The following is a 115343-nucleotide window of genomic DNA, read 5'->3' as shown; positions in this document are numbered from 1 at the left end:
GAGGCGGACCAGCGGGCTCGGTCCGAGTGCGCTCGCGTTGTTCACCACCAGCGCGAGTTCTCCTGCACCACTGGCTACTTCGGCCAGTTCCGCACGGTGCGCCGGGTCGGTCACATCGCCAGGGACGGCGACGAAGGCGGCCCCGAGCTCCGCGGCTACCCAGGCGAGCCGTTCGGCGTCCCGGGCCGTCCCGATCACCCGCCAGCCCCGATGCGCGAGCGCGTGTGCGAGCGCCCGGCCGAATCCGGCGGAGGCGCCGGTGATCAGTGCGGTACGACGAGCCATGATGACCTCCTGGTAGTGCCCTACCAGTTGATCCTCATACCTCGAGATAGGTTCAGGTCAAGGGTGCGGCGGCGCGCACTTCGCGCCCGGCCGAAACCGGCTGTCCTGCTTACTCTTCCGGTTCGGACTCGGTTTCGGACTGCGGCGTCACCGCGTCCGGCCCCGCCTCCAGCAGCAACCGGAACCCGTCCTCGTCGAGGATCGGCACCCCGAGTTCCTCCGCCTTGGCCGCCTTCGAGCCCGGCGCATCACCGATCACCACGAACGCGGTCTTCTTCGACACCGAACCCGCCGCCTTGCCGCCACGCACCAGAATGGCCTCCTTCGCGCCGTCGCGGGAGAACCCGTCCAGCGAGCCGGTGACGACGATGGAGAGCCCTTCGAGCGTGCGCTCAATGGACTCGTCGCGCTCGTCGGCCATCCGCACGCCCGCGGCGCGCCACTTGCCGACGATCGCGCGATGCCATTCGACGGTGAACCATTCCGCGACCGCCGCCGCGATGGTGGGCCCGACCCCGTCGGCGGCGGCCAGCTCCTCGGCCGAGGCGTCCTGGATCCGGTCGAGACTGCCGAACTCCCGCGCCAATACCCGTGCGGCGGTGGGCCCGACGTGCCGGATCGACAACGCCACCAGCACCCGCCACAGCGGCCGGCTCTTGGCCGCGTCCAGGTTGTCCAGGAGGCGGCGGCCGTTCGCGGACAACCCGCCGTCCTTGTTGGCGAACAGCGTGGTGGCCAGCAAGCGGGATTCATCGAGGTCGAACAGATCACCCTCGTCGGTGATCACCCCCGACTTCAGCAGATCGTTCGCCGCCTCGTACCCGAGCGACTCGATATCGAACGCGCCGCGACCCGCCACGTGGAACACCCGCTCACGCAGCTGGGCGGGACAGAACTGCTGGTTCGGGCAGCGGATATCGGCGTCGCCCTCCTTCTGCGGGGCCAATTCGGTGCCGCAGGCCGGGCAGTGCGTCGGCATCACGAATGCGCGCTCCGCGCCGGTGCGCGCGTCCACCACCGGACCCAGCACCTCGGGAATCACGTCGCCCGCCTTGCGGATGGTGACCGTGTCGCCGATCAGCACGCCCTTGCGTTCGACCTCCGACGCGTTGTGCAGCGTGGCCATCGAGACCGTCGATCCCGCGATGGACACCGGCTCCATCACCGCGAACGGGGTGACCCGGCCGGTGCGGCCGACGTTCACCTCGATGTTCAGCAGCTTGGTCGTCGCCTCCTCCGGCGGATACTTGTAGGCGATCGCCCAGCGTGGCGCGCGCGAGGTGGACCCGAGCCTGCGCTGCAGGGCCATCTCGTCGATCTTGACGACCTGCCCGTCGATCTCGTGCTCGATATCGTGGCGATGCTCGCCCCAGTACGCGACGCGTTCGATGACGGCGTCGATGCCCTGCACCAGCTTGGTGTGCTCGGACACCGGCAGGCCCCAGGCCGCCAGCGCCCGATAGGCCTCGTGCTGCGAAGCCGGAGCATAGCCCTCGATGCGGCCGAAGCCGTGGCAGATCATCCGCAGCCGGCGGCGTGCGGTGACCGCCGGGTCCTTCTGCCGCAGCGAGCCGGCCGCGGTGTTGCGCGGATTCGCGTACGGCGGTTTGCCCTCGGCCACGATGGCCGCGTTGAGCGTCTCGAAGTCCTCGAGCCGCATGTACGCCTCGCCGCGCACCTCGAGCAAGGCCGGGATCGGGAACTCGGCGCTGGGCGTCAGCTCGCCCGGGATGTCCTCGATGGTGCGCGCGTTGAGCGTGACGTCCTCGCCCGTGCGCCCGTCACCGCGGGTCGCCCCGCGCACCAGCCGCCCGTTCTCGTACACCAGGTTCAGTGCGACGCCATCGATCTTCACCTCGCACAGATAGTGCAGATCGGGCCCGGTCTCGGCCTCGACGCGGCTCGCCCAGGTGCGCAGCTCGTCGAAGTCGAACACGTTGTCCAGCGACAGCATCCGCTCCAGGTGGTCGACCGCGGTGAAGTCGGTCGCGAACCCGCCGCCGACCAACTGGGTCGGCGAATCCGGAGTGAGCAGGTCAGGGTGCTGCTCCTCCATGGCCTGCAGGCGGCGCAGCAGCGTGTCGAATTCGCCGTCGGTGATGATCGGCGAGTCGCGCACGTAGTAGCGGAACTGATGCTCGCGCACCTCGTCCGCCAGCTGCTGCCACTGCACGCGTTGCTCGGCCGTCGCCGGGGCGGGTGCGTTCGTGTCGTTGTCCACCGCACTGCTGTCACTCACCCAACGCACATTAGCCGAGGCCACCGACATCTCACGGCAGTGTTCGCGCACGTCGCGGCCCCGCGTCGGCGCCCCGCACCTCACTCGAAGGTGAGGGACTCCGGGTCCTCCGCGTAGGCGCGCGCGACCTCGGCGGCGCGGCTCAGGGCCTGGCGGGCCCAGGTCAGTGGTGCGTTACCCAGGCCGCACGCCGGGCTGATCAGGATCTGGGTCGCCAGGGTCGAGCGGGGGAAGCCGAGCCGATCGACCAGGCGGACACCGGGTTCGGCGAGCGCGCGCCAGCCCGGCATGACGGGGGCGGGGGTGGTGGGCACCGCACCGAGTACCAGATGTTTGCCGGCGTCGAGCAGCTCGCCCACCGGGTCGAGTTCCTTCGTGCCGATCGTGGCCAGATCGAATCCGATTGCGGCCGCGCTGGTTCGGCGCAGGAAGCCGAGCGCGGGCGGGGCGGCACAGCTGTGCAGCAGCACCGGCGCGGACTGCGCCGCGAGCACGGAGTCGAGCGTGGCGAGCGCTTCGGGTTCCGGCATGGCGCGCACCGTGTCCAGCACGCTGACACCGCGCAGCGATCCGTCGAGCACCGCCGTCAACGACGGTTCGTCCACTTGCAGCAGCACTTGCGCGCCGAGCCGTTTACGCACCTCCGCGACGTGCTCGCGCAGCCCCTCGGCCAGCGACTCCGAAAGATCGCGCAGCGCACCGGAATCGGTGAGCACCAGGTGCCCGTGCGGCAGTTCCACCTGCGCCGCCAGCGTCAGCGGACCCGCGACCTGTAACTTGATCGGCCCACTCGAACCCGTTGTCTCCCAGACCTCTTCGAGCGCGTCTAGGTCGGCGCGCAGCAGGTCGCGGGCCCGCCTGGACAGCGCACCCGGCCGCGGCGCGAGCCGGTAACCGCGGGTTGTGGTGTCGAAGCGCATGTCCACCAGCAGAGCCGACATGCGCCCGATCAGATCTGCGCCTGCGCCCCGCCCCGGCAGCTCCGCCAGGTGCGGTAGCTCCGGCAGCTCGCCGAGGATGGTCGCGGCGGCTTCCCGCGGGTCGGTGCCCGGCCACGAACCGACGCCCGTCGCGATACCGCCGCGCAAGAGGGGGCGAGCCGCGGGCTCGCCGTCGGCTTCGCTGTCGCGTCCCTCGCCCATGCCGTCCTGATACACCGTTGCCCGTTTCCGTCGGTCGATCATCATGTGCGCACACCGGTCCCCGATGCGCTCCGATCATTGTGCGCGCCCAGCGAATTCCACGAAACGCCGCGGACATCGATACCGCGGCGGCACGATACCGCCGCCGCGGCGCGAATCATCGTGTCGCGGAGGCGGCTTCGCTGTTCGCGGCGGTGCTGTCCGCTCCACCGGTACCGGAAATGGTGCCGCTGCCGAGCACTTCGTCACCCTGCTCGTCCGGGCGGTACAGGACGACCGCCTGACCGCGGGCGACACCGGTCAGCGGCGCGCGCAAACGCACTGTGAGCCCGGTGCCGACGGCCTCGGCGATCGCGGGCGCGGTGCCACCGTGCGCGCGCACCTGCGCGACGCACTCGATCGGCCCCGCGGGCGCGGTACCCGAGGTCCAGATGGCGCGCTCGGCGTCGACGGTCCACACCTGGAGGTCCTCGGCCGAGCCGACCCGGACGGTGCCGGAATCGGGGTCGATGCCCGTCACGTAGCGCGGCTTGCCGTCGGCCGCCGGGCCCGGCAGGCCGAGTCCCTTGCGCTGGCCGATCGTGAACCCGTGCACGCCCTCGTGTTCGCCGAGCACCTGCCCGTCGGCGTCGACCACCGCGCCGGGCCGGATGCCGATCTTCGCGCCGAGGAAGGCGCGGGTGTCGCCGGAGGGAATGAAGCAGATGTCATGGGAGTCGGGCTTGTTCGCGACGGCCAGCCCGCGCTCGGCGGCCTCCTCGCGGATTCGCGGCTTCGGGGTGTCGCCCACCGGGAACATGGCGCGCGAGAGCTGCTCGGCGTTCAGCACGGCGAGCACGTAGGACTGGTCCTTGTCGGCGTCCACGGCGCGGCGCAGCACACCGTCGTCGAGGCGCGCGTAGTGCCCGGTGACCACGGCGTCGAAGCCGAGCGCCACCGCGCGGTCGGCCAGCGCCGAGAACTTGATCTTCTCGTTGCAGCGCAGGCACGGGTTCGGCGTCTCCCCCGCCGCGTAGGCGGCGACGAAATCGTCGATCACGTCTTCCTTGAAGCGATCCGCGAAATCCCAGACGTAGAACGGGATGCCGAGCACGTCGGCGGCACGCCGGGCATCGCCCGCGTCCTCCTTCGAGCAGCAACCCCGCGAGCCGGTCCGCAGCGTGCCGGGCGTCGCGGACAGTGCCAGATGCACGCCGACCACCTCGTGACCCGCGTCGACCGCACGCGCCGCCGCCACTGCCGAATCGACACCACCACTCATCGCGGCGAGTACCCGCATCAAACACCTCCCTTCGCACCGGCCAGACCCGCGGCCCTGGCCCGCTGCACCACCTGGGGCAGCACCTCCAACAATCGGTCCACCTCGGCGCGGGTCGAGGTGTGCCCCAACGAGAATCGCAACGAGCCGCGGGCCTGCCACGGTTCGACGCCCATGGCGATCAGCACGTGACTCGGCGACGCGACACCGGCGGTGCACGCCGAGCCGGTCGAGCATTCCACCCCCGCCGCGTCGAGCAGCATCAGCAGCGAATCACCTTCGCAGCCGGGGAAAGTGAAGTGCGCGTTGCCGGGCAGCCGCCGCTCGCCGGGGGCGCCGTTGAGCACCGCGTCCGGCTCGATGGCCTGGACGCCGTCGATCAGACCGTCCCGCAGGGTGGTCAGTTCCGCGGTGCGCGTGGGCAATTCGCGCACGGTATGGCGCAGTGCGGTGGCCAGGCCGACCGCGGCGGCGATATCGGAGGTCCCGGAACGCAGGTCGCGCTCGTGCCCGCCGCCGTGCAGCAGTGGCACACAGGGCACCTCCCGGCCCAGCAGCAGCACGCCGATGCCGTGCGGGCCGCCGACCTTGTGCCCGGCGAAGCTCGCCGCCGAGAGGTTGCTCGCGGCGAAATCGATCGGCAGCTGCGCCGCGGCCTGCACCGCGTCGCTGTGCATGGGTACGCCGAATTCCTGTGCCACGGAGGCCAATTCGCCGATCGGCTGGATGCTGCCGACCTCGTTGTTCGCCCACATCACGGTGACGAGCGCGACGTCGCCGGGGTCGGCGGCGAGCGCGGCGCGCAGTGTGCGCGGCGAGACCACGCCCTCGGCGTCCACCGGCAGCCAGGTCACCCGCGCGCCTTCGTGCTGTTCCAGCCACTCGACGGCGTCGATCACCGCGTGATGCTCGATCGAACTCGCAATGATCCGGGTCCGGCGCGGCTCGGCGTCGCGGCGGGCCCAGTAGATGCCCTTGACCGCCAGGTTGTCGCTCTCGGTACCACCGGAGGTGAAGATGACCTCCGAGGGCCGGGCGCCCAGATCGGCGGCGATCGATTCGCGCGCCTCCTCCAGCGTGCGGCGGGCGGCACGGCCCGAGCCGTGCAGCGACGACGCGTTCCCCACCAGCCCGAGCGCAGCCGTCATCGCCTCGATGGCGGCAGGCACCATCGGCGTGGTGGCCGCATGATCGAGGTAGACCGTCTGGGGCGCCGCACTGTGCTCCGGACCCGAAAAACCCGCCATCATGACCTAGAAAGCCTATCCCAGCGTTGACCTGCGTATCTGCGGGGTGTCCCCCCAGTGAGCTACGACTCACCCACCAACCAGAACCCGGTGACGGTGTTCGGCTATTCCCGGCAGGCGTGTCTCCCCACGCGGGTCGGCGGCCGGGTCAGTTCCCGATCGGGTACTGGAAGACCGCGGGGACGAAGGTGGCGACCTTGCGCAGCCATTCGGGCCAGGTCGCCGGGTCCAGCGCCATCGATCCGACGTCGTTGAAGACGCAGCCCTGCTGCACCGGCACCCCGTCGAAGCGGTCCTTCAGCCAGGTGGTCTCCTTCGCCCACGCGATCGCCAGCAAGGAGAAGTGCTCGCTGAAGTTGTCGCGCATGTATTCGACGCGGGCGTTCGGGTCCTCGCAGTAGTGCGCGTAGAGGTCGTTGACCGGGCCGACCGGCACGATCCAGTCGGGATTGGCCTGGAACATGAAGACCGGCATATCAGGAGTCGAGTGACCCATCCGCAGCTTCTCGAACACCGCGGCGGGCACCGGATCGCTGAACACGTCCGGGCTGTCGAACAGGCCCGGCAGGTTCACGAACGGCAGCACCGCGGCCGACCACAGGCAGAACGGGGCCTTCACCGCCGCCATCGCTTTACCGAAGCCGTTCATGTGCTGGTCGTAATACTGTGCCAGGTCCGGATATTCGCGCGCGGCGGACAGCATGCCCGACAGCAGCAGGCCGGAGCCGGCATTGTTGCTGGCCAGCTTGATCATCCGGACCAGGTCGGCGGGGATGCCGCCCATCGCCGAACCGACGACATTGAGTTCCGGTGCATAGGACGCCTTGAGTTCGGCCGCGTGACCGGTAGCGATAGCACCGCCGGAGTAGCCGAGCAGACCCACTTTGGTGGCGGCCCCTTCGAGTCCGAGCAGATCGAAGTTCTCCGCGGCGCGGATGCTGTCCAGCGTGATCCGCGCATTGAGCGGACCCGCGCCGAAGGCCATGTCGGGGCCGTCGTAATCGGGCATGTTCAGAGCCCAGCCCAGCCCGACCGTGGTGATCGCGTTGATGAACTCGACCGGAATATTCAGTGCCCCGGTGATATTCGGCGGCACCGAGGCCAATTGCAGCACGTAGGACGGTGAACAGTATTTCGCGCTGGAGTCGGGGGCGAATTGATAGGACAGCAGATTGCGCGGCACACCGTTGTTGTTGCCGCGAGGTTTGACCACGGTGGTAACCGCCGCGATCGGTTCGTCCCTGGTGTTGGTGGAACGGAACGACAACTGCCAGGCGTCGACGTTGTACGGCAGCACCGAATAGAGCGAGACGTGGACCTCGCGCGCCGCGATGATCTCGCCGGGCTTCTTGGCCGCCACGACGGCCGGGTCCGGCTCATAGAACGCCGGGTCGAATTCCGGCGGCGTCGGCGGGATGGGAAACGGCAGCACCGGCTGCACGGGCACCGGTTCGGCCGCCACCGTCCCGGCGGTGGCCACCAGGCTGACCGCACACAACACCACGAACGGCACGGTCGACCACCGGCGCAACAGGTACCGCAATCCGACGACACGCATGGCGCACTCCTCGACGAGAGATCACACGACGAAACGATCAGTGTTATGGCGAAAGATCCGCCGAGATTGCCGACTCGACGCTGTTCCGTTCGATCACGCGCCGAACACGGATCTCCACGAATACAGCGAGTCCCTCACCTCGACTCCTGCAATGCGGTGCAATGTATCACTATGAGTAGCCCCACATTCGCTATGCGCTTGTGTCGTACTCCATCAATTCCAAACCACGCGGTTTGCCTCGTCAATCGGCACCCCGCCGAAAAAGGGCGACCGGCACTCGCCACTGTGCACAATCGGTGCAGGTGAGATCAGCCGGATCTTTCGTGGCCGACACCGCCGACGCTGCGCAGCGGCCGCCACGCGCCCGGATGTGATGATTCGAGCAGCACGTTTCCGACTCTGCCGAAGTAGGGGTGAATGCCGGTGCCGCACCGTGAGGACGCCGAGAACACGACCGCGCCCGATGCGGTACTCGCCCGCCTGCACGCTCTCGCCGCCGCCTTGATCAGCGAATTCACCGTCGGAGCCGCGCCGTACGACCAGTTGTCGCCCACCCTGATGGACGCGGACTTCCGGCCCGGCGCGGAACTGAACGTCGACCTGTTCTTCGAGTTCGCGCGTACCGGCGTCGAGCCGTCCGAAGCCGAGACGCAACCGCTCGTGGATCGGGCGGTGGGTCTCGTCCGGCAGGGCATGGAACTCACCGAAGCGATGACCAACTATCGCCTGGGTGTGTCGTTCCTGTGGTCGCAGCTGATGCAGCAGTGGTCGGCCGAGCAGCAGGCGCCGCTGCCCGCGGCGTTGCCCTTTCAGCTCAACGACTATCTGGGCCTGATCACCACCCGGATCGCCGCCGCGGTGGTCGAGGACATCCGCCAACCCCGCTGGGACATCATCGAACGGCACCGGGAGATCGCCGACGCCTTGCTCAACGGGCGCGATCCGGTCGAGTGGGCGACCGGCCAGGACATCGCGATCGCGCCCGCGTTCCTGATCGCGGTCGTGCGCCTGGGCGACCCGAGCCCCGGCTCGGTCACTTTGCTGCGCAACACCTTTCACGGCATGCCCGGCGCCTTCCTGCGCCGTGACGGCGGCGGCTGGACCGCGCTCATCCCGTACGACACCGCCGTCGAGGAAGACGCCGCGGTCGCCGCGCTGGCGGCGCAACTCACCGCGATCTCGGCCGGGCAGCCGCAGTTGTGGATCGGCGTCGCGGCGGCGGTGCACCACGCCGATATCCCCGCCGCCTACGCGGAAGCGCAGGCCGTGGCCGAGGTCGCGCGGAGCACCCGCTGGCCCGAGTTGGTCTGCCGCCGGCAGGCGATGATGTTCGAATACCTGGTCGCGACGGCGAAACCGGCCAGGACCGCCCTGGTCGGCCTGCTCGAACCGCTCGCGGATCAGCCGGTGCTGCGCGAAACCCTCGGCCTGTTCATCGATCGCGACTTCAACCAGAATGCGGTGGCCCGCGAGATGTTCGTGCACCGCAACACGATCACCTACCGGCTGAACCGGGTCGCCGAGCTCACCGGACTCGATCCGCAACGCCCGTCGGGCATCGCGACGCTCATGGCCGCCCGCATCGCCGAATCACTCGGCACCCCATAGTCGCTCGCTACGCACCAGACCGGCCGCGTAGAACGACGAAGAGCGGCAAGGGTTTTCCCTGCCGCTCCCGTCGATAGGTCGAGCTATCCGGCGACCGCTTCCGTCCGGCGCGCACGACCGCGCAGCAGCGGAAGCCGGCGCACCGGCCTGCGTACCTCGGGTGCGTCCGAGGCGACGGACGGGTCCTGGACCCGGGTCGATCCGGCCTCGATCCAGACCGTGGCGTCGAACTCGCCGTGCCGCGACAGCTCCGTGCCGCGCACTGCGGCCGCGCACCGCCGCGCCAGATCCCGCCGGTCGGTGCCCGGCTGCTGCAGCGGCTCGAGCACCACCTCGGCGACCATGCCGCGCGAGCGGAGCACCCGCTTGGCCGACGACGCGAAGGTGTCCTCGCCCACGAATCCCGGTACCGTGCACTGCTTTCCGTGCCGATCCAGGTAGCGCAGCCGCACCGGCTGCACCGCGGTCCCGGTGTCTACCGCGGCCTGGAACAGCGCGGGTCGCATGCTGCCGTATGCGCGGCCACACCAGGTGGTGCCCTCCGGGAACACCGCGATCCGCTCGCCCGCCGCGAGCCGGGCGCCGATCTGCGCGACCACCCCGGGCAGCGCACGCAGCTTTTCCCGCTCGATCGGGATGACGCGCATCAGCGTGGCGAGTTTGCCGAGCACCGGCCAGTCGACCATGTCGGCGCGGGCGACGAAGCCCAGCGGCTGTACCGCGGCCAGCGCGACGATATCGGTCCAGCCGATATGTCCGGCCACGACCATGACCCCGGCGCCTCGCTCGCCATACGCAACGGGCGCGGTGCTGCCCTCATCGACAGCGCCGCGCCCGTTCGTGTCGACCCGCCGGTCGACTATTCGCAATTCCATACCGAGACAACTCAACAGGGTTCGCGCGTAGCCGCGCTGGAGATGTTCTCGTTTGCCCTGCGGGGTAACCAGATTCACCATCGGGAAGCTGATCAGCAGCCCGGCCACGCCGAGTAACCTGCCGAGCACGCGCCCGGTGCCGACCGCATCGATCGGCTCGATGCAGCCGGGCCCGCACGGGCTCGACGGCATCCACGAGTGCGCCTTCGCTTCGGCGGGTGGTGCGTCGAACACCATGTCGCTCACCGTCCTCCGTCGAAATTGGCGGCTGCGCCCTGCAACCGCTCGAGGTAGCGGGTGTTGATCGTGTCCAGCCCGAGCAGCACGACGAAGTCGGCGACCGCGAAGTCCGGATCGTGCGCGGGCTCGCCGCAGATCTCCGCGCCCAGGCGCAGATAGCCGCGCAGCAGCGGCGGCAGCTTGGGTCGCGCGGGCGGGGTCATCTCATCGAGGGTCTGACCGTCGACCACGACCGGACGATACGGCCGCACCCGGCGCTCGGGATCGCAGGCATGCCGGCCGAGCAGCAGGTCACGTACGCCGCGGACGTTCACGCCGGGCGCGTCGGCAGGCGTGTCCTGCATCGGCACGGACGCGCAGCCCATCACCCAGTCGTAGCCGGTGAGCTGGATGTAGTGCAGGATGCCCGCCCACATCAGGGTGAGCACCGAACCGTTGCGGTGCTCCGGCACGACGCAGGCCCGGCCCATCTCCACGATCCGCCGTCCGGTCGGATCCAGTTGGGACAGTTCGAATTCCGTGGCCGTGTAGTACCCGCCCGCGGCGGCGACCTGGTCCGGCGGGAGCATGCGGTAGCAGCCGACGAACTCCTCGGTCAGATCGTCGCGCACCAGCATGTGGTCGCAGTGGTCGTCGAACCGGTCGGCGTCCAGTCCGGTGCCGTTGTCGGGAATCCGGAAACCGGGCTCGTTCGCGAAGACGCCGTAACGTAGCCGCTGCGCCGCGATGCGGTGCTCGGTGTCGGAGGAAACAACCAGCGAGTACCGTGCTCGTTGTTCCCCGGTGTCCGTCGAGCGGGCCGGAGCGGCCAACACCGACGTGATCGCGCCCTTCGCCCGGTCGCCACCCCTGATCGAATCGCTGAGCGATGCTGTCATATCCGTGATGAAGCCAGGCTGAAGCTGCGCTGGAGCAACCTCGAAGTGTCCCCGCGATGCCGGTTCGGTGAACGAGATGCGGATCACACCGTGCGTTCATCCCGGCGTCGCACCGCGTTCGCGCCCGCGCGCCGAAAACAAGGCTTTCAGCCGTCGGAAGCGTTGTCCGTGAACACCATTCGAACGCGGCGCGAACAGCACGAAGTCGCACCGCGAGTGGCGCGATGCGACTTCACGTCGTGTTCGGGCGGTGTGCGCCGCGAACTGTCAAGCGGCGGTGCGTTCCTCGGCGCCGACCGGTCGCTGCGCCTTGTCCACCTCGGCGAAACCGGGACGGCCGGTGCCGATGAAGGCAACCAGCCAGGAGGCGACGGCGGCGAACCGGTTACGGAAGCCGACGAGATAGAACAGGTGCACCGCGAGCCACACGAACCAGGCGAGCACGCCCCGGAAGGTGATCTTGTCGGTGAGCTTGGTGACCGCGCTGAACCGGCTGATCACCGCCATGCTGCCCTTGTCCCAGTACTTGAACGCGGTCCCGGCCGGCTTCTTGCGGCGGATGATGTCGGCGGCGTGCCTGCCCTCCTGCATGGCCACCGGCGACTGTCCCGGGTAGCCGTTGAGCGAGGTCATATCGCCGATCGCGTAGATATCGGCGTAGCCGCCGACGGTGAGGTCCGGATTGATCAGCAGCCGGCCCGCGCGGTCGGTCGCCACGCCGGTGGCCTCGGCCAGGATCTTCGCGAAGCCGCCCGCCTGTACGCCCGCCGACCAGACGACCGTCTCGGCCGCGATGCCGTGCTCGACCCCGGTCTTGTCCTTGACGGTGACCTTGCCGTGCTCGATATCGGTGACGAAGGTGCCGAGCAGCACCTCGACGCCCGAGCGGGTCAACGACTTCTTCGCGTACTCCGAGAGTCCGCCGCCGAACGGGGGCAGCACCTCGCCCGCGCCCTCGACCAGCGTCACCGAAACCTCTTGGTGGTAATACCGTTTCGCCAGTTCTTTGAGCTGACCCGCGACCTCGACGCCGGTGGCGCCCGCGCCGACCACGACGAAGCTCAGCAGCCTGCGCCTGGTCTCCTCGTCGGCGCCCGCGGCCTCGGCGAACACCCGCTGGATCTGCGCGCGCAGCAGTTTCGCGTCATCGATGGTCTTGAGCGAGAAGGTCTTCTCGGCGAAATCGTCGCGGCCGAAATAGGACTGGCTGGCACCGGTGGCGGCGATCAGCGAACCGTAGCGGATCCGGTGCTGCGTGCCGTCCTGCTCATAAGTGACGATCGCCCTGTCCGGGTCGATGGCGACCACCTTGCCGAGGCGCACGTCGGCCTCGCGGTGCCGGCGCAGAATGCCCGCGATCGGCGGGGCGATCTCCTCCGATGCCAGCACACCGGTCGCTACCTGGTACAACAACGGTTGGAACAGGTGCTCCGGCGTGCTGGAGATCAGCACGTAATCGATACCCGACTTGGCAAGTTGCTTGGCGGCGGACAGCCCGCCGAATCCCGATCCGACGATGACAACACCCGCGGTCTCGATTCCCGCATCCACGTACTGCATGACAGCCTCCTTCTCTCATTACCAACCGTCATCCGGAAGCGAGATATTTCAGGTGTCAGGGCGCATAATGCAGATGACTCTTATCTCGATCCGTCATTAATCGGAGGCGCTGTGGAACTACGGCAGCTCACCTACTTCGTCGCTGTCTGCGAGGAGCTCAGCTTCAGCGGAGCGGCCGCACGGTGCTTTATCTCACAGTCCGCGATCAGCCATCAGATCTCCCGGCTCGAGCGCGACCTCGGCGTGCAACTGTTCGAACGCTCTACAAGATCAGTGGTACCCACCGACGCCACCGCACGGCTACTTCCCCTTGCGAAACAGATGCTGAGCCTGGAATCGGCGATCCGGGCGGCGGTGCGCACGGTGGGCCCGCGCATCCGGCTCGCCGCGAACATGTCCTTCGCGACCAGATCGCTGTCCGCCATCGCCGGCGCGCGAGCGACGCACCCGGAGGCCGAGATCGAGTTCGTGATCAAACCGTTCCGGCAGCGGATCACCGCGGTCGCGGACGGCGACTGCGACCTCGCGCTCATCCGCGGCAGCGTCGATCAGCCGGGACTGGAGGTGGAGCAGCTGTGGGTGGAGGATCTGGTGATCGCGACCTCTAGCGCGCATCCGCTCGCCACCCGGGAAACGGTGACGCTGTCCGACCTGAGCCGCTATCCCCTGCTGCTGCCGCCGGAACAGGAACAGGTGCTGTTGCACACCGTGATTCGGTCCGCGTTCGCCGAGCTGCCCACCGGTCCCACCTTCGGCCCGCCGATCCCGCCCGACCACACCGCGACGCTCGAATTGATCAACCGGCCCGACGCGTGGACCGTCCTCTACGCGGAGAGTTCCACCGAGGGGCTGGTCGTACTGAAACTGGCCGAACAGAAACTGCGCATCCCGGTCTCGGCGGTGCTGCGCAGCGACGTGCGCCGCTCCCCGATCCTCACCACCTTGCTCGCCGGATTGCACCGCAACTGAACCGATACGCCTACCGCGGTGCACCCACCACTTCTCGGCAGGCGAACTCAGGTCCGGCGATCGACAAAGCTCGAGTCCACACTGATTGCACCAGTGAGCCGCCAAACACCGCGTTCGAAGATCAAGTCACCTGATACCACGATGGGTTGCTTACTCTGGTGCGCACGGATCGCCCATACGTATTCCTCACCAGCCAGTGGTACGTGAACCTTTCGTGGTCGACCGTCCACATGTGTGGAAAGCACAATGCTTGTGGCTTCTTGATCCTCGTCGCCAAGGTCGTCCCGATTGAGCGTGCGCACAGTACCGAGCAGTGTCACGTAGCGTGGCGGTTCCTCACGCCTGACAAGCCGTTCGCGCACCCGCGGCAAACCAGCCATTGCATTGCGATCGACAATGATCCGCGAGGCACTGATTTCAGGTGGCGGCATCGTTGCCGCCCAATCGAACGACAAATCAAGCGCACGTAGCGTTTCCGGCTGAGTCATTTCCAGGACCGACTCGACCAGACTGGCACTCAGCCCCAGCTGCCCAGCCTTGTCCAGAGCGCGCTCGTCCCAATCGAGGGCTAGCTGCCGAGTCGACTGCAGACCTGTAGCCAACGTTGTCATCACCTTACGAGGAAAAGGCACAGCCGAAGATCCGTCCCCATGCGACGGCACGACATCGCCCAGCCGAGTTACTACGGTGAACACGAAGCTACCGCGTTTTGTGTGTCCGAGGCGGATGTCCTCTTCGAGGAAGTCGGTGACCGTTGCCGATCTCCTACCACGGTGCGAATGCGTCGGATCATCAGCAGTCGTCGCGGCGGCCCTCAACATCGTGAACAGCGCCTCCAACGTCGTCTCTGCCTGACGAAATGGGATCGTCCCATCGGTCATTTCTTGATCAAGCCGGACAAAGAAGAGATCGGCACGCGCCGCAACGATGCGTTCGGCTAATTGCCGGAGATCCCAGTCGTAGATCGTGGCAAGCGCCTGGAGAGTGTCACGAAAACGCACGGGAAAGTCGACATAGTCAGTAGCCAGAGGCACCATGACCCGGCCTTGAAGGCCATCTTTTCCTGGCAGGCGCCAGATTTCCTTTACGTCGTCGTCACGAGCTTCCAGCTGCCAGTCATGACTAGCCAGATACTGTGAGACGGCCGGCGGCGACAACGAGGACGCGACCTCAGACAGAGCGTCGAGCGGAGCTTTCTTCACCACTGACCTCCTTCGCCGATTACCTGCATGATGCCCTGAAGACTGCCCACGTCAAACAGGTTGCACCTGGGCAGGTGCACTGTCTTGCTGGCCTTACCATCCTCGATCTCGCCAAGCTTCTTCGCATGTTCCCAGTACATACGGCTCGAGCTGGTCAAACCCGCTTCGGAAAGATCGAGTAGCTGGTCAGGATTCTCGGGTATGAGCAGCACTCCGAGCAGCGCCGGTGCAAACCGTTTGGGGCTCACCAGCTTGAGAAACCGATCACGTTTCAGTGTCCACGCCAGGTGATCAGCCTCTAGCAACCGACTCTGTGTCGTGCACTTGAGCTGCATCTCGAACTCTGGGCAGTAGTACCTCGTGTACTCCGCAGACGCGACAATCGTGATGTCGACGCCGTCGTAATCCGTCTCATGGCTCTTGATCGAGCAGCCAGCCGCTGCAGCCACCATGCGAACAAACGCCAGGCTGAATTGTTCCTGCCGCGCGGTCATCGGCAAGCCACCATCCAGACTCAACGACGCAGACTGGGCTCCGAGACTTTCACCGCCTTCTACCATGCCACCCCTCCCGGCGTCCCCTTCGGGCTTGCAGAGCGCGTATGTTTCGCAAACTCTAGCTGCTCACGTCACCCGATTGCACTGCAACGAAAGAGGTGGCCCCGACTGAATTTCAGTCGGGGCCACTACTTTTGGTCGGCCGGGATCAGCCCTTGTGGGTCTTGACCGCCTCGGTCAGCTGCGGTGCCACGTTGAACAGGTCGCCGACGATGCCGTAGTCCGCGATCTCGAAGATCGGGGCCTCTTCGTCCTTGTTGACCGCGACGATGGTCTTCGAGGTCTGCATGCCGGCCCGGTGCTGGATGGCACCGGAGATGCCGAGCGCGATGTAGAGCTGCGGCGAGACCGTCTTACCGGTCTGGCCCACCTGGAACTGGCCCGGGTAGTAGCCGGAGTCGACCGCGGCACGCGAGGCGCCGACGGCGGCACCCAGCGAGTCGGCCAGCGCCTCGACCACCGAGAAGTTGTCGGCGGAACCGACACCACGGCCACCGGAGACGACGATGGTCGCCTCGGTGAGCTCCGGACGGTCACCGGCGACGACCGGCTCCCGGGAGGTCACCTTGGTCACGCCGTCTTCCTGCGCGGGCACGTCGACGGTGACCTTCTCACCGGCGCCGGCCTGCGCGGACGCCTCGATGGCGCCCGGGCGCACCGAGATCACCGGCACGTCGCCGGTGGCCTTGGCGTCGACGGTGAACGCGCCACCGAAGATGGAGTGCACGGCGGTGCCGTCGGACTTCACGTCGATCACGTCGACCAGCAGGCCGGAGCCGATGCGCGCGGCGAGGCGGCCCGACACCTCCTTGCCCTCGGCCGAGGCGGCGACGATGACGGCGGCAGGCGAGGCCTGCTCGGTCAGGCCGGCGAGCACGTCGACCTTCGGGGTGACCAGGAAGTTGTCCACGTCGTCGGACTCGGCGATGTAGATCTTCTCGGCGCCCGCCGCGGCCAGCGCGTCGGCCAGCTTCTCGCCGGTGCCCGCGGTGCCCAGCACCACGGCGGCCGGGGTGCCCAGGTTGCGGGCGGCGGTCAGGAGCTCGGTGCTGACCTTCTTGATCGCACCGTCCGCGTGCTCGATGAGCACAAGTACTTCAGCCATTTGTGTTCTCTCCTAAGCAGTCTCGGCGCGAAATCAGATGATCTTCTGACCGACGAGGTACTGGGCGATCTTGGTGCCGCCGTCGCCCTCGTCCGCGATCTTCTCGCCCGCGGTGCGCGGCGGCTTCGGTGTGGCCGCGCTGACCGCGCTGCCGGCGTTCGCGACGCCCACGGTCGACGGGTCGACGCCCAGGTCGGCCAGCGTGAAGGTCTGCACTTCCTTCTTCTTCGCGGCCATGATGCCCTTGAAGGACGGGAAGCGCGGCTCGTTGATCTTCTCGGTGACGCTGACGATCGCCGGGAGGGTGGCCTCCAGCTTGAACACGCCGTCGTCGGTCTCGCGCTCGCCGGTGATCTTGTCACCGTCGACGGTGAGCTTGCGCAGATGCGTCAGCTGCGGCAGGCCCAGGTACTCGGCGATGATGGCCGGCACGGCGCCCGCGCGACCGTCGGTCGCCTCGTTGCCCGCGATGACCAGCTCGACACCCTCGACCTGGCCGAGCGCGCTCGCCAGCACCCACGCGGTCTGCACGGCGTCGGAGCCGTGGATCGCCGGGTCGTTGATGTGGATGGCCTTGTCGGCGCCCATGGACAGCGCCTTGCGGATGGCCTCGGTCGCGCGATCGGGACCGGCGGCCAGCACGGTGACCTCACCGCCCTGAGCTTCCTTGATCAGCAGCGCTTCTTCGACGGCGCGCTCGTTGATCTCGTCGAGGACGGCGTCGGCGGCTTCGCGATCGAGGGTGAAGTCACCATCGGTCAGCTTGCGCTCGGACCAGGTGTCGGGAACCTGCTTGATGAGTACGACGATGTTCGGCATCGGTCTTCGTCGACCTCCTGTTCTGGTTACACGTGTGGGTGGTCGCACGAGCGGGGAGCCGTACGTCCGTGTGAGTAGCTCGGGCGTGACATTACCCTACGCTAAGTTACTCATGGGTAACTTATCCTCTTCTCTCTCACAACACCAGCCCCGGCGATATGGTGCGCCGGTCCGGGAGGCGGGTGCGAGTGTCTCGCAACTAGACGTACCAGTAACGTGCGAATGATGAGCGAGGCTGTGATCCCTGCCGCAGTGGACGAAACTTCCGGCACGAACAACGCCGAACCGCTGCCGTTGACCGGCGAGCGGACCGTGCCCGGCATTGCCGAGGAGAACTACTGGTTCCGCAGGCACGAGATCGCCTACGCCGAACTGCTGCCCCGCTGCGCCGGAAAAACCGTGCTGGAGGCCGGATCCGGCGAAGGCTACGGGGCCGACATGATCGCCGGCGTCGCCACCAAGGTCACCGGCGTCGACTACGACACGGGCGCGGTCGAGCACGTGCGCACGCGGTATCCGCGCGTCGAGATGATCCAGGGCAATCTCGCCGCACTGCCGCTCGCCGACGCCTCGGTCGACGTGGTGGTGAATTTCCAAGTGATCGAACACCTCTGGGATCAAGCCCAATTCCTCCGGGAATGCCTGCGGGTGCTGCGACCCGGCGGCGAACTGCTGATCAGCACGCCCAACCGGATCACCTTCTCGCCCGGACGCGATACCCCGCTCAACCCGTTCCACACCCGTGAACTGAACGCCGCCGAACTCACCGAGCTGCTGGTCGAGGCCGGGTTCGAGGTCGCCGAGCTGACCGGCGTGCACCACGGCCCGAGCCTGAAAGCGTTGGACGCCAAGCACGGTGGCTCGTTCATCGACGCCCAGATCGAGCGCGCGCTGGCCGGCGAACCGTGGCCGGCCGAGCTGACCGCCGACGTCGCCGCCGTCACCATCGATGACTTCGTGCTGATCGCCGACGACATCGACGCGAGCCTCGACCTGGTCGCCATCGCGGTGAAGCCTTGACCGGGGCGGTACCCGGCCAGTTCACCCTGGTGCTGCACTCGCACCTGCCCTGGCTCGCGCACCACGGCCGCTGGCCGGTCGGCGAGGAATGGCTGTACCAATCCTGGGCCGCCTCTTACCTTCCCGTTGCCGAAGTACTGAGAACCCTTGCCGCCGAGGGGCGTTCGCACCTGCTCAGCCTGGGCATCACGCCGGTGCTCGCCGCACAGCTGGACGACCCGCACTGCCTCGCGGGCATGCACCACTGGCTCGGCAACTGGCAGCTGCGCGCCGACGAGGCCGCGATGGCGGGCAACCGCGCACTCGGTGGGCACGAACATCGTTTGGCCACAGCGGCTCTCGCGGATTTCGAAACACACTGGCGGCACGGCGCGGCGCCGGTCTGGCGCGACCTCATCGACGCCGACGCCATCGAACTGCTGGGCGGACCGCTCGCGCACCCGTTCCAGCCGCTGCTCGACCCGCGGCTGCGTCAGTTCCAGCTCAGCGAGGGCCTCGGCGACGCCCGGCATCGCTGGGGCCACACCCCCACCGGGATCTGGGCGCCCGAATGCGGTTACACCCCCGGCATGGAAGCGGGCTACGCCGCCGCCGGTGTGACGCATTTCATGGTCGACGGACCCGCCCTGCGCGGCGACACCACCCTGGGGCGGCCGGTACGCGAGTCCGACGTGGTCGCGTTCGGTCGCGATCTGCACGTCAGCTACCGGGTGTGGTCGCCGAAGTCCGGCTATCCCGGGCAGAGCGCCTACCGTGACTTTCATCACTACGACCACGCGACGGGCCTCAAGCCCGCGCGGGTCACCGGTAAGACGGTGGCCGGTCCGGACAAGGCGCCCTACGACCCGGAGCTCGCGGCCGCGGCGGTGGTGCGCGATGTGGATGATTTCGTCCAGACGGTGCGCGAGCGACTGATCGGCGAATCCGAGCGGATCGGCCGGCCCGCGTTGGTGGTGGCCGCGTTCGACACCGAATTGTTCGGCCACTGGTGGCACGAGGGCCCGCAGTGGTTGGCCCAGGTGTTGCGGGCGCTGCCCGCAGCGGGCATCACCGTCGGCACGCTCGCTGACGCCCGGGAGCGCGGATTCGTCGGTGCGCCTGTGCCTTTGGCGGATTCGTCGTGGGGTTCCGGCAAGGACTGGCGGGTCTGGGCCGGTGACCAGGTGCGCGACCTGGTGGACCTCAACGACGACATCGTGCGGCTCGCCCTCGACACCATCGACAAGATGCGGGCCGCCGATGACGGCCGCGGGCTCCGCGACAACGTTGCCGACCAGTTGCTTCGCGAGGCGATCCTCACCGTGTCCAGCGACTGGGCCTTCATGGTCAGCAAGGACTCCGCCGCGGGTTACGCGCGCGACCGCGCCCACCGGCACGCGCACGCCGTGCGGGAGATCGCGGCCGCCGTCGGCGCGGGCCAAGTCGCCAAAGCACGCCAGTTGGCGGCAGGATGGGGGGCGGCTGACGGACTGTTCCCCGGTGTGGACGCCCGGCGGCTCGCGAGCGCCGGAACCGGAACACACGTCGCAGTGCCTGCCCAGCACGCCGCCGCCGCAGGATCGGGCCCCGTTGAACGGTCCACCGCAGAAGGACATGCATGAAGATTTTGATGGTGTCGTGGGAGTACCCGCCGGTCGTGGTCGGCGGGTTGGGCAGGCATGTGCACCACCTGGCGACCGAACTGGCCAAGGCGGGCCACGAAGTGGTCGTGCTCGCGCGCAGGCCGTCCGGCACCGACTCCTCGACCCATCCGACCCACTCCTTCATCGCCGAGGGGGTGCTGGTCGTGGCCGTCGCGGAGGATCCGCCGGTGTTCGACTTCGGCGAGGACATGCTGGCCTGGACGCTGGCGATGGGCCACGCGATGGTGCGCGCGGGTATCGCGCTCGGCAAACCGGGCATCGGTGACGGCTGGGCGCCCGACGTGGTGCACGCGCACGACTGGCTGGTCGCGCACCCGGGGATCGCGCTGGCCGAGTACTACGACGTGCCGCTGGTCTCGACCATCCACGCCACCGAGGCGGGCAGGCACAGCGGCTGGGTCGCGGGCAAGGTCAACCGGCAGGTGCATTCGGTCGAGTGGTGGCTGGCCAACGAATCCGACGCGCTGATCACCTGCTCGACCTCCATGCAGGACGAGGTGGAACGGCTCTACGGACCCGAGCGGGTGCCGATGACCGTGATCCGCAACGGAATCGACGTAGGCGCCTGGACCTTTCGGCCGCGCTCGCCGCGTACCGGGCCGCCGCGGCTGCTGTACGTCGGCCGCCTCGAATACGAGAAGGGCGTGCAGGACGCGATCGCCGCGCTGCCGCGGATCCGGCGCGCGCACCCCGGCACCACGCTCACCATCGCCGGAGTCGGCACCCAGTTCGAGTGGCTGCGCGAACGCGCCCGGGTGCACCGGGTGGCCCGCGCGGTCACCTTCGCCGGCCAACTCGACCACACCGAACTCCTCGGCTGGCTGCACGGCGCCGACGCCATCGTGCTGCCGAGCCGGTACGAGCCGTTCGGCATCGTCGCGCTCGAAGCCGCCGCCGCGGGCACCCCGCTGATCACCTCCACCGCGGGCGGGCTCGGCGAAGCCGTGATCGACGGCGTCACCGGCGCCTCGTTCGAACCGGCCGACGTCGACGGCCTGGTCGAGGCGGCCCGCGCCACCCTCGACGATCCGGCCGCCGCCCAGGACCGCGCCTACGCCGCCCGCGAACGCCTCACCGCCGACTTCGCCTGGGACGTGGTCGCCGCCGAAACCGCCCAGGTCTACCACGCCGCCAAACGCCGCGTCCGCAACCCCCTGGGCCGCCCCACCATCATCGAACGCCCCCTCCCCGAACGAGACCCGAAGTAGTCGCCAGTTCGGTCCGCAGCAATGCCGCGCGCTTTTTTGCGTCACGCGCGCGTGTTCGTCGGCTGACACGCGCGCGGCACGTCAATAGGTACGCGGGAGCGTTATCCACAGCGCGAGGCTGTCCACAGGTACCTGTTTTCGGAGCTGGTCCGAGGGGCGGAGCGGGCACGATGGGCGAATGGGCACCGTACCGATCCAGCGCAGTGAGGCGCTGGCAGAAGGATTCAGCGACCACGAGTTGCGGAGATTGACCACTCGTTGCGGCTGGCACCGGATACGACCCGGCTCCTATCTGCCACCGCAGGTGTACGAGACGTTGGACCGGCAGCAGCGGTACCGCGCCTTCGTCCACGCAGCGGCAGCACACCTGTCCGCACCTGCGGTCCTCAGCCATCAGTCCGCAGCGGTGGTCCAGGATCTGCCGTTGTGGGGATTGGCGCTCGATCGCGTGCACGTCACTCGGCACCGAGCGGGCGGTGGCCGACGCCGCAAACATCTCCATGTGCACTGTGCGCCGTTCGAAGAGGCGGATGTTGTTTCGATCGGCGCGTTACGCGCATTCACACCGGCACGCACCGTCGCCGATATCGCACGTACCGCCGCGTTTCACGCTGTCGTGGCCGTCGGCGATGCGGCAGTACGCCGTTTCCAGTTGTCGCACGAAACCCTCTGTCAGGCACTGTCTTACGCAGAAGGCAGGCCTGGCTTCCGCGTCGCCGCACGAGCGATCGGACTACTCGACGGGCGCAGCGAAAGCGTCGGCGAATCCCGCAGCCGCGTCGTCCTCGCCGACCTGGATCTGCCAACCCCGGAGTTACAGAGCACGATCCTGGACACGTCCGGTCGATTCGTCGCGCGCGTCGACTTCTGCTTCGAGCAACTGGGCATCATCGGCGAATTCGACGGCAAACTGAAGTACGACGGGAGCCTGACAGAACCAGCGACCACCGTCTACGAGGAGAAACTCCGCGAAGACAACCTACGCGACCTCGGCTGGGAAGTCGTCCGCTGGACCTGGCCGGACCTCGACACCACAGCGAACCTGGCGGACCGCTTCCGCCGCGCCGTCGCACGGGCAGCGCACCGCCCGCGTCCCACAGGGCGCATCGTGCGAATGCCGCGCACCTTTTAGCGCCGCGCGCACCAATTCGTCGACGAAAAGGTGCGCGGCACGCGAAAAAGTGCGCGGCAGAAGGTCAGCGCTCGGGCTCGAAGGTGAAGAGTTCGCCGATGCGGGTGGCTACCAGGACTTCGCCCTTGGGGCCGATGGAGGTGCCGGTGGTGCTGCCCTGGGCGCCGGGCAGGACATCGGAGTCGATGGTGGCGCCGGTCTTGGTGTCGAAGGTGATCAGGTTGAGGCCGTCGCCGATCGCGGCGGTGGTGTAGCCGGTGCCGCCCGCGGTCTGCACCGGGGTGCCGCGCAAGGCGAGATCCTTACGCTCCCAGACAATTTCCGCGGCATCACCGGTGTCACGGAGGGCGAGCAGGTAGCCGTCGTCGCCGGCGGGGATGATCAGGCCGTCGTCGGACACCGAAAAGCCGCCCTGCGGAGCCCATTCCAGCTGGTGCACCCACTTGGTGCGGCCGTCGGTGGTGTCCACCGCGATCAGCCGCTTGCTGTTGTCGCCGACGTAGAGCGTCTTGCCGTCGCTGGACAGCACCGGGCTGGTGCCGCTGCCGCCGGAGAGCAGCTCGGCGCTCCACTCCTGCTGAATCTTGTTGTCCGCGTAGCGCAGTGCGACCAAGGCCGCGGCGGGCTGCCCCGGCTTCCAGACCGTCACGAAGAAGCGGCCGCTCGCGGCGTCGACGGCGGAGATGTTCGCGACCGGGCACTGCGGACCGCCGGTGCGGCAGTCGTCGAGCCCCTGCCCGGCCGCCGGACGGGTCAGATTCGGATACTCCAGGAAGTCCGGCTCACCGAGCAACTGGGTGGTCGGGACGGTCCGCTCGCCGGTCTGCCGGGACAGCACATCGACCTGGCCGGACTGCGTGACGACCAACAGCCTTCCGTCGCCGGTGAATTGCGTCGAGACCGGGGTGCCGCCGATCGGCGTCCGCCAGCGCGGCTGCCCGAGATAGTTGTAGGAGTTGACCGCGTCGTCGTCGCCGACATAGACGTTGGTCGTGCCGTCGACCACGCTCGGCGCCGAGATCGCGCTCGGGCCCAGTTTGCTGCAGAAGCGCTTGCGGCCGGTGGCCATCTGGCCCGAGAAGAGCATGCAGTCACGCGAGAGCGTGGTCAGGAAGAACTGCCCGTCGGGACCGATGGTGACCGGCTGGGCGATCGGCCCGCCGATCGGGCGCGACCAGCTCAGCGCGATCTTCTTGGCGCCGGTAACCGGACTGGTGCCCGCGTTACGACCGTCGTGGAAGGCGGCGGGCCAGCCCTTGCCGGGCCCGACCGTGATGTCGTCGACGTCGGTGCCGCAGCCGGTCAAGGCCAGCGCGCTGAGCGCGGCCAGCGACGCGGCCAGCCGCACCCGCGACGGTCGCCACCGGGAACTGGCCAGTATGCCGCCGCTACGCACCTGCTGCACTCCTGTCGTCGTTTCCGCTCGGACGAGACTAAAGGGTGTCGACCCACCGTCGGCGCAGCAACCCGGTTTCGGGTGTACGCGTGTGGATTCCGGGACGCCGCCCCCGGCGTCGGAGCCACTGTACGGGAGCCGCACCCGCACGTCCGTCAAGTGGTGCGGTTCCGGGGCGGGTGGCCTGCGGATGGACTGCGTCCGACCACGCCAACTAGGCTCTACCCCGTCGCCGCCCGGGCGCGCGACCAGTCGTTGGACCAGGACAGGAGAGCCGTACGTGACGAGCATGTGGGGCGCGCCGTTGCGCTCGCGCTGGCGTGGATCGCGCCGCCGGGATCCGCAGCAGGCCCGTTTTCTGACGGTGGCCTCGCTGCGCTGGGTGCTCGCCAACCGGGCGTACACGCCCTGGTATCTGGTGCGCTACTACCGGCTGCTCAAGTTCCGCCTGGCCAACCCGCATATCGTGCTGCGCGGCATGGTCTTCCTCGGCAAGCGGGTGGAGGTGCACGCGACGCCCGAGCTGGGCCGGATGGAGATCGGCCGCTGGGTGCACATCGGTGACGGCAACGCCATCCGCTGCCACGAGGGTTCGCTGCGCATCGGCGACAAGGTGGTGTTCGGCAAGGACAACGTCGTCAACACCTACCTCGATATCGAGATCGGCGAATCCACCCTGGTCGCCGACTGGTGCTACATCTGCGATTTCGACCACAAGATGGACGAAATCACGCTTCCGATCAAGGACCAGGGCATCGTGAAGAGCCCGGTGCGCATCGGCCCCGACACCTGGATCGCCGCGAAGGTCACCGTGCTGCGCGAAACCCGGGTCGGCCGCGGCTGTGTGCTCGGCGCGCACGCTGTGGTGAAAGGCGAGATCCCCGACTACAGCATCGCCGTCGGCGCCCCCGCGAAGGTGGTCAAGAACCGCAAGGCGGCTTGGGAGGCCGGCGCCGAAGAGCGCGCCAAGTATCTCGCCGCGCTAGAGGACATCGAGCGCAAGAAGAACGGCGCCACCACAACGGCTTAGTCGCTGCGGCCCGCAGTACTCGGTAGCGTCTGCGGTATGCACACCTACGCCGCGCTGTTGCGGGGGATCGCGCCGAGCGGGAAGAACATGAGCAACGACAAGTTGCGCGGCGTGTTCGAAGGGCTCGGGTTCGACAAGGTCGCTTCGGTGCTGGCCAGCGGCAACATCGTGTTCCGCAGCACCGACACCGATATCGTCGAGCTGGAAGACCGGATCCAGCAGGCGCTGAATCGGGAACTCGGGATTCCGGGCGGCACCATCATCCGCAGCCACACCGAACTGCGCGCGCTGCTCGACAGCGACCCGTTCCCCGGACTGACCCACGGACGTGGCACCTATCTGGTGGCGACCTTCCTCAAGGACGGGGCGAAGGCGCCGGGCAAGCTGCCGGACCAGCCCGATCCGCTGACCCGCATCGTCGGCTACGACAAGCCGTGCCGCACCTTTCTCGCCGTCGTCGACAACAGCGAACCGGGCAAGACCCCGGACTTCATGAGCTGGCTGGACAAGACCTACGGCAAGGACATCACCACGCGTACCTGGCTGACGGTGCAGCGCGTGGTCAAGAAGATGGAGGCGTAGCCGCGACGGCCGTGCACAGGAATGCGGTGGGGGTGCGGCCTATTCGGGTGACGACCAACGTAAAGGGTCGGCTTCCTTGGGGTTTGAGGGTGCGGCGGAGTTTGTCGGGGTCGACGTCGACGCCGCGGACCAGGATCTCGAGGGGGCCGCAGTCGTGGCCGCGCAGTGCGGCGCGCAGGGTCTTCTCGCGGTAGTCGAGGCGCTCGACGATGCGGAAGCCGCGGGTGCCCGGCGGGACGGTGTCGCCGGTGAGATAGGCGATGCGCGGATCCAGTTGCCAGAGGCCGTGTTTCGCGGCGTAGTGCCGCACCAGGCCGGCCCGGACCACCGCGCCGTCGGGATCGATGAGCCACGCGCCGGGCGCCTGCTCGGGAATTTCGTCGGGGTCCGCGTCGGTGAGGGTGAAAGATGTTCCGGCCGAGGACAGTACGGTCGCGCGACGACAGATCGCGGGATCGGTGAGACCACGCGACCACAGACACGCCTCGCGGACCGCGCCGTCGAGCGAGGTGACCTCGATCTCGCCGGACCAGTCGAGCCGGTCGAAATCCAGTCCGGGCGCACACTTCACGACCAGATCGCGCTCGGGGTAGGCGGCGAGCAGGTCGGGCAGCGGCGGTTGCAGCTTCGCGGGATCATGGGTGCGCTTGCCGTCGGCCCGCCGCGCCGGGTCCGCGACCACGACGGCGTCCCGGCTCACCGGCACCAGCGCATCCGCCTTGGCCAGCAACACATTTCGGGATTCTGCGAGATTGTGTGCGGCCATCGCCAGCCGCACGTCGTCCAGGTCGCTGCCGAGCACCGCGGGACACGCGCGCGCCAGTTCGGCCAGTTCGGCCCCGATCGAACAGGTCACGTCGTGCACGGCGCGCCCGGCCAGGCGGGCGGCCCGATGCCGGGCGACCAGCGTCGGCGTCGCCTGCTGCAGGGCGTCGTCGGTGAGCAACCACGCCCCCGCGCCGGCGAGCTTGACGGCCGCCTTGCGCCGCAGCCGCACCGTCTCCACGAGCGCGCCCGCCCACGTGCCGTGCTCGCGCCGCACCCGTTCCAGATCGCGCAGCAGCGCGGCCGGGGTCAGCTCCAGCCGGTCCACCTCGGACAGCGCGGCACTACCCGCCGAGCTGCCGAGGAAGGCGACATCCGGACGACCGAAGCCGTAACCCACTACTTGGCGGCGGAGTGCGGCTTCACGCCGGTGATCATCGCGTTGTAGAAGAACTGGCGGGGCACCACACGACGCATCACGTTCTCGTCCAGCCAGCTCAGCCGCAGCCACGCCTTGTACATGGCCATCCGGTAGCCCATGGTGAGCTTCTCGTCCGGCACGGCCGCCTCGAAGGTGCGCACCGGCCAGCCCCACAGCGCCGCCGCGAACTCCTCGGTGGTCGCCTTGACCTCGATCGCACCGGCCGAGCGCGCCATGCCCTCCAGGTCGCTCGGATCGAACGTGTGCAGGTCGACGACCGCCTCGAGCGCCGCGGCCCGCGAGGACTCGTCGAGCTCGGTCTGCGGACGCCGCCACCCGGCCAGCTGCGGCAGCTTGGTGACGGTGGTGGTGGCCTTCCAGGTGATCCGGCCGAGCCAGCGCGCGTAGAAGTTGCCCGCGGTGGTCGGCTCGCCGGCGAACACGAAGCGCCCGCCCGGCTTGAGCACGCGCAGGCATTCCTTCAGCGCCAGTTCGACATCCGGGATGTGGTGCAGCACCGCGTGCCCGCACACCAGGTCGAAGGTGTCGTCCTCGTACGGGATGGTTTCGGCGTCGGCGACCCGGCCGTCCACGTCGAGGCCGAGGTTCTGCGCGTTGCGCAGCGCGACCTTCACCATGCCCGGCGACAGGTCGGTGACCGAACCGGACTTGGCCACGCCACCCTGCATCAGGTTCAGCAGGAAGAAACCGGTACCGCAGCCCAGCTCGAGGGCGCGCTCGTACGGCAGCGGGGCGGGGCCGACGGCCGCGTCGAACCGGCCACGGGCATATTCGATGCAGCGCTCGTCATAGGAGATCGACCATTTGTCGTCGTAGGTCTCGGCTTCCCAGTCGTGGTAGAGGACCTGGGCGAGCTTCGTATCCTTGCGCGCTGCTTCGACCTCGGCCTCGGTGGCGTGCGGGTTCGGCGCGGGGTCGTCAGGGCGTACCGTCATGGCAGCCAAGCCTACCCAAGGTCAACCGATGATCTTGCCGTCGGCCCACCCAACAGGACGCCCGCCGGACCGGCGGCCGGACAGCAACCTGTTCCGATCAGGCGATCTTCCGGAAACCCCTGTTCAGCACGCCCGCGACGACGAGCCGCTGCACGCCTCAGCGCCCGACGAACGCGGCCGCTCCGGGACCGTTCGCCAGGTAGGACTCGGTGCCGATCCGGCGGTCCTCGGTCGTGAACAGATCAGACCATTCGGTCTGTGCGCGATCCAGTCCGTGCGGGCCCGCCTCGAACACCGCCTTGGCCGCGGCGAGCGCCCGGGCCGGGGCCGCGGTGAACTGCTGGGCCCAGCGCAACGCGGCCGTGTACACGTCGTCGGGCGGCACCACCTCGTCGACCAGGCCGAGCGCCAGCGCCTCGGCCGGCTCGACGAACCGGCCGCTGTAGACGAGATCCTTGGCCGGGCCGGGCCCGATCAACAGCGCGAGCCGCCGGATGCCGGCGAGCGGGATCAGCCCCGCCTTGATCTGCGGCAGGCCGAGTTTGACGTTGTCGCCGATGATCCGCCGATCCGCGCCCAGCGCGAGCTCGAGTCCCGCGCCGAGACCGTAGCCGCTGATCGCCGCGACCGTCGGCTGCGGCAGCCGGGCCAGGCAGCCGAGGTGGCCCTGCAGATCCGCGGCCAGCGCCCGCGCCTGAGCTGCGCCCAGTACGGCCAGCTCGGCCAGATCGTCGCCCGCCGAGAACACCCGCTCGTCGCCGTAGACCATGACCGCGGCCACCGTCGGGTCGGCCGCGACCGCGTCGGCCGCCTCGGAAAGTTCGCGCGCCAGCTGCAGGTTCAGCAGGTTCAACGGCGGGCGGTCGATCCGGAGGACGGCCACGCGGCGCGCGGCATCACCCTCCGGCAGCTCCAGGGTCACGAATTCGGCCATGGGAGCAGACGCTACCGGGTGCCCGGTCGCGGCCTCACTTGCGGACGGATCCCTTGAGCTTGCTCGGATCCGGCAGATCGGTCAGGTAGCGCCCGTTGTCCGGGAACCTCAGCACCCGCCGCCCGTCCTGTTCCACCAGCTCCGGCATGATCGGCTCGATCACCGGTTCGGCGGCGAGAATCGCTGCGGTGGAGCCGAATTCGCTGAGTCCCTGCAACTGCGACCAGGTGGGCGGCAGCAGGATGTCGGTGCCCGCCCGCCACCGCCGCAGCGCCTCGGCCGCGGTACGCCAATTCACCTCCGCCGCTTCGGAGGTGGCGCCGTCGGCCAACTGCCCGGCGGGCAGCACCGCGACGAAGAAACGGGTGTCGTAGCGGCGCGGCTCGACCACCGGCGTGATCCAATTCGCCCAGGGCCGAAGCAGATCCGCGCGCAGCACCAGGTTCTCCGCGGCGAGGAAACCGGCCAGCGACAGCTCGCGCCGTTCCAGCCGGCCGCGCGCCGCGCGGTAGCCGGTGGTGTCGGAGACCACCGTGTCGGCGGTCGGACCGGCGAGCAGTACCCCGCATTCCTCGAAGGTCTCCCGCACCGCGGCGCAGACCAGCGCCTTGGCCCGCGATTCGGTGGTCGCGAATCGCTCGGCCCACCACGCGGGTTCGGGCCCGGCCCAGGCGATATCGGCGGTGCCGTCGGTGGGATCGACGCCGCCGCCGGGGAACACGGTCATCCCGGCCGCGAACGCCATCGCGCCGACCCGGCGCTGCAGGAAGATCTCGGGCCCGGCGGCGCTGTCGCGCACCAGCAGCACCGTCGACGCATCCTTGACCGGCGGGGCAACCTGAGAGCCGGCCGCGGTATTTGTCTCACTCACCCCTGCACAGTAACCCGCGCGCGGTACGCGCTGTCACGGGTAGGTGCGGTCAGCGGGTGCGATGCTTTCCGGCCCGGCGGGCGCGCCGGGCGAAGTAGCGGCCGTCCACCTGGTCGAGCGCGATCGACTGACGGAACGCGTCGCTGAGGTTCTCCGAGGTGAGCACGTCGGTGAGCAAACCCTGCGCGATCACCTCGCCCTCGTTGAGCAGCAGGCCGTGGGTGAAGCCGGGCGGGATCTCCTCGACATGGTGGGTGACCAGCACGATGGCCGGTGCATCCGGATCGGCGGCCAGATCGCCGAGCCGTTCCACCAGTTCCTCGCGGCCGCCCAGGTCCAGGCCCGCGGCGGGCTCGTCGAGCAACAGCAGCTCCGGATCGGTCATCAGGGCGCGGGCGATGAGCACCCGCTTGCGCTCCCCTTCGGACAGGGTGCCGTAGGTGCGATCGGAAAGGTGTTCGGCGCCCAGGCTTTCCAGCATGTCGACGGCGCGGTCGGTGTCGACGTCGTCGTAGCGTTCCCGCCAGCGGCCGAGCACGGCGTAGCCCGCCGACACCACCAGATCGCTGACCTTCTCCTCGCGCGGCACCCGGCCGGCCACGGCCGCGGAGGACAGGCCGATCCGCGGGCGCAGTTCGCTGATGTCGACCTTGCCGAGCACTTCGCCGAGCAGATGCGCCACGCCGGAGGTGGGATGCAGCTCGGCGGCCGCCATGCGCAGCAGCGAGGTCTTGCCCGCGCCGTTGGGGCCGAGCACGACCCAGCGTTCGTCGAGCTCGACCTGCCAGGTCACCGGGCCGACGAGCGTGTGGCCCGAACGACGAACAGTGACGTCGGTGAAATCGATGAGCAGATCCGGATCCGGTTGTGGCACGCGGTCCATCTTGGCCCACCCATGGGATCACTGGCCAACGCGGGCGGGGGTGCGTGGCGCGTGTCGCCGGGTCAGCGTTTGCGGCCGAGCGCGAAGAGACCGCGTAGCCGCTGGTCGTCGTCGTGCTCGGCCCCGGGATGCCGCTCGTTCCGCTCGGGCGACTTGTGTAGCAGTCGCGCCACGAGGAAGGCCAGTGGAACCGACAGCAGCACCCAGACGGCGAGAATCACCAGCAGCGTCGTCATAGCTGGTCCATCCCTTCGGTCGACAAAGCCGCGTTGCCTTGGGTCTTCGAGCCTCCGCTCGGCAGGCCCGGCGAGATAGAGCACAACGTCCTCGAGTGATACCCCGATTCGGCCCGCCCGAAGCCTCTTCGGCCCTCGCGACTGTTCCGGACGGTCACCCGGCTTGCGCCGGGACCGCTATCACTGTCATCGAGCCGGGCGCCACTTCCGTGAACCCGGCGTCGCGCACGGCCACTGCCGACCCGTGTGCGACCGCATCCGCCAACACTTTCCATTGTCGCGCGTCGGCTTCCCGGACGGCACAACGAAATTCTCGTTCGGCCCAGCACCGCGCCTGCGCCACGGTCAGCGCACCCGCCAGCAACATGCTGGCATGACCGACCTGCGCGGCGGCCTTGCCGAGCGTCATGCCGAGCGCCGAATTCACCCACAGCACCGGCAGTTCCGCCGGGGCGGGGCCCGGGTCATCGTGCTCGAGGTCGGTGCCACCGATCTGCAACCGCTTGATCCGCGGATCGACCGCGCCGACCGGTCCGGGGACGAACGCGCGCGCCTGCGCCCCGTCGACCTCGGCGGTGACGCCCTCGACCTCGTTCGCGGCGAGCCACTGGGCGCCGCGGGCTCGCCTGCTCACCTTGCGGATGCGCGAGCGCTTCCAGGCCAGGTAGCGCTCGGCCCACTCGCCGCCGGGGCCGACCCGTTCATCCAGGCACAACGCCACCGACGCGGTGGCGGCCGCGGCGAGCAGCGCGCTGCGCGGCGGCGGGTCCTGTTTGGGCAGGTGCAGCACGATCTGCATGGCCTGCACCAGGGCCGGATCGTCCGGGTCGCCCGCGCCGCCGTAGCCCGCCGCCAGCTCCGCGTGCCGGACGCGGAAGCCTGCCTCGTCGAATTCGGCTGCCCGCCCCGGACTTTCGTGTTCGTCCCGGATTCCGGCCGCGCATTCCGGGATGCTCGACATCACTCCACCTTGATCGTCAGCGAAAACGTCTGTGCGGGTGCGATTCCCTGCTCCCACGGGCGCATGTAGTCCATCGTGAGCTGAGTGACGCCCGCGCCCTCACCGACGAAGGTCCACTCCGACGTGCCGCCCGCGCCGGGCGCCACCGGCACCGACGGGTCCTGCTTGAACGTCGGCTCGCCTTGCACCCGAGCCACATTCGGGTCCAGGCCGGAAATCTGCCAGGAGAAGCCGGTGGACGGATTGGCGGGCAGGGTCAGCACCAGCGACTGCCCGATGGTGAGCCGACGCTCCTGCCCGTTGGCTTCCTGCGTCGCGTTCAGCACCGAGAACGCGGAGCCGGACGTCGGCGCCGCCGCGGACGTCGGTTTCGCGTCGGCAGCGTCGTCCTTGCCGCATCCGACGACCGACAGCCCGACTAACAGCACCAGCAGAGTCTTGCGCACCGAAAGCTCCGATCGCCTGATGATCATGGTCGGCGTCAGCCTACCGACGACGCCGACCCGAGCGGGACATCGACACCGGCTACCCGGCGCTCAGCCCAGCGGCACGCGCCGGAGCAGTCCGTCCCGGGCGTCGGCGGCCTCCACCTCGTGCCGGGTGACACCGAGGACGTACAGCACCGCGTCCAGGTAGGGATGCGACAGCGCCGCGTCGGCGACCTCGCGCAGCGCGGGCTTGGCATTGAACGCGACACCCAGTCCCGCGGCATTGAGCATGTCGATGTCGTTGGCGCCGTCTCCGACCGCGACGGTCTGTTCCATCGGCACGCCCGCCTCGGCGGCGAACTTGCGCAGCGCGGTCGCCTTGGCGGCCCGGTCGACGATCTCGCCGACCACGCGGCCGGTGAGCTTGCCGCCGATGATCTCCAAGGTGTTCGCCTGCACGAAATCCAGTTCCAGTTCGTGTGCGAGCGGCTCGATCACCTGACGGAACCCGCCCGACACCACACCGCAGCGGAAGCCGAGCCGGCGCAGCGTGCGAATGGTGGTGCGGGCACCGGGCGTCAGCTCGATCCGGTCGGCCACCTCGTCGATCACCGACTCGTCCAGGCCGGCCAGAGTCGCGACGCGCTGGCGCAGCGATTCGGCGAAATCGATCTCGCCCGCCATCGCGGATTCGGTGACCTTGCGAACCTCCTCCTCGACGCCCGCGTGCGCGGCGAGCATCTCGATCACCTCGCCCTGGATCAGCGTCGAGTCGACGTCGAAGACGATGAGGCGCTTGGCCCGCCGGGCCAGGCCGGCCCGCTCGACCGCGACGTCGACCTGTTCGGCCACCGCGATCTCGGCCAGCGCGGTACGCAGTCGGGAGTCGGTGTCGGCCCCGGTATCCGTCGCGGTGACCAGCAATTCCATTCCGGTGACCGGATAGTCGGCGATGCCGCGAATGGTGTCGATGTTCGCGCCGAGCGCGGCGAGCTGTCGCGACACCGCGCTGAACGCGTGCGCGGTGACCGGGGCACCCAGGATCACCACCGCGTGGGTGGACATCGGCTGCCTGCCGATCTCCGCGTCCACCTCGACATCGACGTGCATGCCGACGGTGTTCATCGCTTCTTCGAGCTCGTCCTGCAGGGACTCGGCGTCACCCGGGCAGGTGACCAGCACGCCGAGCGTCAGCCGGCCGCGGATCACCACCTGCTCGACGTCGAGCAGGTCCACGTGGTGCCGGGACATCGCGGCGAGCAGCACGGACGTCACACCAGGACGGTCGGGTCCGGTGACGGTGACGAGAACGGTGGTGTCGGTCAACTGATGTGCTCCAGGGTCGTGGTGCGCCGTCGCTGTGCTTGACCTCGTTGTCACGTCGCTCCGGGCGATGATGCCCTGCGGTGAGCGCAAGCTCCCGCAGAAACGAGTGTGCACCTGCTGTCACCAGCAGGTGCACACTCGTCGTCGTAATCCTTGTGCCTACTTGGTCGCGACCGCGCCCTCGTGGACATCGTGGGCGTGCTTGCCCGAACCCCAGCCCACGTGCGCCTCGGCCCGCATCCGCTCGACCATGTGCGGGTAGTGCAGCTCGAAGGCGGGACGCTCGGACCGGATCCGCGGCAGCTCGTAGAAGTTGTGCCGCGGCGGCGGGCAGGTGGTGGCCCACTCCAGCGAGTTGCCGTAGCCCCACGGATCGTCCACGGTGACCACCTCGCCGTAGCGGAAGCTCTTGAAGACGTTCCACACGAACGGCAGCATCGAGGCGCCGAGGATGAACGCGCCGATGGTGGAGATCGTGTTCAGCGTGGTGAATCCGTCGCTGGGCAGGTAGTCGGCGTAGCGGCGCGGCATACCTTCGGCGCCCAGCCAGTGCTGGACGAGGAAGGTGGTGTGGAAGCCGACGAAGGTGGTCCAGAAGTGCCACTTGCCGAGGCGCTCGTCCATCATCCGGCCGGTGATCTTCGGGAACCAGAAGTAGATGCCGGCGAAGGTGGCGAACACGATGGTGCCGAAGAGCACGTAGTGGAAGTGCGCGACCACGAAGTACGAGTCGGTGACGTGGAAGTCCAGCGGCGGCGACGCGAGGATGACGCCGGACAGACCGCCGAAGAGGAAGGTCACCAGGAAGCCGATCGACCACAGCATGGGTGTCTCGAAGGTCAGCTGGCCGCGCCACATGGTGCCGATCCAGTTGAAGAACTTCACACCGGTCGGGACGGCGATCAGGAAGGTCATGAACGAGAAGTACGGCAGCAGCACGGCGCCGGTGGCGTACATGTGGTGCGCCCACACCGCGATCGAGAGCGCGGCGATACCCAGCGTCGCGTAGACCAGGGTGGTGTAACCGAAGATCGGCTTACGCGAGAAGACCGGGAAGATCTCGGACACGATGCCGAAGAACGGCAGCGCGATGATGTACACCTCGGGGTGGCCGAAGAACCAGAACAGGTGCTGGTAGAGCAGCACGCCGCCGGTGGCCGGGTCGTAGATGTGGCCGCCGAGGTGCCGGTCGTAGGCCAGGCCGAACAGCGCGGCGGTGAGCAGCGGGAAGGCAAGCAGGACAAGCACGCTGGTGACGGCGATGTTCCAGGTGAAGATCGGCAACCGGAACATGGTCATACCGGGAGCACGCAGGCAGACGACGGTGGTCAGCATGTTGACGCCACCGAGGATCGTGCCCAGACCCGAGACGGCCAGACCGAGGATCCACAGGTCCGCGCCGACGCCCGGCGAGTGCAGGATGTCGGTGAGCGGGGTGTAGGCGGTCCAGCCGAAGTCGGCGGCGCCACCCGGGGTGATGAAGCCCGCGGTCGCCATCGTGCCGCCGAACAGGTACAGCCAGTAGCTGAACGCGTTCAGGCGCGGGAAGGCGACGTCGGGGGCGCCGATCTGCAGCGGCAGCACGATGTTCGCGAAGCCGAACACGATCGCGGTCGCGTAGAACAGCAGCATGATCGTGCCGTGCATGGTGAACAGCTGGTTGAACTGCTCGGGCGAGAGGAACTGCAGACCGGGGCGGGCCAGTTCGGCGCGCATCATCAGCGCCATCAGACCACCGATGAGGAAGAAGCTCATCGCGGTCACCAGGTACATGACACCGAGCACCTTGGGGTCGGTGGTGGTGACCATCTTGTAGAGAAAAGAACCCTTCGGCCCGGTCCGTGCCGGATACGGCCGAGTCGCTTCCAACTGCTGGACTGGCTGGGGCTCTACCGCAGTCACTGATCCTCCTGAAGGTGCCTTTAGGTCGCTCCGCAGGCTCCGCTGCTTGCATCCATCCCCGGGTCGGAACAGACGACAGTTCGCTTGCGCTTCTGGAATCGTAAACCGTGCTGCCGCAGCAATCCGCACGGGTCCTACTCTGTGTCGTATTTCGTTGATGGCCACAGCGCTGGTCCGGCGGACCGACCACTCCGCACAACACGCTACCGATGAGTCAGCCGCGCGGCGACCGTCTCTATGGCAGACACTGTTCCACCCCAGGCCAGGAGACCAGCCATGACCGTTCCGAACCAGCCCGCACCCGGCGATCCCTGCTGGGTCGAGCTCTACACCTCCGATCCCGAGCGCAGCATCGCGTTCTACCGCGAACTCTTCGGCTGGACCGTGGATCGCGCGCCCGCCGAGTTCGGCGGCTACCTCACCTTCCGCAAGAACGGCCTGGCCGTCGCGGGCGGGATGGGCCGGATGGCAGGCGACGACAGCCCGGAACAGTGGACCGTCTATCTCGCCAGCCCGGACGCCGCGGCGACAGAGAAGAAGGCGGTCGCGCAGGGGGCCACGGTCGTCGTGCCGACGATGGCGATCGGCGATATCGGTCATATGGCGGTGCTCGGCGATATCGGCGGCGCGGGCGTCGGCATCTGGCAGGCAGGCACTTTCGGCGGCATCGAGACCGCCGCGCTGGTCACCGGCGGGCAGTGGAGCGACCACGACGGCGTGCCCGCCTGGTTCGAACTGCAGACCCGCGACTACGACGCCGCGCTGGACTTCTATCGCACGACCTTCGACTGGCGGGACCCGTTCACCATCGCGGACGGACCCGAATACCGCTACACCACCATTCACGCACAGAGCCCGATGCTCGGCGGCGTGCTGGACGCCGCGGCTTTCCTGCCCGAGGGCGCGCCCGCGAGCTGGACCGTGTACTTCGGCACCGCGGACGTGGACGAGGCGGTCGCCAAGGTGGTCGAGCTCGGCGGATCGGTGCTGTCCGCGGCCCAGGACGCCGAGTTCGGCCGGATGGCGACGGTCACCGACGCCACCGGCGCCCGGTTCAACCTCGGCGGCAACAAGACCGAGTAACCACACAGCGGCCCGGAATCCCCTGCCGCGCAGTGTGATTCCGGGCGGCGCGGACGGCCTGCGACGGCCCGCGAAAAGCCGATACCGGCGCAAACGCAGGGTCGGACGAGGCCTGCCGGGTGCGGCGCGCGGCGCGCGGCGGCGGTGACCTCTCCCCCGCCGGACCGGTCGGCGCATGTACCCTCACCCGCATGCCGCTGAGCGCCTTCGTTCGTACCCGAAACCGCACAGCTACTCCCGGATCCGGCAGCGCCCGTGTGGCGCGGCGCCGGCTGGCCGCCGTCGTCGCGCTCGCCGCCACCGTCGTCGCGGCGGGGTGCAGCAAGACCGACGACGCGAGCACCATCGTGCGCACCACGACCAATATCGCGGGGGCGGGCGTGGTGGGGCTGGAACGCGACACCACGCGCGCGTGCCCGCTGCCGAGCGCACCCGACCCGGCCAACGGCAGCACCCGCACGGTGACCCACGCCGCGGGCGTCTCGGAGGTGCCCGCCGACCCGAAGCGCATCGTCGTGCTGACCACCTCCGCCCTGGACGCGACCTGCGCGGTCGGCCTGTGGGAACGCGTGGTCGGCGCGGTGACCATCGACGGACCGAGCCCGCAGCCGGCCTATCTCGGCACCGGTGTGCTGAAGATTCCCGGCGTCGGCACCGCGGCCCAGCCGAACCCGGCCCTGATCGCCGAGCAGCATCCGGACCTCATCATCGGCGACATCCCCACGGCCACCGCGAGTTTCGACGCCTTGCAGGCGATCGCGCCCACCGTGCTGGTCGGCGCGAACAACAGCTGGCAGGCCGAATTCACCGCGCTCGCAGCCGGTTTGGGCCGCAAAGCGGCCGCCGACGCCGCGCTCGAGGACTATCGCACCGCGGCGGCCGACACCGGCAACATGCTCAGCTCCGGCCAGACGCAGGCCTCGGTGCTCCGATTCACCGGTGATACCAACCAGGTTCAGGGCAGTAACAGTTTCGCGGGCCAGATCCTCGCCGACGCGGGTGTGCAGCGGCCACAGGCCCAGCGCGGCACCACCTTCGACGTGCGGCCCGACGAGTTCGCCGGCAAGCTCGAGGGCGATCTGATCTATGTGCTGCTGGCCGGCGCGGACGGGAAGAAGCACGGCGAGCAGGTGCTGCGCTCGGATGCCTTCAAGGATCTCGGCGCCTCGACCGACAAGCGGGTCTTCGCGGTCGAGGACACCGTCTGGCACGGCAACGGTCTCACCGCCGCGCGGGCGCTGCTCACCGATCTGACCGGCACCCTGAACGGGTTCGTCACCGACTGACCGCGGCGGTACCAGATACCGCGGTACCCCCTGGGGTGAAAAACGCACACCCTGGGAGGGACAGCGTCCAGCGCTTGGGTTGCTGTCGAAGTTCGCCCTCGTGGCCGAGATTTAGAGGCAAGCAAGAAACCTCTTCTCCGAGACTTCGAGGGACGGACATCATGTACACGCTGACCGCATCGCAGACCGACAACCTCCGCCTGCTGCCGCTCGCGCGGCCCGTCGCCGTGGTCGATCCGAACGCGGTCGTGGCGTCCACCCCCGACTGCGCCCTCACCTACGCCGAGCTGGACCGCTGGTCCAACCGCCTGGGCCGGCTGCTGCTCGGGCTCGGCGCCGGTCTCGACACCCGCGTCGCGATCGCGATCGACGACGAGATCGAGTCGGTGGTCGCCGAGCGCGCCACGGTGAAGATCGGCGGCATCCCGGTCCCGGCCACCGGCGACGCCTCGTTCGCCCTCGGCACCACGGTCGGGGTCACCACCAAGGCCCGCCGCGGCGAACTCACCGACGCGATCGACTGGCTGGTGCTCGACGACCGCTCGACCCTGCAGCGCTATCTCGCGGGCTCCGACGCCCCGCTCACCCCCGCCGACCACCCGCTCGCGGCCTGAGCTGCGACAGGCGCGTCCGACGTCGTTCGGGCGCGCCTGTCGCGTGTCCGGGTACCGCATGTCGGCAAACACCCATCGGTGCACACGTCATCGGTTCAGAATGAACCTGTCGCGAAGCTGTGCGGCAGGTACTACCACTACCGCGGAAGCCAGCGGCGGTCACAGCCGCGCAGCTGTGAGCGGTAAGAACGTAGGACTATTCATGCAACAGCCTTCCCTCGCATCCCTCGAGACCGCTACCGGTCTGCCCGAAGGCGCCTTCCCGCTCTCGGCGGCCCAGCGCGGCATCTGGTTCGCCCAGCACATCGCCGGCGACACTCCCATCTCGATCGCCCAGTACGTCGAGTTGCGCGGTCCGATCGAGCTCGACCTGCTCGCCGGGGCGGCGCGGCAGGCCGGGCGCGAATTCGGCACCGGTTATCTGCGGTTGGTCGAGGTAGCCGGTCAGCCGTTCCAGTTCGTCGACCCCACCCTGGACGACCACCTGATCACGCTGGACCTGCGCGGCGAGCCGGATCCCGAAGCCGCCGCGCACGCCTGGATGCGCGCGGAATACAACGCGCCGCTCGACCTCACCCGCGACCGGCTGGTCCGGGTGGTGATGCTGCGCCTCGCCGAGGACCGCTGGTACTGGTACTCCCGCATCCACCACATCGTGCTGGACGGTATGGGCGCGCTGACCATGGTGCAGCGCACCGGGGAGCTGTACAACGCGGCGCTCGCGGGCGCGGAGCCGCCCGCGGCCAAGGCCGAGGATCTGCGCAAAATCGTCGAGGCCGATCTCGCCTACCGCACCTCGGAACGGTTCGCGGCCGACCGCGAGCACTGGCTGAGCCATCTGGACGGGGTGGCCGATCCGGTCAGCCTCGCGGGCCGCACCGCCGAGGTCGACGCGCATCCCAGCCGCGTCGCCGGCGCGCTGCCGCCGGACACCGCGGTGCTGCTGGAGTCCGTCGCCAAGGAAGCCGACTCCGGCGTCGCGCCGACCGTGGTCGCCGCCTTCGGCGCGTACCTGGCGGCGATGACCGGCGCCGCCGAAGTGGTGCTGAGCCTGCCGGTTTCGGCACGCACCACCGCGATCCTGCGGCGGTCCGGCGGGATGATCGCCAATGTCGTACCGCTGCGGCTGCGGCTGACCCCCACCACCACAGTGGGCGAGGTGATCCGAGCCGCGCAGGGTGAGCTGACCAGCGCGCTGCGCAGGCAGCGATACCGGCAGGAGGACATCTTCCGCGACCTGGGTTGGTCGATGGACGAGGCCGCGTCGTTCGGTCCCTCGGTGAACCTGATGATGGTGGACACCAGGATTCAGCTCGGTCCGGTGACCGGGCGGTTGCATGTGCTGACCTCGGGTCTGATCGATGACCTGTTCCTCAATTTCTATCCCGGCGTGGGCGGCGAGAGCACCCACATCGACTTCCAGGCCAACGCGAACCTGTACAGCGACACCGCATTGGCCGCGCAGCACCGGCGCTTCCTGCGCTTTCTGCACGAGTTCCTCACGGCCGGGCCGGAGGCGGCGCTCTCGACGGTGCCGGTGGTGTCCGAGGACGAACGGGCCGAGCTGGTGCCCGCCACGGGGGCCGAAGGTGTGGCCGCCCGCACGCTGCCCGAAATCCTCACGGCCGGAGCAAGACTCGATCCGGACGCGATCGCGCTCCGCGCCGGCGACGTCGCGCTCACCTACCGGGAGGTCGACGAGCGCACGAATCGCCTCGCCCGGGTACTGATCGCGGCAGGGGCCGGACCCGAACGCGCCGTGGCGATCTCGATCCCGCGCTCGCTGGAATCCGTGCTGGCCACCCTCGCGGTCGCCAAGACCGGAGCGGCGTTCGTCCCGATCGACCCCACCTATCCGGCGGACCGGATCGAGCACATGATCGGCGACAGCGGTGTCGTCGCGGGACTGACGGTCGCGGCGGCACGGGCCGCGCTGCCGGACCGGGTGCACTGGTTGATCCTCGACGACGCGGACACCGATCGCACCGTGGCCGAACAGGACCCAGCCCCCGTGACGGCCGCCGACCGCACCGGCGCGCTGCACCTCGACCAGATCGCCTACCTCATCTACACCTCGGGTTCCACCGGTCTGCCCAAGGGTGTGGCGGTGTCGCATCGCGGACTGGCCAACCTCGCGACCGGCTCCGCCGCCGGATTCGGGGTCACCGCGGACTCCGTGGTCGCACACGCGGTTTCGCCGAGTTTCGACATCTCGGTCGAGGAGATCCTGGTGACGCTCGCGACGGGCGCCACCCTCGCCGTCGTGCCGCCCGCGGCCTACGCGGGCGAGGAACTGGCCGAGGTGCTGCGGGCACACCGCGTCACACACTTGAATGTCACTCCGGCAGTGGTCGGTTCGCTGGACCCGTCGGCCCTGCCCGACCTGCGTACGGTGATCGTGGGCGGCGACGCCTGCCCGCCGGAGCTGGTGACCACGTGGGCGGGCCGCACGCTGCTCAACGGCTACGGCCCCACCGAGACCACGGTGACCGCGACCCTCAGCGGGCCGCTGGTGCCGGGCGCACCGGTCACCATCGGCGGCCTGGCCCGTGGCGTCCGCGCCGTGGTGCTGGACCCCTGGCTGCGCCCGGTACCGCCCGGCACCCTGGGGGAGCTTTACCTCGCGGGCCCTGGTGTGGCGCGCGGATATCACCGGCGCAACGGGCTCACGGCGGGCCGGTTCGTCGCCGACCCGTACGCTGCGGGCACGCGGATGTATCGCACCGGCGACCTGGTGCGCTGGCACCGCCACGGCGGCCGGCTCGAGCTGGAGTACCAGGGCCGCAGCGATTTCCAGGTGAAGGTGCGCGGCTTCCGGATCGAGCTGGGCGAGATCGATGCGGCGCTGCAGCGGCTGCCCGAGATCGATTTCGCGATCACCCTCGGCGCCGAGACCGGCACGGGCGCGACCGCGTTGGTGTCCTACGTCCGGCCGCGGCCCGGCGCCGAGGTACATCCCGAGGCGGTGAAAGCGGCTGCCGGAGAGACACTCCCGGCGTACATGGTGCCGGCCGTGGTGATGGTGCTCGAGCACGTTCCGCTCACCCCGCTCGGCAAAGTGGACCGCAAAGCGCTGCCCGCACCGGATTTCGGCACCCGCGCACTCGTCAGCCGGGCGCCGTCTACGCCGCGCGAGCAGACCCTCGCCGCGCTCTTCGCGGAGGTGCTCGGCCTCGACCGGGTCGGCGTCGACGAGAGCTTCTTCGCGCTCGGCGGCGACAGCATCGTCTCCATTCAGCTCGTGTCGCGGGCGAAGGCCGCGGGCCTCGGCCTCAGCGCGCGAGATGTGTTCGAGCGCAAGACCGTTGCCGCGCTGGCGGCCGTCGCGACCGAGGTGCCGTCGCAGGTGGTGCACGAACTACCGGGCGGTGGCGTCGGCGAAGTCGAATTGACCCCGATCGTGCACGCCATGCTGGCGCAGGGCGATGCCTGGCCACGTTTCGCGCAGGCGGTACTCGTCGGCCTGCCCGCGAAGTTCGAGCGGAAACAGGTCGTCGCGGCGGTGCAGGCACTGCTGGACCGGCACGATCTGCTGCGCTCCGCGCTGCGCCGGACCGACGACGGCTGGTCCTGGACGGTGGCCGAACCGGGTGCCATCGATGCCGAGTCCCTGGTCGAGGCGGTGCTGGTGGACGCGGACCCCGCGGCGAGCGCGGAACGCGAATTGCAACGCGCCGCCGACCTGCTCGATCCGGCGGCGGGCGTGGTCGCCCGCTTCGTCCTGCTCGAAGCGGACGAGCCCGCGCTCTGGCTGGTGCTGCACCATCTGGTGACCGACGGCGTCTCCTGGCGCGTCCTGCTGCCGGACCTCGCGACCGCCGCCATGGGCGGCACCCTCGCGCCGGTCGGCACCTCGTTCCGGCGCTGGGCACACGGCCAAGCCGGGCAAGCCGCTGAACGCACCGCCGAACTGCCGCTCTGGCAGGAGATCCTGGCGACGCCGGACCCGGCTTTCGGCACCGCCCCCCTGGACCCCGAGGTCGATGTCGTCGCCACCATGGCCCAGCGGCAGACGGTGATCGTCCCGGAGATCGCGGCCGCCGTACTGACCACCGCCCCCGACCGATTCCATTGCAGCGCAGACGATGTGCTGCTGGCCGCGCTCGCGCTGGCGGTGGGCCGGTGGCGGGACCGGCGCGCGACGCTGTGCACCCTCGAAGGTCACGGGCGGGCGGAGGAGATCCTGCCCGGCGCCGATGTCGCGCGCACGGTCGGCTGGTTCACCAGCGTGTATCCGGTGGCCATCGACCTGACGGGGATCGATCTGGACGAGGCGTTCGCCGGCGGCGCCGCGGCGGGCGCGGCGATCAAGGCGACGAAGGAACAGCTGCGCACGGTGCCGGACAAGGGCATCGGCTTCGGCATGCTGCGCTATCTGCATGCCGAGTCCGCCGCGGCGCTCGCCGCCGGGCCGACTCCGCAGCTGAGCTTCAACTATCTGGGCCGGGCCACCACCGGCGCGGACACGGGACCTTGGCTGCCGCAACGTTTCACGGCGACGCAGGACGATCGGGCGCCCTTGGCCGCGGTCGTCGACATCAACGCCGTGCTCACCGACGCGGGCCTGGAAGTGACCTGGGCCTACGCGTCCCGGCTGCTCGCCGCCACCGAGGTGGACCAGCTGGCCGAGTTGTGGACCGCGGCGCTGCGCGGGCTCGCCGCGCACGCGACGGGCGCGGGTGCGGGCGGTCGCACGCCCTCGGACTTCGACCTCGTCCCGGTCACCCAGGCCCAGATCGACAGCTGGGAGAGCGAGTACCGCGATCTCGCCGACGTCTGGCCGCTCTCGCCCCTGCAATACGGCCTGCTCTTCCATGCGCTGTACGACTCGGACACCGCCGACGGCTACACCGTGCAGTCCCTGCTCACCCTGGCGGGCACCGTCGACGCGGCCCGATTGCGCACCGCCGCACAGGCCTTGGTGACCAGGCACGAGAATCTGCGGGTCGCCTTCGTGGAAACCGACGACGGCCCACGCCAGCTCGTGCTGGCCGCGGCCGAGATCGGCTGGCACGAGGTGGATCTGACCGGCATCGCCGATCCCGATCAGCGGCAGCGCGAGCTCGATCGGGTGATCGCGCTCGACGCGCACACCCGATTCGAACTCACCAAGCCGCCGTTGATCCGGTGCACGCTGATCCGGACCGATGCCGAGGCGTACCGGTTCGTCTTGACCAATCACCATCTGGTGCTGGACGGTTGGTCGACGCCACTGCTGGTGCGTGAACTGCTGACGCTCTACGTCACCTCGGGCGATGCGACCGCCCTGCCGCCCGCGCACTCCTACCGCGAATTCCTCGGGTGGCTGGCCGAACAGGACAACGACGCCTCGATCGCCGCCTGGCGGCAGTCGCTGGCCGGCATCGACACCCCCACCCGCGCGGTGCCCACCCTGGCCGGGATCGCATCGACCGAGACGGGGATGCTGTCCACCGATCTGTCCGCCGAGACGGTCGCCCGCCTGGAAGCCGCCGCGCGCGAATCCGGCGCCACCGTCAATACGTTGGTGCAGGCGAGCTGGGCGATGCTGCTCGCGATGCGCACCGGACGCACCGATGTGGTGTTCGGCGGCACCGTGTCCGGGCGTCCCCCGGAGCTGGCCGGTGTCGAAGAGATGGTCGGCCTGTTCATCAATACGCTGCCCGTGCGGGTACAGCTCGATCCGGCCGAGAAAGTGGTCGATCTGCTCGCCCGGCTGCAAGCCGAGCAGGCTCGGTTGCTCGATCACCAGCACGTCGGCCTGGCGGCCATCCATCAGGCCGTGGGTCTCGCCGAATTGTTCGACACACTCACGGTTTTCGAGTCGTATCCGATCGACCGCGAGGCCCTGTCCCAGGCGCTCGACATCGCGGGCATGCGGGTGCTCGAGGTGGAAGGCACCGACGCCACGCCGTATCCGTTGAACCTCATGGTCATTCCGCTGCGCGGCGACAACGGACGCGACACGCTGCGGATCACCTTGAAATTCATGGCCGACCAGCTCGAGCCCGCCGCGGCGCGACCGTTGCTCGATCGTTTCGTCCGGCTGCTCACCCAGCTCGCCGACAATCCGCGGGCGCTGGTCTCGCAGGTGCAGTACTGCGACGCGGCCGAGCGCGCGGCGCTGCTGCCGGTGCACGGGCCCGAATCGCTGGCGCTCAGCACACTTCCGGAGATCCTCGCCGCGGGTGCGGCGATCGATCCCGACGCCATCGCGGTCAGCGCGGGCGAACTCACCATGTCCTACGGCGAACTCGACGCCTGGTCCAATCGGTTCGCGCGGCTGCTGCTGAGCCGCGGTGTCGGCCGCGAGGTCTTCGTGGTGCTGGCGCTCACCCGCTCGCTGGAATCAGTGGTGGCGGTGTGGGCACTGGCCAAATCCGGCGCGGCCTTCGCGCCGCTGGACCCCAACTATCCGGTCGAACGGATCGAGCACATGCTCACCGACTCGAAGGCGCCCATCGGGGTCACCGTCACCGCGACCGGCGAGACGCTGCCCGGCAGCATCGACTGGCTGCTGCTCGACGATCTGAACACGATCCGCCGCGTGATGACCGTCTCCGCCGAGCCGATCACCGACGACGAACGCGGCGGCCCGATCGACCTCGACCAAACAGCCTACCTCATCTACACCTCCGGCTCGACAGGCAAGCCGAAGGCGGTGCTGCTCAGCCACCGCGGCATCGCGAATCTTGTTTCTGCCCAACGGGAAACACTCGCCCTCGACCCGACGGCGAGCGCCCTGCAGGTGGCCTCACCGAGCTTCGACGCCTCGGTCTTCGAACTGCTCACCGCGCACGGCGCGGGCGGCAGGCTCGTGGTGTCGCCGCCGGACGTCTACGGCGGCGCCGAACTGGAACAGCTGCTACGCACCGAACGGGTGACCCACGCGGTGATCACGCCCTCGGCGCTGGCCACCATGGAACCCACCGGACTCGACCAGCTGCGCGTGCTCGCGGTGGCCGGCGAGGCGGCCACCCCCGAACTCATCGACCGCTGGTCGGTCGGGCGGCGGATGGTGAACCTGTACGGGCCGACCGAGTTCAGCATCTGGGCCACCGGGCCCGCCGAACTCGTCGCGGGCGAGCCGATCACCATCGGCGGCCCGATCCGGGGCGCCGCCACCATGGTGCTCGACACCTGGCTGCGGGCGGTCCCGGTCGGCGTCGCGGGCGAGTTGTACCTGGCCGGACCGGCACTCGCCCGCGGCTACTTCAACCGTTTCGAAATGACCGCCGGTCGCTTCGTCGCCGATCCCTATGGCGCGCCCGGCGCACGGCTGTACCGGACCGGGGACATGGTGCGCTGGGTCGTCGGGCGGCACGGCGACTACGAACTGGAATACCTGGGCCGCAGCGACTTCCAGGTCAAGATCCGTGGCCTGCGCATCGAACTCGGCGAGATCGACGCCGTGCTCTCGCGTGACGACGAGGTCGAGTACGCCGTGACGATCGGCCGCGCCGGGCCCGCCGGGGCGACGGTGCTGGTGTCCTACGTGCTGCCCGCCCCGGGCGTGCGGCTCGATACCGAACGGCTGCGCGTGCAGGTCGCCGGCGAACTGCCGGGGTACATGGTGCCCGGCTACCTGGTCGTGCTCGACTCGATTCCGCTCACGCCGGTCGGCAAGCTGGACCGCAAAGCGCTTCCGGTGCCCGACTTCTCGGACGCCAACCGGCCGTACCTGGCGCCCCGCACACCGGTGGAGCGGGCGGTGGCCGAGGTGTTCGCCGACGTGCTCGGCACCGAGCGGGTCGGCGTCGATCAGTCGTTCTTCGAACTCGGCGGCAACTCGTTGAGCGCGACCAAGGTTGTCACACGGGTCAATTCGGCGCTCGGCTCGACCATCGCCTTGCGGGACCTGTTCGACGCGCCCACCGTCGCGCAGTTGTCCGCCCGCGTCGTCCCCGCCACCGACGGTGCGCCGGGCCGGTTCGCGCTCGCGCCGCGCATCCGCCCGGACCGCATCCCGCTCTCCCCAGCGCAACAGCGGATGTGGGTGCTGAACCGGCTCGACCCCGGCTCGCCCGCCTACAACATCGCTGTCGCACTGCGCCTCACCGGCACACTCGACGTCGACGCGATGCGCCACGCGTTGACCGATGTGGTGCGCAGGCACGAGAGCCTGCGCACGATCTACCCGGCCGACGCGCAGGGACCGCGCCAGGTGATCTTGAACGCCGAATCGGCGGATCCCGGGCTCGTCGTCGTCGACACCGAAGACGGTGCGGCCCTGCGTACTCGGATCAACGCCCTCGCGGGTACCGGCTTCGACCTCAGCCACGAGTCGCCGCTGCGGGTCGGCTTGTTCCGTGTCACAGCGGGTTCCGTCGCGGCGACCGGCGCCACGCGAGCGGCGGGTCCGGTGTCGTCGGGTGCGGTCGGCGGTGCTCCGGCGGTGTCGTCCGGTGCGTTCGCGGGCCTGCCCGCCGTAGCGTCCGGTCATGCCACGGCGGAGCCGTCGCCGGTCGCCGAGGCCGCAGCGGTGCACGTCGTTGTCCTGGTGGTGCACCACATCAGCGCGGACGGCGCGTCGATGGCGCCGCTGGCCACCGATCTCGTCGCCGCCTACTCCGAGCGTGCGGCGGGGGCCGACACCACACGGGTGCCGTTGACGGTGCAGTACGCCGACTTCGCGCTGTGGCATCGTGAGGTACTCGGCAGCGAGACCGATCCGGAATCCCTGGCGGCACGCCAGATTCGGTACTGGACCGAGACCCTCGCCGACGCCCCCGAGGTGCTGGAGCTGCCCGCCGATCGCCCGCGCCCGGCCGTGCAGTCGATGCACAGCGCCGACGTCGAGTTCACGATCGAGGCCGAATTGCACAGTGCCCTGGTCGGATTCGCGGCGGCGCAACAGACGAGCCTGTTCATGGTCGTGCACGCGGCCCTGGCCGTGTTGCTGGCACGGCTCGGCGGCACCGACGACGTGGTGGTCGGCACACCCGTGGCGGGCCGCGGGGAGGCCGCACTGGACGAATTGGTCGGCATGTTCGTCAACACGCTCGCGTTGCGCACCGTGGTCGATCCGGGGCTCGAATTCGCCGAGTTCCTGCGTGCCGTACGGACGGCCGATCTCGACGCGTTCGCCCACGCCGACGTGTCCTTCGAACGTCTCGTGCAGGCGTTGAATCCGGCCCGGTCGACGGCCCACCACCCGCTGTTCCAGGTGTCGCTGTCGTTGCAGAATTTCGTCGAGCCGGTGCTGGAACTGCCCGGGCTGCGGCTGGCGGTGGAGGACTTCGACCGGCGCGCTTCGCAATTCGATCTGACCCTCGATCTGCGCGAACGCTTCGATGCGTCCGGCCCGGCGGGTCTCGCCGGTGTCCTGACCTATGCGACGGACCTGTTCGACGAGGCGACCGTGTCCTCGTTCGTCACCCGCTGGCGCCGGATCCTGGCCGCGGTACTGGCCCGGCCCGACGTGCGGCTCGCCGAGATCGAACTGCTCGACGATCAGGAACGCGCGCAACTGATTCCGGTGCGCGGCTTCGACAGCGTCGGCACCACAACGCTGCCCGCCTTGCTCGCGGCCACGGTGGCTCGGTATCCGCAACGGCCCGCCGTGGTCGCGGCCGGTGACACGACCACCTATCGCGAACTCGACACGCACGCCAATCGACTGGCCCGGCTCCTGCTCGAAGCGGGCGCCGGACCGGAAACCGTCGTGGCGCTGGGCCTGCCGCGCTCGCCCGACCTGCTCACGGGTCTGTGGGCGGCGGCGAAGATCGGGGCGGCCTTCCTGCCGGTCGATCCGAAGCACCCGATCGAGCGCATCGATCACATGCTCACCGATTCCGGTGCGCGCGTGGGCCTCACACTGCGGGCCTACCGGGACCTGCTGCCGGACAGCACCGATTGGCTGGTGCTCGATGATCTCGACGTCGTGCAGCGGTGGTCCGCCGCGAACGCCCGTCCGGTGCGCGACCACGAATTGCCGCGACCGATCCGGCTGGACAATCCCGCCTGGCTCATCTACACCTCCGGCTCCACCGGCACTCCCAAGGGCGTGTCCGTGACGCACCGCGGCATCGCCGATTTCGTCGCGGCCCAGGGCGATCTGCTCGACCTGGACGAGGAGTCGCGGGTACTGCACGTCGCCTCACCGAGTTTCGACGCGTCGATTCTCGAGGCGCTGATGGCGTTCGGCTGGGGTGGCGCTTCGGTCGTCTCGCCCGCCGAGGTGTTCGGCGGCGCAGCGCTGGCCGAACTGATCGACGCCGAGCACGTCACGCACGTGATGATCACACCGTCCGCGCTCGCCACCATCGATTCGGCCGGCGTGCCGGAGGTGCGGGTGCTCGCGGTGGGCGGCGAGGCGGTCGGTGCCGAACTCGTCGAGCGGTGGTGCGGCCACCGTCGCGGCCTGCGGATGGTGAATCTATACGGGCCGACCGAATTCACCGTCGTGGCAACCGGTGCCGCGGTGCGCGTCGGCGCACCCGTCTCGCTCGGGCCGCCCATTCGCGGCGCGGCCGCCATGGTGCTCGACGCCAGGCTGCGCCCGGTCCCGATCGGCGTCGCGGGCGAGCTCTACCTCGCCGGGCCCGCGCTGGCACGCGGCTACCACGCCAGGCCGAGCCTGACCGCCGGTCGATTCGTGACGAATCCCTATGGCGCGCCGGGTGAACGGATGTATCGCACGGGCGACCTCGTGCGGTGGACGGCGGCCGATACGCACGGCGGGCCGGTGCTGGAGTACCTCGGCCGCACCGACTTCCAGGTGAAGGTGCGCGGGCAGCGGATCGAACTCGGCGAGATCGATGCGGTGCTCGGGCGGGCGGACGGTGTCGATTTCGCACTGACGCTGGGCGTCGCCGGGCCCGCTGGCAGCACCGTGTTGGCCGCGTATCTCGTCCGGAAGCCCGGTGTCGAACTCGATCTCGCACAGATCCGCGAGTTCGCCGCCGAGGCGCTGCCCGGCTACATGGTGCCGTCGGCGTTCGTCGTCCTGGACGAGATCCCGCTCACCGCGGTCGGCAAACTGGATCGAAAAGCGTTGCCCGCACCACAGTTCAGCACGACGGAGACCGAGTACCGCGCACCCCGGACCGCGACCGAGGAAGCCTTGGCGCAGATCGTCGCCGGCCTGCTCGGACTCGACCGGGTCGGTATCGACGCGTCGTTCTTCGAGCTCGGCGGCGACAGCATTCTCGCGATCCAGCTGGTGTCCCAGGCGAAGCAGCGGGGCATCGACTGCACGCCGCTCCAGGTGTTCGAGCACCGCACCGTCGCCGCGCTGGCCGCGGCCGTGGACGAGACCGGTGCGGTCGCGCCGCTGGCGGAGCTGCCCGGTGGCGGCGTCGGTGACCTGCCGCTCCCGCCGACGACGCGGTATCTGTTGGAGCAGGACAGCGGTTTCCTGCGCACGGCACGCATCGCGGCGCTCGAGCTGCCGATCGGCATCGACCGTGCGCAGTTGGTCACGACCCTCGCGGCGGTGATCGACCGGCACGACATGCTCCGGGCACGGCTGCGGCGCGACGGCGGCGAGTGGCGGTTGCAGGTGGGCGAATCCGGCTCGGTCGAGGTCGGCGCGCTGGTGCGCCGGGTCGAGTTCGAGGCCGCGACCGATTCCACCGATCTGCGCGAATACGTGCTGGCCGAACTGGATTCGCCGATCAACCGGCTGGACCCGGCGAACGGTGTTGTGCTGCGGTGCCTCTGGCTCGATCCGGTCGGCGACGCCGGCGCGCGGACCAGCACCGGTCGGCTGCTCGTGCTGGCGAGCCGGGTGCTGATCGACGATGACTCGTGGGAGATTCTGCTGCCGGACCTGATGGCGGCATGGGCGCAGGTGCGCGTCGGCAACACCGCGGTGCTCGCGGAGACCGGAACGTCCATGCGCCGGTGGGCCCACGCGCTCGTCGACGAAGCCCACCGCGCCACCCGCGTTGCCGAGCTCGGGTATTGGCAAGGTGTGCTCGCCGGCGCGGACCCGATGATCGGCAGCCGGGCACTGGATCCCGCCGTCGATCGGACGCGCCGGCTGCGCACGGTGCGCTGCGAAACATCCGCCGACGTCACCGCGACCGTATGCACGGATCTGCCGAGACTGTTCGCGGCCGACACCGAGCACGTCCTGCTGACCGCGCTCACGTTGGCGCTGCAGCGCTGGCGGGCCCAGCGATCCGGGGAGGCGGCTACGGATACGTTGCTGCGCCTGGCCGGAGGGGGCAGGCAAGCCGACGTCGTCCTCGGTGCGAGCTTGTCGCGCACGATCGGTTCGCTCGCCGGGCACTACCCGGTGCGGCTCGAACTCGCGCAGGTCGACGTGGACGCCGCGTTCGCGGCCGGTCCGGCGCTGGGCACGGCGATCCGTGCGGTGCAGCAGCAGCTGAACGCGGTGCCGGACAACGGGATCGGGTTCGGGATGCTGCGCTACCTCAACCCGGACACCGGTACCCGGCTGCGCACCGCCGGAGGGGCACCGGGACAGATCGGCTTCCGTTTTCGCGGAGCCGAGTCCCCTTCCGATGTCCCGGCCGGACTCGACGGCTTGGGGTGGACACGGGCCGACGGGTTCGATGCGCTGTCCACCGCGGCCGATGCCGACCTGCCGGTGCTCTCGGTGCTGGAGGTGAACACGGTAGTGGTCGACGGCAAGCTGCGCGCGGACTTCACGTTCCCGCAGACCCTGCTGCACCGCGCCGAGATCGCCGGGCTGGCCGGTCTGTGGCTCGATGCGCTCGGTGCCGCAGCCGAATTCGCGCACACCCCCGCCGCGCGGCTTGCGGCGGAGGAGGAAGCGGCGACGGTCCGGCCCGCACCGGACCTCGCGCTGGGACTGGACGTGGTATTGCCGATCCGGGCGGACGGTACCGAGCCCGCGCTGTTCTGCATCCATCCGTCGTCCGGAATCTCCTGGAGTTACTTGGGATTCGCGCAGACGCTGCGGCCGGGGCGGCCGATCTACGCCCTGCAGGCGCCGGACCTCAGCGGCCGCGAGCCGTCGCTGCGCTCGATCGAGGAGTTCGCCGACCGGTATGTCCGCGAGATTCGGGCGCTGCAACCGTCCGGGCCGTACCACCTGCTCGGCTGGTCGTTCGGCGGTGTGATCGCACACGCCGTCGCGGCCCGGTTGCAGGCGGACGGACACCGCGTCGGCCTTGTCGCCCTGCTGGATTCGGATACCGCCGACGTCGACGGTTCGGACGTCGAACAGCTCACGGCGGGCGCCTTCGTCAACAGTTTCGGCGCGATCTTCGGGATCCACGACGTGCCCGCCGAGGCGACCGCGAGCGAGGCGGCCGAGCGCATCCGCGCACGGCTCGGCGGTCTCACGCTCGTCGACGCGGGCATGATCGAGCGGCTGACCGAGTCGTACAACGCGGCCGCCCGCTCCCGCGCGGGGTATCAGCGACCCGTATTCGACGGGGACCTGCTGTATTTCAGCGCGACGGTGGACAGCTCCGAGATCGTCGGACCGGACGGCTGGCGGCCGTACGCGACCGGTTCCGTCGTCAACCACGACATCGAGGTCACCCACAACGAGCTGACCGCACCACACGTGCTGCCGATCATCGCGCGCGTGCTCGACGAACATCTGGAAGGACAACAATGAATTCCGAGCAGGGAGTGGTGGTCGAGGGCATCGAGAAGTCGTTCGGTGCCGTGCAGGCCTTGCGCGGCGTCGATTTCGTGGCGACGCCGGGCGAGATCCTCGGCATCCTCGGCCCCAACGGCGCAGGCAAGACCACCACGGTGAACATCCTCTCGACGCTCGTCGCCCCGGACCGCGGCCGCGCGCTCGTCGCCGGGCACGACGTCGTCACCGACCCGGCGGCCGTGCGCCGTTCCATCATGTTGACCGGGCAGTACGCCGCGCTCGACGACATGCTCAGCGGCTACGAGAATCTCGTGATGTTCGGCAGGCTGATGGGCCTGCGCAAACGCGCCGCCCGCGCCCGGGCGGACGAGCTGCTCGCCGAGTTCGATCTCATCAGTGCGGCGGGCCGCCGGGTCGGCACCTACTCGGGCGGGATGCGGCGGCGCATCGATATCGCGTGCGGCCTCGTCGTCCGGCCGGATGTGGTGTTCCTCGACGAGCCGACGACCGGGCTGGATCCCCGTAGCAGGCAAGGGGTTTGGGATCTGGTGCGCAGCTTCAAGAAGGCGGGCATCACCACCCTGCTCACCACCCAGTACCTCGAGGAGGCCGACGCGCTGAGCGATCGCATCATCGTGATCGACCACGGTGTGGTGATCGCCCAGGGCACCGCGGACGAACTGAAATCCCGGACCGGCGGCAGCTACTGCGAAGTGGTGCCGCTGGACCTGACCGACCTGAACGTCATCGCCGCCGCCCTTGGACCGCTGCTGCCCGCGGAGAATCGGGCCGCGCTGACACCGGATTCGGATCGCATCACCATCCCCGCGCCCGACGGGGCGAAAACGCTCGCGGAAGCGTTGCGGCGGTTGGACGGAGCGCAAGTCGAATTGGTCGACATCGCGTTGCGCAGGCCGTCGCTCGACGACGTGTTTCTGCAATTGACCGGACACCTCGCCACCGCCGACGAGGCGAAAGCCGTTGACGTGGAGGCGGTCTCATGACCACGGGAGCTTGGCTCGCCGAGGTCGGCGCGACGCCGGCGCGCGCCCGGCAATGGTGGGTGCTCACGTCCCGGTTGATCGTGCCCTCGGTCAAAACCGGTGAGGTGCTGACCTCGATCCTCGCCCCCGCGACGTTCACCGCGGGCTTCTACATTCCGCTGAAGACGGTGATGACGTTCGCGGGCACCGGATTCAGCAGCTACGCGCAGTTCATGATGCCGCTCGTCGTGCTACAGGCCGCTGCCTTCACCGCCATCTCGGCCGCCTTCCGCGCGGCCACCGATTCCGTGGCCGGACTCAACCGGCGCTTCGGGTCGATGCCCGTCGGCCGGCTCGTGCCGGTCTCGGCGCGCATGTCGGGCAACATCTTCCGGCTGGCCCTGTCGCTGTGCGCGGCCGTCGTATGCGGGCACGTCATCGGGTTCCGGTTCTATCTCGACACCGCGCACACCCTCGGCTTCCTGCTGCTGTCGATGCTCATCGGCACCGCGCTGACGCTCGGCGCGGACGTGATCGGCACCCTGTCCCGCAGCCCGGAAGCCACCACGCAGGCCTTGGTGTTGCCGCCCTTGATCTTCGGCATGCTGTCCACGGGATTGGCTCCGGCACATCAGTTTCCGGCCTGGGTCCAGGCGTTCGTCCGCAACCAGCCGGTCTCGCAGTTCGTCATCGGCCTGCGCGCGCTGGCGGGTGACTCGCTGGGCAACGCGGGCCAGGTCAGCTGGTCGCTGATGGGGCCGTCGCTGGCCTGGACCGCCGCGATTCTGCTCGTGTGCATACCGCTGACCATCCGGTTGAGCGCAGGGAGGGCATGATGGCACTGCTGGCCGATCGAAGCGAGGACGTCCGCGCCTCGGAGGTATCCACCGCGGCGCTGCTGCGGCACACACTGATCCAGACCCAACGGCTGTTGCTGCGCTGGGCGCGCAATCCGGTCACCCTGCTGGAAGCCCTGATCATCCCGTGCCTGCTGCTGATCATGCTGGAAACGGTGGTGGGCGGGCAGATCCAGCGTTTCACCGGTGAAAGCGCGCTCTACGGTTCGGTGCCGATGGTCACCATCGCCGGTGCCGTCTCCGGCGCCGTCGCGTGCGGGGTGCTGCTCGGACGGGAACGGGAAGCGGGGCTGCTCGCCCGCTTCTGGGTGCTACCGGTGCATCGGGCGTCCGGGCTCGCGTCCCGCATCGTCGCCGAAGGCTGCCGGATCTTCGCGGGCACCCTCGCCATCATCCTGGTCGGGTTCCTGCTCGGCTTCCGCTTCCACCAAGGGTTGCTGCCCACGCTCGTGTTCCTGCTCATCCCAGTGCTTTTCGGCTTGGCTTTCGCGACCGTGGTCACCTCGGTCGCCGTCTTCAACGCCAAAGCCGCACTGGTCGAGGGGATCACCATCCTCACCTCGCTGATGATGTTCTTCAGCACCGGTTTCGTCCCCCTGGCCGCCTACCCCACCTGGATCCAACCGGTTGTCCGCAACCAGCCGATGTCGGTCGCCGTCGACGCCATGAAAGCCCTCGCCCTCGAAGGCCCCCTCGCCCGCCCCCTGACCCTCACCTTCCTCTGGTCCCTGGGCGCCATCACCCTCTTCGCCATCCCCGCCACCATCGGCTACCGCCGAGCCAGCAGAAGGTGACCAACCCACGAAAAACGGCGGCAGAGGGGGCTGCCGCCGTTTTCGGGGTCGGGGTGGTTCAGAACTCCCAGTCTTCGTCTTCGGTGTTGACGGCCTTGCCGATCACGTAGCTGGAGCCGGAGCCGGAGAAGAAGTCGTGGTTCTCGTCGGCGTTCGGGGACAGGGCCGACAGGATGGCCGGGTTCACCTCGGTCTCGTCCTTGGGGAACAGGCCCTCGTAGCCGAGGTTCATCAGCGCCTTGTTGGCGTTGTAGCGCAGGAACTTCTTGACGTCCTCGGTGAGGCCGACCTCGTCGTAGAGGTCCTGGGTGTATTCGACCTCGTTGTCGTACAACTCGAAGAGCAGCTCGAACGTGTAGTTCTTCAGCTCGTCGCGCTCGGCCTGGCTGACCAGCTCCAGACCCTTCTGGTACTTGTAGCCGATGTAGTAGCCGTGCACGGCCTCGTCCCGGATGATCAGCCGGATCAGGTCGGCGGTGTTGGTGAGCTTGGCCCGCGAGGACCAGTACATCGGCAGGTAGAAGCCGGAGTAGAACAGGAAGCTCTCCAGCAGGGTCGAGGCGACCTTGCGCTTGAGCGGATCGTCGCCGTTGTAGTAGTCGAGCACGATCTCGGCCTTGCGCTGCAGGTTACGGTTCTCCTCCGACCAGCGGAACGCGTCGTCGATCTCGCGGGTGGAGCACAGCGTGGAGAAGATCGAGCTGTAGCTCTTGGCGTGCACCGACTCCATGAACGCGATATTGGTGTACACCGCTTCCTCGTGCGGGGTCAGCGCATCCGGGATCAGGCTCACCGCGCCGACGGTGCCCTGAATGGTGTCCAGCAGCGTCAGACCGGTGAAGACCCGCATGGTCAGCTGCTTCTCGTCGGTGGTCAACGTGCCCCACGAGGGGATGTCGTTGGACACCGGAACCTTCTCGGGCAGCCAGAAGTTGCCGGTCAGCCGATCCCAGACCTCGGCATCCTTCTCGTCGGGCACCCGATTCCAGTTGATGGCCGATACCCGATCGATCAGTTTCATGCTGCCTCCACACCTTTCCCGAGCCCGCGGCCGTCACGGAATTTCTCTCCCCTGGACACTACTCCTTGGGGGTGACAAGTCCGTGCAGCACAACACCTTGTGTCGCAGCGATGTGTGTCACCTGGACGAAAACGGCCGGGAGCCACCGCGTGCGGCCCCTATTGTGCGCCACCGGCACCCGAACGACCACATCGATGCTGGCGCGCCGCGCGAGATCGCGGGAAGTTTGCCACGGCAGCGGCGATCCGCCGATCTGCGCCGGTTTCACCTGATCAGGGGCTACGTTGAGCCGATAGGTGTACCACGCGTTTCGGAAGGAGTGTGTGTTATGACCAGTCCCGGACCCGTCCGCACCGGCCCGGTGCTCAACGACATGACGATTTTCGCCGGTGTCCTGATCCTCGTCACCGGTCTACTGCATCTGATGACCGCGATCGCCGCGATCGCGGGACGTGACATCTTCGTCGTCACCGAAGACCAGGTGTTCCTCGTCGACGTCTCGACGTGGGGTTGGATCCACCTGGTGATCGCGATCCTCGTCCTGGTCGCGGGTTTCGGCATCGTCACCGGCAAGACCTGGGGTTACCTCGCGGGCATCGTCATGGCGGCGATCAGCATCCTGGACAACTTCCTCTTCGCTCCCATCTATCCGTTCTGGGCTCTGGTGATCATCGCGATCGATGTTCTGGTGATCTGGGCGCTGGCCCGGCAACTCGCCACACAGTAAACGCGCACGTTTTCGACCCCAGCGTCCCGCGGGCGCTGGGGTCGATGCGTTGTGGGGTCGAACAGATTGGTGCGCAATTGGTTTCACCGGGCGAGTGCACATCCCAACCGAACCACCGCTGTTATTGCGGGGCACGGGCCGCATGCGGAACCTGCTACACCGCCGCCCAATTCACCGAGCAGGGCCTGCCCGGACTCCGGTAAGCGCGCCGAAGCGTACGCCTCGACGGAACTCGCTTTCCGCACCCATTCTGCGTTCCCGCAGTCGTTTCAGCAGGCCAGAGCGGGTGCGACAGCCCAAAAGTCGTGCGGCAGCGACATACCGCTAAATGCCCGTTCCGTACCCGGGCAAATGGCAGCAATAAACCACCGCGAGGGGAATCGCCATTCTGGAATGTTCCAGTTGGAACGCGACATTTTTCTACCCTGCGGGGTCGATTCAGTTGACGCGCTGAGCAATTCGGCAAATTGGCAATCCTCCTATACAGTCGCCTGGTTGGATGAACGCGGACACCGAATCGGGATGGCGGGCCGGTCGGGTTTCCGCGAACACCAGCAATGCAACAGCACAGCCACCCGATCGGGGCCTTGCACCACAGAGTTTGTCGAGCTTTTTCGGCAAGGTTCCAAAGTCGGCGCCCTATTCAGGTTCCAAAACGGACCCAATCCATTAGCAACCCTTCGGAGATGCTGCCCATGACGACTGGCTCGACCCTGCCCCGCCGGCTGCTGGCCCGCGAGCTCCGCCGCGCACGCCTCGAGGCATGCGTGACCGCGGAAGTCGCCCGCAACGAGATCGGCGTCAGCAAACAGACCTTCTGGCGGATGGAGAACGGCGTCCAGATCCGCCTGAATCCGCTGTACATCAAGCGGCTGTGCGAGATCTACGAGTTGCCGCCGAGTCTGACCCGAATGCTGCTCGGGCTCATGGAGGATACGCAGACCAGAGCGTGGTGGCACGGCTACGACAACGTTCTGCCTTCGTACGGCGGGTTGTTCGTCGGGTTGGAAGACGCTGCGCAGCACATCATTTCGTATCAGCCGACGCTGTTGCCCAATCTGGTGCAGACCGCCGACTATCGCCGCGCGATGACCTGGGTGCTGCACCCCAACTGGCCGACCGTCGATATCGAGAAGAACGTCGAGGTCATGGCGCGGCGGCAGTCGCGGCTCACCGACAGCGCGAACCCACTCGCGTTCGACGCGTTCATCGATGAGGCGGCGTTGCGGCGGATCACCGGCAGCACCCGGGTCATGACCGATCAGTTGACCCGGCTCGCCGATCTCGCTCGGCTGCCCAATGTTTCGGTGCAGGTCCTGCCGCGCACGGCCGGCGCGTACCAGGGTCTGCTGGTGGGCGGCTTTGTCCTGCTGGAGTTTCCACCGCACCCCACCGCGTACCTGTCCGAGCCGCCGGTCGTCTACGTCCAAGGCTTCACCGGTGACCTCTACCTCGAGCACCCCGAAGAGATCGCCACCTACCGCGCCGTATGCAGCGACCTCAAACGCCTGGCCCTGCCCGAAACCGACAGCCGTGCATACATCCTCGACATCGCCGCCGAACTCAGCGAATAACGCCGTGCCCCGTGCGGCCACCCCACTTTCCTGCCGGCCACTTGAGCACCAGGTAATGGTGGCGTTCCGCTCTCGCCCGATACCGCCACCATTACCTGGTGATCAAGTTGCCGGCAATATCCCCTCGCATTCCATTCCGCGGGAGCGAGTTTTGGATGAGTGTCGGTGATTCGACCACTTCCGCCGCGATGAGCACCGGCCGATCGCCGCTGCGCTGGCTAGCCTGACCTGATGGAGCTGGTGGTGCGGGCTTATGACAGTCCGGACGCGCGGAAGTTGATCGCGGAGGTGCAGCAGGAGTATGTGGTGCGGTATGGCGGGCCGGACGAGAGTCCGACCGATCCGAGCGAGTTCGCGCCGCCGTTGGGCGCGTTCCTGATCGGGTACGTCGAGGGGATCGCGGTGGCGTGTGCCGGGTGGCGGGCGCACGAGGGCGACGAACCCGAATTCCGGGACGGGGACGCCGAACTCAAACGGATGTATGTGGCGCCGGAGGTGCGCGGCCGCGGGCTGGCCCGACAGCTACTGGCCGCCGTCGAACACAGTGCGGCGGCCGCCGGACGCCGCCGCATCGTGCTGGAAACCGGTACCCGTCAACCGGAAGCCATCGCCCTCTACACCTCCGCCGGCTACCACCCGATCCCCGGCTTCGGCCGCTACCGCGAAGCACCCGGCAGCAGACACTACGCCCGAGAGCTGCGGTTCTCTTACGGGCAATAGACGAGAACACTCCGGGCGTGGCAGTATGCTGGCGTCTAATATAAGTAGAAACTTATGAAGGAGAGTTCGATGACTTTGTTGAGCGACCCTGTCACTCTTGCTGGACTGGTGACGCGGGAGATTCGTAGTGGGGTGCGCGATGGTGTGCCGACGAAGGTGGCGGTGGCGCGGCGGAGCTATTCGACCGATCAGGCCGATCTGTGGGAGGCGCTGACCGATCCGGAGCGGATTCCGCGCTGGTTCCTGCCGATCAGCGGGGAGCTGGCGCTCGGCGGGCGCTACCAGCTGGAGGGGAATGCGGGCGGGGTGGTCGAAGAGTGTGACGAGCCCAAAGGTTTCGCGGTGACCTGGGAGATGGGACCACAGGTGTCCTGGGTGCGGGTCGGGCTCACGCCGAGCGAGGCGGGCACGCTGCTCGAGCTGGCGCACGAGGCGCCCGTCGACCCGGGCTTCTGGACGCAGTACGGTCCCGGCGCCGTCGGTGTCGGCTGGGATCTCGCGCTGGTGGGCCTCGGGCTCTACCTGGCGAGCGGTGAACCGGTGGACCAGGCCGAGGCGCTCACCTTGCACACCACGCCGGAGGGCAAGGAGTTCATCCGCACGGCCGCGACGGGCTGGGCGGCGGCCGCGATCGGCGACGGCGACGAGCCGGACGCGGCGCACGCGGCCGCGGCGAATACGGTGAGCTTCTACACCACGGAATCCGAGGAGAGCCCCGAGTCCTGATGGACCGTTCTACCGCAAGCATTTTCGAGGCGCTCGGCGACCCGACCCGCCGCTACATCCTGGAGCTGGTGGCGGCCGGGGAGCAACCGGCGGGCGCGGTCGTCGCGGCGGTGCAGGAGCACGCGCAGATCTCCCAGCCCGGCGTCTCCCAGCATCTCAAGGTGCTGCGTGACGCCGGGCTGGTGCACGTCCGCGCGGCGGGCACCCGGCGCTTCTACACGCTGGACGAGGCGGGCTTGACGGCCGCGAAGACCTGGTTGAGCGCGCTCGCCGACCCGCTGCACCAGCTCGCGCAACCGCTGGACGCGCTCGCCACCGAGATCGCCCGCGGCAAGCGCACCCGGCGCACCGCGGCACCGCACCGCGACCTGGACCGCGACGCCCGCCACGCCTGACACCTCAGCCGACGACGGCCAGATACTCCCCGTAGAAGAGCATCAGCCCGACCGCGGCCGCGATGCCCGCGAGCAACCAGAACCGAATGATGACCGTGGTTTCGGCCCACTTGCCCAGTTCGAAATGATGGTGGAACGGCGCCATCCGGAACAACCGGTTGCGCGTGGTCCGGAACACCACGATCTGCAACAGCACCGAGAGGATCTCGGCGAAGAACAGCGCACCCACCACCGCCATCAGCAGCTCGGTGCGGGTCGTGATGGACAGCCCGGCGAGCAGGCCGCCGAGCGCCAGCGAACCGGTGTCGCCCATGAAGATCTTCGCGGGCGCCGCGTTCCACCACAGGAATCCGATGCACGCGCCGGCGCCGGCCGCGCAGACCACGGCGAGATCGAGCGGGTCGCGCACGGTGTAGCACCCGGCGACGGGGGTGCTCACGCACGAGTTGGTGTACTGCCAGAAGGTGATGATCACGTAGGCGCCGAGCGCGAAGCTCATCGATCCGGCGGCCAGCCCGTCGAGGCCGTCGGTGATGTTCACCGCGTTCGACCAGGCCACCACGAGGAAGCAGACGACGAGCAGGAAGCCGATCACGCCGAACGACACCGTGGTCACGTCGCGGACGTAGGACATGTGCCTGCTGGCGGGGGTGAGCCCCATATCGCCGGGGAACCGCAGCGCGAGCACGCCGAAAATGACTGCGGCGAGCAGCTGTCCGATGTACTTCCCGGTGGCCGTCAAGCCGAGATTGCGCTGCTTGCGGATCTTGATGAAATCGTCGAGGAACCCGACGAAGCCGAGCGCGGTGGCCAAGCCGAGCACCAGCAGACCGGAGACCGAGATCTCGGCTTCGTCGTGCCGGCTGTCGAGCAGATGCGCCCCCAGGTATCCGGCCCACATGCCGATCAGGATCGCGATGCCGCCCATGGTCGGGGTGCCGCGTTTGGACTGATGGCTGGCCGGGCCGTCGACCCGGATCTCCTGGCCGACGTTACGTCTCGTGAAAAGCTTGATCAGCAATGGCGTCAACGTGATCGACACCACGAGCGCGATCATCGCCGAGAACAAGATCTGTCTCATTCGCCCCTCATGTTGTTGTTCGAGCGCTCCGACGGTAGCAAGCTCGCGGGGGCAATGCGGTAACGAGCGGTTGCGCAGGCGCGACGAGGCCGCGACCGCCCCGCTGGACGGCCGCGGCCTCGAACGCCGATCACCTGTTCCAGATGGCCGCGACGAAGGTCTGCCCCCGCACCTGGTACCGGTGCTCGTGCACGAGACGGTAGCCCTGTGCGGCGAGCTGGGCCGCGGTGCTGTTGTAGGCCTGCACCGAGATGTCGTGGCGCGCTTGCCAAGCCCGGCCGTCGTTGCGCTCCCAGATGCCGGCGAAGCGCGACGCGCCGTTGACCTCGTAGCCGCGGACCAGGGTCAAGCGGTAGCCCTGCGCCAGCAGCTTGTCGAATTCGGCCTGGTAGGTCTTGGCATCCAGGCCGTGCCGGGCCTGCCACGCGCGGCCGTCGTTGCGGACCCAGGTGCTGGAGTAGCGCGGATCGTTGCCGGCGGTGACCCGGATATCGCTGATCCGGTAGCCCTGGGCGACCAGTTTGTCGAACTCGGCCTGATGCTGCGCGCCGTTCAGGTTGTCCCGGGTGACGGTCGCGGGCAGGGTGGGCGGCGGGGTGGTGTGGTCGGCGGCGAAGGTGACCGTCCAGTGCCGCCGATCGCCCTGGTAGATCACCGCGACGCCGACCTTGTCCAGTGTGCCGTCGAGGATGATCGCCCGGTGCCCAGGCGAATTCGACCAGAACCGCATGGCGTCGGCGGGCTCGACGTTGCGACCGTAGAAGTTGATCTCGGCGATCTTGGGCGCATCGGCGGGCACGCCGCACTGCGCGAACCGGGTCTTGATATCGCGGCCGAGGGTGTCCACGTGGTCGGCGGGCGAGCTGCCCCGGCGCGCGCTGTCGTTGCTCGCCCATTCGGCGGGCCGCGCCAGCACCTCGCTGTGCGTGACCGCGGCCAGGCCCGCGTCCTTGCGCAACTTGTTGATCTGGTCGAGCACGACGCCTTCCTCGCCGCGCAGCGCGAGCGCGGCGGGTTCGACATCGCAGTTGGTATAGGTCGTCGCGGACGCGGCGGGCAGCGCGAACAGGCAGGCGCCCGCGGCGATCGCGAGGGTGGCGGCGGTGGATTTGACGTTCATCGGTGGCTCCGTGTGCTGGTATCCGGGTGATCGCACACAGCGTCGCGCCGGGTCCTAACCGGAAATCAACGAAGCACTAACGGAGCTGCCCACGCCGTCCTCCGGTGGCCGACCTCGCTTGCACCGCACGGTGTTCCGGCTCAGATGCCGAGCACCAGCTTGGCGGTGGTGAAGTAGATGACCAGGCCGGTCGCGTCCACCAGGGTCGTCACCATCGGGGCGGACACCACCGCCGGATCGATCCGCAGCTTCTTGGCGAGCAACGGCATGGTGCCGCCGATGGTCGCGGCCCAACCACAGATCAGCACCAGGGTGATGCCGACGACCACCGCGACGCGCGGGCCGACGAACAGCCCGCCGATCACCAGTCCCGCGGCGGCGAGCATGGCGCCGAGCACCAACCCGACCCGGCATTCCCGCCAGATCACCTTGAACAGGTCCGAGACCCGCACCTCGCCGACGGCGAGCGCGCGCACGCAGGCGGTGGCGGCCTGCGCGCCGGCGTTGCCGCCCGCGCCGATCAGCAGCGGGATGAACAGCGCGAGATGCGCGGCCTGCTGGAGAGTGCCCTCGAACATGTCGGTGACGCTGACCGTCAGGGTCGCGGCGAGCAGCAACAGCACCAGCCACATGGCGCGATACCGGGCCAGCTGGAACACTCCGGCGGCCATGTAGTGGCCCTCCCACGGCGCCGAACCCGCCTGCCGGGCCACGTCCTCGCTGTCGGCGGCCTCGATCACCTCGACGGCGTCGTCGATGGTGAGCAGCCCGACGAGCCGGTCCTCGCTGTCCACCACGGGCAGGTTGATGTCGTTGGTCTCGCGCATCAGCCGGGCGGCCTTCTCCGCCGAGTCGGTCGCGCGCGCGAAAGCCGGTTCGGTGACGACCAATTCGGCGATCATCGTGTCCGGCTTGCTGAGCACCAGCTCGCGCAGTTCGACGATGCCGGTCAGCCGCCGGCCCCCGTCGACCACGGGCAGCGTGTAGACGGTTTCCGCGTCGGCGCCCTTGGCCCGCACCACGGTGAGCGCGTCGGCGACGGTGAGGTCGCGGGGCAGCGCCACCAGGGCGGGTGTCATGTACTGCCCGGCCGAGCCTTCCGGGTAGCCGAGCAGCGCGGCGGTCATCCGCCGTTCGCGCGGGCTCAACCCGGCCAGCACCTTCTTGGCCACCTTTGCGGGCGCCTCGCGCAGCATGCGGGCGCGGTCGTCGGGGGCCATGCCCTCGACCAGGTCGCGGAAGCTCTGGTCACGCAGGCCCTGCAGGATCTGCTGCTGGTCGACCGGCTCGAGTTCCTCGAAAACGGCCAGCGCCAAATCCTTGTCGAGCAGCCGGAACGCCATACCGGCCTGGACGGCGTCCATCCGGGCCAGCTGATCGGCGATGACATGCGGCGGGCGCTCGTCGAGCCACGCCAGCGCGGCGTCGACCCGGTGGGTGTCGACGACGTCCTGCAGGGACTCGGACAGCGTCGGACGAACTTCGATTACGTCGGTCTGCGACATGGGGGATCCTCAGCAAATACGCGTGAGTGAACAAGAGCGGGCGCGAAGAGTCACACCGCGGGCGCCGGCCCCCACCGTCGCTGATTACTCAGGAATGCGAAGGGGCGACGCCGCGCGGCCTTCGACTGGGAGGTTCGCTGCGCATGGCAACCCCACCTCCTCTTCGTCGCGGCCACAGACCTGGGCGTCTACACCGTCTTCAGCATTGATCGGACGCGAATGCATCCCCACGAAGGATACAGGCATCCGTCCAGATTCTTCACCTCGACCGCGGACGGGCGCTACTCGGCGACGGTGGCTGTGACGGCCGTCTCCGCCGCGGTCCAGGTGGGCACATGGCATACCCAGTCGGGCACGGGTGCGGTTTGCGGGCCGAACAGGTACAGGTGCGGGACCAGTCCGCGCAGCGCGTGATGCACCTCGAGCCGGTCGTCGATCATGTGCGTGATGCCGAGTTCGGCGCAGTGCACCGCCTTGTGCGCGCGCTCGCGGCAGAACCGCAGGTGGTCGCGCGGCATGCCGGTGCGAGTGAAGAAGTGGTGATGGTCGAGCCACTGCCGGGTGCGCTGCTCCACCCGCGGACCGCATTTGGAGATGACCCACGCCTGCCCGGCGAAACGCTCGACGAGGTGGGTCAGGACTTCGAAAGCGTTGGGGCTGGGCGGAGTTCGCATCGCCTCGGCATGTCCGCCGGAGAGGAAGACCGTGTCCGGCGCGCCCGGCCGTAAGGCCGCCCCCTGGATGACCCGGCCGAAGTCGACGCCGAGTCGTGGTTGTCTTGCGTTGTTCATGTGCGTTCCAGGATGACTCGGCACCCCGCGTGCTGTCGAGCGAATTACGCTCGCGGGCAACGACTCACACCGGCGGGGCCGGGTCGTACTGGATCGTGTGCCGGACCTGACGGGCGCGTTCGGCGCCGGCGAGCCGGCGCACGAGATGCAGTGCCATGTCGATGCCCGCGGAGACGCCCGAGGACGTGATGATGTCGCCGTCGTCGACGAATCGTTCATCGGCACTGACCGCGATGGTGGTGTCCAGTTCGCGCAGGTGCTCGAGCGAGGCCCAGTGCGTGGTCGCCGGGCGCCCGGCCAGCAGTCCCGCGGCGGCGAGCACCAGGGAGCCGGTGCAGACGCTGGTGATCAGCGGAGTCGTCGCGCGCTGTGCGCGCACCCAGTCGAGGGCCACGGTGTCTTTCAGCATCGGCCTGGTGCCCATGCCGCCGGGGATGATCAAGACGTCGCGCCGCGGCGCGGTGGCGTAGGAGTACTGCGCCTCGATCCGCATGCCCTTCGCGCACTCGACCGGGCCCTCGTGCTCGGCGAAGGTGAAGACGGTGTAGCCGTCGTCGGGGAAGTACTGCGTCCAGACCGACAGCACCTCCCACGGGCCGACCGCGTCCAGTTCTTCGACGCCGGGGAACAGCAGCAGGCCGATGGCGCTCGTCATGCTCCTTGCTTAGCACACCCGCGCAACCGCGCGTTTGCTAAGCGATTGCGAATGGAACACCGGTACTTCATACCGGAAGCTTGTCCTTGTTGAACCTTTCAGCCGCAATGACCGATACTCCCCCGCGAATCAGCCATTACTTGAGGAAATAAGCGATAATGTTGACCCTGCGGACCCGTTGCGCCCGCGGATAACGGTTCACCAACACCCTCTGCACATCCATTTGCTATGAGTTAGCGTGTGGCATGACCAAGATACTGGCCTTCACCTCACCGGCAAAGGGACATCTGTATCCGGTCGCGCCTGTACTGTCCGAGCTGGTTTCCCGCGGCCACTCCGTCACCGTGCTGACGATTCCCGGTAGCGAGCAGGAGCTCGGCCCACTCGGCCTCGCGGTGCGCGAACTGCCACCGGCCCTGGCGATGGACACGCTCAACGACTGGGCCACCACCGCCAAGATCCCCGCCCTGCGCGCCGCGCTCCGCGCGCTCGTCGCCCGCATCCCCGACGAGATCCAGGCCCTGCGCAGCGCGATCATCGCGGAACGACCCGACGCGCTGCTGATCGACATCACCGCGCCGGGCGCGCAGATCCTCGCCGCGGCCAGCGGGCTGCCGTGGGCCTCCTGGGCGCCGAAGCTGCTGCCACTCCCCTCGGTCGACACACCGCCCTTCGGCCCCGGATCGGTCCCGCGGACCGATCTGTTCGGCCGCCTGCGCGACAACGGCCTGCGCTGGTTCCTGGAACGACGATGGAACGAGGTGCTGCCCGAGCTCAACCACATGCGCCAGTACTACGGTCTCGACACCCTGGACAGCATCGTCGACTACCTGCGCATGCCGCCACTGACCCTCAACTTCACCGCGCCGCCGTTCGACGACGTGCGCTCGGACTGGCCGGAATCCGTCGCCCAGGTCGGCCCCGGCCTGTGGGCCCCGGACGCCGAACCGCCCGCGTGGCTGGCCGCGATAGATCGTCCGCTGGCGCTGGTCACCTGCTCGACCGAATTCCACGACGACGGCAGAATCGCCCAGACGGCGATGGACGCGCTGGCCGACAGCGGGATGTACACCGTGGTCACCTCGGGCGCCATCGATCCCGAAACCCTCACCGCCGCACCGAATGCGCGAGTCGAACGGTTCGTGCCGCACCACCTGCTGCTCGACCGCGCCGCCGTGGTGGTCTCACACGGCGGCATGGGCCTCGTCCAAAAAGCCTTGGCCACCGGCGTTCCCGTGTGTGTCGTGCCGTCCGGGCGGGACCACTTCGAGGTAGCGCGCCGGGTGGTCGGCAACGAGGCGGGCAGCCGCGTCGCGCCGAAACGGCTCACCGTCGCCACACTCCGCGCCGGGATCGAGCGGGCGCTGGCCTGCCGCGACGGCGCCGCCCGGGTGGCCGCCGGGTTCCGCGCTGCGACCGGCACGTTGCACGCCGCCAACCTGCTCGAACACCATTTCGCCGGGGTCGAGACCGGGCACCCGGCCCGCTTCGGCTCCCTCCCGGTCTACGAGTCCCACCACTACCCGACGAACGAGGTCGCCCCCGAGATCGTCCCCGGCGAACCCGATCCGGTGGTCCTGCCACCCAAATCCACCCCGGCACAACAGGAACGGCCGCACCGCGAGCGCTGACAGGCACCACCCGGCCGAGCACGGGATGATTGGTTAGGTTGTGGGCAAACATACGAAGGAGAAATCTGTGCGCTTCGGCATCTTCATCCCGCAGGGTTGGCGGCTCGACCTCGTCGGTATCGACCCCGCCGACCAGTGGCGGGTGATGCGGGACCTCGCGCAACGCGCGGATGCCGCCGACATCTGGGAATCGCTGTGGGTGTACGACCACTTCCACACCGTGCCGGTGCCCACCGAGGAGGCGACCCACGAGGCGTGGACGCTGATGTCGGCGTTCGCGGCGTCCACCTCGCGGGTGCGGCTCGGGCAGATGTGTACCGCGATGAGCTACCGGAATCCGGCCTATCTGGCGAAAGTCGCCGCGACCGTCGACCTGATCTCCGGTGGCCGGGCGGAGATGGGCATCGGCGGCGGCTGGTACGAACACGAGTGGCGGGCCTACGGTTACGGGTTCCCGTCGGCGGGTGAGCGCCTCGGCCGGCTCGACGAGGGCGTGCAGATCTTCCGGCAGGCGTGGACCACCGGCAAGGCGACGCTGGACGGCCGGTACTACCAGGTCGACGGGGCGATCGTGCAGCCGCTTCCGTTGCAGGAGAACGGCATTCCGCTGTGGATCGCGGGCGGCGGTGAGAAGAAGACGCTGCGGATCGCGGCGAAGTACGCCCAGTACACCAACTTCAGCGGCGCGCCCGACGAGTTCGCCGCGAAGTCGGACATCCTGCGCGCGCACTGCGCCGACGTCGGCACCGATTTCGCCGCCATCGTGCGCTCCTCGAACTTCAACGCGATCATCGCAAGCACCGAAACCGAAGTCGAAGAACGCCTTTCGGCGGTACAAGCCAAGCTGGCCACGGTGATCGACGACGATCAGGCCAAGGGTTTCGTGGACGGCATGTTCCGCACCTCCGCCGCCGTCGGCACCCCGGAGCAGGTCGCCGAGCGCCTCGCCGGCCTGCGCGACCTCGGCCTCGGCTACGCCATCCTCAACTTCCCCGAAGCCGCCTACGACACCTCCGGCATCGAGCTCTTCGAACGCGAAGTGGCCCCCACCCTGGCCTGAACCGCAGACCGAGAAAGCCCCGGCGCCATTGCGGCACCGGGGCTTTCGGCGTTGTGCGGTGTTACAGCATGCAGGAGACGCAGCCTTCTACTTCGGTACCCTCCAGCGCCATTTGACGCAGGCGGATGTAGTAGAGGGTCTTGATTCCCTTACGCCAGGCGTAGATCTGGGCGCGGTTGAGGTCGCGGGTGGTGACGGTGTCCTTGAAGAACAGGGTCAGCGACAGGCCCTGGTCCACGTGCTGGGTGGCCGCGGCGTAGGTGTCGATGATCTTCTCGTAGCCGATCTCGTAGGCGTCGTCGTAGTACTCGAGGTTGTCGTTGTCGAGGTAGGGCGCCGGGTAGTAGACGCGGCCGATCTTGCCTTCCTTGCGGATCTCGATCTTCGACGCCACCGGGTGGATGGAGCTGGTGGAGTGGTTGATGTAGGAGATCGACCCGGTCGGCGGAACCGCCTGCAGGTTCTGGTTGTAGATGCCGTGCGCCATGACCGATGCCTTCAGCGCCCGCCAGTCGTCCTGGGTCGGGATGTGCACCCCGGCGTCGGCGAAAAGCCGCGCGACCCGTTCGGTTTTCGGCTCCCACACCTGCTCGGTGTACTTGTCGAAGTACTCACCGCTGGCGTACTTCGACTCGGGGAAGCCGCCGAAGTAGCTGCCGCGCTCCTGCGCGATCAGGTTCGACGCCCGGATCGCGTGGTAGACCACGGTATAGAAGTAGATGTTGGTGAAGTCGATGCCCTCGTCGGAGCCGTAGTGCACCCGCTCGCGCGCCAGGTACCCGTGCAGGTTCATCTGGCCGAGACCGATCGCGTGGGACTCGTTGTTGCCCTGCTCGATCGAGGGCACCGAGTAGATGTGCGTCTGATCCGAGACCGCGGTCAGCGCCCGGATGGACGTCTCGATGGTCTGCGCGAAATCGGGTGAGTCCATCGTCTTGGCGATGTTCAGCGAGCCGAGGTTGCACGAGATGTCCTTGCCCACCTCGGCATAGGACAGATCGTCGTTGAACACCGACGGCGTGGAGACCTGCAGGATCTCCGAGCACAGGTTGGAGTGGGTGATCTTGCCCGCGATCGGGTTGGCCCGGTTCACCGTGTCCTCGAACATGATGTACGGGTAACCGGATTCGAACTGCAGCTCGGCGATGGTCTGGAAGAACTCGCGCGCCTTGATCTTCGACTTGCGGATCCGCTTGTCGTCGACCATCTCGTAGTACTTCTCGGTGACGTCGATATCGGCGAACGGCTTGCCGTAGATGCGCTCCACGTCGTACGGCGAGAACAGATACATGTCCTCGTTCTTCTTCGCCAGCTCGAAGGTGATGTCGGGGATCACCACGCCCAGCGAGAGGGTCTTGATGCGGATCTTCTCGTCCGCGTTCTCCCGCTTGGTGTCCAGGAACCGGTAGATGTCGGGGTGGTGCGCGTGCAGGTACACCGCGCCCGCGCCCTGGCGCGCGCCGAGCTGGTTGGCGTAGGAGAACGAGTCCTCCAGCAGCTTCATGATCGGGATGACGCCCGAGCTCTGGTTCTCGATCTTCTTGATCGGCGCGCCGTGCTCACGAATGTTGGTGAGCAGCAGGGCGACCCCGCCGCCGCGCTTGGACAGCTGCAGCGCGGAGTTGATGGAGCGCCCGATGGACTCCATGTTGTCCTCGATGCGCAGCAGGAAGCAGGACACCGGCTCGCCGCGCTGCTTCTTGCCCGAGTTGAGGAAGGTCGGGGTGGCCGGCTGGAAACGACCGTCGATGATCTCGTCGACCAGCTTGCCCGCGAGCACCTCGTCGCCGGCGGCGAGGGTGAGCGCGACCATGCAGACGCGGTCCTCGAACCGCTCCAGGTAACGCTTGCCGTCGAAGGTCTTCAGCGTGTACGAGGTGTAGTACTTGAACGCGCCGAGGAAGGTGGGGAACCGGAACTTCTTGGCATAGGCCTGCTGGAACAGCTTCTTGATGAACCCGCGGCTGTACTGCTCGAGTACCTCGGACTCGTAGTAGTTCTCGTCGACCAGGTAGTCCAGCTTCTCGTCCAGGTTGTGGAAGAAGACGGTGTTCTGGTTGACGTGCTGCAGGAAGTACTGGTGCGCCGCCTCCCGGTCCTTGTCGAACTGGATCTCACCGTTCGGGCCGTACAGGTTCAGCATCGCATTGAGGGCGTGGTAGTCGAGTACCTCGCCTGTCTCGGCATTGCGGACCGGTGGCTGCTCTAAGCGAGCCGTTTTTCCGGTCGGTGCTGTCGTTGTTGTTGCCAAAACAATCCCAATCCCTCTCGGACGCGCTCGACGTCCTCGGCGGTTCCCATGAGTTCGAAGCGATACAGGTAGGGCACCCCGCACTTGCGCGAGATCACCTCACCCGCATAGCAGTAGGTGTCGCCGAAGTTCGTGTTACCCGCCGCGACCACGCCACGCAGCAGCGCGCGGTTGTGCGGATCGTTGAGGAACTTGGCGACCTGGCGCGGCACGAAATCCTTGTCGGATCGGTGACCGCTGATGCTGTTCGGCCGTTGCGCGTCGAGCACGTGCCGACCGCCCCCGTAGGTGGGGACGATCAGCACGTAGGGCTCGTCGACGCGCAGCGAGTCGGCGGTATGCAATGGAATGCGAGTCGCCGGGATCCCCAGCTTCTCGACGAAGCGGTGCGTGTTCTCCGAGGCGCTGGAGAAGTAGACCAGTGCGCCGGGTGCGGTGCTCGAGCGATCGTCGTTGCCGGACACGCTCACCTCACCTCTCTCGGAGGAACGGCGCGGCGTCAGGCCGCGACGGTCGCGAGCGACTTGATCCGGTCGGGCCGGAAGCCGGACCAGTGATCCTCACCGGCCACCACGACCGGCGCCTGCAGGTAACCGAGGGCCATGACGTAGTCACGGGCCTCCTCGTTCTCCGAGATGTCGATCACCTCGTAGTCCACCCCGGCCTTGTCGAGGGCCTTGTAGGTGGCATTGCACTGGACGCAAGCGGGCTTGGTGTACACGGTGACGGTCATTGAGGTCCCTCTCTCCTTGTGCCTGATCCACAGCCTGTGATCCGTATGCCGGTCATTCCGACCGACCTGCAATGCACGATCCGAGTTGCTGCGCAAACTCCTGGATCTGGCCTCGAACCTCCTGCTCAGCCCCTTCGGGCCGAGGTACGCAGGGCGGGATGTCATGCCGTCTTCCAGTACCGAAGACACTACACCTAGTGGCCGACAGATTCATCCAACACGACATGTTGCGAGTCACAAGGATGAAATTCGAAGGCGGTAAGTACCTGGACACTCGATTCGCAACCCGACACGGCCGTGGTGCAGATCACAATTTCGTACCGTAGCTGATATCCAGCAAACTCTCGGGACAAGCGAAGAGGGCCACCTCTACCGGGAGAGATGGCCCTCTTCGAGACCGGACGGGAAGCTTACACGGTGACGAATTCACCGCGCGCCGCCTCCACCAACTCGTGCACCGAGGCGGCGAGCGCGGTCAGCGCTTCCGCGTCTTCGCGCGGGTGTGTCGCGCCGAACCGCTCGCCGATCGTGGCGAAGCGCAGATGCGCGGCCTCCACCACGTCGGCACCGGCCACCCCGAGCGACTTCACCGTGTCGCCATGCGCCCACTGCGCGGCGCGCGGGCTGATCGAGGCGCTGATCACGGCGGTCGGCTTACCCTGGAGCGAGCCCGCGCCGTACGGGCGCGAGGCCCAGTCGATGGCGTTCTTCAACACGCCGGGCAGCGTGCCGTTGTATTCGGGCGTCACGATCAGCAGGCCGTCGGCCGCGGCGACCGCGTCGCGCAGAGCCTGCGCCTGGGCGGGCACGGCTCCCTCGATATCGAGGTCTTCGTTGTAGAAAGGAATATCGGCGAGACCCTCATACAGCGTGACCTCTACGCCCTCGGGGGCGGTGAGGGCAGCGGTCTCGGCCAGTCGTCGATTGATCGACGCGGCACGGAGGCTACCGACGAGAGCGAGGATGCGGGTCTGTCCCATGACGACTCCTGGTGTACTGAGTGTGGTGTCCGAACTTTCACCTGACACTAACCGGACCACGGTCCGATTACTTCCCGCGGAGACTGCGTGAGTGCTGTGAGCTACCCCACTTCGGATATCCCGACGCCCGAGGGCCGACCGCTGCTCGGCATCGGCGCGCCGCTGCCCGGCACGGCCGAACCCACCGAGCGCGCCGACGCCGCGCGCAATCGGCAACTGCTGCTCGATGCCGCGCAGCAGCTGGTCCGCGAACACGACGTGGACAGTCTCACCATGGACGCGCTCGCCAAACGGGCCGGCGTCGGCAAGGGCACCGTCTTCCGCCGGTTCGGCAATCGATCCGGGCTGCTGCTGGCCTTGCTCGACCATTCGGAGCGAAAGTTCCAGCACGCGTTCATGTTCGGCCCGCCCCCGCTGGGCCCCGGCGCGCCGCCGGTCGACCGGCTCGTGGCATTCGGCCGGGCCCGGCTGCTCGATATCGACGTGGAAGGCGAGCTGTATCGCGCCGCCGAGGTCGGTGAGGCCGGCGAGCGCTTCTCCGGCGCGCCCTATCTGCTGCTCAAGGCGCACGTGGCGATGCTGCTGCGGGAGGCGGGCTTGCCCGGCGAGATTCCGCTGCTCGCCGACAGCCTGGTCGCGGCACTCGGCTCGGCCCTGGTCATGCACCAGATGCACACCCAGGGGTACAGCCGCGAACAGATCGGGGACAACTGGGAAGCCCTGGTTCGCCGCGTTGTTTCGGGATGAACAGTCAGTAGAGTGGGCTGGCATGCAGAACCTGCGCGAACAGATCATTGCGGAATTGGGCGTCCAGCCGAGTATCGAACCGAAAGCCGAGGTGCGGCGCCGGGTCGATTTCCTGAAGGACTATCTGAACGCCACTCCCGCAAAGGGTTTCGTGCTCGGCATCAGCGGCGGTCAGGACAGCTCGCTGGCCGGGCGGCTGTGTCAGCTGGCCGCCGAGGAACTGCGGGCCGACGGCGCGGACGCCACCTTCCTGGCGGTGCGGCTGCCCTACGGCGTCCAAGCCGATGAAGCCGACGCGCGCACGGCGCTGCGTTTCATCCAGCCGGACAAGTCGGTATCGGTGAACGTACGCCCCAGCGCGAACGCGGCCGCGGGCGAGGTGGCCTCCGCGTTGAAGATCGATAAGCTGCGCGACTTCGTGCGCGGCAACATCAAGGCGCGCGAACGGATGGTGATCCAGTACGCCCTGGCGGGGCAGGAGAACCTGCTGGTGGTGGGCACCGACCACGCGGCAGAGGCGGTGACCGGCTTCTTCACCAAGTACGGCGACGGCGGCGTGGACCTGACCCCGCTCACCGGCCTGACCAAGCGGCAGGGCGCGGCACTGCTGCAAGAGCTCGGCGCCCCAGCGAGCGTCTGGTCCAAGGTGCCGACCGCGGATCTGGAGGACGACCGGCCCGCCCTGCCCGACGAGGAGGCGCTCGGCCTCACCTATCGCGAGATCGACGACTATCTCGAGGGCAAGGACGTCACCACCGAGGTGTCCGAGCGGATCGAATCCCTCTTCCGCACCACCCGGCACAAGCGCGCGGTCCCGGTGACCCCGCTCGACACCTGGTGGCGCGAATAGCGTTCTGCCGCAACCGGCTACACGTCGGCGCGGATGCGGGCGGCCACCTCGTCCAGGCGGCGGGTGAGGAAGCGGCGGACCTGATCGTTCGGTGTCCGCGCCAGCGCCGCCCGATAGTTGTCGGCCGCCTCCGGATAGCGGGCGGCGCGGCGGAGCAGGTCGGCGCGGGTGGCGGGCACCAGGTGCGAGGTACCGAGGCGGGGATGATCGGCCACCTCGTCCAGCGCGGCCAGGCCCGCGTCGAAGCCGTGCAGGAAGGCGACGGCGATCGCCCGGTTCACCCGGATCACCGGCGACGCGGAGTACGCGAGTAGTTCGTCGTAGGCAGAAACCACTGCGGCCCAATTGGTTTCCGCGAAGCTCGGCGCGGTGGCGTGCGCGGCGGCGATCCGGGCCTGGATCAGGTAGGGGCCGTTGCCCGCCGCGGCGGCCGAGATCAGGCAGCGCAGTCCCGCTTCGATCGCGGCCCGATTCCAGCCGGCCCGGTCCTGGTCCTCCAGCGGCACCAGATCGCCTTCGGCGCCGCGCCTTTGGGTTCGGCGACTGTCGTTCAGCAGCATCAGGGCGAGCAGCGCCCCGGCCTCCGGCTCCCCCGGCAGCAACCCGCACAGCAGCCGTCCGAGCCGGATCGCCTCGTCGCACAACTCGTCTCGGATGGCGGCCGGTCCCGCGGTCGCGGCGTACCCCTCGGTGAACACCAGATAGACGCATGCCAGCACGGCGGGCACCCGCTCGGGCAGCAGGTGCACCGGCGGCACCCGCAACGGAATACCGGCCGCGCGGATCTTCGCCTTCGCCCGGGTGAGCCGTTGCGCCACAGTGTGTTCCGGCTGCAGGAAGGCCCGGGCGATCTCGACCGTGCGCAACCCGCACACCAGCCGCAACGTCAAGGCGACCTGCGATTCCTGCGACAGCGCGGGATGACAGCAGGTGAAGATCATGCGGAGTTGGTCGTCCGGTACCGGCGTCACGTCGGGCTCCTCGTTCGGCACGGTCAGCAGGACGGCGTCCTGTTCTTTGGCGTCGCGGGCCGACTCGCGCCGCAACCGATCCAGGGCGCGATTGCGCGCCGCGGTGGTGATCCAGGCGCCCGGATTGGCCGGCACCCCGCGCTGCGGCCAACTGCGCAGCGCGTCGGCGAACGCCTCGTGCACCGCGTCCTCGGCCAGTCCGATATCGCCGACCAGCCGGGCGATCGTGGCCAGGGCCCGGCCGAATTCGGCCCGGTAGATGCCGTCGATCGCCGTGCCCTGGCCCTCGCGCACGATCAGAAGCCCACGTCGACGATCCGGCGCAGCTCGGTGCGCCCCTTCTCGCCGCGCGGAATCCGCGCCCCGATCTCGCCGGCCTGCGCCGGACTCGCCGCGGTGAACACATAGAGCCCGTCGACCACCTCGGCACCCTCGGTGAACGGACCATCGGTGAGCAACAGCGCACCGTCTCGTTCCCGCACGATGGTCGCCTCGGTCGGCGGCCGCAACGCACCGCCGCCCTGGATCACCGCGCCCGCCTGCTCGGCGAACCGCTGATGCGCGGCGGCCATCGTGTCCCACTCCGGCGTATCGGGCGCGACGAAATCGCCCTGCGGCGACCACAGCAGCGCCAGCCACCAGTCGGCCCCGGGCGTCGAATGCGGCAGCCACATCTGCATCGGCCGCACCTCGATCGAGCCCCGCGCGGCCGCCGGGATCTTCCTGGCGAGCTGGACCGCCTCGTCCGGGTTCGCGCAGTCGAACACGTAGAAACCGGTGACCACCTCGTTCTGTTCGGTGAACGGGCCATCGGTGATCAGTGTTTCGCCGGCGCCACCGCGGATGTTGACGGCCGTGGCGGACGGGTAGAGCGCCGCGCCGCCCGCGATCGCCGCGGCCGCCTGCTCCTGGAACGCCGCGTACTTTGCGACGCCCGCGTCGAACTCCGGTGTACCCGGCGCGGCGCTCGGCCCGGATTCGCCGCCGACAATCGTGGCCAAGTAGTGCATGGTCGCCAACCTTCCTCGAACGGAGGGGCTCGATACCCTTCCCTACCCAGACGACGAACGCCGCGCGGATTTCTCTACACCCGGCCCGAAACTATTTCTACTCGCAGGTCCCCGGCTCAGTCGTCGAGTTCGACGACGCGGCGCAGTTCCACGTGCCCTTTCTCCCCGCAGGGGATCTGGCTCGCGATCTCGGTCGCGGCAGCCTGGTCCGGGGCCGCGAAGAGATACAGACCGTCGATCACGTCGGCCGATTCGGCGAACGGGCCGTCGGTGAGGGACAGCTGACCCTCACGGACCCGCACCGTGGTCGCGGTCGTCGGTGGCTGCACCGCGCCACCGCCGCGCAGAGATCCGCCGAACTTCGCACCGAACCGCTCATGCTCGGCCACCGCGGGATCCCATTCGGGGGTGCCCGGCGCGATCACCGCGGCCGGTGTCTCCCAGAGCAGCGCGAGCCACCAGTCCGGGCCGGGATCGTCGTGCGGCGCCCACTGGACCAGCGGACGCAGTTCGACCGCGCCGTCCTCGGCCGCGGGCGCCTGCCGGGCCAGTTCGATGGCGTCGTCGAGGTCCGCGCAGTCGAACACGAGGAACCCGCCGACCACCTCGGTCTGCTCGGGGAACGGGCCGTTGGTCGTGATCAGCCTGCCACCGGTGTGCCGGAGTTCGACGGCGGTCTCCGCCGGGAACAGCGCGACGCCACCCGCGATCGCCGCGCCCGCCGCGGCTTCGAAGGCGGCATAGCGCGCGACCTCCGCGTCGAATTCCGGAGTGCCCGGCTCGGCATAGGGCGCGTCCGCGGGTCCCACCAATGTCGCCAAGTACTGCATGATCGCCATCCTTCCTCGAATCGAAGGGCCTGCTGCCCCTCTATTCAAGCGACGAACACCGCCACCGGGTCTCTACATCACCGCGCTGGGTCCTGAAACAGGTCCTAGCCGCCCGCGAAGGGCGGCAGCACATCCACCCGCTGGGTCAGGGCGGCGGCGGGATCGCGGGTGAGCTCGTCACCGACCAGATAGGCACAGACCGACAGCATCTTGTCCAGGTCGGGGCCGTACGACGCGGAGAGGGTGGAACGCAGGTCGCCGACGGTCGCGCCGACCGGGAAGTCGAGGTGCTCCCGGTCCTTGCCGACGGCGTCCGCGATCGCGGCGAAATAGCGGATCTCAACCACCGATGGCTCCCATCGTGCGTTCGGGCGGGACGAAGCCCTCGGCGTCGATACCGTGACCCGCCCATTTGTTCCACATCGCACCGCGCCACAGCGTGGCCAGTTCGTCGTCGCCGGCCCCCGAGCGCAGCACCTGGCGCAGATCGTATTCCTGATCGCTGAACAGGCAGGAGCGCAGCATGCCGTCGGCGGTGAGCCGGGTGCGGTCGCAGGTGTCACAGAACTTGCGGGTGACCGAGGCGATGATGCCGACGGTCGCGGGACCGCCGTCCACCAGCCAGGTCTCGGCGGGCGCGGCCGGATCGTCGCGACCGGCGGGGGTCAGGGCAAACCGCGTGCCGAGCACGTCGAGCAATTCGGCCGCGGTGACCATATTCGCGCGCGCCCATTCGTGGTCGGCGTCCAGCGGCATCTCCTCGATGAACCGCAGCGCACACTGCTCATCGAGGCACCACTGCAGCAGATCCGCTGCGCCGGAGAGCGTTTCGCGCATCAGCACGGCGTTGATCTTCACCGGCGCGAGCCCGGCGTCGCGGGCGGCGCGGATCCCCGCCAGCGCGGAGCCGAGCCGATCGCGGCGGGTCAGCTTGGCGAAGCCCGCCCGATCCACGGTGTCCAGCGAGACGTTCACCCGGTGCAGCCCCGCGGCGGCCAACGCGTGCGCGCGGTGCTCGAGCCCGACGCCGTTGGTCGTCATCGCCAGCGGTACATCCGGCACCTGTTCGTGGCAGCCGGCGATGATCCGCTCCAGGTCCCGGCGCATCAGCGGCTCACCGCCGGTGAACCGGACCTCCCGCACGCCGAGTTCGCGCACCGCGAGCCGCACCAACCGGACGATCTCATCGACGGTCAGCAGCTCGTCCGCCGGGATCGCGGGCAGGCCCTCCTCGGGCATGCAGTAGGTACAGCGCAGCGAGCACTTCTCGGTGATGGACACGCGCAGATCGCGCGCCACCCGCCCGAAGCGGTCCAGCAGGAAGGGCGTGTCGGGGCGTCCGTCGAGCGAGGGACGCCCGGACCGCACGGCAGGTATCCCCATCTCGACCAGAGTCACGTGTCCATTATGACCTCCGGCCCGCGGTGCTCAGCCGCCGAAGGTACGGAAACCGCCGCCGAGCACCGCACATTTTTCTGAGCTTCGTACAAGCGGGACAGGCGGCCGGTACCGATCGGCACCGATTACGCTGGCTCGCATGAATCCAAGGCCCGCCAGTATCTCGGCCCGGCCGGTCGACGAGTACCGCGACAGCATCGAACAGCTGTTGCGGCCGTTGGCCGCGCGGGCGGTCGAGGACGTCGCGGTGCCGCACGCGTTGGGCAGGCAGCTGGCCGACGATGTCCGCGCGCCCGTCGACCTGCCGGTGTTCCGCAATTCGGCGATGGACGGCTACGCGGTGCGCGCCGCGTCCGTCGCGGTCGCCCCCGTGACGCTGCCGCTGGCCGGCGTGGTCGCGGCGGGCAACGCGGAGCAGACGCCGCTGCCGCCGGGTGCGGCGATGAAGGTGATGACCGGCGCGCCGATCCCGCCGGGCGCGGACTGTGTGGTCCCGGTCGAGGACGCGCGATCGGACGACAGCACGGTGACAATCGAACGCGGCCGCAGCGCAGGCGAATTCGTCCGCGAGCCGGGTACCGACGTGCGCGCGGGCGAGCTGCTCGCCCGCGCGGGCACCACCCTCGCGCCCCGGCACATCGCCGCGCTCGCCGCGGTCGGGTTGCCCGCCGTCGCGGTGTTGCGCCCGGTGCTCGCCGCGATCATCACCACCGGTGACGAGCTGGTCCCGGCGGGCACCGAGCTGCGCCCCGGGCAGATCTACAACTCCAACGGGATCGCGCTGGCGGCCGCGCTCACCGCGAACGGCGTCACCGTCGTCTCGGTCGAGCACAGCACCGACGATCCCGCGCAGTTCCGCAAGCTGCTCGCCGCCGCGACCGGTTCCGCCGATGTCGTCTTCACCTCCGGCGGGGTGTCCAAGGGCGACTTCGAGGTGGTCAAGGACGTGCTCGAGCCGCTCGGCGGGCAGTTCGGGCCGGTGGCGGTGCAGCCCGGCGGACCGCAGGGACGCACCGTGGTCGACGGGGTTCCGGTGCTGAGCTTCCCGGGCAACCCGGTCAGCACCATGGTGTCGTTCGAGGTGTTCGCCCGGCCGATCCTGCGCCGGCTCGCCGGACTGGCTCCGGTGCCGAGCTACGACCTGCCGCTGCACAACGCGGTCGCCCGCTCGCCGCAGGGTAAGCGGCAATTCCTGCGCGGCAAGCTGATTCATCCGGAATCCGGCGATCTGCCTGCGCCGCAACAGCTTCCGCGGGCGGTCGAGGTGGTGTCCGGTCCCGGCTCGCACCTGGTCGCGAGCATGGCGTGGGCCGACGTCCTGATCGACGTGCCCGCCGAGGTCACCACGCTGCCCGCGGGCGCCGTGGTACGAGTGTGGACGCTGTGACACGCCTTGTCGCACAGCGGAGTTACCCGAGGAGTGTGCGATGAGTGAGTTGTCCCATGTGGACGGCGAGGGCCGGGCCCGCATGGTGGATGTGAGCGCGAAGGCCGACACCACCCGGGTCGCGCTCGCGGCGGGCGAGCTCCGGACCACCGCTGAGGTGATCGCGCTGGTACGCGCCGACGACCTGCCCAAGGCCGATGTGCTGTCCACCGCGCGGATCGCGGGCATCGCCGGGGCGAAGAAGACCTCGGAGCTGATCCCGCTGTGCCATCAGCTGGCGTTGTCCTCGGTCAAGGTCGAGTTCGGTTTCACCGATACCGCGATCACCATCGAGGCGACCGCGAAGACCAAGGGGCCCACCGGTGTCGAGATGGAGGCGCTCACCGCGGTGGCCGTCGCGGGACTGACGCTGCACGACATGGTGAAGGCGGTCGATCCGGCGGCGACGCTGAACGACGTCCGTTTGCTCACCAAAGACGGTGGCAAGCACGGTCATTGGGAACGGTCGGCGGCGACACCCGCGTCCGAGCCCGAAACCACGGACGTAGAAACCGATTTCGAGTCGCGCTCGGCGGTGGTCGTGGTCGCCTCGACCGGCGCCGCCGCGGGCACCCGGGTCGACACGACCGGTCCCGTGCTCACGGAATGGCTTGCGGGTCTCGGCTTTTCGGTGCGCGGGCCGCTGGTGTACGCCGACGCGGACATCGCCGTCGGCCTGGCCGACGCGCTGCGGTTCCAGCCGGCACTGGTGGTCAGCACCGGCGGCACCGGCGCCTCGCCCACCGACGCGACCCCCGAGGCCACCCTCGCCCTGCTCGACCGGGAACTGCCCGGTGTCGCCGAGGCGATCCGCCAGCGGGGCACCGCGAAGTTTCCGCTCGCGGCGCTCAGCCGCGGCGTGGCCGGGTTGTCCGGCCGATCGGTGCTGGTGAACCTGCCGGGCTCCCCCGGCGGCGTCAAGGACGGTATCGCGGTGCTCGAACCACTGCTCGATCATCTGCTCGCGCAAGTAGCCGGAGGCGGCAACCATGACGACAACTGAACCCACCGTCCGGCTCGCGCGGATCAGCGCTCAGCCGCTCGACGCCGCCGAGGTGGCGGCCGCGGTGACCGGGCCGCACTACGGCGCGGTCGTGGTATTCACCGGAAAGGTGCGCAATCACGACGGCGGCCAGGCGGTCGCCGCGCTGGAGTACTCGGCGCACCCGGAGGCCGAGCGCTTCCTGCACAAGGTCTGCGCCGAACTGGCCGCCTCGTCGGAGTTGCCGGTCGCGGCCGTGCACCGGGTGGGCGAGTTGACGATCGGCGACGACGCGATCGTCGTGGCTGTCGCCGCGGCGCACCGAGCGGAAGCGTTCACCGCGTGCGCCGAATTGGTGGACCGGATCAAACACGAGGTGCCGATCTGGAAGCGGCAGCTGTTCGCCGACGGATTGTCCGAATGGGTCAACGCCTGTGGGGCGTAACAAGCCCGTGACATGAATCCTATGACGAATCAACACACCGGAGTTAGCGTTTTCGCGCGCGCAGTTCATCGACGGCGAGCTCGGCCTGCCGGACCTGCGTAGCGCAGCCGTTCAGCACAGCACCGGGGTGGCGGGGACCCCCGCGAGACACGGGAGGACGCGATGGGCACCGACCAGGTTCTGCTGCACCGCTTCGTCATCTCTCAACTCACCGCGGCCGGGCTCGATCGAGACCGGCTGATCAGGGAGACCGGACTACCGGAGTGGACGATGGCCGGTGACGACGTGCACCTGCCCAGCCACACCTTTTCCCGGTTGTGGGAACTCGGCGAGCACGGACTGGGTGACCCGGATGTCGCGTTGCACGTGGCCCGGCGCTACCAGCTGCCCACGCTCGGCCTCTACGACTATCTGTTCTCCACCGCGCCGACCCTCGGCGCGGGCCTGGCCACCTGCGGGCCGTACGTCACCGCGGTGACCACCAATCATCGCTTCGACCTGGTCGCGGAGAACGACGAGGAAGTCACCCTGTATCTCGACATGATCCGGGGCGAGGGCCGCGGCCGCGACCTCACCCAGCTGTGGGGCTTGACCGCCGTGCTCAGCCGCGCCCGCCGGGTGGTCCGTGCACCCCTTGTGCCGCTGCGGGTTTCGCTGCGCCAATCGGCGCCCGCGCAGGTGCGCACGTTCATCGAGGTGTTCGGCACCACGGCCATCGAGTTCGACGCGCCGGTGGACGCGATGGTCTTCCGCGCGGCCGACATGGACCTGCCGCTCACCACGAGCGACCCGGTGCTCGCCGCGATCCTGCAACCACTCGCCGAGGCGCTGCCACCCCCGCCGCCCCTGGCCGGCGCCTGGCCCGAACGGGTCGCGGCTGCCTTGGCCGATGCTCTGGAGTCCGGTGACGTGTCCCTGGATCGGGTGTCCCGCAGCCTGGCGACCAGTCCACGGACGCTGCAACGCCGCCTGATGGAGGCGGGCACGACGTGGCGGCAGGAGTTGGACCGCGCCCGCACCGCCCGGCTCGACGCGGCGACCGCCACGGGCAAGCTGAGCCGAGCGCGCCAAGCCGAACTCCTCGGTTACTCGGACGCGGGCTCGATGCGACGCGCCGCGCGCCGGTGGTCGATCACGGCTTGAGGAAACGCGCCACGATCCCCCAGAACGTGGCGTCCTCGATACCACGGAAATCCCAGCCGTTGGCGACGGCGTGCGACTCGGCCACAATGCTGGGCACGTCGAAGTCGTAGCGCGTGGCAGTCCCTTTGGCCTCCAGCACTTCGATCACATACGCGGTGGCGCTCTCCTGCGAATCCAACACGGAAAACTCCCATCGGTCGCCAAACGAATCTGCTCGATCGTCAATCGGTGCGCCGACCCCGACACGTCGCGCGGCATGCTCGCTCCATTGCGCACGTGCCGACGCGGCGGGCACCAGGACAGTCTTGTGTCCGCCGCGCGCCGCCGCCACAACCGAACGCGCCAGTTTCGGACCGAACGCGCCAACTTTCGCGGAATCGATGCCAAATCGTGGGATCAGTGCGGTGTGTAGCGCCAGACGCCGAGCAGCGACTGCGGATCGAGCCAGTCCGCGGCGGTGTGCACGGTGTCGTCGAGCCGCTTGCGGACCAGTTCGACGTCCATACCCGCGCCGATCAGCACCAGCTGGGTGACGCGCTGCTCGCCGCGCGCCCAGTGCTGCGGCTCGAACACCAGGTGCCGCCCGACCAGATGCATGCCGAACTTGCGGCGCTCCTCGGCGACGGCGAACGTGGCGAAGCCCTTCGCCCGGAACAGGCCGGGCGGCGGATCCTCCAGGAACTCGATCAACCGGCGCGGGTCCAATTCCCGCTCGCTGGTGAAGGAGACGCTGACGTAGTCGTCGTGCAGGTGGCGGTGCGCCGCGTGGCCGGGTTCGTGCTCGTGCTCGTGCTCGTGCAGCAGTGCGTCGAAGCTCAATTGCTCGGCGACGCGCGGTGTTTCCCGCAGCGGTTCGTCGAACAGCAGGCCCGCCTCGAGCCGGCCGTGCGTGGTGGCGTACACCGGAACCTGCCCGACCACAGCCGAAATATCCTGCCGCAGTGCGGCCAGATCGGTCGCGGGCACCCGATCGGCCTTGTTCACCACCACCAGGTCGGCCAGCCGCAGGTGCGTGGTCAGCTCCGGATGGCGCGCGCTGCTCGCCGGGAACTGCTCGGCGTCGACCACCTCGACCAGACCGCCGTAGCGGATGCGCGGGTTGTCGCTGCCCACCACCATGCGGATGAGGTTGCGCGGCTCGGCCAGGCCGCTGGCCTCCACCACGATCACGTCGATCTTGGCGCGCGGCTGCGCCAGCCGGGTGAACATCTCGTCCAGTTCGCTGACGTCGACGGCGCAGCAGACACAGCCGTTGCCGAGCGAGACCATCGCGTCGACCTGGCCGGCCACCAGCATCGAGTCGATGTTGATCGCGCCGAAGTCGTTGACCACCACCCCGATCCGGGTGCCGCGGCTGTTGCGCAGCAGGTGGTTGAGCAGCGTCGTCTTCCCGGAGCCGAGAAACCCCGCGACGATCACAACAGGTATCCGGTCAGCCACGCCGACCACCATACTGCGCGGCGCGAGCACCGCCGAAGCGCCGAACGGCACCCTCGTCGAGGGTGCCGTTCGATCCTGCGGGAGCCGCGCTACTTGGCCGGTGCCAGGAACTTGGCCGCGAGTGCGTAGGCGAGGTTGATCAGCTCCGCGGTGACCATGTTGTTGTCCACGCCCAGCGCCTTGGCCAGCGGCATCACCAGTTCGAGCACCATGTCCATGATTTCGCGGACGGCCGCCATATCGCTCGGGGTATCCGTGGACGGGCTGGTGCCCGGCAGGCTCGGGCTCTGCTGGGTGCCCGGTGCGGACTGCTGGGTGCCGGGCGCGGGCGGCGTGAACGGCGAGGCCTGGCCCTGCGGCGCGGTCTGCACGTTCGGGGCCGAAGCGTTCGGGGCCGAAGCGTTCGGGGCGGACTGTGCGTTCGGGGCGGACTGTGCGTTCGGCACCGACTGGGCCTGCGGCACGGTCTGCGCTTGCGGCGCGGCCTGGCCGGGCAGCGGGGTCAGCGTCTGCGGCGCGGCCTGTCCGCCCGGCGGATCGATCGACGCCGGATGCGGCTGCAGCGGCGAATTCGCCGGCGCGGGGGCAACGGCGGGCACCGGGGACGGTTCCGGCTGCGGCGCGGGCGCGTTGTCCGCCACCCCCGCCGACGCGGGCGTGGTTCCCGGCGGGCCGAGCAAGTAGCTGACCAATCCGGTGGTGATGGTGATCGCGTGTTTGAGCTGCCCCTCTTGGGTCTCCAGCTGCGCCGCGTCGTCGAGGTTGGCACCGTTGCCCATCTCGATGAACACATCGGGGATCTTGGTGAGCGCGGGACCGGCGATATCCCTGCGCGACATCAGACCATCGGCACTGGCGTACGGCGCGGGAACGAAGCCCGACTGCAGGTACGCGTCGCGCATCGCCTTGGACGCCGCCAGCCCCGCACCCGACTGGACCTTGTCGATCATCGCGTCGGGAATGGGGAGTTCGGGCACGATCAGATGGAAGCCGCGCTGATCGGCGGGCGCGCTGTCGGCGTGGATGCTCACCGCGACGTCGGCGCCCGACTTGTTCGCGGCGGCGGCCCGATCGTCTATACAGCCGCCCCAGCCCTGGTCGTCCTGCCTGCTCAGCACCACGCGCGCGCCCAGACTCTCCAACGAGGTCTGCACCAGCTGCGCGACGTTCCAGTTGATGGTGTGTTCGGGGACGCCGTGCACCGTGGTCATCCCGGTGGTCTGGCAGTCCTTCATCCCGCCGCGACCATCGCTGACCTGCTTGGCCACGTTCTCGCCGTGCCCGGGCCCCTGATGACCCGGGTCGAGGAACACCGTTTTGCCCGTCAGCTTCTTCGCCATCTCGGGGAAGGCGGGGCCGGCGCTCGCGGTACCCGGGACGAGCCCGGACAGCGTCACCGTGACCGCGGCCGTGACGGCGGAAGCTACTCCGGCCTTGATGATGCTTGGCTGCTTCATGTTCGGTCGGTACCCCGGGACCGGGCACCTCTCCCTTCCCATTAGTAACACCAAACCCAGTGGTTCACTCTGGCAACGCAAGCATCAGGATAGCAACACCAGTTACTGAACCGTTACCGCCGAAGACGTGTGTTCATAGTTGGTCAGCTGCCCGACAGGAGCGAGTTCAGCAACCGTTCAGCCGGAACCACCACCGCGGCTCGACCACCCGGGAACGTCGCCGGCGAATCCGCCATCGAGAGAGCCGTTGCTGTGTAAGGTTTTTGGTGTTCAGCCGATCGCGCGGTACCGCTTCTGCGGCGCGGGTTGCGTTTCCGCCTGTGCCCGATTCCGTCATTTTCCGGCACCAGGGGGCAAGCAGATGGCAGAGCACGAACCCGCACCGCCCGCGCGCAGCGGCAGCAGGTACGGATCGACCCACTTCTGGACCGTGGTCGGCAGTGCGGCCGGCGTGGTCGGCGCGGTGGCCGCGGTGATCTTCGGCATCGCGCAGTGTTCCGGGCCCGATTCCGCCGAGCCGACCGTCCCCCCGTCGCCCTCGACGCCGTCACCGTCCGCGACCACCGCGGCGCCGACGACCACGATCGAACCCCCGCTCGCACAAGGGCACGCCAAACTGATCAACGTCGAAGGCATCGACCTGGACACCGGGCAGGTGCGGGATCAGAACGTGCCCGGCGTCGACATGAGCCCCTCCAAAACCGCCGACTCCCTCAACGCCATGACCGACGGCAACGCGCGCTTCGCGGTACCGCAGGATCGAACCCGTACCGGCACCGACCGCTGCGCCGCGATCCCGACGGTCAGCTGGACGCAAACGCTGGACGACGTCTACCACCTGACGACCGGCAGCCACCTCTGCGTGCAGACCGACCAGGGCAACCTCGCCGACCTGACCCTCACCCATATCCCTTCCGCCGCAGCGCAATACCTCGAGTTCGACTTCGTCACCCGACGCGGCCGATAGGGCGGGTGGTGCAGCCTTCTCGACGGCTCAGGCGCCGCGAGGCAGCCTGCGCAGCGAGCGCAGGGCGTAGTGGACGCGGGTTTTCACGGTGCCCACGGGGACGCCGATATCGTCGGCCACTTCTTGGTAGGCGCGGTCGCGCAGGATCACCTCGACCACCGCTTCGCGCTGCGACGCGGGGAGCCGGGAGAGCAACTCGGCGACGAGCAGCCCGTCGACCAGGCCCTCCGAGAAGTCGGGGTGGGCGTAGCGGACATCGCTCAGCTCGCCGATCTCGTCCCACCCGGTGTCGCCGGGACGGGCGGCGCGCGAGCGGGCCATGTCGATGACGACGTTGCGCAGGATGGTCAACAGCCAGGTGCGCACGGTGCCCTTGGTTTCGTCGAAGTACGCGCACGAACGCCATGCCCGCAGCAGCGACTCCTGCACCGCCTGTTCGGCCAGGCCGCTGTCGCCCAGCATCCGCACCGCGCGCCAATGCAGCAGGGCCCGGTCGCTCGCCAGTACCGCCGCAAGTCCCGCGTCGGTACACAACCCCGCGCAAGCGGCATCGCAGGGGGCCGGCCGCCGAGCTGTCCGGCCGGACTCGAGCCGAGCACACGTCATACCTGAGATATCGCGGCGGACCGGACCGATGACAACAGCGCGGGCAGACCGGTCATGCATCGCGACAAGAAAAGCGAAATGCGCCACATCCGGCGGCGTCCTCTGGTAGATCTTGGCCCCGGAGATTCGCCGATCTCCCAGGTCAACCGCTGCGTGGCAGTCGGAGCACGATTCGAGGAGAACATCACCATGCGTGCAGGCACGCTTCTTGTCGCGGGTGCCATGACGTCCGCGCTGACCCTGCTCGGTTCCGCGACGGCCACCGCGGAACCCGCGAACACGATGCCCGAGGACGGCCTCTACCTGGTGGGTGTCGATATTTTCCCGGGCTGGTGGGAGGCGCCGGGCGCGCCAGACCGCGACCACCCGTGCGATTGGCGCAGGCTGTTCAAGGTCGAGGGCGACAACACCGACATGCGCAACATCATCGGCAACGACTACACCCGGGGTGGCCGGGTACTCGCGGAGATCAAGCCCACCGATGTGGCATTCAAGACGAAGAACTGCGGGCCGTGGCGGCTGGTGCCCGCGCCGCCCCGCTCGGGCTCCTTCGGCGGCTGAGCGCCCGTCCACCGTTATCGTCGGGTCATGACGCGGACGAAGATTCTGATCACCGGCGCCAGCGCCGGGCTCGGCGCGGCGATGGCCCGCGATTTCGCGAGCAAGGGCCGCGATCTCGCGCTGTGTGCCCGTCGCCTCGATGCGTTGACCGCGCTGCGTGACGAGCTGCGCGCCGCACACCCCGGCGTCACGGTCGCCGTCCGCGCGCTCGACGTCGACGACCATCCGGCGGTGCCGCGGGTGTTCGGCGAGTTACGCGACGAACTGGGCGGGCTGGACCGGGTGATCGTGAACGCGGGCCTCGGCAAGGGCGCGGTACTCGGCACCGGCCGCGCGGACGCCAATATCGCCACGGCGACAACGAATTTCGTCAGCGCACTGGCCCAGGCCGAGGCGGCGCTGGAGATCTTCCACGCCCAGCACGCCGGACACCTGGTGCTGGTGTCCTCGATGAGCGCGATTCGCGGGCTGCCCGGCAAGAAGGCCGCGTACTCGGCGAGCAAGGCCGGTCTCGCCGCGCTCGGGCAGGCGCTGTCCACCGAACTGGCGAACTCGCCGATCGCCGTCACCACGCTGCTGCCCGGGTTCATCGCCACCGACATGGCCGCCAAGGCCGGTGACGCGCGCTTGGTGGCGCCGCTGGCGCAGGGCGTCGCGGCGATGGTCGGCGCGATCGAGAAGGAACAGCGCCGGGCGTGCGTGCCGGCCTGGCCGTGGCGGCTGATCGATCTGATGCTGCCGCGGCTGCCGGGCGCGCTGGTCCAGCGCCTCAGCTGAAAAAGTGCTGTGCGCCACATAAACGGACGCTGAGAGTTAGCTGAATGTCCGAATTTATATTTCTTTAACACATGCGGTCGCTATTTGACGCTTCCTTTGCAGTGCTTGTTACGTTCGCGTAATAAACCCCGACGAACCTGTGCGAAGGTTCGTATTTATGGGCCGCGCCGGCTCGAGCCCCCGAGGGGCCGAAGGTGCTCCTGCTGAGGAAAGTGTTTGAGGTACATGAAGGTCAAGAAGTTCGCTGCCGCGTCCACTCTGGTAATCGCGGCCATCGGCATCACGAGCGGCACCGCCTACGCGGCACCCGTCGACCCGGCCCCGGCCCCCGGGACGACCGTGCAGACCGATATTCTGCCCGGCATCCATTACACCGCGAATGTGGTGGACAAATCGGTCGTCCTGAAGACCGACGCCGGTTCGCTGACCACCCAGGGCACGCAGTTCCAGGTGCTGGACAATCAGGGACACCTGGTTGCCGGAATGCCGCTGACATATCTGAAAGACGGCCTGGAATGGCCGATCGCGGCCCAGATCGACGGCAACACCGCCACATTCACGCCGAGCACCGATCCGGCGACGGCCCGCCCGGCCGCCATGCTGAAGCCGGCCGAGGCCAAGGACATCGCGGGCGCCGACTTCAACACCGCGCTGAGCACCGCCGCCACCCAGTTCGGCCTGGCCACCGCGATCGGCACCCTGGTCGGCACGATCGTCGGCGGCATCCTCGGCTGCGTCGCCGGCGCCATCATCGGCGCGCCGCTCGTGGTGCCGACGTTCTTCGCGGGCCCGATCGGCCTGTGCCTGGCCGGCGCGGGCGTCGGCATCGCCCTCGGGGCGGCGGCGGGCATGGTGCTGCTCGGCGTCCCGGTCGGCATCGCCAGCGCGATCCAGTTCTTCAGCGCCGTCTACGGATAACCCCGCAGCACCTTCCTTCCGATGCCCGGTACGGGACGCTTTTCGCGTCCCGTACCGGGCATCGTCGTGTGCGCCGGTCGGCGCGACCGCACGACACCGGGAATATTCGTGCGCCGCAGGTCGTTCTGCCTGCTGGACGCACCACCCTTGCGTGGTGTAGATCGACCAGGTACTCTCGGCCAGGTCTTCTCCTTGTGGACGTAGGTAGCTCCTCCCACAGGAATTCCGAGATCCCCTTTCCGAATCCGGCTTTCATCGCCGTTCCGGTATCCCGAGGATCCCACCTCTCGCGACGCGTCCGCACGCCGTCGCAGATCCGGCCGTTCGCCGTACCCACGAACCATCACCTGAAGGAAAACCCATGAACACCAACACTTCTGAGCAGTCGACGCGCTCGGTCACCGGCATCCTCGACATCGTCGGAACCCGGGCCACCCTGCGCGTCGACGGATACGCTCCCAGCCCGCTCGACCTCACCGTGCCGCAGCGCCTGGTCCGTACACATCAGCTGCGCCGCGGCGACTTCCTCACCGGCACAGCACAATCCGAGAGCACGAACGACAAACCCGCGCTGCTGCTGACGGTGGCGACGGTCAACGGTCAGTCCCCCGACAAACTCACCGACCGACCCGTCTTCGCCGAGCTGGTACCCATCCACCCCGACGAACGCCTGCGGCTGGAAACCGAGCAGCACGCCCTCACCACCCGGGTGACCGACCTGATCATGCCGATCGGCAAGGGTCAGCGCGCGCTCATCGTCGCACCGCCCAAGGCAGGCAAAACCTCTGTGCTGCAAGCCATCGCGCACGGCATCGCGAAGAACCACCCCGAGTGCGAACTCATGCTCGTGCTGGTCGGCGAGCGTCCCGAAGAGGTCACCGACCTCAGCCGAGCGGTGCCCGCCGATGTCGCCGCGTCCACCTTCGACCAGCCGGCCAAGGAGCACGTCGCGGTGGCCGAACTCGCCATCGAGCACGCCAAACGCCTGGCCGAAATGGGCCGCGACGTGGTCGTGCTGCTCGATTCGCTGACCCGGCTCGCCCGTGCCTACAACCTGGCCAGCCCCTCCTCGGGCCGGGTACTGTCCGGCGGCGTCGAGGCCGCCGCCCTCGCCCCGCCCAAGCGCTTCCTCGGCGCGGCCCGCAATTTCGAGCACGGCGGCTCGCTCACCATCATCGCCACCGCCCTGGTGGAGACCGGTTCGGTGGCCGATACCGTGATCTTCGAGGAGTACAAGGGCACCGGTAACGCCGAACTGAAACTGGATCGCGCCGCCGCGAGCAGGCGCGTCTTCCCTGCCGTCGATATCGCCCAATCCAGTACTCGCCACGACGAATTGCTGCTCGCGCCCGATGAGCGCGCCACGATCGACACGCTGCGCCGCACGCTCGGCACGCTGGACGGACAGCAGGCACTCGACCTGCTGCTCGAGGGTCTGCGCAAGTCCGAGACGAACGCGGAATTCCTCGCTCCCATGCGCGGCTGAGCGGGTTTTCGCCCTCGATACGGTCCCGGCCGAAACCCGCCGGAGTCCCGCGTCGCCCGCTGCTGAACTGGGCGACGTGTCCACGATGCTCCCTACTCCCGCAACGACATCCGCGCCGCACGCAAGAGACGGACGGCTCGCCGTCGCCGCGGTGACCCTCGCGATCTTCGCGATCGTCACCACCGAGATCCTGCCGATCGGACTGCTCACCTCGATCGGTGCCGACTTCACCGTCTCCGACGGGAACGCCGGGCTGATGATGGCCGCACCCGGACTGATCGCCGCCGTCGCCGCGCCCGTGGTGACCGTCGCGTCCGGCCGGATCGATCGCCGAATCATGCTGTGCCTGTTCATGTTTCTGCTCGTCACGGCGAACGTGCTGATGGCCGTGGCGTCCGCATACCCGCTCGTGCTGGTGTCCCGGGTGCTCGTCGGCGTCACCATCGGCGGCTTCTGGTCCATCGCGGCCGGACTGGCCGAGCGCCTCGTGCCCGCCGCCGCCGTGCCCCGGGCCAACGCCGTGATCTTCGCCGCGGTGCCGCTCGGCTCCGTGCTCGGCGTGCCCACAGGCACGCTGTGCGGCGAGATCGCGGGCTGGCGCGTCACTTTCGCAATACTCGGGGCGCTGTCCGCGCTGGTGCTCGGCATGCTGGTGGTGTTCCTGCCGCCGCTGCCCGCCCGCCGCGGCACCGACGCGGCCGTGCTGCGCGTCCTGCTGCGCGGCAGCAATATCCGATTCGCGCTGCTGGCCACATTTCTCGTCGTCTTCGCCCACTTCGGTACCTACACCTACGTGACGCCGTTTCTCGAGCAGGTGCCCCGGCTCGGCCCGGGTCTCGTCACGCTGGTGCTGCTGAGCTACGGAGTCGCCGGCATTCTCGGCAATTTCCTGGGCGGTGCCACGATCTCCCGGTACCCACGCGCCACCTTCGGCTGCGCGGCGGCGCTGATCGCGCTCGCCGCCCTGCTGCTGCCGGTGCTCGGCCGATCGCTGCCGGGCGCGCTGTGCCTGCTCGTCGTCTGGGGCCTCGGCTACGGCGCGGTACCGGTGTCCTCGCAGGCCTGGTTCGGCAAGGCCGCGCCGACGGTGCCGGAGGCCGCCGCCGTGCTGTTCACCGCCGCGTTCCAGGCGACGTTCGCCTTCGGCGCACTGGCCGGGGGCGGCGTCCTCGACCGGACCACGCCCAGCACGCTGCTACTGCTCGGCGGGCTGACCGCGGCGCTCGTGCTCGTCCCGGTGGCGGCGCACGCCCGGCGACGCCACACCTGGCCGGACCCCGCACCATTACCCCGGGGGTAATCGACTCGGTCCCGCCCCTCGGGCAGGATCGTCACCATGATCGACGAGACGGGCACCATGCTCTTCCACCAGACCATGCCGTTCACCGAGCGGCTCGGCATCGAGGTGCTCGAGCACGGTCCCGCCCTGGTGCGCAGCCGTCTCGCCTGGGACGAATCGCTGTGCACCCTGGGCGGTGTCGTGCACGGCGGGGTGTTGATGTCGCTGGCCGACGCGACGGGTGCGGTGTGCGCCTATCTGAACCTGCCCGAGGGCAAGCAGGGCACGACCACCGTCGAATCCAAGACGAACTTCCTGCGCGCGGTCCGCTCCGGCTATGCCACCGCCTCGGCCACGCCGCTGCACGCGGGCCGCTCGTTCATTGTCGTCGAAACCGAAATACGCGACGACGCCGGAAAACTCGTCGCCAAGGTGACGCAAACGCAGGCGGTGCTGTAGGCGCGCACTATCGGCGAGCAGCCGACCCCGATGCACGAACAGCAGATGATATGCGGAATGCCCGCGACGCAGAGGCCGACAATTCGGGCAGGAAGCTGTGACGTGCCACGCCCCGCCGGAACGCACCATTGTCAAGCCTCACAAACCATTCGGCAAACTATCCACGAAATACGGAATGACACAAAGCATCTCGGATAGCTCAGGTTGATGTTACACTTTGTCACCTAGAGATTCAGTGCCGATCCTCGGGTTCCGAAAGGCGCTCCACCGGGTGCCGATCCCCCGCGAAACCTGCCACCGCAGCTCTCCCCCTTTCCCGTAACTCGCACTGTGCTCGGAAATTTCCGTGCGCGAACGACGACTTCTCGCCCCAGCGGGCGAGTAATCCGACAGCGAATCTCGTTCGACATTCCGGCAACCACGCACCGTCACCGTTCGGTCCGGACTTGCTGCCGCCACTGTCTGCCCAGTCCCGCCCGCGGCCACGAACGGATGCGATGAACGAACGTATACCCGCAGGGACTGCGGAACTCGCCACGCCGCTGGATCATTCACCGGATCCGCTCACCACCGCGCTGCGCGATCGGCTCATCGACGCAACCGTCGAGGTGGTGTCCACCCAGGGTCTGCACGCGCTGACCGTGCGCCGGGTATCCAGCATGTGCGGCGTCTCGACGATGGCGGTGTACTCCAACTTCGGCGGCATGGCCGGGCTCATCCGCGCGGCAGGGTCGGCGGGTTTCGCGCTGCTCGGCGCTCGGATGGACGAATTCGATATGACCGACGATCCGATCACGGATCTGCTGGTGCTCGGACTGGTCTTCCGGGACGAGGCACAGCGCAGGCCCGAACTGTTCCAACTGATGTTCGGCACCGGGTCGCAGCGCATCGATATGACCATAAATCGCGGCAATGTACTTGTCGCCGAGAACGATTCGGAGTTCGAGCACTATCAGGAGACGTTCGATCACGTGGTCGACACGGTGCGCCGGGCACACGAGGCCCACCTGATCGACACCCCCGATGTGCGCTCCGCCGCCGCGCAGCTGTGGATGGGCCTGTTCGGCTTCGTCCAGCTGGAAATGGCCGGACACCTCGGCGACGAGGGGCTGCTCGAGGTACTGGTGCCCGCGATCATGAACTTGCTCATCGGCATGGGCGCGCAGCTGGACGAGATCGGGCGCTCGGTGATCGAGGCGATGGAACGGTTCACCGCGGTCGACTGAACGGCGCCCGGCCGCTCAGAACGGCAGCCGGGACCGTACCCGCTGCGCGCGGGCCATCGCGCGTTCGGCGGTGCTGCCCCGGGGCGGCATCAGCCCGAGCTGCAACAACATTTCGGTGAGATCCCAGCTCGACTGACTGCGCCAGATGAGCCCCGCCCGGAACTGCCAGAGGTCGACCACCAGCAGATCGATCTTCTTGCCGGTGGCGGCGAACCCGGGCGGCTCGATCGGACCGAGGTGGGTGCCGGTCATCCGCCACGGCACCACCGCCAGTTTGCCGTCCGCGGCGAGCACCGGCGGAAAAGGATTGGTATAGGCCACATCCGGGAACGATCGCACCGTGTCCGCGACGAATTCCTCGACCGCGGTGCGACCGGCTGCGCGCCGGCCGAGCGACGGGTCGTACCAGACGGTGTCCTCCGTGGCGCACTTCCCGACCGCGGCGCTGTCACCGCCGTTCCAGCCCGCGATGTAGCCCTGCGTGAACTCGGCCAGCCAGGCCGCGCTCGCGATCGTCTCGGCCTCGGGCTCGACGCGGAACTCCCCGGTGCGGTACGGATCCATGACGCAACGCCTTTCGCCGACTCTGATTCGCGCCCTCAGCATAGCCATCCAATTCGACCTGTGGGCAATCGTTTACGTATTCTTCGCCGCCGAATGTCGGCCATAACAACGTCATTCGCTCCGATAACATCGTCATGTCCGCGGAGCGCTCCGGCATAACCCTGTAATAACAGCAGAATAATGGCGTCATACAGGTCATGTGGCACCATTTCGGGTCCATGACAAGGCATTTCGCGACTGCCCGCGACTACTTGTTGACCGTCGCCGAGCGACTCTCCTACCATGGTTGGACACAGCACTCCTACCACGGAACCACCTTCACACCGGACGACGCGGCTGATTACCACGCTCGGCGGGCGCATTATTCCGGTGTCTTTCACAACGTTTCGGCGGCACGACCGAGAAATTGCCGGTCCGCTGCGCGGAATTCGAAGTCGCGACAGCCAAGGACTTTTGCATGTCTGCTATAGCAATAGTCGGCATAGGGTGCCGATTCCCCGGGGGAATCGACGACCCGGCCAGTTTCTGGGATCTGGTCCTGCACAAAGGCGATGGGATCATCGAGGTGCCGCCGGACCGGTGGAGCCTGGCCAAGTTCTACGACCCGGACCCGGCTGCCCCCGGCCGGATGTATGTGCGGCACGGCGGATTCCTGACCCGGTCGCTGTGGGACTTCGACGCCGACTTCTTCGGCATCTCGCCGCGCGAGGCGGCCATCATGGACCCCCAGCAGCGGCTGCTGCTCGAGGTGGCCTGGGAGGCGCTCGACGACGCGGGCATGGCGGGCCGGGTGAGCGGACGCGAGGTCGGCGTCTTCGTCGGCGGGTTCATGAACGACAACGCGCTGGTGCGCAGCGGAGCACTGGCCCGCGCCGCGATCAACAGCCACAGCCCCACGAGCGCGTCGCACACCCTGCTGTCGGCCCGCATCGCCTTTCTGCTCGACCTGCTCGGCCCCACCCTCACCATCGACACCGCCTGCTCGTCCTCGCTGGTCGCGCTGCACCAGGCGGTGCTCGCGCTGGAGGCGGGCGAGTGCATGGCCGCGCTGGTCGGCGGGGCGAACGCGATGCTGCGCCCGGAGGCGTACATCTCGATGTGCAAGGGCCGCTTCCTCTCCGTCGACGGCCGGTGCAAGACCTTCGACGCGGCCGCCGACGGCTACGGGCGTGGTGAGGGCGCCGGGGCGATCCTGCTCAAACCGCTCGACGTCGCGCTGCGCGACGGCGACCGCGTCTACGCGGTCGTGCGCGGCAGCGGCGTGAACCAGGACGGACGCACCCTGGCCATCCCGGTGCCCAATCCGCGGGCGCAGCAGACACTTGCGCGGCGGGTGCACCGCCTCGCGGAAGTCGAACCGCATCAGATCGGCTACGTGGAAGCGCACGGCACCGGCACCGCCGTCGGTGATCCGCTCGAAATGAACGCTCTCGGTACCGTTTACGGCGCCGTCGCGGGCCGGTCGGACGCGCTGGCGGTCGGCTCGGTCAAGAACAACATCGGTCATACCGAGGCGGCCGCGGGCGTCGCCGGTGTCATCAAAGCCGCCCTGACCCTGCACCACGCGACCATCGCGCCCCAATTCCGGCTGGACACACCCAATCCGGAGATCAGATTCGACGAACTGCGCCTGCGGGTGCCGCTCGAACCCGCGCCGCTGCCACGCATCGACGGGCGGGCCGTCGTCGCGGTCAACAGCTTCGGCTACGGCGGCACCAACGCCCACGCCGTCCTCGAACAGGCCCCAGCTCCGTTACCGACGAAATACGCACGACCACAACCGGTTCCGGTCCTGTCGCTGTCCGCCCGCAACGAAACGGCGCTACGCGAGCTGGCCGGATCGATCGGTGCACTCGCCGAGACCACCGCCACCGCACTGCTCACCGAGGCGGCGTGGGCGCGACGAGCCCACCACCCGCTGCGCGTCGCGTTCGCCTATCGCGACGGCGCCGATCTGCGGGCCCAGCTGACCGAATTCGCGAGCGGCGGTGGGCAGACCGTGAGCCGGGCGCCGGCCGATCTCGGCACCGACCCGGTCTTCGTCTACAGCGGCATGGGGCCGCAGTGGTGGGGCATGGGCCGCGGCCTGCTGCGGGCCGGTGGCCGGTTCGCCGCGGTCGCACACGAGATCGACGCGGTGTTCCGGCCGATGGCCGAATGGTCGATCGTCGCGGAACTGCTACGCGACGAGGCGGATTCGCGGATCACCGGTACCGCCTTCGCGCAACCCGCGAACTTCCTGGTGCAGGCCGCGCTCACTGCGGAACTGGCCGAACTCGGCATCCGCCCCCGCGCGGTGGTGGGCCACAGCGTCGGCGAGGTGAGCGCCGCCTACGTCTCCGGTGCGTTGTCGCTGCACGACGCGCTGCTGGTCAGCTACCACCGGTCGCGGCTGCAGGCGACCACGGCGGGTCGCGGCGGCATGCTCGCCGTGGGACTGCCCGAGGAAGCGGTGCTGCGCCGGATCGAAGACCTCGACGGGGTCTGCGTGGCCGCGGTCAACTCCGCGACCGCGGTCACCCTGGCGGGCGATCTCGGCGTACTGGCGCAGCTGCAGGAAAGCCTCACCGCCGCAGATGTTTTCGCGAAGCCACTGCGGGTGGAGGTGCCGTACCACAGCCATCTCATGGACCCGATTCTGGACGAACTCCGGTCCGTCCTCGCCGGGCTGCGCCCGACCGCGACCCGAATCCCGCTGTGGTCCACCGTGACCGGCACGGAGCTGGCGGGCACGGCGTGGGGTCGCGAGTACTGGTGCCGTAACGTGCGCGAACCGGTGCGCTTCGCGGCCGCCATCGGCGGTTTGCTCGAGGCGGGCAATCCGGTGTTCCTCGAGATCGGACCGCACCCGGTGCTGCGCGGCAATATTCGCGAGGCGCTCACCCAACGCGGCCTGTCCGGCGCGGCGCTCAGCACGTTGTCGCGCGACCGCGCGGACGTGGACAGTCTGCGTCGCGTGGTCGGCGACCTGTATCGCGCCGGTGTATCGGATGTTTCGCGCGCACCGGGTGCCGCGGATATGCCCGTCGAGCACCTGGATCTGCCGAGGTATCCGTGGCAGCGCCGCACGCTGTGGACCGAGGATCCCGCGACGCGACACGACCGCTTCGGCGCCACCGCGGGATACGCGATGCTGGGCGAGCGCACCGGCGCGTCGGCGCCGGAATGGGAAGTACAGCTGTCGGTCACCACCCTGCCGTGGCTGCGTGACCACGTGGTCGAGGGCTCGGTGGTGCTGCCCGGGGCCGCGTACCTGGATGCCGCGCTGAGCGCCGTCGCGGTGCGCACCGGCCGCACCTCGTTCGGCCTGGAGGGGGTCGAGTTCGCCGCACCGCTGATCGTGGACGCGCACGACGTGCCCGTCGTGCGGCTGACGGTCGAGGAGACCACCCATCGGTTCACCGTCCGCTCCCGCGCCGCGGCGGACACCACCTGGACCGTCAACGCTGTCGGCCGGCTGGTCGAGGCGGACGGGACACCGCGGACCGTCGACGTCGCGGCACCGGCCGACGTCGTCGACATACCCGTCGACCTGCTCTACGCGGGACTGGCCGAGCACGGCCTCGCGTACGGGCCGTCGTTCCGTCTGGTGCGCTCCGCGCACGTCGGTGTGGACGGCGTGCTGGCGCGGCTCGATCTCACGGTCCTGCCGCAGGTTTCGATCCCGGCGCTGCCGCACCTGGTGCATCCGGCCGTCATCGACGCCGCCCTGCAGTGCTTCGCCGCGCTGTCCGCGCGATCGGCCGGGGACGCGCCCGTGGTCGTCGTGCCCGCCGCCGTCGCGTCGGTCCGCTGGTCCGCGCCGCTGCCGGACGACGAAGTGCGGGTACGGGTTTCGCGCGCCCCGGACGATCCGCTGCGCGCCGATATCCATCTCGCCGACGCGACGGGCCGGGTCGCGCTGAGCCTGGCGGGGGTGCGGTTCGCGCGGATCTCGGCCCGGCAGGACCGGGTCGAACAGTTGGACCAGGTGTTCTACGAGCCGGTCTGGTCGATCGTGGACGACACCGGCGTCGATACCGACACCGGTACCGACGCCGAGTACCTGCTGGTGCTCAGCCTGGGCAGCACAGTTTCCCAGCGCGCCAAAGAGCTGGCCGCCGTGCGCAGCTCGAGCGACCTGTGCACCCTCGGCACCGAGGACGAGACCGCGGCGGATCGGCTGCTCGATCTGCTGCGGGCGGCGCACGAGCGTCCCGGCGTCGCGCAGAGCCGCGTAGTGCTGGTGGCGAATTCGGAACTCGACCCCGTGCACAACGTCTACGCACTCGTCCTGGCCGCCCAGGCGATCAGCCGGTTGTTCGCCGAGAACACCGACGCCCCACCGGAACTGCGCGCCATCGTGGTGACCGAGCATGCGTTCTGCCTACCGGTGGACCGGCACGCGAACCTTCCGCACGCGGCCCTGACCGGTGCGCGGCGCACCCTGCTCAACGAGCTGCCCCAGGCGCAGTGGCGGCTGGTGGACGCCGCGGCGCAGACCCCGGCGAGCGAGGTCATCGCGCAGGTCTTCGCCGGTGACCCGCTCGCGGCCCGCGCCGACGAGGTCGCCCTGCGCGCGGGTGCGTGCTGGGCCATGCACCTGCGCCACACCCTGCGCGACCAGCTGGCGACCTGGGACGTCGCCCGCCCGCTCGACCCGGAATCCTCCTTCCGCCTGGAGATCCCGCGCTCCCGGCTGCTGTCGGAACTGTCCTGGCGCGCGGTCGAGCGGGTCGCGCCCGGTCCCGGCGAGGTGGAGATCCGGGTGGACGCCGTCGGCTTGAACTACAAGGATCCGCTCAAGATTCTCGGCGTACTGACCGAAAAGGAGCTGGCCGGAACGTATTTCGGCGTCGAGGTAGGGATGGAGGGCGCGGGCGAGGTGGTCCGGGTCGGTCCCGGCGTCACCGAGGTCGTGCCCGGCGACCTGATGTCGCTGTGCAGCCGCGGCATGCTGACCCGCTACCTCACCATCCGCCCCGACGACGGCGCGACGCAGCGCATGGACATCAATCGCGACAAGGAATTCGACCCCTGCCACTGCAGCTCCGCATTGCCGCTGCTCACCGCCGAATTCACGCTGGGTGAACTGGCCAGGTTGCGCCCGGGCGAGACGGTGCTCGTGCACGGCGCGGCCGGCGGCATGGGCATGGCGGCGGTACAGGTCGCGCGACGGATGGGCGCGCGCGTGCTCGCCACCGCAAGCACCGCCGAGCGGCGCGCCGTGGCCGGTGCCATGGGCGCGCAGGACGTCTTCGACTCCCGGTCGGTCGATTTCGTCGAGGACGTACTGCGACTGACCGGCGGTCGCGGCGTCGACGTGGTGTACAGCTCCGCCCCGGGCGAGATCCTGCACCAAAACCTGCGCGTGGTCGGCGAATTCGGCCGGATCATCGAACTCGGCAAGGCCGATATCTACACCGGCGGCGCGCTCGATCTGCGGCCGTTCGACCGCAATGTGTCGTTCTTCGCCGTCGACGTCGACCGCGCCCTCGCGCACCGCCCGGAACTGGTGCGCACCACGTCCGAGCGGGTCATCCATGCCCTCGACACGGAGATCTACAAGGCGTTGCCCTACACCGCGTTCGGGCCGGACGAGGTGGCCCAGGCCTTCGAATCCGTCGTGCGCTCCGCCCAGATCGGGCGGATCGTGCTGGACCTGCGCGCGCAACGGCCCATGGTGCGGCCGAAAGTGCCCGAGGTGTCCATCGATGCGACCGCCACGTACCTGGTGACCGGCGGCTTCGGCGCGTTCGGTCTCGCCACCGCCCGCTGGCTGGTACGCACGGGCGCGCGCCGGCTGGTGCTCGTCGGCCGCGGCGGAGCGAGCACCCCGGCCGCCTGCGACGCGCTGGCGGAGTTCGCCGCCGCCGGTGTCACGGTGGTGGAAGAACGGGTGGATGTAGCCGATTACGCGGCCGTAGCCGCCTTGATCGAGCGCAGCAGCCCTGCCGCGCATCCGTTGCGCGGTGTCTTCCATGCCGCGGGGGTGGTCAACAACCTGGAGATCACCCAGGTCACCTTGGCCTCGCTCGACGCCGTCTTCGCGCCGAAGGTGGCCGGCGCGCTGCACCTGGACGGCGCGCTCACCGCGGCCGGGATCGACCTGGACTACTTCGTGCTGTTCTCCTCGGCCAGCAGCATCGTCGGCATCAGTCCGCAATCCGGTTATGCCGCAGCCAATTCGGTGCTGGACGCGCTGGCAGGCGCGCGGCGGGCCCGCGGTGCGGCGGCGCTGGCGGTGAACTGGGGCTTCATGGCGGGCGGCGGCATGGCCGACTACGAGGCGATCACCCGCTACGCCGAACTCACCGGCTACCGGTCGGTGGCGATGGACACCGCGACCGAACAGCTGCACGACTGCCTGCGCCTCGGCCTCCCGCAGCTCGCGCTGATCGACGTGGACTGGGCGCAGTGGGCCACCGTGCATCGTCCGTCCGCGCGCACCCCGCGATTCGCCGAGCTGGTCACCGCCGCGGGCGGCACATCAGGGGTCGGCGCGCTGCGTGCCGAGATCCTGGAGCTCGGCGCGGAACAACGCGGCGAAGTGGTGGCGTATCTGCTCGTCGAGCAGCTCGCCGTGGTGCTCGGGGTGGGCGCGGACACGGTGGACCTGGACACCCCGCTGCCCGACCTCGGCATGGACTCGTTGATGGGCATGGAATTCGGCGCCCGGGTGGTGAAGGTGCTCGGGACACAGCTGTCGGTGCTGGCCGCGATCGGGCTGACGCTGCGCGGTCTCGGCGCCCGGTTGGCAGAACAGATCGCGCAGGAGGAACAGCGCATGGCGAGGAGCGATACGGAATGACCATCGATCAGAACGAGGCGCGCGAGCTCGCCCGCGCGCTACTGGCCAAGCACGGTGACAGCGGCGCGGAGAACGGCGACGCGGGCACCGGATGCGGGCCGAATATTGTTGCCGGGCAATCGGATACCGCGCACGGCAACGGCAAGGCGGACCGGACGACGACCTCCTTCCGCGACCACCCCGGGGTACTCGAGGCCGAGCGGCGCTTCGGCCGCTTCGACAAGTGGCTCGAACAGATGGACCTGCCGAATCCGTACTACCTGCCGCACGAGGGCGTCAACGGTGCCGTCACCCGGATGGCGAACCGGGACGTGGTGAACTTCAGCAGTTTCGGCTACCTCGACCTGGCGGCGTCACCGCGGGTGCGCCAGGCCGCCAAGGCGGCCATCGACCGGTACGGCACCTCGGCCGCCGCGGTCCGCATCGTCGCGGGCGAATTGCCGCTCTACGGCGAGCTGGAACAGGAACTCGCGGACACCTACGACACCGAGGCCGCGATCATCACCGCGAGCGGGTACCTCACCAACGCGGCGGCGATCGGATTCCTGCTCGGCAAAAGGGATCTCGCGATCTGCGACTCGCTGATCCACAACAGCATGGTGGCGGGTACCGAGTGGGCGCGGTGCAAGCGGGTCAACTTCCGGCACAACGATCCCGAGTCGCTCGAGGCGATCCTGAAGATGTCGCGGCGCAGCTTCGACCGGGCGCTCGTCCTGGTCGAGGGCGTCTACAGCATGGACGGCGATGTGGTCCGATTGCCCGAGATCATCGAGGTGGCACGGAAATACCACTGCTCGATCATGATCGACGAGGCGCATTCGTTCGGCGTGCTCGGCGCCCGCGGGCTCGGCGTGCGCGAACTGTTCGATCTGCCCGGCGACGCGGTGGACGTCTGGATGGGCACCCTGTCCAAGGCGATCGGCAGCGTCGGCGGCTATCTCGCCGGAAACCGGGAACTGGTCGACGGTTTCAAGTACGTGGCGGGCGGCTTGAGCATGTACACCGCCGCACCCGCACCCGCCGCCGTCGCGGCGGCACTGGAAAGCCTCGCGGTGCTGCGCGACGAACCGGAACGGGTGGCCGCGCTGCAACACAATGCCCGCTACTTCCACCGCCGGGCGCGCGAAAGCGGTTTCGACACCGGCACTTCCGAGGGCACGCCGATCACGCCGATCATCACCGGCGCCGACGAGCCCGCGGTGCTCGGCGCGGTCGCCATGTTGCAGCGCGACTTCAGCGTCAACGCCATCTCCCATCCCACCGTGCCCGCGGGCGAGGCCCGGCTGCGGTTCTTCGTCAATTGCCGGCACACCACGGAACAACTCGACCGGGCGCTGGTGACGCTGCGCGACGTGCTCGACGGACTCGCGGCCACGGCAGGACAGCAAGCCACTCTCTTCCAGGAGGAGACCTCGTGAAGATGCCCATCCAAAGATCGCTCCTGCGCAAGGCCGTCGTGCCCGCCGTCGCCCTGCTGCTGATGGGCGCGTTGTTCATCCCCGCCCGCAGCGCGCTGCTGCCCACGCACGACCAGGCGGGCGGGCCGATCGCGAGCCGGTTCGACTTCACCCCCATGCCGATCGCGATCCCCGACGGGGTACGCACCGACCGCACGATCCGCGAGGTGCGCACACCGTACGAGAACCTCTCGGCCTGGATCTCCTCGGTCGGCGCGGCCGCCGCGCTGAACGATATCGACGGCAACCGGCTCGCCGACGACCTGTGCATGGTCGACGTCCGTTCGGACAAGGTCTATCTCACGCCGACGCCGGACAGCGATACGCGTCGCTACCAGCCCTTCGTCCTGGACTGGGCGCCGTTGCGGGTGGACGACGCCACCGTGCCGTCGGGATGCGTGCCCGGTGACTACAACTCCGACGGCCGGACCGACCTGCTGGTGCATTTCTACGGCCGCACCCCGATCGTCCTGCTGCAACGAGCCGATGCGACGAGACTGGACGCCAAGACCTTTCGGCCGATCGACCTGGTACCGGTACCCGATACCCAGGACGGCGGATATCACGGGCCCCGCTGGATCACCGCCGCGGTCGCCGTCGCGGACTTCGACGGCAACGGCACCACCGACATCTTCATCGGCAACTACTTCCCCGATATGGACGTGCTGAAGCAGGACGGCCGGATGGCGCTGTGGATGACCGATTCGTTCTCCAACGCGCTCAACGGCGGTGGCAATCACATCTTCACCTTGCACAGCGCCAGGTCCGGCCCGGATCCGTCGGTCGACTATCGAGAGGTGGACCACCCCTTCCCGATCGGTAAGGCCACCGGGTGGGTACTCGCCGCCGCGGCCACCGACCTGACCGGCGACCAACTGCCGGAACTGTACGTGGCCAACGACTTCGGCAAGGACCGGATGTTCGTCAACAAGTCGAAGCCCGGTGACATCCGGTTCGGTTACGCCGAAGGGCGGCGCGGCCTCACCGATCCGAAATCCTATGTGATGGGCCATGATTCGAACAAAGGGATGGCCGCCGATTTCGGCGACCTGAACGGAGACGGGCTGCCCGATCTGTTCGTCAGCAATATCGCCGCTCGCTTCGCCCTGATGGAGGGCCACTTCGCCTGGTACAACACCGCGAAGGACACCGCCGCTGCCGCGGCCGCGCTGGGCAACGGCGTGGCCCCGTTCGAGAATCGCGCCCCCGATGTCGGATTGGCTTGGGAAACTTGGGGTTGGGACGCGAAGATCGACGACTTCGACAACGACGGTCGCAACGAGGTGGTCCAGGCCACCGGCATGATCAAGGGCGACACCAACCGGTGGGCACAGATCCAGGAAGCCGGCACCATGAACGACGACCTGGTGAAGTATCCGCAGGCGTGGCCGATCATAGGACCCGGCGCGGACCTGTCCGGCAGCGATCCGGTGGGCTTCTTCAGCCAGGACGCGAACGGCAAGTTCGCCAACCTCACCCACGCGCTCGGCCTGGATCAGCCGATCCCGTCACGCGGCATCGCTGTCGGCGACACCACGGGCACCGGCGCGCTGAGCTTCGCGGTGGCCAGGCAGTGGGCGGATCCGACCTTCTACCACAACAATCGGGCGGACAACGGCCGGTACCTGGGGCTGCAGCTGGTCAAGCCGACCGCACCGGGCTCCCCCGCGACCACCATCGCCGGGCTGCCGGTGCTCGGCGTGCCCGCCATCGACGCCCGGGTCGAGGTGCGTACGCCGGACGGCAGGATCCACGCCGCCCATCTCGACGGCGGCAGTGGTCACACCGGAAAACGCGCCACGGAAGTACACCTCGGCCTCGGCGACGTCGATCCGAACACACCGCTGCACGTCCGGCTCTGCTGGCGCGACAGCTCCGGTGCGCCGCACGAACAAACCATCCAGCTCACGCCCGGCCGGCACACGGTGAGCCTCACCTCGAACGCTCAGGAGGTCAAGTGATGAGCGGGAACGAAAACCCAGACCCCGGCGCGGCGAACGGCGGCGGGCACCCGCCCAATGCCTCCGAACGCATTGCCGCGCTGCAACGTTCGGGCTCCGAGTTCGCGAAGGAGTGGGTACAGACACCCGCCCCGGCGAAGGACAAGCGGTATCTCGCGCTGCGCAACTTCGCCATCTCGATCACCATCTTCAACCTGGTCGGCTTTCCCCTGCTCGGGTTCGAGCAGCCCTTCCTCTGGCCGTTCGTCGCGCTCGCCACCGCGTACTCCGTGGAGATCGGACTGGAAGTCCTTGCTGCGTGGGCCTATCACCGCGCTCCCGCGTTCATGGGCCGCGGTCCGCGCGGGATGTTCGAGTTCCTGCTGCCCGCGCACATCACCGGCCTGGCCTTCAACTTTCTGGTGTTCGCGCACGATCGGCTGTGGCCGGTGATCTTCGGTGTCACGGTGGCGGTGGGTGCCAAGTGGGTGCTGCGCGCCGAGATCAACGGCCGGATGCGGCATTTCATGAATCCGTCGAACTTCGGCATCGTGGTGGCCATCCTGGTCTTCCCGATGATCGCGGTCGCGCCGCCGTACCACTTCGTGGAGTACATCTCGGGTCCGGCCGACGCGCTCATCGTGATCGCGCTGCTGTTCAGCGGCACCATGCTGAATGCCAAACTGACCGGCAAGATGCCGCTGATCTTCGCCTGGCTGGCGGCGTTCGTGCTGCAGGCGGTGGTGCGCGGGGTGTTCGACCCGAACACGTCCACCCTGGCCGCGCTGTCCATGATGACGGGCCTGGCGTTCGTCCTGTTCACCAACTACATGGTCACCGACCCCGGCACCACGCCGATGGGCAAGAAGTACCAGTGGATGTTCGGCGCCTCGGTCGGCCTGCTCTACGGCGTCGTCACCCAGCTGCACATCTCCTACGGGCTGTTCTTCGCGCTGGTGCTCACCTGCGGTGCCCGCGGCGCGTACTGGTGGGGCCGCGGTCTCGTCGGGTGGTGGCGGCAACGGTCGGTGCCCCTGACCGAGCCCGCCGCACCCGTGCTCGTCGAGGTGGCCGGCCAAACCGTAAGAACCGCACCGGAAAAGGAGGCCGTACGACCATGACCGGCAGCGCCGAGCTGCGCCGCGTGCTCGGCGCGTTCACCACCGGCGTCACGGTGATCACCACGGGATGGCCACGGCCGCACGGGATGACCGCCAATGCGTTCACCTCCGTGTCGCTGGATCCGCCGCTGATTCTGGTGTGCGTCGCGCACACCGCCAGGTTGCATCGGGCGATCCAGGAGGCGGGCGCGTTCGCCGTCTCGGTGCTCTCGGCCGACCAGGAGGTGCTGGCCCGCTACTTCGCGGATTCGGCGAGACCCGATGGCACGGCACAGTTCCGGCAGCTGGACTGGTACGCGGGCCCGCACACCGGCGCGCCACTGCTCACCGGAACGGTGGCGGGTCTGGAATGCAAGCTCGACGCCAGCCACGACTGCGGTGACCACAGCATCGTCATCGGCGAGGTCGTGCACGCCGAGCGCCACCCCGACGTCGCCGCGGTCGGGGCACTGGCCTTCTACGACGGCGGCTATCGCCCCTTCCTTCCCTGACGAACGGAGAACCCTGTCATGCCTTCACCTTTGGGCCCGATCCGCTCGGCCTTGTTCGTTCCCGGTCCGGCCAGTGTGCGTTCGGTCATGCAGGGCTTCGAGAAGTCGAACCCGCACGCCGCGCTGGAACTGGAGCAGGTGACCATGCACCTGATCGGCGGCATCGACAAGGCGGTGCGCAGTTCCGGCAATGCCGAACTGATCACCCAGCTCGCCCAGGTGCCGCCGAAGTACCGCGGCTTCGCCTACGAGGGCGCCGCGGTCGGCCTCACCGCCATCGATTCGCTTTCCCCGGGGCACCGGGCCGCCGACCTGATCGCCGGGCCGGACTCGAAGATGCACGACCTCACCATGGTCGTCGGAGTCGGGCTCGCGCTGGCGAAGATCCCGAAACCCCGGTGGAAGAAGCTCTTTCCGCAGCATCCGCTGTTCCGGTGGCTCGCGGTCGACGGCTACGGCTTCTATAAGGCGTTCTTCCAGAAGGCGCGCTACGTGGATCGCCAGTACATCGACAATCGCTATCCACGCTGGATGGGCGAGCGGGCGAATCTGCGGCGCATCGCGGACAACGGCCTCGGCCGGGCGCTGTGGTTCATCGGCGGCGGGACGCCGGGCCGGGTGGCCGAACTCGTCGGCGGTTTCGCCGAGCCGCGGCAGGCCGACCTGTGGAGCGGTATCGGCATCGCGGTGACCTTCGCGGGCGGCGTCGAACCGGCGGAGCTGGACGCGGTCTGGGAGATCTCCGGCCGGTACCGGCCGCAGGTGGCGTTGGGCTGCGCGATGGTCACCAAGATCCGGCAGCAGACCAACAGCACCAACGAGCACACCGAGGCGGCGGCGCGGGTCTTCTGCGGGCATTCCGTCGCGGAAACCGATGCGCTGATGACGGATTCGCTGCGCGACCTGCCCGCGGACGGGACGTCGGCGACGTATCTGCGCTGGCGGGATCGGATCGCCGAGATCGTCACCGCGAGCCGGGCCTGAGGATCGTCGATGCCCGGTCGCAGCGACACGCAGTGGGTCGGCAGGCATGTCATCGTGACCGGCGGGTCGGAGGGCATCGGCGCGGCGGTGGCCGCCGCGTTCGCCCGCCGGGGCGCGGCGGTCTCCGTCATCGCCCGGCGCAAGGTGCCGCTGCGCGACACCGCGCAGCGTATCGGCGGGGACTGGGCGGTCGCCGACGTCACGCACCGGGAGCAACTCGCTTCGGCCATCACCGAATTGGAGCACAAGCACGGCCCGTGCGCGGCGCTCGCCTGCTGCGCCGGGCTCACCCTGCCCGGCCGGTTCCTCGAGGTCGACCACGGCGAATTCGAAGTGCAGATGGCCGCGAACTATCTGGGCGCGGTGCACGCGGTGCGCTGTGTGCTGCCCGGCATGACCGAAAGGGCCTGTGGCAAGGTGCTTCTGGTCAGCTCCACCGCGGCGTTCCTCGGCATCGCGGGCTACAGCGGCTACGGGCCGACCAAGGCGAGCATCCGGCAGCTGGCGCTGTGCCTGCGCTACGAGGCCGAACCGGCCGGTATCGGGGTGACGGTCATCTATCCGGCGGACACCGATACCCCCGGCCTGGCCAAGGAGAACGTCCGTAAACCGGTGGAGACCAAGGCGATCACCGGATCCATTCGGCCGATGTCCGCGGATCGGGTGGCCGAGGCGGCGGTGCGCGGCTTGACCCGCGGGCGACACCACATCGCGCTCGATCCGCTGACCCGGTTCTTCCTGGCCTGGGCGAACCTGCCCGAGGATCTCGCGCGGCCGTTCCTGCGACGCACCATCGCGAAGGCCCGGCTCGCCGGCTGAACCCGGCACCGAAAGCCCGTCCGCGCCAGCACCTTCGCCGCGCGGACGGGCTTGCGTCCCGGTCAGCCGAAGAGCACGATGCTCAGCGCGCCGATGAAGACCAGCTGGACCACCGCGCGCAGCGGCAGCGGCATGGTCTTGATACCGGTGTCCGCCTTGGCCGCTCGGATATTGGCCGGGAACATCAGGACCATCATCGCGATCAGCGCCACCGCGGCGAGACGCGCGGTGGCCGGGATGAGCAGCCCGGCCGCCCCCAGCAGTTCCAGTACGCCGGTGAGCGTGACCAGCGCAGCCGGGCCGGGCAGTTGCGGCGGCACCATGACGATCAGGGCTTCGCGCCGCGGTGACAGGAAGTGCGCACTGGCGGTGAGCACGAACATCGCCGCGAGGCCGAGCGCGGTGGCGTGCGGCCACGAATCGAGCCACTCGGGTCCGGCCAGTCCACCGACGAGCCGAGCCACTGCGGTGATGACGACGAGAACGATCAGCGGTGCCATCAGGCCTCCTCCATGTCTTGCGCTGGATCAGCTGCCCGCGCCCAATCTTGACAGTGGAAAGATTAGGACGGCCCTGCAAACTTGTCAATGACTAGATTCTCGGGCACCATCGAGACATGGCGAAAACCGGCTACCACCACGGCGATCTGCGGGCCACCATCCTGGCCGCGGCCGCCGCGCAGATCGCGAGCGACGGCGTCGACGCGGTATCGCTGCGGGAACTGGCCCGCCGGGCGGGGGTCTCGCACGCGGCGCCCGCGCATCATTTCGGCGACCGTGCGGGCGTGCTGACCGCGCTGGCGGTCGAGGGTTTCGAGTTGCTCGGGACCGCGCTGGAAGCCGCGGGGCCGGACTTCCGCGAGGTCGCCGTCGCCTACATCCGTTTCGCGCGCGAGCATCCCGGCCATTTCGACGTGATGTTCCGCCACACGCTGTTACGCGGCGACGATCCGCGCTTGACCGAAGCCCGGCTGCGGGCCGGTGCGGCGTTGCGCGTCGGCAGCGTCACCATCCACCCCGGCGACGCCGACCGCCAGCAGTCGACCCAGCTCGCCGCCTGGTCGCTGGTGCACGGCTTCGCCGCGCTGTGGCGGGAAGGGGCACTGGACAATTCGAGTCTCGCCGCCGGCGCCGATCCCGAGACGCTGGCCCGCCGGATGCTGGCCACGGTGCACTTCGACTGACCGGCAAACTTCCCCGCCGGACAGCAAATCCCGGACAACGTGAACAACCACCGCGCCCGTACGGCACAGTGGGGCAGCAGGATTGCGGAAAGGAGCTGGCGCCACACCGGTGGCCGCCGTCGACACGATGGACATCCATGCTTACCCGACCGAGTGCACCACCCCGGTGACCCTCGCCGAAGCGCAGCGACTCGCCGAGCGCTACCTGGCTTTCGACGAGGACGCCGGGCGCGGCGTCACCAACCGGATCACCGAGTTCGACAGCTGTTTCGTCGTCGTGGCCACCTTCGCGCCCCCGGCGCCCACCGAATCCCGCACGCCGCCGGGGCCACTGCCGATCGGCGGCACCGTGAGCACCATCGACAAAGCCTCCGGTGCGATCACCCTGTGGCCGACCTACCCGCCCGACGTGGTCGCCGGACACCACGCCGCCGCCGTCCAGAACGGAACCCTCATCGTCGAGGAGACCTGGCCCAGCTGACTCGCGACGCCGGGCATCGTTTCTCGAACCCTTTGCCGGGAAACGCATTCGAGCGTCGCACCCGGCAACCAGCGGCCGCCGTGATCCCGGTCTCACCTGTCACATTCGGCGCGCCTGTCTCGTCATCTCTATAAGCAGCCGCGCAGAGACAGGACGAGATCATGACCGGCACGATTCTGGTTACCGGTGGCACCGGGACGTTGGGGCGACAGGTGGTTCCGCTGCTGGTGGCGGCCGGGGCCGAGGTGCGGCTACTGAGCCGGAACGCACAGGAGCCCGCGGCGGGAATCCAGTACGTGACCGGCGATCTGCTGACCGGCACAGGGGTCGCCGCCGCGGTCGTCGGCGTCGACGTGGTGCTGCATCTGGCCGGCGGACCGAAGGGCGACGAGGTGGTCACCGCGAACCTGCTGGACGCGGCGGCGCGAGCCGGGGTGCGGCACCTGGTGTACATCTCGGTGATCGCCGCCGACGCGATTCCGCTCGGCTACTACCGGGCCAAGGCCGAGTCGGAACGGATCATCGCCGAGTCGGGCGTGCCGTGGACCACGTTGCGCGCAGCGCAGTTCCACGATCTGGCGCTCACCGCGGTGCGCGCGCTGGCGAAGCTGCCGGTGGTACCGATTCCGGGAGGCATGCGGCTGCAACCGGTCGACGTCCGCGATGTCGCCGTGCGGCTGGTGCAGTTGGTGCAGGCGGAACCGGCCGGACTGGTCGCGGACCTCGCCGGGCCGACCGTCTACGGACTGGGTGATGTGGTCCGCGACTATCTGCGGGCCACCGGTAAACGACGGTTGCTCCTGCCGGTGTATCTGCCCGGCAAGGCGGGCAAGGCCTATCGGGTCGGCGCGAACCTGACCTTCGACGGGACTCGGCTCGGTGCGCGGACCTGGGAGCAGTTCCTCGCCGAACACGTGGGCTGAGCGCTGCGGCGACTCATCCGTAAGGGGGAGGCGCGGATCAATCCGGAGGGTGAGGCGGTGCGGGCCGGGCGCGGCCCACACTGATCGCTGTGCGCAGGAACGTGAGGTCGGCCGTCGACGAGACGACCCGGCGGATGCTCGAGCGATTGCCGGGCGGCGCGGTCGATTTCGGCTTGACCGCGGTGGTCACCGTGGCGAGTGTCGGTCCGACGGTGCTGGCGCGGCAGCCCTGGTGGGTCGTGCTGCTCTCGGTCCTCGCGTCCGTGCCGGTGTGGTGGCGGCGGCGCGCGCCCGTGCCGACGTTCTTGATCGTCGGCCCGGCGATCACGTTGCTCGCCTGCGCACACGCGATGCCCGCGCTGCCGTACGGCACCATCGTCTGCGCCTACACCATCGCGGCCTACAGCCCGCCCGGCCGACGGCACGTAGCCTTCGTCGCGGGCGCGGCCGGCATCCTGCTGTCGCTGATCATCCCCGACGAGAGCCCCGACTCATACGCCTACGCGGCCATGTCCTTCCTCACGGCGTGGGCGCTCGGCACCGGGGTGCGCGCCCGCCGGACGCAGATCGAGATGCTCGAGGAGCGCGCCCGCAGGCTCGAAGAGGAACGCGGCGCGGCATTGGACCGTGAACGCCTGCGCATCGCGCGCGACATGCACGACATCATCACCCATTCGGTGGGTTCGATGATCGTGCAGGCCGAGACCGGTCCCCTGTTCACCGGCACCGACCCGGCCCGCGCCGACGCGATCTTCGGCGGCATCGCGGAAACCGGTCGCGGTGCGGTACACCAGCTTCGACGCTCGTTGGGCGCGCTGCGCGGCGACACGGCCGACCCACCGCATCAACCCGGTATCGAGGCGATCGCCGACCTCGTCGCACTGTCCGAACGCACGGGTCTCAGTGCGGAGCTGGACGAGGACGGGCCGCGCCGCGCGATCGCCGACGAGGTCGCGGTCACCGCGTACCGGGTAGTGCAGGAGGCGCTGACCAACACGGCGAAGCACGCGCGGGCCAGCCGCGTGCGCGTGCTGCTGCGCTGGTCGGATCACGCACTCACCGTGCGTGTTTCGGACGATGGCGCAGGTTTCGCGAGCGTTTCCCAGCCCGGATACGGACTACTCGGCATGCGCGAGCGGGTCACCGGCTCCGGCGGCACGCTGCGGCACGGACGCGGCGTGGACGGCTTCGCGGTGGACGCCGAACTTCCACTCGGACAACGGGGTTGAGCATGCGTGTACTCGTAGTCGACGACCAGGACCTGTTCCGTGCGGCGTTCCGCCTGATCCTCGACGCAGACCCCGGCATCACGGTGGTCGGCGAGGCCGCCGACGGTCTGGAAGCGATCGACAAGGCGCAGTCGCTCGCCCCCGACGTGGTGGTCATGGATGTGCGCATGCCGCGGCTGGACGGCGTCGCCGCGACCCGGCGCATCTGCGCCCGAACCTCAGCGAAAGTGTTGGTACTGACCATGTTCGATCTCGACGAGTATGTCTACGACGCACTACACGCCGGCGCCAGCGGGTTCCTGCTGAAGGATCTGCGCCGCGAGGAGCTGATCGACGCGGTGCGCGTGGTGAACGCGGGCGAGGCGCTGCTGGCGCCCACCGTGACCCGGCGCCTGATCGCCGAGCTGAGTCACCGCGGCAGCCCGCGGCCCGAGCTGACCCGGCGCCTCGACGAGCTGACCGAACGCGAACGGGATACGTTGCGCGAGCTGGCGCGCGGGCTGTCGAACGCGGAGCTGGCGGCGGCGCTGACGGTCAGCGAGCACACGGTGAAAACGCATGTCAGCTCGGTGCTCTCGAAACTCGGCCTGCGGGATCGGGCGCAGGCGGTGGTGTTCGCCTACGAGGCCGGACTGGTGGTGCCGGGCGGGCGCCGCTGACCGCGTGCTCCGCCATAGGAGTGAGTCGCAGACCGCTCGTCTCGGCGATGTGCCCCACCCCGCGCAGCTCGAATATTCATGGGGTGAAACGTTTTCTGCTCGCCGCACTGGCGACCTCGGCCTCCGCACTGCTCTGGCATCTCGGCACCGGCTTACGGCCGCTGCCCGGACTGGCCATCCTCGCGCCGCTACCGGTGCTGCTGCTCGTCCCGCGGGTGTCCGCCGCAGCGGCCTTCCTGGCCGGCGCCTTGTCCTGGCTCGGCGTGGTAGCCCAGCTGTGGCCCTATTTCCTCGACACGCTGGAACAACCGGCCCCTGTGACGGCCCTGCTGCTCGGCGGGACCACCGTGCTGTTCGGCGGCGTCGTCGTGCTCACCCGTGCGCTGTTGCTGCGCGGGCGAGCGGGTTTCGCGGTGCTGGCACTGCCCGCGGGGTGGGCGGCCGTGGAATTCCTGCTGGCGGTGGCAGGTCCGTTCGGCGCCTGGTGGAGTATCGCCTACAGTCAGGCCGACCTGCTGCCCCTGATCCAGACGGCCTCGCTCACCGGCGTCTGGGGCATCACGTTCCTGATGCTGCTGCCGGCTGCTGCGCTCGCTGTTCTCTGCGCACCGGAAATCACTCGGGCACAGCGCCTTCGCACGACGGCAGCGGTATCTGCCGGTGTGGTCGCATTGTTCGCGTTCGGCTGCTGGCGACTGGCCGCGACGCCCGGAACCGACACGGTCGCCGTGGGTTTGGTCGCGGTGACGCAGCCGCCGGAATACGTCCCCGTGGATTCCGCGGAAGGGCGCGCGATGGTCTCCCGTGCCGTTCGCGAGATCGAGCAGCTCGCCGATCGCGGGGCCGAGGTCGTGGTGCTGCCCGAAAAGTCCTGGCGGGCCGACGATGCCACGCTCGCGCTGCTCGCCGAACCGCTGACCGAGGTGTCCCGCCGACGCGACATCCACGTGATCGCCGGCCTGATCCTGACCACCGGCGGCACCAGCTACAACGCCGCCATCGACTTCCCGTCCGGCGTGCGCTACGCCAAACACTTCCTGATCCCCGGCCTGGAGGACGAGCACCGGCCGGGCACCCAGTGGCAGCAGGTGCCCGGCCGACCATGGGCTCTGGCCATCTGTTACGACCTCGACCATCCCGATCTGGTCCGGGCGAACCAGCGCCGCGGTGCGCGGCTACTGCTGGTGCCCGCGCTCGACTTCACCGACGACTATTGGCTGCACAGCCGGATGGCCGTGCTGCGCGGCGTCGAAGCCGGGCTCGGCGTAGCCCGGGCGCCGCAACTCGGCGAGTTGGTGGCCAGCGACAGCCGCGGCCGGGTTCGCGCCGCCGCGCGCACCGACGTCGGCGTCACGCGCACCGTATTCGCACGGATACCGCTGGCCGAAGGGTCCACGATGTACGCGCGGTTCGGAAACTGGTTCGGCTGGGTCTGCGTCGCGATGTGCGCCGGCACCCTCGCCGCGGCGGCCGGAGGTCGAAAAGCCGGTGCGTCGCGCACAGATCTGCGGAGTTGATGCGCCCGCTGGAAACCACGAGCACACAGACCGTTATCGTTCTGTGACCATTGACACTGCAACCCCCTTCGTCGCAGGTCACGCCGCCCGCGGACCGAATCCGCCCGCGGCACCGCCTGTTTGCGCTGGTTGAAACCTGGGTATCGGTCTATTTCGTGCCCAGTCTCTGGTTGTCAGGACCCCGGAGGTTGGAAGCGAGGTCAACGTCCGTCCGCGGACTGGAGAGGAAATGCAGTGACTGATCAGAAACCGGAGAGTTTTCCGTTACGGCGATCGGTCGCCGCGTCCGCGATGGGCAATGCCACCGAATGGTTCGACTACGGCGTCTACGCGGCTACCGCGACTTACCTCACCGATGCCTTCTTTCCCGGTGAACTCGGCACACTCGGCACCATGCTCGGCTTCGCCGTCTCCTTCGTGCTGCGCCCGCTCGGCGGCATGGTGTGGGGACCGCTCGGTGACCGGATCGGCCGCAAAGCCGTGCTGGCCACGACGATCCTGCTGATGGCCGCGGCTACCGGCGCCATCGGCATCCTGCCGACACACAGCAGCGTTGGCGTATTCGCCCCGATCCTGCTCATCGGCCTGCGGGTCGTGCAGGGCTTCTCGACCGGTGGTGAATACGGCGGCGCCGCAACGTATCTGGCCGAATGCGCATCCGACAAACGCCGCGGTTTCCTGGGCAGCTTCCTGGAATTCGGCACGCTCGCCGGCTTCGTCGGCGGTTCGGCCACGGTGCTCGCCTGCCAGCTCGCCATCGGCTCCGACGCGATGCACGACTGGGGTTGGCGCATCCCGTTCCTGCTGGCCGTCCCGCTCGGGCTGGTCGGCTGGTATCTGCGATCGCGGCTCGACGAGAGCCCGGTGTTCACCGAGGTCGCCGAGGTCGCCGAGCAGACCGATCAGGAGCATCGGCCCGGCGGCCTGCGCGGGCTGCGCGAACTCGTCACCACCTACCGGCGAGAACTGCTCACGCTGGGCGGGCTCGTCGTCGCGCTCAACGTCGTCAACTACACGCTGCTCACCTACCAGCCGACCTACCTGCAGAAGACCATCGGCATCAGCGAATCCGGCACCACCGCGATGATGCTGATCGGCCAGACGGTCATGATGGTCACGCTGCCGTTCTTCGGCCGCCTGTCCGATCGGGTCGGGCGCCGCCCGATGTGGTTGTTCTCGCTGGTCGGTCTGGCGGTACTGGCGCTGCCCATGTACTGGCTGATGGGCCAGGGCACCGCGTGGGCGATCATCGGATTCATCGTGCTCGGCCTGCTGTACGTCCCCCAGTTGTCGACGATCAGCTCGACCTTCCCCGCCATCTTCCCGACCCAGGTGCGCTACGCGGGTTTCGCGCTGGCCTACAACGTCTCCACTGCCGCCTTCGGTGGCACCGCTCCGCTGGTCAACGAGGCCGCCATCGAGTCGACCGGCTGGTCGCTGTTCCCGGCCGCGTACATGATCGGCGCCAGCCTGATCGGCCTGGTCGCCTGGTGCTTCCTGCGCGAAACCGCGGGCACCTCGCTGCGCGGCACCGAAGTACCCGACGCGGGCGAGGACGCGCCGGCCATCATCCCCGCCGGACCCGGGGGAGCCGCGCTGGCGCCCTGACCCGAACGAGCACACGGAAATGGCCTAGGCGATTCTCGATTTTCGCCTCGGTCATCTCCTGTTTTCCGCGCCGGTCAATTCCCGCGGAATTGCGGTAGCCCCCGATAAACACCCGAATCATGCGGACTTGCCAGCGGTACCGGTGGTTATCGCCGATCACCGCGCGCCCGCACTAGCGTGTTGAACGTTTGATATCCACGCAGATGTACCACTTCGATCAGAGAAGGGGCTACACATGATTTGCAAGCTAGGAACCGCGGTCGCCGCCGGTGCGGCCGCAGCCCTGCTGTTCTCCGGCGCCGCCGGGGCGTACGCGTTCGAGCCCGGGCCGGGCGCCGAACCGCCGACGACCGAGCAGTGCAAGCAAGGCACGAGCCCGCAATCGGGCGACGTCCCCGCCGACGGCACCGGCAACCACCAGTCCGGCGCCCAGCCGAGCGGCACCTCCGATCCGCTGACCGGCATGCTGGACAGCGGCAGCGCGAAAGCTCCGATCGCGCAGCCCACCGACGACAACGGCAGCGCTGACGCGCCAGGGTGCCCGGACCAGAGCGGTACCGGCAACGGCACCCAAGACGGCATGAGCACGGCACCCAACGGCGGCGCACAGCGCAGCGGTGGATCCGACAGCAAGGGCGCAACCCCGAAGAGCGGCGGCGCCGAGAAGAGCGGCGGCACGGAAAAGAACGGATCCGGCAAGAAGGCCGAATGACCGGACACTATCGATAGACGATCCGTTCCGCGCGGTACCGCGCGGAATCAACCAGCGTCGCCGCCGGGTGTGCACCCGGCGGCGACGTTTGTCTTCGACACCGATTCGGTGACTTTTCCGCGTTTCATACCGACCGGTTTTGCTCATAGTGATCTGAGCCACTATCGTGTTGAACGTTTGATCAGCACGTACGCATGTACCACTTCGATACGAGAAGGGGCTTTACATGAAACGCATGATCGGATCGGCGGCGGCTGCTGGTGTAGCCGTATCACTCATATTCACCGGCGTCGCCGGGGCCGTTCAGCCCGGGCCGGGCGCAGCCCCCGGTGCGCAGGGCGGCGCACAAGTCGGCCCGCAGGGCGGTACCGCGCAAGGCGGTGCGCAGGCACCGGGCGGGGCGGGTGCGAACGGCGGCGCACAGGTCGGCCCGAACGGCGGCACCCTGCAGGGCGGCGCACAAGCGCCCGGCGCGGGCGCGAACGGCGGCGCGCAAGTCGGCCCCGACGGCGGCACCCTGCAGGGCGGCGCACAAGCGC

Annotated in this window: 97 protein-coding genes (1 of these 97 running past the window's edge); 52 read left to right on the top strand and 45 right to left on the bottom strand. The window is 68.8% G+C overall.

The genetic code is table 11. The features are described 5' to 3' along the window. From NVU01S_RS15800 to NVU01S_RS15775, 6 genes are all read right to left on the bottom strand, one after another. Positions 1-285, bottom strand: the 5' end (the start) of a protein-coding gene (locus NVU01S_RS15800; RefSeq protein ID WP_043673828.1) for an SDR family NAD(P)-dependent oxidoreductase. The gene continues 411 nt to the left of window position 1, outside the view; 285 of the gene's 696 nt are visible here — the first part of the coding sequence; its start codon is at positions 283-285; its stop codon lies off the left edge, out of view. Positions 286-394: 109 nt separating this feature from the next. Further along, complete coding sequence (ligA, locus tag NVU01S_RS15795; RefSeq protein ID WP_244467330.1) at positions 395-2524, bottom strand: NAD-dependent DNA ligase LigA; 2130 nt, start codon at positions 2522-2524, stop codon at positions 395-397. An 80-nt stretch (positions 2525-2604) separates the two neighbouring features. After that, positions 2605-3708 (bottom strand): methionine synthase, encoded by a 1104-nt coding sequence (locus NVU01S_RS15790; RefSeq protein WP_244467334.1) that lies wholly within the window; start codon positions 3706-3708, stop codon positions 2605-2607. Between the two features lie 115 nt (positions 3709-3823). Next, the gene (mnmA, locus tag NVU01S_RS15785) at positions 3824-4945 is read right to left on the bottom strand and encodes a tRNA 2-thiouridine(34) synthase MnmA (RefSeq protein WP_043673831.1); all 1122 of its coding nucleotides are present in this window, start codon (positions 4943-4945) and stop codon (positions 3824-3826) included. After that, the gene (locus NVU01S_RS15780; protein ID WP_043673833.1) at positions 4945-6174 is read right to left on the bottom strand and encodes a cysteine desulfurase family protein; all 1230 of its coding nucleotides are present in this window, start codon (positions 6172-6174) and stop codon (positions 4945-4947) included. Before NVU01S_RS15780 ends, mnmA begins: the two co-directional genes overlap by 1 nt. A gap of 145 nt (positions 6175-6319) precedes the next feature. Beyond that, entirely contained in the window at positions 6320-7729 is a 1410-nt protein-coding gene (locus tag NVU01S_RS15775) for a lipase family protein (protein ID WP_043673836.1), read from the bottom strand. Between the two features lie 417 nt (positions 7730-8146). On the opposite strand from NVU01S_RS15775, the gene NVU01S_RS15770 reads away from it, so the two are divergent. Further along, positions 8147-9337 (top strand): PucR family transcriptional regulator, encoded by a 1191-nt coding sequence (locus NVU01S_RS15770; protein WP_043673838.1) that lies wholly within the window; start codon positions 8147-8149, stop codon positions 9335-9337. Positions 9338-9420: 83 nt separating this feature from the next. Here NVU01S_RS15770 and NVU01S_RS15765 read toward each other — a convergent pair whose 3' ends face one another. From NVU01S_RS15765 to NVU01S_RS15755, 3 genes are all read right to left on the bottom strand, one after another. After that, positions 9421-10458, bottom strand: a complete 1038-nt coding sequence (locus NVU01S_RS15765; protein WP_043673841.1) for a lysophospholipid acyltransferase family protein — start codon at positions 10456-10458, stop codon at positions 9421-9423. Further along, entirely contained in the window at positions 10455-11330 is an 876-nt protein-coding gene (locus NVU01S_RS15760) for a GNAT family N-acetyltransferase (RefSeq protein ID WP_052280812.1), read from the bottom strand. Before NVU01S_RS15760 ends, NVU01S_RS15765 begins: the two co-directional genes overlap by 4 nt. A 267-nt stretch (positions 11331-11597) precedes the next feature. Next, on the bottom strand, positions 11598-12890 hold the full coding sequence (locus NVU01S_RS15755) for an NAD(P)/FAD-dependent oxidoreductase (RefSeq protein ID WP_082032142.1): 1293 nt from the start codon (positions 12888-12890) through the stop codon (positions 11598-11600). 111 nt (positions 12891-13001) lie between these two features. On the opposite strand from NVU01S_RS15755, the gene NVU01S_RS15750 reads away from it, so the two are divergent. Further along, the gene (locus tag NVU01S_RS15750; RefSeq protein ID WP_043673843.1) at positions 13002-13859 is read left to right on the top strand and encodes a LysR family transcriptional regulator; all 858 of its coding nucleotides are present in this window, start codon (positions 13002-13004) and stop codon (positions 13857-13859) included. 47 nt (positions 13860-13906) lie between these two features. Here the strand turns inward: NVU01S_RS15750 and NVU01S_RS15745 are convergent, their stop codons facing one another. The 4 genes from NVU01S_RS15745 to NVU01S_RS15730 all read right to left on the bottom strand — a co-directional run bounded on the left by NVU01S_RS15745 (position 13907) and on the right by NVU01S_RS15730 (position 17542). Next, positions 13907-15061, bottom strand: a complete 1155-nt coding sequence (locus NVU01S_RS15745) for a hypothetical protein (RefSeq protein WP_043674081.1) — start codon at positions 15059-15061, stop codon at positions 13907-13909. Next, positions 15058-15555 carry a DUF4365 domain-containing protein gene (locus NVU01S_RS15740; RefSeq protein WP_209444822.1) on the bottom strand — a complete coding sequence of 166 codons (498 nt, stop codon included), beginning with the start codon at positions 15553-15555 and terminating at the stop codon, positions 15058-15060. Before NVU01S_RS15740 ends, NVU01S_RS15745 begins: the two co-directional genes overlap by 4 nt. A gap of 211 nt (positions 15556-15766) precedes the next feature. After that, positions 15767-16723 (bottom strand): electron transfer flavoprotein subunit alpha/FixB family protein, encoded by a 957-nt coding sequence (locus NVU01S_RS15735; protein ID WP_014987253.1) that lies wholly within the window; start codon positions 16721-16723, stop codon positions 15767-15769. A 33-nt stretch (positions 16724-16756) separates the two neighbouring features. Then, the gene (locus NVU01S_RS15730; RefSeq protein ID WP_014987252.1) at positions 16757-17542 is read right to left on the bottom strand and encodes an electron transfer flavoprotein subunit beta/FixA family protein; all 786 of its coding nucleotides are present in this window, start codon (positions 17540-17542) and stop codon (positions 16757-16759) included. Positions 17543-17764: 222 nt separating this feature from the next. Here NVU01S_RS15730 and NVU01S_RS15725 point away from each other — a divergent pair, with 222 nt between their 5' ends. The 4 genes from NVU01S_RS15725 to NVU01S_RS15710 all read left to right on the top strand — a co-directional run bounded on the left by NVU01S_RS15725 (position 17765) and on the right by NVU01S_RS15710 (position 22545). Continuing rightward, positions 17765-18562 carry a class I SAM-dependent methyltransferase gene (locus NVU01S_RS15725; RefSeq protein ID WP_156161681.1) on the top strand — a complete coding sequence of 266 codons (798 nt, stop codon included), beginning with the start codon at positions 17765-17767 and terminating at the stop codon, positions 18560-18562. Then, on the top strand, positions 18559-20163 hold the full coding sequence (locus NVU01S_RS15720) for a 1,4-alpha-glucan branching protein domain-containing protein (protein ID WP_043673846.1): 1605 nt from the start codon (positions 18559-18561) through the stop codon (positions 20161-20163). Before NVU01S_RS15725 ends, NVU01S_RS15720 begins: the two co-directional genes overlap by 4 nt. After that, entirely contained in the window at positions 20160-21413 is a 1254-nt protein-coding gene (locus tag NVU01S_RS15715) for a glycosyltransferase family 4 protein (protein WP_029898366.1), read from the top strand. The genes NVU01S_RS15720 and NVU01S_RS15715 overlap by 4 nt, the downstream gene beginning before the upstream one ends. A 178-nt stretch (positions 21414-21591) precedes the next feature. Then, the gene (locus NVU01S_RS15710; protein ID WP_043673848.1) at positions 21592-22545 is read left to right on the top strand and encodes a hypothetical protein; all 954 of its coding nucleotides are present in this window, start codon (positions 21592-21594) and stop codon (positions 22543-22545) included. A 64-nt stretch (positions 22546-22609) separates the two neighbouring features. On the opposite strand, the gene NVU01S_RS15705 is transcribed toward NVU01S_RS15710, so the two are convergent. Then, on the bottom strand, positions 22610-23941 hold the full coding sequence (locus NVU01S_RS15705; protein WP_244467331.1) for an outer membrane protein assembly factor BamB family protein: 1332 nt from the start codon (positions 23939-23941) through the stop codon (positions 22610-22612). Between the two features lie 280 nt (positions 23942-24221). On the opposite strand from NVU01S_RS15705, the gene NVU01S_RS15700 reads away from it, so the two are divergent. Both NVU01S_RS15700 and NVU01S_RS15695 read left to right on the top strand, forming a co-directional pair. Continuing rightward, a complete protein-coding gene (locus NVU01S_RS15700) occupies positions 24222-24971 on the top strand; it encodes an acyltransferase (protein WP_043673851.1) in 750 nt (249 codons plus the stop codon). Positions 24972-25007: 36 nt separating this feature from the next. Further along, the gene (locus NVU01S_RS15695) at positions 25008-25553 is read left to right on the top strand and encodes a DUF1697 domain-containing protein (RefSeq protein WP_043673854.1); all 546 of its coding nucleotides are present in this window, start codon (positions 25008-25010) and stop codon (positions 25551-25553) included. Here the strand turns inward: NVU01S_RS15695 and NVU01S_RS15690 are convergent. From NVU01S_RS15690 to ctaD, 10 genes are all read right to left on the bottom strand, one after another. Beyond that, entirely contained in the window at positions 25534-26718 is a 1185-nt protein-coding gene (locus NVU01S_RS15690) for a class I SAM-dependent methyltransferase (RefSeq protein WP_043673856.1), read from the bottom strand. The two genes, NVU01S_RS15695 and NVU01S_RS15690, sit on opposite strands and share 20 nt — an antisense overlap. Further along, a complete protein-coding gene (locus NVU01S_RS15685; protein WP_014987243.1) occupies positions 26718-27695 on the bottom strand; it encodes a class I SAM-dependent methyltransferase in 978 nt (325 codons plus the stop codon). The genes NVU01S_RS15690 and NVU01S_RS15685 overlap by 1 nt, the downstream gene beginning before the upstream one ends. Positions 27696-27852: 157 nt before the next feature. After that, positions 27853-28629, bottom strand: a complete 777-nt coding sequence (locus tag NVU01S_RS15680) for an enoyl-CoA hydratase-related protein (protein ID WP_043673862.1) — start codon at positions 28627-28629, stop codon at positions 27853-27855. A 34-nt stretch (positions 28630-28663) separates the two neighbouring features. After that, positions 28664-29500, bottom strand: a complete 837-nt coding sequence (locus NVU01S_RS15675; protein WP_043673866.1) for an NUDIX hydrolase — start codon at positions 29498-29500, stop codon at positions 28664-28666. Between the two features lie 49 nt (positions 29501-29549). After that, positions 29550-30383, bottom strand: coding sequence for an ABC transporter ATP-binding protein (locus tag NVU01S_RS15670; protein ID WP_014987240.1), 834 nt, complete (start codon positions 30381-30383; stop codon positions 29550-29552). A 62-nt stretch (positions 30384-30445) separates the two neighbouring features. Then, positions 30446-30619 carry a hypothetical protein gene (locus tag NVU01S_RS43380; RefSeq protein WP_156161682.1) on the bottom strand — a complete coding sequence of 58 codons (174 nt, stop codon included), beginning with the start codon at positions 30617-30619 and terminating at the stop codon, positions 30446-30448. 154 nt (positions 30620-30773) lie between these two features. After that, entirely contained in the window at positions 30774-31580 is an 807-nt protein-coding gene (locus tag NVU01S_RS15665) for an aminoacyl-tRNA hydrolase (protein WP_043673879.1), read from the bottom strand. Further along, entirely contained in the window at positions 31580-32053 is a 474-nt protein-coding gene (locus NVU01S_RS15660; RefSeq protein ID WP_052280814.1) for a protease inhibitor I42 family protein, read from the bottom strand. Before NVU01S_RS15660 ends, NVU01S_RS15665 begins: the two co-directional genes overlap by 1 nt. 63 nt (positions 32054-32116) lie before the next feature. Next, positions 32117-33334, bottom strand: coding sequence for a phosphoserine phosphatase SerB (gene serB / locus NVU01S_RS15655; RefSeq protein ID WP_043673886.1), 1218 nt, complete (start codon positions 33332-33334; stop codon positions 32117-32119). 159 nt (positions 33335-33493) lie between these two features. Next, a complete protein-coding gene (gene ctaD, locus NVU01S_RS15650) occupies positions 33494-35236 on the bottom strand; it encodes an aa3-type cytochrome oxidase subunit I (protein ID WP_029898337.1) in 1743 nt (580 codons plus the stop codon). A gap of 276 nt (positions 35237-35512) precedes the next feature. Between ctaD and NVU01S_RS15645 the strand changes: the two genes are divergently transcribed. From NVU01S_RS15645 to NVU01S_RS15615, 7 genes are all read left to right on the top strand, one after another. Further along, a complete protein-coding gene (locus NVU01S_RS15645; protein WP_043673898.1) occupies positions 35513-36319 on the top strand; it encodes a VOC family protein in 807 nt (268 codons plus the stop codon). A gap of 191 nt (positions 36320-36510) precedes the next feature. Then, entirely contained in the window at positions 36511-37605 is a 1095-nt protein-coding gene (locus NVU01S_RS15640) for an ABC transporter substrate-binding protein (RefSeq protein ID WP_052280828.1), read from the top strand. Positions 37606-37766: 161 nt separating this feature from the next. Beyond that, positions 37767-38219, top strand: coding sequence for an AMP-binding protein (locus NVU01S_RS15635; RefSeq protein ID WP_043673911.1), 453 nt, complete (start codon positions 37767-37769; stop codon positions 38217-38219). Between the two features lie 202 nt (positions 38220-38421). Then, positions 38422-51759 carry a non-ribosomal peptide synthetase gene (locus NVU01S_RS15630; RefSeq protein ID WP_043673918.1) on the top strand — a complete coding sequence of 4446 codons (13338 nt, stop codon included), beginning with the start codon at positions 38422-38424 and terminating at the stop codon, positions 51757-51759. Continuing rightward, complete coding sequence (locus NVU01S_RS15625) at positions 51756-52748, top strand: ATP-binding cassette domain-containing protein (RefSeq protein ID WP_043673921.1); 993 nt, start codon at positions 51756-51758, stop codon at positions 52746-52748. Before NVU01S_RS15630 ends, NVU01S_RS15625 begins: the two co-directional genes overlap by 4 nt. After that, on the top strand, positions 52745-53563 hold the full coding sequence (locus tag NVU01S_RS15620; RefSeq protein WP_043673924.1) for an ABC-2 transporter permease: 819 nt from the start codon (positions 52745-52747) through the stop codon (positions 53561-53563). Before NVU01S_RS15625 ends, NVU01S_RS15620 begins: the two co-directional genes overlap by 4 nt. Next, positions 53563-54378, top strand: coding sequence for an ABC transporter permease (locus NVU01S_RS15615; protein WP_043673925.1), 816 nt, complete (start codon positions 53563-53565; stop codon positions 54376-54378). The genes NVU01S_RS15620 and NVU01S_RS15615 overlap by 1 nt, the downstream gene beginning before the upstream one ends. Before the next feature lie 58 nt (positions 54379-54436). On the opposite strand, the gene nrdF is transcribed toward NVU01S_RS15615, so the two are convergent. Next, complete coding sequence (gene nrdF, locus NVU01S_RS15610) at positions 54437-55399, bottom strand: class 1b ribonucleoside-diphosphate reductase subunit beta (RefSeq protein ID WP_043673928.1); 963 nt, start codon at positions 55397-55399, stop codon at positions 54437-54439. A gap of 328 nt (positions 55400-55727) precedes the next feature. Between nrdF and NVU01S_RS15600 the strand changes: the two genes are divergently transcribed. From NVU01S_RS15600 to NVU01S_RS15580, 5 genes are all read left to right on the top strand, one after another. Beyond that, positions 55728-56126, top strand: a complete 399-nt coding sequence (locus NVU01S_RS15600; protein WP_014987226.1) for a DUF7144 family membrane protein — start codon at positions 55728-55730, stop codon at positions 56124-56126. A gap of 695 nt (positions 56127-56821) precedes the next feature. Continuing rightward, a complete protein-coding gene (locus NVU01S_RS15595; RefSeq protein ID WP_043674091.1) occupies positions 56822-57700 on the top strand; it encodes a helix-turn-helix domain-containing protein in 879 nt (292 codons plus the stop codon). Between the two features lie 231 nt (positions 57701-57931). After that, entirely contained in the window at positions 57932-58420 is a 489-nt protein-coding gene (locus tag NVU01S_RS15590) for a GNAT family N-acetyltransferase (protein ID WP_043673933.1), read from the top strand. 69 nt (positions 58421-58489) lie between these two features. Next, entirely contained in the window at positions 58490-59146 is a 657-nt protein-coding gene (locus NVU01S_RS15585) for an SRPBCC family protein (protein WP_043674093.1), read from the top strand. Next, a complete protein-coding gene (locus tag NVU01S_RS15580) occupies positions 59146-59541 on the top strand; it encodes an ArsR/SmtB family transcription factor (protein WP_043673936.1) in 396 nt (131 codons plus the stop codon). Before NVU01S_RS15585 ends, NVU01S_RS15580 begins: the two co-directional genes overlap by 1 nt. A gap of 4 nt (positions 59542-59545) precedes the next feature. Here the strand turns inward: NVU01S_RS15580 and mraY are convergent, their stop codons facing one another. The 5 genes from mraY to NVU01S_RS15555 form a co-directional block, all read right to left on the bottom strand. Beyond that, positions 59546-60622 carry a phospho-N-acetylmuramoyl-pentapeptide-transferase gene (gene mraY / locus NVU01S_RS15575; protein WP_014987220.1) on the bottom strand — a complete coding sequence of 359 codons (1077 nt, stop codon included), beginning with the start codon at positions 60620-60622 and terminating at the stop codon, positions 59546-59548. A gap of 130 nt (positions 60623-60752) precedes the next feature. After that, a complete protein-coding gene (locus NVU01S_RS15570; RefSeq protein ID WP_052280815.1) occupies positions 60753-61742 on the bottom strand; it encodes a CAP domain-containing protein in 990 nt (329 codons plus the stop codon). Between the two features lie 140 nt (positions 61743-61882). Continuing rightward, complete coding sequence (mgtE, locus tag NVU01S_RS15565; RefSeq protein WP_043673938.1) at positions 61883-63247, bottom strand: magnesium transporter; 1365 nt, start codon at positions 63245-63247, stop codon at positions 61883-61885. Positions 63248-63528: 281 nt separating this feature from the next. Continuing rightward, a complete protein-coding gene (locus NVU01S_RS15560) occupies positions 63529-64038 on the bottom strand; it encodes a hypothetical protein (RefSeq protein ID WP_043673941.1) in 510 nt (169 codons plus the stop codon). 64 nt (positions 64039-64102) lie between these two features. Next, entirely contained in the window at positions 64103-64693 is a 591-nt protein-coding gene (locus NVU01S_RS15555; protein WP_043673942.1) for a DJ-1/PfpI family protein, read from the bottom strand. A 245-nt stretch (positions 64694-64938) separates the two neighbouring features. On the opposite strand from NVU01S_RS15555, the gene NVU01S_RS15550 reads away from it, so the two are divergent. Further along, entirely contained in the window at positions 64939-66324 is a 1386-nt protein-coding gene (locus NVU01S_RS15550; RefSeq protein ID WP_052280816.1) for a glycosyltransferase, read from the top strand. A gap of 67 nt (positions 66325-66391) precedes the next feature. After that, positions 66392-67384, top strand: a complete 993-nt coding sequence (locus tag NVU01S_RS15545) for an LLM class F420-dependent oxidoreductase (RefSeq protein ID WP_043674102.1) — start codon at positions 66392-66394, stop codon at positions 67382-67384. A gap of 61 nt (positions 67385-67445) precedes the next feature. Here the strand turns inward: NVU01S_RS15545 and nrdE are convergent, their stop codons facing one another. From nrdE to NVU01S_RS15525, 4 genes are all read right to left on the bottom strand, one after another. Continuing rightward, positions 67446-69527 (bottom strand): class 1b ribonucleoside-diphosphate reductase subunit alpha, encoded by a 2082-nt coding sequence (gene nrdE, locus NVU01S_RS15540; RefSeq protein WP_052280817.1) that lies wholly within the window; start codon positions 69525-69527, stop codon positions 67446-67448. A gap of 62 nt (positions 69528-69589) precedes the next feature. Next, the gene (gene nrdI, locus NVU01S_RS15535; protein ID WP_042254199.1) at positions 69590-70099 is read right to left on the bottom strand and encodes a class Ib ribonucleoside-diphosphate reductase assembly flavoprotein NrdI; all 510 of its coding nucleotides are present in this window, start codon (positions 70097-70099) and stop codon (positions 69590-69592) included. A gap of 35 nt (positions 70100-70134) precedes the next feature. Continuing rightward, a complete protein-coding gene (locus NVU01S_RS15530; protein ID WP_014987271.1) occupies positions 70135-70368 on the bottom strand; it encodes a redoxin NrdH in 234 nt (77 codons plus the stop codon). Positions 70369-70778: 410 nt separating this feature from the next. Further along, the gene (locus NVU01S_RS15525) at positions 70779-71348 is read right to left on the bottom strand and encodes an NAD(P)H-dependent oxidoreductase (protein ID WP_043673952.1); all 570 of its coding nucleotides are present in this window, start codon (positions 71346-71348) and stop codon (positions 70779-70781) included. A 141-nt stretch (positions 71349-71489) separates the two neighbouring features. On the opposite strand from NVU01S_RS15525, the gene NVU01S_RS15520 reads away from it, so the two are divergent. Then, on the top strand, positions 71490-72095 hold the full coding sequence (locus NVU01S_RS15520) for a TetR/AcrR family transcriptional regulator (RefSeq protein WP_082032151.1): 606 nt from the start codon (positions 71490-71492) through the stop codon (positions 72093-72095). A gap of 22 nt (positions 72096-72117) precedes the next feature. After that, positions 72118-72945 carry an NAD(+) synthase gene (gene nadE / locus NVU01S_RS15515; protein WP_043673955.1) on the top strand — a complete coding sequence of 276 codons (828 nt, stop codon included), beginning with the start codon at positions 72118-72120 and terminating at the stop codon, positions 72943-72945. A gap of 17 nt (positions 72946-72962) precedes the next feature. Here nadE and NVU01S_RS15510 read toward each other — a convergent pair whose 3' ends face one another. The 5 genes from NVU01S_RS15510 to moaA all read right to left on the bottom strand — a co-directional run bounded on the left by NVU01S_RS15510 (position 72963) and on the right by moaA (position 77154). Continuing rightward, positions 72963-74210, bottom strand: coding sequence for an RNA polymerase sigma factor (locus tag NVU01S_RS15510; RefSeq protein WP_082032145.1), 1248 nt, complete (start codon positions 74208-74210; stop codon positions 72963-72965). 2 nt (positions 74211-74212) lie between these two features. Continuing rightward, positions 74213-74926 (bottom strand): YciI family protein, encoded by a 714-nt coding sequence (locus NVU01S_RS15505; protein WP_043673958.1) that lies wholly within the window; start codon positions 74924-74926, stop codon positions 74213-74215. Between the two features lie 116 nt (positions 74927-75042). Beyond that, the gene (locus NVU01S_RS15500; RefSeq protein ID WP_043674111.1) at positions 75043-75756 is read right to left on the bottom strand and encodes a YciI family protein; all 714 of its coding nucleotides are present in this window, start codon (positions 75754-75756) and stop codon (positions 75043-75045) included. 104 nt (positions 75757-75860) lie between these two features. Next, the gene (locus NVU01S_RS15495) at positions 75861-76103 is read right to left on the bottom strand and encodes a MoaD/ThiS family protein (protein ID WP_014987278.1); all 243 of its coding nucleotides are present in this window, start codon (positions 76101-76103) and stop codon (positions 75861-75863) included. Continuing rightward, a complete protein-coding gene (gene moaA / locus NVU01S_RS15490) occupies positions 76096-77154 on the bottom strand; it encodes a GTP 3',8-cyclase MoaA (protein WP_043673963.1) in 1059 nt (352 codons plus the stop codon). The genes NVU01S_RS15495 and moaA overlap by 8 nt, the downstream gene beginning before the upstream one ends. A gap of 139 nt (positions 77155-77293) precedes the next feature. On the opposite strand from moaA, the gene NVU01S_RS15485 reads away from it, so the two are divergent. The 4 genes from NVU01S_RS15485 (at position 77294) to NVU01S_RS15470 (ending at position 81150) form a co-directional block, all read left to right on the top strand. After that, positions 77294-78541, top strand: a complete 1248-nt coding sequence (locus tag NVU01S_RS15485; protein ID WP_043673969.1) for a molybdopterin molybdotransferase MoeA — start codon at positions 77294-77296, stop codon at positions 78539-78541. Positions 78542-78581: 40 nt separating this feature from the next. Further along, positions 78582-79583, top strand: a complete 1002-nt coding sequence (gene moaCB, locus NVU01S_RS15480; protein WP_043673970.1) for a bifunctional molybdenum cofactor biosynthesis protein MoaC/MoaB — start codon at positions 78582-78584, stop codon at positions 79581-79583. Further along, positions 79570-80007, top strand: a complete 438-nt coding sequence (locus NVU01S_RS15475; protein WP_043673971.1) for a molybdenum cofactor biosynthesis protein MoaE — start codon at positions 79570-79572, stop codon at positions 80005-80007. Before moaCB ends, NVU01S_RS15475 begins: the two co-directional genes overlap by 14 nt. A 162-nt stretch (positions 80008-80169) precedes the next feature. Further along, complete coding sequence (locus tag NVU01S_RS15470) at positions 80170-81150, top strand: AraC family transcriptional regulator (RefSeq protein ID WP_043673973.1); 981 nt, start codon at positions 80170-80172, stop codon at positions 81148-81150. Here the strand turns inward: NVU01S_RS15470 and NVU01S_RS44860 are convergent. The 3 genes from NVU01S_RS44860 to NVU01S_RS45450 all read right to left on the bottom strand — a co-directional run bounded on the left by NVU01S_RS44860 (position 81140) and on the right by NVU01S_RS45450 (position 84047). Further along, positions 81140-81445: a hypothetical protein gene (locus tag NVU01S_RS44860; RefSeq protein WP_244467332.1), complete on the bottom strand. Its 306-nt coding sequence runs from the start codon at positions 81443-81445 to the stop codon at positions 81140-81142. The genes NVU01S_RS15470 and NVU01S_RS44860 overlap by 11 nt on opposite strands. A 101-nt stretch (positions 81446-81546) precedes the next feature. After that, positions 81547-82602, bottom strand: a complete 1056-nt coding sequence (locus tag NVU01S_RS15460) for a CobW family GTP-binding protein (protein ID WP_043674115.1) — start codon at positions 82600-82602, stop codon at positions 81547-81549. Positions 82603-82679: 77 nt separating this feature from the next. Further along, positions 82680-84047, bottom strand: a complete 1368-nt coding sequence (locus NVU01S_RS45450; protein ID WP_043673977.1) for an N-acetylmuramoyl-L-alanine amidase — start codon at positions 84045-84047, stop codon at positions 82680-82682. A 361-nt stretch (positions 84048-84408) separates the two neighbouring features. On the opposite strand from NVU01S_RS45450, the gene NVU01S_RS15450 reads away from it, so the two are divergent. After that, positions 84409-85014, top strand: coding sequence for a hypothetical protein (locus tag NVU01S_RS15450; RefSeq protein ID WP_043673979.1), 606 nt, complete (start codon positions 84409-84411; stop codon positions 85012-85014). Between the two features lie 27 nt (positions 85015-85041). Here the strand turns inward: NVU01S_RS15450 and NVU01S_RS15445 are convergent, their stop codons facing one another. Beyond that, complete coding sequence (locus NVU01S_RS15445) at positions 85042-85548, bottom strand: sigma-70 family RNA polymerase sigma factor (protein WP_043673982.1); 507 nt, start codon at positions 85546-85548, stop codon at positions 85042-85044. 126 nt (positions 85549-85674) lie between these two features. Between NVU01S_RS15445 and NVU01S_RS15440 the strand changes: the two genes are divergently transcribed. The 7 genes from NVU01S_RS15440 to NVU01S_RS15410 all read left to right on the top strand — a co-directional run bounded on the left by NVU01S_RS15440 (position 85675) and on the right by NVU01S_RS15410 (position 92326). Then, positions 85675-86181, top strand: coding sequence for an Rv1352/Rv1906c domain-containing protein (locus tag NVU01S_RS15440; protein WP_244467333.1), 507 nt, complete (start codon positions 85675-85677; stop codon positions 86179-86181). A gap of 27 nt (positions 86182-86208) precedes the next feature. Then, positions 86209-86958 carry an SDR family oxidoreductase gene (locus tag NVU01S_RS15435; protein WP_043673985.1) on the top strand — a complete coding sequence of 250 codons (750 nt, stop codon included), beginning with the start codon at positions 86209-86211 and terminating at the stop codon, positions 86956-86958. Between the two features lie 225 nt (positions 86959-87183). After that, positions 87184-87876 (top strand): DUF8020 domain-containing protein, encoded by a 693-nt coding sequence (locus NVU01S_RS15430; protein ID WP_042253946.1) that lies wholly within the window; start codon positions 87184-87186, stop codon positions 87874-87876. A 361-nt stretch (positions 87877-88237) separates the two neighbouring features. Next, on the top strand, positions 88238-89362 hold the full coding sequence (locus NVU01S_RS15425) for a transcription termination factor Rho, short form (RefSeq protein ID WP_052280819.1): 1125 nt from the start codon (positions 88238-88240) through the stop codon (positions 89360-89362). Between the two features lie 85 nt (positions 89363-89447). Beyond that, entirely contained in the window at positions 89448-90662 is a 1215-nt protein-coding gene (locus NVU01S_RS15420; RefSeq protein ID WP_052280829.1) for an MFS transporter, read from the top strand. Between the two features lie 36 nt (positions 90663-90698). Beyond that, positions 90699-91100 (top strand): PaaI family thioesterase, encoded by a 402-nt coding sequence (locus tag NVU01S_RS15415; protein ID WP_043673991.1) that lies wholly within the window; start codon positions 90699-90701, stop codon positions 91098-91100. A 497-nt stretch (positions 91101-91597) separates the two neighbouring features. After that, positions 91598-92326 carry a TetR/AcrR family transcriptional regulator gene (locus tag NVU01S_RS15410; RefSeq protein ID WP_043673993.1) on the top strand — a complete coding sequence of 243 codons (729 nt, stop codon included), beginning with the start codon at positions 91598-91600 and terminating at the stop codon, positions 92324-92326. Positions 92327-92341: 15 nt separating this feature from the next. Here the strand turns inward: NVU01S_RS15410 and NVU01S_RS15405 are convergent, their stop codons facing one another. Beyond that, positions 92342-92890, bottom strand: coding sequence for an ester cyclase (locus NVU01S_RS15405; protein ID WP_043673995.1), 549 nt, complete (start codon positions 92888-92890; stop codon positions 92342-92344). Between the two features lie 457 nt (positions 92891-93347). On the opposite strand from NVU01S_RS15405, the gene NVU01S_RS15400 reads away from it, so the two are divergent. Genes NVU01S_RS15400 through NVU01S_RS15370 form a run of 7 tightly spaced genes read left to right on the top strand, consistent with a single transcriptional unit; the run spans position 93348 to position 106492 of the window. After that, the gene (locus tag NVU01S_RS15400; protein WP_043673997.1) at positions 93348-99680 is read left to right on the top strand and encodes a type I polyketide synthase; all 6333 of its coding nucleotides are present in this window, start codon (positions 93348-93350) and stop codon (positions 99678-99680) included. Further along, positions 99677-101098: an aminotransferase class I/II-fold pyridoxal phosphate-dependent enzyme gene (locus tag NVU01S_RS15395; protein WP_043673999.1), complete on the top strand. Its 1422-nt coding sequence runs from the start codon at positions 99677-99679 to the stop codon at positions 101096-101098. Before NVU01S_RS15400 ends, NVU01S_RS15395 begins: the two co-directional genes overlap by 4 nt. 2 nt (positions 101099-101100) lie before the next feature. Next, positions 101101-103098, top strand: a complete 1998-nt coding sequence (locus NVU01S_RS15390) for a CRTAC1 family protein (protein ID WP_043674002.1) — start codon at positions 101101-101103, stop codon at positions 103096-103098. Continuing rightward, a complete protein-coding gene (locus NVU01S_RS15385) occupies positions 103098-104198 on the top strand; it encodes an RnfABCDGE type electron transport complex subunit D (protein ID WP_052280820.1) in 1101 nt (366 codons plus the stop codon). The genes NVU01S_RS15390 and NVU01S_RS15385 overlap by 1 nt, the downstream gene beginning before the upstream one ends. Further along, the gene (locus tag NVU01S_RS15380) at positions 104195-104689 is read left to right on the top strand and encodes a flavin reductase family protein (RefSeq protein WP_043674010.1); all 495 of its coding nucleotides are present in this window, start codon (positions 104195-104197) and stop codon (positions 104687-104689) included. The genes NVU01S_RS15385 and NVU01S_RS15380 overlap by 4 nt, the downstream gene beginning before the upstream one ends. 18 nt (positions 104690-104707) lie before the next feature. Then, on the top strand, positions 104708-105673 hold the full coding sequence (locus NVU01S_RS15375; RefSeq protein ID WP_043674019.1) for a DUF1702 family protein: 966 nt from the start codon (positions 104708-104710) through the stop codon (positions 105671-105673). A 9-nt stretch (positions 105674-105682) separates the two neighbouring features. Beyond that, complete coding sequence (locus NVU01S_RS15370) at positions 105683-106492, top strand: SDR family NAD(P)-dependent oxidoreductase (protein ID WP_052280821.1); 810 nt, start codon at positions 105683-105685, stop codon at positions 106490-106492. 62 nt (positions 106493-106554) lie between these two features. Here the strand turns inward: NVU01S_RS15370 and NVU01S_RS15365 are convergent, their stop codons facing one another. Beyond that, positions 106555-106992, bottom strand: coding sequence for a DoxX family protein (locus NVU01S_RS15365; RefSeq protein WP_043674026.1), 438 nt, complete (start codon positions 106990-106992; stop codon positions 106555-106557). Between the two features lie 116 nt (positions 106993-107108). On the opposite strand from NVU01S_RS15365, the gene NVU01S_RS15360 reads away from it, so the two are divergent. The 9 genes from NVU01S_RS15360 to NVU01S_RS15320 all read left to right on the top strand — a co-directional run. Next, entirely contained in the window at positions 107109-107675 is a 567-nt protein-coding gene (locus tag NVU01S_RS15360) for a TetR/AcrR family transcriptional regulator (RefSeq protein WP_043674030.1), read from the top strand. Between the two features lie 109 nt (positions 107676-107784). Continuing rightward, positions 107785-108156, top strand: a complete 372-nt coding sequence (locus NVU01S_RS15355) for an SUKH-4 family immunity protein (RefSeq protein ID WP_043674034.1) — start codon at positions 107785-107787, stop codon at positions 108154-108156. 161 nt (positions 108157-108317) lie between these two features. Beyond that, positions 108318-109079, top strand: coding sequence for an SDR family oxidoreductase (locus NVU01S_RS15350; protein ID WP_043674037.1), 762 nt, complete (start codon positions 108318-108320; stop codon positions 109077-109079). An 89-nt stretch (positions 109080-109168) separates the two neighbouring features. Beyond that, the gene (locus NVU01S_RS15345; protein WP_156161683.1) at positions 109169-110308 is read left to right on the top strand and encodes a sensor histidine kinase; all 1140 of its coding nucleotides are present in this window, start codon (positions 109169-109171) and stop codon (positions 110306-110308) included. Then, the gene (locus NVU01S_RS15340) at positions 110305-110967 is read left to right on the top strand and encodes a response regulator (protein WP_043674043.1); all 663 of its coding nucleotides are present in this window, start codon (positions 110305-110307) and stop codon (positions 110965-110967) included. Before NVU01S_RS15345 ends, NVU01S_RS15340 begins: the two co-directional genes overlap by 4 nt. 83 nt (positions 110968-111050) lie before the next feature. Further along, on the top strand, positions 111051-112484 hold the full coding sequence (locus tag NVU01S_RS15335) for a nitrilase-related carbon-nitrogen hydrolase (protein ID WP_052280822.1): 1434 nt from the start codon (positions 111051-111053) through the stop codon (positions 112482-112484). Positions 112485-112775: 291 nt separating this feature from the next. Next, positions 112776-114092 carry an MFS transporter gene (locus NVU01S_RS15330; protein ID WP_052280823.1) on the top strand — a complete coding sequence of 439 codons (1317 nt, stop codon included), beginning with the start codon at positions 112776-112778 and terminating at the stop codon, positions 114090-114092. A gap of 235 nt (positions 114093-114327) precedes the next feature. Then, the gene (locus NVU01S_RS15325; RefSeq protein WP_043674049.1) at positions 114328-114804 is read left to right on the top strand and encodes a hypothetical protein; all 477 of its coding nucleotides are present in this window, start codon (positions 114328-114330) and stop codon (positions 114802-114804) included. Between the two features lie 226 nt (positions 114805-115030). Next, positions 115031-115343, top strand: a 313-nt coding sequence (locus NVU01S_RS15320; RefSeq protein WP_218023629.1) for a hypothetical protein, incomplete at its 3' end; no start/stop codon positions are given.

Origin of the sequence: Nocardia vulneris, assembly GCF_001613425.1 — a bacterium.
Classification (GTDB): Bacteria; Actinomycetota; Actinomycetes; order Mycobacteriales; family Mycobacteriaceae; genus Nocardia; species Nocardia vulneris.
The sequence above is the reverse complement of the archived record's forward strand: the minus strand, read 5'-3'. Positions and strand labels throughout refer to the sequence as shown.

What these genes read in the sequence shown, in the direction of transcription:
- NVU01S_RS15790 (WP_244467334.1), bottom strand. Translation starts at nt 3,708, where the DNA reads ATGATCGACCGACGGAAACGGGCAACGGTGTATCAGGACGGCATGGGC.
- mnmA (WP_043673831.1), bottom strand. Translation starts at nt 4,945, where the DNA reads ATGCGGGTACTCGCCGCGATGAGTGGTGGTGTCGATTCGGCAGTGGCG.
- NVU01S_RS15780 (WP_043673833.1), bottom strand. Translation starts at nt 6,174, where the DNA reads ATGATGGCGGGTTTTTCGGGTCCGGAGCACAGTGCGGCGCCCCAGACG.
- NVU01S_RS15775 (WP_043673836.1), bottom strand. Translation starts at nt 7,729, where the DNA reads ATGCGTGTCGTCGGATTGCGGTACCTGTTGCGCCGGTGGTCGACCGTG.
- NVU01S_RS15770 (WP_043673838.1), top strand. Translation starts at nt 8,147, where the DNA reads ATGCCGGTGCCGCACCGTGAGGACGCCGAGAACACGACCGCGCCCGAT.
- NVU01S_RS15760 (WP_052280812.1), bottom strand. Translation starts at nt 11,330, where the DNA reads ATGACAGCATCGCTCAGCGATTCGATCAGGGGTGGCGACCGGGCGAAG.
- NVU01S_RS15755 (WP_082032142.1), bottom strand. Translation starts at nt 12,890, where the DNA reads ATGCAGTACGTGGATGCGGGAATCGAGACCGCGGGTGTTGTCATCGTC.
- NVU01S_RS15740 (WP_209444822.1), bottom strand. Translation starts at nt 15,555, where the DNA reads ATGACCGCGCGGCAGGAACAATTCAGCCTGGCGTTTGTTCGCATGGTG.
- NVU01S_RS15735 (WP_014987253.1), bottom strand. Translation starts at nt 16,723, where the DNA reads ATGGCTGAAGTACTTGTGCTCATCGAGCACGCGGACGGTGCGATCAAG.
- NVU01S_RS15730 (WP_014987252.1), bottom strand. Translation starts at nt 17,542, where the DNA reads ATGCCGAACATCGTCGTACTCATCAAGCAGGTTCCCGACACCTGGTCC.
- NVU01S_RS15725 (WP_156161681.1), top strand. Translation starts at nt 17,765, where the DNA reads ATGATGAGCGAGGCTGTGATCCCTGCCGCAGTGGACGAAACTTCCGGC.
- NVU01S_RS15715 (WP_029898366.1), top strand. Translation starts at nt 20,160, where the DNA reads ATGAAGATTTTGATGGTGTCGTGGGAGTACCCGCCGGTCGTGGTCGGC.
- NVU01S_RS15710 (WP_043673848.1), top strand. Translation starts at nt 21,592, where the DNA reads ATGGGCACCGTACCGATCCAGCGCAGTGAGGCGCTGGCAGAAGGATTC.
- NVU01S_RS15695 (WP_043673854.1), top strand. Translation starts at nt 25,008, where the DNA reads ATGCACACCTACGCCGCGCTGTTGCGGGGGATCGCGCCGAGCGGGAAG.
- NVU01S_RS15685 (WP_014987243.1), bottom strand. Translation starts at nt 27,695, where the DNA reads ATGACGGTACGCCCTGACGACCCCGCGCCGAACCCGCACGCCACCGAG.
- NVU01S_RS15680 (WP_043673862.1), bottom strand. Translation starts at nt 28,629, where the DNA reads ATGGCCGAATTCGTGACCCTGGAGCTGCCGGAGGGTGATGCCGCGCGC.
- NVU01S_RS15670 (WP_014987240.1), bottom strand. Translation starts at nt 30,383, where the DNA reads ATGGACCGCGTGCCACAACCGGATCCGGATCTGCTCATCGATTTCACC.
- NVU01S_RS43380 (WP_156161682.1), bottom strand. Translation starts at nt 30,619, where the DNA reads ATGACGACGCTGCTGGTGATTCTCGCCGTCTGGGTGCTGCTGTCGGTT.
- NVU01S_RS15665 (WP_043673879.1), bottom strand. Translation starts at nt 31,580, where the DNA reads ATGTCGAGCATCCCGGAATGCGCGGCCGGAATCCGGGACGAACACGAA.
- NVU01S_RS15660 (WP_052280814.1), bottom strand. Translation starts at nt 32,053, where the DNA reads ATGATCATCAGGCGATCGGAGCTTTCGGTGCGCAAGACTCTGCTGGTG.
- NVU01S_RS15645 (WP_043673898.1), top strand. Translation starts at nt 35,513, where the DNA reads ATGACCGTTCCGAACCAGCCCGCACCCGGCGATCCCTGCTGGGTCGAG.
- NVU01S_RS15640 (WP_052280828.1), top strand. Translation starts at nt 36,511, where the DNA reads ATGCCGCTGAGCGCCTTCGTTCGTACCCGAAACCGCACAGCTACTCCC.
- NVU01S_RS15635 (WP_043673911.1), top strand. Translation starts at nt 37,767, where the DNA reads ATGTACACGCTGACCGCATCGCAGACCGACAACCTCCGCCTGCTGCCG.
- NVU01S_RS15630 (WP_043673918.1), top strand. Translation starts at nt 38,422, where the DNA reads ATGCAACAGCCTTCCCTCGCATCCCTCGAGACCGCTACCGGTCTGCCC.
- NVU01S_RS15625 (WP_043673921.1), top strand. Translation starts at nt 51,756, where the DNA reads ATGAATTCCGAGCAGGGAGTGGTGGTCGAGGGCATCGAGAAGTCGTTC.
- NVU01S_RS15620 (WP_043673924.1), top strand. Translation starts at nt 52,745, where the DNA reads ATGACCACGGGAGCTTGGCTCGCCGAGGTCGGCGCGACGCCGGCGCGC.
- NVU01S_RS15615 (WP_043673925.1), top strand. Translation starts at nt 53,563, where the DNA reads ATGGCACTGCTGGCCGATCGAAGCGAGGACGTCCGCGCCTCGGAGGTA.
- nrdF (WP_043673928.1), bottom strand. Translation starts at nt 55,399, where the DNA reads ATGAAACTGATCGATCGGGTATCGGCCATCAACTGGAATCGGGTGCCC.
- NVU01S_RS15600 (WP_014987226.1), top strand. Translation starts at nt 55,728, where the DNA reads ATGACCAGTCCCGGACCCGTCCGCACCGGCCCGGTGCTCAACGACATG.
- NVU01S_RS15595 (WP_043674091.1), top strand. Translation starts at nt 56,822, where the DNA reads ATGACGACTGGCTCGACCCTGCCCCGCCGGCTGCTGGCCCGCGAGCTC.
- NVU01S_RS15590 (WP_043673933.1), top strand. Translation starts at nt 57,932, where the DNA reads ATGGAGCTGGTGGTGCGGGCTTATGACAGTCCGGACGCGCGGAAGTTG.
- NVU01S_RS15585 (WP_043674093.1), top strand. Translation starts at nt 58,490, where the DNA reads ATGACTTTGTTGAGCGACCCTGTCACTCTTGCTGGACTGGTGACGCGG.
- NVU01S_RS15580 (WP_043673936.1), top strand. Translation starts at nt 59,146, where the DNA reads ATGGACCGTTCTACCGCAAGCATTTTCGAGGCGCTCGGCGACCCGACC.
- mraY (WP_014987220.1), bottom strand. Translation starts at nt 60,622, where the DNA reads ATGAGACAGATCTTGTTCTCGGCGATGATCGCGCTCGTGGTGTCGATC.
- NVU01S_RS15570 (WP_052280815.1), bottom strand. Translation starts at nt 61,742, where the DNA reads ATGAACGTCAAATCCACCGCCGCCACCCTCGCGATCGCCGCGGGCGCC.
- mgtE (WP_043673938.1), bottom strand. Translation starts at nt 63,247, where the DNA reads ATGTCGCAGACCGACGTAATCGAAGTTCGTCCGACGCTGTCCGAGTCC.
- NVU01S_RS15560 (WP_043673941.1), bottom strand. Translation starts at nt 64,038, where the DNA reads ATGAACAACGCAAGACAACCACGACTCGGCGTCGACTTCGGCCGGGTC.
- NVU01S_RS15555 (WP_043673942.1), bottom strand. Translation starts at nt 64,693, where the DNA reads ATGACGAGCGCCATCGGCCTGCTGCTGTTCCCCGGCGTCGAAGAACTG.
- NVU01S_RS15550 (WP_052280816.1), top strand. Translation starts at nt 64,939, where the DNA reads ATGACCAAGATACTGGCCTTCACCTCACCGGCAAAGGGACATCTGTAT.
- nrdE (WP_052280817.1), bottom strand. Translation starts at nt 69,527, where the DNA reads ATGCTGAACCTGTACGGCCCGAACGGTGAGATCCAGTTCGACAAGGAC.
- NVU01S_RS15530 (WP_014987271.1), bottom strand. Translation starts at nt 70,368, where the DNA reads ATGACCGTCACCGTGTACACCAAGCCCGCTTGCGTCCAGTGCAATGCC.
- NVU01S_RS15525 (WP_043673952.1), bottom strand. Translation starts at nt 71,348, where the DNA reads ATGGGACAGACCCGCATCCTCGCTCTCGTCGGTAGCCTCCGTGCCGCG.
- nadE (WP_043673955.1), top strand. Translation starts at nt 72,118, where the DNA reads ATGCAGAACCTGCGCGAACAGATCATTGCGGAATTGGGCGTCCAGCCG.
- NVU01S_RS15505 (WP_043673958.1), bottom strand. Translation starts at nt 74,926, where the DNA reads ATGCACTACTTGGCCACGATTGTCGGCGGCGAATCCGGGCCGAGCGCC.
- NVU01S_RS15500 (WP_043674111.1), bottom strand. Translation starts at nt 75,756, where the DNA reads ATGCAGTACTTGGCGACATTGGTGGGACCCGCGGACGCGCCCTATGCC.
- NVU01S_RS15485 (WP_043673969.1), top strand. Translation starts at nt 77,294, where the DNA reads ATGAATCCAAGGCCCGCCAGTATCTCGGCCCGGCCGGTCGACGAGTAC.
- moaCB (WP_043673970.1), top strand. Translation starts at nt 78,582, where the DNA reads ATGAGTGAGTTGTCCCATGTGGACGGCGAGGGCCGGGCCCGCATGGTG.
- NVU01S_RS15475 (WP_043673971.1), top strand. Translation starts at nt 79,570, where the DNA reads ATGACGACAACTGAACCCACCGTCCGGCTCGCGCGGATCAGCGCTCAG.
- NVU01S_RS15470 (WP_043673973.1), top strand. Translation starts at nt 80,170, where the DNA reads ATGGGCACCGACCAGGTTCTGCTGCACCGCTTCGTCATCTCTCAACTC.
- NVU01S_RS15460 (WP_043674115.1), bottom strand. Translation starts at nt 82,602, where the DNA reads ATGGTGGTCGGCGTGGCTGACCGGATACCTGTTGTGATCGTCGCGGGG.
- NVU01S_RS45450 (WP_043673977.1), bottom strand. Translation starts at nt 84,047, where the DNA reads ATGAAGCAGCCAAGCATCATCAAGGCCGGAGTAGCTTCCGCCGTCACG.
- NVU01S_RS15450 (WP_043673979.1), top strand. Translation starts at nt 84,409, where the DNA reads ATGGCAGAGCACGAACCCGCACCGCCCGCGCGCAGCGGCAGCAGGTAC.
- NVU01S_RS15440 (WP_244467333.1), top strand. Translation starts at nt 85,675, where the DNA reads ATGCATCGCGACAAGAAAAGCGAAATGCGCCACATCCGGCGGCGTCCT.
- NVU01S_RS15435 (WP_043673985.1), top strand. Translation starts at nt 86,209, where the DNA reads ATGACGCGGACGAAGATTCTGATCACCGGCGCCAGCGCCGGGCTCGGC.
- NVU01S_RS15430 (WP_042253946.1), top strand. Translation starts at nt 87,184, where the DNA reads ATGAAGGTCAAGAAGTTCGCTGCCGCGTCCACTCTGGTAATCGCGGCC.
- NVU01S_RS15425 (WP_052280819.1), top strand. Translation starts at nt 88,238, where the DNA reads ATGAACACCAACACTTCTGAGCAGTCGACGCGCTCGGTCACCGGCATC.
- NVU01S_RS15420 (WP_052280829.1), top strand. Translation starts at nt 89,448, where the DNA reads ATGCTCCCTACTCCCGCAACGACATCCGCGCCGCACGCAAGAGACGGA.
- NVU01S_RS15415 (WP_043673991.1), top strand. Translation starts at nt 90,699, where the DNA reads ATGATCGACGAGACGGGCACCATGCTCTTCCACCAGACCATGCCGTTC.
- NVU01S_RS15410 (WP_043673993.1), top strand. Translation starts at nt 91,598, where the DNA reads ATGAACGAACGTATACCCGCAGGGACTGCGGAACTCGCCACGCCGCTG.
- NVU01S_RS15405 (WP_043673995.1), bottom strand. Translation starts at nt 92,890, where the DNA reads ATGGATCCGTACCGCACCGGGGAGTTCCGCGTCGAGCCCGAGGCCGAG.
- NVU01S_RS15400 (WP_043673997.1), top strand. Translation starts at nt 93,348, where the DNA reads ATGTCTGCTATAGCAATAGTCGGCATAGGGTGCCGATTCCCCGGGGGA.
- NVU01S_RS15395 (WP_043673999.1), top strand. Translation starts at nt 99,677, where the DNA reads ATGACCATCGATCAGAACGAGGCGCGCGAGCTCGCCCGCGCGCTACTG.
- NVU01S_RS15390 (WP_043674002.1), top strand. Translation starts at nt 101,101, where the DNA reads ATGCCCATCCAAAGATCGCTCCTGCGCAAGGCCGTCGTGCCCGCCGTC.
- NVU01S_RS15385 (WP_052280820.1), top strand. Translation starts at nt 103,098, where the DNA reads ATGAGCGGGAACGAAAACCCAGACCCCGGCGCGGCGAACGGCGGCGGG.
- NVU01S_RS15380 (WP_043674010.1), top strand. Translation starts at nt 104,195, where the DNA reads ATGACCGGCAGCGCCGAGCTGCGCCGCGTGCTCGGCGCGTTCACCACC.
- NVU01S_RS15375 (WP_043674019.1), top strand. Translation starts at nt 104,708, where the DNA reads ATGCCTTCACCTTTGGGCCCGATCCGCTCGGCCTTGTTCGTTCCCGGT.
- NVU01S_RS15370 (WP_052280821.1), top strand. Translation starts at nt 105,683, where the DNA reads ATGCCCGGTCGCAGCGACACGCAGTGGGTCGGCAGGCATGTCATCGTG.
- NVU01S_RS15365 (WP_043674026.1), bottom strand. Translation starts at nt 106,992, where the DNA reads ATGGCACCGCTGATCGTTCTCGTCGTCATCACCGCAGTGGCTCGGCTC.
- NVU01S_RS15360 (WP_043674030.1), top strand. Translation starts at nt 107,109, where the DNA reads ATGGCGAAAACCGGCTACCACCACGGCGATCTGCGGGCCACCATCCTG.
- NVU01S_RS15350 (WP_043674037.1), top strand. Translation starts at nt 108,318, where the DNA reads ATGACCGGCACGATTCTGGTTACCGGTGGCACCGGGACGTTGGGGCGA.
- NVU01S_RS15330 (WP_052280823.1), top strand. Translation starts at nt 112,776, where the DNA reads ATGGGCAATGCCACCGAATGGTTCGACTACGGCGTCTACGCGGCTACC.
- NVU01S_RS15325 (WP_043674049.1), top strand. Translation starts at nt 114,328, where the DNA reads ATGATTTGCAAGCTAGGAACCGCGGTCGCCGCCGGTGCGGCCGCAGCC.